Genomic DNA, 100,675 nt, shown 5'->3' with positions numbered 1-100,675 from the left:
TCAGCGCGCAGGCCACAGGCCAGCGACTCTCAGCGCGCAGGCCACAGATCGGCGACTCTCAGCGCGCAGGCCACAGGCCAGCGACTCTCAGCGCGCAGGCCACAGATCGGCGACTCTCAGCGCGCAGGCCACAGGTCGGCGACAGGGCTCAGGGACTCCAGAAGTGCGGCGACGCGCAGGATCGTCGATTCCGCGTACCAGGTGGCCACGAGCTGCACGCCGATCGGCATGCCGTCGTGGCTCGTGCCGAATCGCAGAGTCAGGGCCGGGAGGCCAGTGAGGTTGAACGGCACGGTCGTCGAGCTCACGTGGAAGGCGCTCACCTCGCGGCCGTTCAGGGTGAACGAGCCCAGCCCGTGGGCGTGGGCGGGGATCGTCGTCACCGGGAGCAGCAGCACGTCGTGCCGGCGGAAGTAGTCGGCGAAGCCGTCGCGCAGCCGTTCGATGCCCTGCTCGGCCTCGACGTAGTCGGCCACGGTCGTGTCGGGTGCGGCCAAGACCGTCTTGGAGTAGGTGAACCTCTGGTCCTCGTGGCCCTCGGTCACCTGACGGAAGGCCGGTTTCACCTCCATGACGTGCTGCCGCATGAAGATCTCCAGAGGGTCGTCCCGTTCGAGGGCCGGGATGTCCTCGGCCTCGACCTGTAGCCCGGCCATCTCCAGGGCATCGGCGGCGGCCTTCACGGTCGCCGCGACCTCCGTGTCGACCGGGCCGAGCCCCGAGTCGGTCAGCCAGCCCACCCGGACAGCCCGCCCTGGTGAGTCCGCGTCGAACCCGCCCAAGCCCGCATCGAACCGGCCCCGAGCACCGGCGAACCCACCCAGGCCCGCGTCCAACCCGTCCCGAACACCGGCGACCCCGCCCGGGCCCGCATCGAACCGGCCCCGAGCTCCAGTGAACCCGGCCAGGCCCGCGTCGAACCCGCCCGGGACGCTCGCGAATCCGTCGGCGCCGTCGGGGCCCGCCAGCAGGGAATACGCCAGCGCGAGATCCCGCACGCTGCGGGCCATCGGACCGGCGTGCCAGTCGCGGCGCGGCACCCTCGGCCAGATCCCCGTCATCGGAACGCGCCCGTGGGTCGCCTTGAGGGCGGCGATGCCGGTGTCGGCCGCCGGGCCGCGCAATGAGATGGACAGGTCGCTGCCGAGCCCCAGCGGCGACATCCCCGCCGCGATCGCCGCGGACTCGCCGCCGCTGGAGCCGCCGGGCGACCGGTCGAGGTCCCAGGGGTTGTTCGTGCGGCCCGTCAGAAGGTTGTCCGACTCGATCCAGTAGGAGAACTCCGGCAGGTTGGTCTTCGCCAGGAGGATCGCCCCGGCCGCCTTCATCCGCGCCACGGCGGTCGCGTCGACGTCCGGGACCCGTCCCGCGAAGATCGGTGAGCCGCGCTGGGTGGGCACCCCGGCGGTGTCGAAGGAGTCCTTGACCGTGAAGGGCACGCCGTGGAGCGGGCCGACCTCCCGGCCCGACGCGAGGTCCGCGTCCGCCGCCCGCGCGGCCTCCAGCGCGCCGTCGGCGAGGGTGACGATGGCGTTGATCCCCGGATTGACGGCCTCGATGCGGTCGAGGTGCGCGCGCACCACGTCCACAGAAGAGATCTTGCCTGTGTGGATCAGCTCGGCGAGTTCGGTCGCGTCAGAGTGGATGAGGTCGGCGTCCACGACGAATCCTCCCCTTTTGTCCGGTTAGGACCACTCTAGGCGCGGGAGGTGGCGCGGGTCCGGCCGCCGGTCAGCAGCCTCACCCGGATCTCGAATCCGCCCTTGACCGGCCCGGCGTGGACGGAGCCGCCGAAGAGCGCGGCCCGTTCCCAGATGCCCAGCAGGCGCTCCCTGGGGCCGCCGTCGTCCTCGACGCACAGTTCGACCACTCCGCCCTGCCAGCGCAGGCGCACCCGGGCCCGGCGCGCCGAGCCGTGCTCGAACGCGTTGACCAGGGCCTCCTCCACGATGCGGTAGGCGGACAGCTCCAGCACCGGGCTGGGGCGCCGCTGGCCCTCCTCGGCGAACTGCACCTTGCGGCCCGCCGCCCGGAAACGGTCGAACAGGGCGGGCAGCGCCCCGAGGGTGGGCTGGGGGCCCGTGGTCGTCGCGGAGCCCGACCTCAGCAGGCCCGCCACGCGCTGCAGATCGGTGAGGGCCTGGCGGCCGGCCTCCTCGGCGTCGCGCAGGGTCTGCCTGGCGCGCTCGGGATCGCGGTCCATGATCACCCGCCCGGCGCCCACGCCCAGGGTGAGCACGCTCAGGTCGTGGGCCACCACGTCGTGCAGCTCCTCGGCGATCCTGAGCCGCTCCCGGGTCACGGGGTCGGTGGCGTCGGAGGGCCGGCGGCGGGTCACCCGGGCCCTCAGACGGGCGAGGCGGGCGGCGAGGAGGCGCATCATGGCGGCACGATAAGCCGCCATCCAGCCCCGGGGCGTCCGCCCACGAGGTGAGGATGCGTCAGCCCCGAGGCGTACCCGCGCGATCACCCACGACCGCGCGGGCACCGAAGTTCCGCCGGTGGATCAGCCGCGCAGGCGCTGCGAGACCTCGACCCAGCGGTCGAGCAGGGTCGCGGCGGCGCCGGAGTCGACGACCTGGCCGACCGTGGCGTAGGCGGCGGCGATCCGCTCGGAGAGGTCGTCGACCGTGGGGCCCTCGCTGGCGACCAGCGCGGCGGCGGCGTTGAGCAGAACGGCGTCGCGGATCGGGCCGGTCTTGCCCCGGACCAGGTCGTGGACGGCCCCCGCGTTGAACGCGACGTCGCCGCCCTTCAGGTCGGCGGGCTGGGAGCGGGCGATGCCGATGTCGGCCGGGTCGAACGCGGTCTTGGTGGAGACGCCGTCGCGCACGACGTAGACGGTCGAGGGGGCGGCGGTCGACAGTTCGTCGAGGCCGTCGTCGCCCCGGAAGACCAGGGCCGACACGCCGCGCTCGGCGAAGACCCCGGCCATGACCGGCAGCATGCGCGCGTCGAACACGCCGATGGCCTGGGCCGACGGGCGGGCCGGGTTGGTCAGCGGGCCGAGGAAGTTGAACACCGTCGGGACGCCGATCTCCTTGCGGGTCGGCCCCGCGAACCGCATCGACGGGTGGTAGACCGGCGCGAAGCAGAACGCGATGCCGGCCTCGTCGGCCACCTGCGCGGTCGCCTCGGGCGACAGGTCGATCACGACGCCGAGGTGCTCCAGCACGTCGGCCGCGCCGCACTTGGAGGACGCCGCCCGGTTGCCGTGCTTGACCACCCGCGCACCCGCCGCCGCGACCACGATGGCCGCCATCGTCGAGACGTTCACCGTGTGGGCCCGGTCGCCGCCGGTGCCGACGACGTCGACCGCCGGGCCCTCGATCGTGAGGGGCGTGGCGATGGACAGCATGTGCCGGGCCAGGCCCGACACCTCGGCGACGGTCTCCCCCTTGGCGCGCAGCGCGACGACGAACGCCGCAATCTGGGCCGGGGTGGCCGCGCCCGACATGATCTCGCCCATCGCCCACGAGGTCTCGTCGGCGGTCAGGTGCTCACCGGCGAGCAGCGCGTTGAGCAGCGAGGGCCAGGTGGTACGGGCGTCCATGGCGCGTCCTTAAAGGAATGTGGGATGTCAGGAGACCGCGGGCAGCCGCCCGCGCATCAGCCCCGCGATCGTCTCGGCGACGACCATCGGGTCGAGCGGCTGGGAGATGACGGCGTCGGCCCGCGACCAGTTGGCCAGCCAGCGGTCGTCGCGCCGGGCGATGATCAGGCAGATGGGCGGGCAGTCGTGCACCTCGTCCTTGGCCTGCTTGGCGATGCCCATGCCCCCGGCCGGCGCGGCCTCGGAGTCGAGGATCGCGATGTCGATCTCCCCCGAGTCGAGCTGCCGGACCACAGCGGGCTGGGTCGCGCACTCGACGATCTCCACCAGCGGCAGGTCGGCGGCGGGACGGCGGCCGATGGCCAGCCGCACCTTCTCACGGGTGGCCGCGTCGTCGCTGTAGACGAGAACCTTCATGTTGCGCACTCCAGTCACCGGGTAGGGTCACCAGGGATGCTATCGGCCCGGGGGGCCCGCTGATATCCCGCCCCGATATCCCCCGGGCGCGTCCTATCGGGGGGCCGTGCGCCGACCCGGCCCCATGAGCCGCAATAATGTCGGGCGTGGCGACAGCATCCGCAATTACTACGACGACGACAGCCCACTCGTCGCGCCGGCCCAACTTGGTCAGCGTCGGGACGATCATCTGGCTGTCCTCTGAGCTCATGTTCTTCGCGGCGCTGTTCGCGATGTACTTCACCATCCGCTCGGTGAGCGTCGGCCAGGACCCAGCAAGCTGGCCGGGCGCGCATCTGAACGTCCCGTTCGCGACGGTCAACACGATCATCCTGGTGCTGTCCTCGGTGACATGCCAGTTCGGCGTGTGGGCCGCGGAAAAGGGTCAGGTCAAGAAGCTCCGGTTCTGGTATTTCATCAGCTTCCTCATGGGCGCGGTCTTCGTCGCCGGGCAGCTGATCGAATACAACGAGCTGGTGCACGAGGGCACCACGCTCTCCTCCGACGCCTACGGCTCGGTGTTCTACCTGACCACGGGCTTCCACGGCCTGCACGTGACGGGTGGTCTGATCGCGTTCCTGTTCCTCCTGGGACGCACGTACGCCGCGAAGCGCTTCACGCATGAGCAGGCCACCAGCGCGATCGTCGTGTCCTACTACTGGCACTTCGTCGACGTCGTCTGGATCGGCCTTTTCGCGACCATCTACATCATCAAATGATCGGAACGGGGATTTCGGTGAACTCCATCACCGCGCGACGGCGGCATCCCCTCGCGCGCCTCGCGGTCGTGGCGCTCGCGCTGGGGCTGCTGGGCGGCGGATACGCCGCCGCGGCGCCCAGTGACAGCACCGCCGACGCGGCGGTCGCGTCGGGCAAGGCCGACGACGTGGCCGAGGGCAAGAGCCTGTTCGTGGCTCACTGCGCCAGCTGCCACGGCATGAACGCCGAGGGCACCTCCATGGGCCCGACGCTCGTGGGCGTGGGCGCCGCCGCGGTCGACTTCCAGGTGAGCTCCGGCCGTATGCCGGCCGCCGACCCGGGCGCGCAGGCCCCGCGCAAGCCGCTCGGTGAGTGGGTGACGCCCGAGGCGACCCGCCAGCTGGCCGCCTACGTGCAGACCCTCGGTGGCGGCCCCACGGTGCCGACCGCGGAGATGGTCGACACGAAGACCGGTGACGCCGCCAAGGGCGGCGAGCTGTTCCGCGCGAACTGCATCCAGTGCCACAACTTCGTCGGCGCCGGTGGCGGGCTCACCTACGGCAAGTACGCCCCGAACCTCAACGAGGCCACGCCCACGCAGATCTACGAGGCCATGGCCACGGGTCCGCAGGCGATGCCGGTCTTCAACGACTCGACGATCACTCCTGAGCAGAAGAAGGACATGATCGCCTACATCGTCGGGGTCCGGGATCAGGTCGACCCGGGCGGTTTCGGGCTCGGCCGCATCGGCCCGGTCTCCGAAGGTCTCGTCGCGTGGATCGCCGGAATCAGCTTCATGTCCCTCGCCGCCATTTGGATCACCGCCAAGAAGCGTAAGAGAACATCAAAATGACAGATAACGAGCTTCCCGGCCCCGATGACGAGACGCGCGTCCCGCGTCGCGTCATCGGCACCCCGGCTCAGGGAACCGCCGTACTCGGCACCCGCCCGGCTGAAGCCGAGGTGGAGACGCCCGGCGTGACGCTCCCCGACCCCGCCGACGCCCGCAAGGCCGAGCGCACGGTCGCCCTGCTGTTCTTCGTCGCCTTCCTGGCCGGCATCGGCTTCATCGCCTCCTATGTGATCTTCCAGGTCGGCGACCTCGACAGCACGGCCGTCTCGAACGCCGCGCTCGGTGGCACTCTCACGCTGGCGCTGCTGTGCCTCGCCTCCGGCGTGGTGGTCTGGGTCCGGCGGATCATGCCGAAGTACAACCTCGTCCAGGAGCGCCACGAGATGCGCTCCGACGACGACACCCGCGGCTACGTCGACGAGACGTTCCGCGCGGGCGCCAATGAGAGCGGCTTCGTCAAGCACAAGATGATGCGCCGCACGCTGCTGCTGGCGGCGGCGCCGCTGGGCCTGGCCCCGCTGGTGCTGCTCAAGGACCTGGGCCCGCTGCCCGGCACGTCCCTGCGCCACACGGTGTGGAAGAAGGGCATGAAGCTGGTCGTCGAAGGCACCGGCCAGCCGATCATGGCGGCCGACTTCGACTCTCCCGGCGGCATCCTGTCGGTCGTGCCCGAGGGTTACGAGCACGACCTCAACGCCCTCGCCAAGGCCACCCTGATCCTCATCAAGTTCCGTCCTGAAGACCTCAAGGCGGGCACGATCAGGAACTGGACCTACGACGGCATCGTCGCCTACTCGAAGATCTGCACCCACGTGGGCTGTCCCGCGGCGCTCTACGAGCAGACGACCCACCACATCCTGTGCCCCTGCCACCAGTCGACGTTCGACGCGACCGACGGCGCGCGGGTCATCTTCGGCCCGGCCGCCCGGCCGCTGCCGCAGCTGCCCATCGGCATCGACAGCCAGGGCTACCTCATCGCCCAGGCCGACTTCGACGTCCCCGTCGGTCCCAGCTTCTGGGAGCGCGGCGACGCCGAGGCCGACGCCAGGGAAGCCAGGGGGAACCAGTCGTGAACGAGACTCCCAAAGCCATCGCGGGCCCCGCGACCTACCTCGACGACCGGCTCGGCGCGGGCAGCTTCCTGAAGCGCAACCTGCGCAAGGTCTTCCCCGACCACTGGTCGTTCCTGCTGGGCGAGATCGCGCTCTACTCGTTCATCATCCTGCTGCTGACCGGCACGTTCCTGACGTTCTGGTTCAAGCCGAGCATGGGTCACGTCATCTACAACGGCTCCTACCAGCCGCTCGTGGGTGTCGGGATGTCCGAGGCCTACGCCTCGTCGCTGCACATCAGCTTCGAGGTCCGGGGTGGACTGCTGATCCGGCAGATGCACCACTGGGCGGCCCTGCTGTTCGTGGCCGGCATGATGGTCCACGCGCTGCGCGTCTTCTTCACCGGCGCCTACCGCAAGCCGCGTGAGCTCAACTGGATCATCGGCGTGCTGCTGCTGACCCTGGCGCTGGCCGAGGGCCTCACCGGCTACTCCCTCCCCGACGACCTGCTCTCCGGCGCCGGTCTGCGGATCACCGAGGGCGTGGCGATCTCGCTGCCGATCGTGGGCACGTACATCACGTTCTTCCTTTTCGGCGGGGAATACCCGGGTGTCGACGTCATCTCGCGCTTCTACACCCTGCACATCCTGCTGATCCCCGGCATCCTGCTGGCGCTCATCTCGGCCCACATGGTGCTGATGTGGGTGCAGAAGCACACGCAGATGCCCGGCCCGGGCCGCACCGAGCACAACGTGGTGGGCGCGCCGTTCTACCCGGCCTTCATGGCCAAGGCCGGCGCCTACTTCCTGTTCACGTTCGCCTGCATCGCCGGTCTCGGTACGTTCGCGCAGATCAACCCGATCTGGTTGTTCGGCCCCTACACACCGGCCGACATCTCCTCGGGGTCGCAGCCCGACTTCTACATGGGCTTCCTCGAAGGCGCGCTGCGCCTGATGCCGGCCTGGGAGATCAACTTCCTCGATCACACGGTGCCGTTGAGCGTGCTGATCCCGGCGCTGGTCCCGATGGGCATCATCATGACCGGCCTGGCGCTCTACCCGTTCGCCGAACAGTGGATCACCGGCGACCGTCGTGAGCACCACATCGCCGACCGTCCCCGCAACGCCCCGGTCCGCACCTCGATCGGCATGGCGGCGGTGACGTTCTACGGCATCCTGTGGCTGCTGGGCGCCAACGACTGGATCTCGGCGTTCTTCCACATCAGTCTCTACGAGACGACGATCATCGGCCGGTTCGCCATCTTCATCGGCCCGGCGATCGCCTACTGGGTGACCTACCGGATCTGCATCGGCCTGCAGCGCAAGGACCAGGAGATCCTCTCCCACGGCGTGGAGGCCGGCGTCATCAAGCGCCTCCCGCACGGCGAGTACATCGAGGTCCACGAGCCGCTGGCGGAGGACATCGCCGAGCACATCCGCGGCAAGAAGCAGATCCCGATCGTCCCCGGCGACGACGACAAGGACGGCATCCCGCCGAAGGGCGTGCGCGGTCCGATCGGCAAGTTCCGGGCCAAGGCCAGCAAGTTCTACGGCACCGACCGCGTGCCGCTGGACGCGAACGGCCACGGGCACGACGACGACCACGCGGCCGTCGGTGCGGGCGACCACCCGCGCGAGCTGCACTAGTCCCGTCCAACGGAGAAACCCGGAGCGTCCCGCTCCGGGTTTTTCTTTTCTGTACGCCCTCTCGACACCACCCCCACGGTCTCTGCACACCGCGCTCCTACCGTGGGCGCCATGCCCGATGACAAGACCTGGCTGGCCGATTTCGAGGCCGAGGCCGCCCGCCGGAAGGACCGCGCCGACCCCGACTGGCATCGGGGCTCCCGGCTGCACCCGGACGTGCTCAGGAGCATCCGCCGCTTCCAGGTGGGCGAGAACGGCGACGGCGCCAACCTCATCGCCAAGGCCGCCGCGTCCGGGAACCCCGCCTACGCGGCCACGGTCCGGCTGTTCGTCGACGAGGAGCGCAACCACGCCCGGATGCTGGCGATGCTGCTGGCCGCCGCCGGTTCGGGCACCCTGACCGGCCACTGGAGCGACACGGTCTTCGTGTGGCTGCGGCGGCTGCTGGGGTTACGGCTGGAGCTGATGGTCCTGATGATCGCCGAGGTGGTCGCCCTGCGCTACTACCGGGCCCTGCGCGACGGCACCGGTGACCCCCTCACCACCGAGGCCGCCGCGCTGATCCTGGCCGACGAGGAACGGCACGTCCCCTTCCACACCGACCGCCTCCGCCACGAGCTCCGGGACGTGCCGCTGCGGGGGCTGGTCGTCCGCGCGTGGTGGGTCCTGCTGTTCGGGACGGTGGCCGTGGTCATCGTGGACCACGGCCGGGCGCTGCGGCGGCTGGGTCTGCCCTGGCGCGACTTCGCCCGTGACGTGACGGCCCTGTTCGGTGCGGTCGTCCGCGCTAGCTGCGAGGCGCCACGTGGCCCAGGCGGAACAGGTCACGCGGGTCGACCCGGTTCCTGATCTCCGCCAGACGGGCCCTGGTGGCGGCGGGCCAGGCGCGGTCGAGCGTCGTCAGGTCGGAGCCGTGGAAGTTGATCAGCGTCCCGCCGGTCGACCACGGCGCCAGCGCCCCGGTGATCGCCTCCGGCGCGCTGCCCGGCAGGCCGACGACCAGCAGGTTGAAGGCGGCCTCTCGGCCGCCGACCGCGTTCGGCTCCTTCGGTTCGCGGGCGAGCGCCCCGCCGAGGTGCCGGATCTCGACCACCGGGATCGGCAGCTCCACCGACGGCCCGGCGACCGACAGCAGCGTCTCCACCGCCTCCGGGGTCAGGTCGCGGAGCAGGGTGCTCCGCTCGACGGCGGGCATCGGGTCGGTCGGGTCGTTGTGGATCAGGTCCAGTTGCGTGTACGGCAACTCCCCCACCCCGCCCAGCACCGGCTCGGCCACCCCGAGCATCGGCGCGAGCAGCGCCTCCTGGGGCTCCACAGAGGCCACCCGCAGGTGGGCGACGAACTGCCCGCTCAGCGGCGGAGGGAGCTGCGGGAGCGGGGGAAGCCGCACCAGGGCGATCGAGGTCGTCACCGTCTCGGGCAGGGTCGGCGCCCACTCCCGGTAGGCCCGCAGCACCGCCGGAGCGTCGGCGGCGGCGTAGTAGAAGCCGCCACCCCACACGGTGGCCAGCGGGAACAGGTCGACGGTGATCGAGGTGACCACGCCGAACCCGCCCTTGCCACCGCGCAGCGCCCAGAACAGGTCGGCCTCGCCGCCGGGGTCGGCGACGCGGGTGACCCCGTCGGGCGTCACCACGGTCAGGGCGCGCACGTGGTCGGCCGCGAAACCGTACGTCCGGGCCAGCGGCCCGACGCCGCCGCCGAGGGTGAAGCCGACCGCGCCCACCCCGGAGGCCGACCCGCAGAGGGGCGCCAGGCCGAAGGGCGCCGCCGCCCGGACGACCTCGGCCCACGTGCACCCGGCCCCGATGGTGGCGGTCCGTTCGACCGGGTCGATCTCCAGCGACCGCATCCGCGAGGTCAGGATGAGGACCGCCCCATCGGCGGCCTGGACGGCGCCGTGCCCGGTCGCCTGGACGGCCACCGGAAGATCACGGGAGACGGCGTACGCGAGGGCCTCGGCCACGTCTTCGGCGGTCTCGGCCTCGGCCACGAGGGCGGGGTGGTGCCGTACCGCGAGATTGAATCCAGAGATTTCGTTCATGGGAGGAGTTGTCCCATGGTGCCCTCGTATGTCGCTGAGACGGCATCCTAGTGTTGTCCTACTCGACTAGGAGGAGCACGATGCGGCACGACTTCCGGGTCCTCGGGCCCGTGGAGGTCCTCAGCGAGGGGTCGGCCGTCGACCTCGGCCCCCGCAAGCAGCGGGCGGTCATGGCCCTGCTGCTGACCCATGCCCCGAGGGTCGTGGCGCTCGACCAGATCATCGACGCCCTCTGGCAGGACGAGCCGCCCTCCAGCGCGACCGGAACGCTCCAGGCGTACATCTTCCAGCTCCGCAAGGCCCTGGAACCCGACCGGTCGCCCAGGACCCCGGCGAAGATCCTGCGGACCCGCGAGCCGGGCTACCTGCTGGAGATCGATCCCGGGCAGATCGACTCCCACCGGTTCCTGAAGGCCATGGAGCTGGCCGAGACGGCGCCGCCCGAGCAGGTGGAGCGGATCCTCAATCCCGCGCTGGACCTGTGGCGCGGGGAGCCGTACACGGGACTCCAGGACGAAGAGTATCTGCGGCCGACCATCGCCCACCTCAAGGAGGCCCGGCTGACCGCGCTCACCACCCGGGCGGAGGCGCGGCTCGCGCTGGGTCGCCCGGCCGAGGTGGCGCTGGAGGTCGAGCGGCTGCTGGAGGCGGCACCGTACAGAGAAGGGCTCTGGTCGCTGCTCATCCGGGCGCTCTACACCGACCGGCGGCAGGCCGACGCGCTGGCCGCCTACCAGCGGTGCCGCGCCCTGCTCGACGAGGAGCTCGGGCTGCTGCCGAGCCCCGAGCTGCGCGCGCTGGAGCAGGCCGTGCTGCGGCAGGAGCCGCTGCCGGCCTCGCGGGTCACGGTGGCCGCCGCACCCGCCGAACCCCGCGCCGAGCCGCCGCGGCTCGTCGGGCGGGCGGCGCAGCACCGGCGGGTGCACGACCGGGTCGCCGACGCCGCCCGGGGCGCGGGCGGGGTGCTGCTGATCGGCGGTGAGGCGGGCATCGGGAAGACCACGCTGGCCGAGTCGGCCGCCGAGCTGGCGGCGTCGCGGAACTTCACCGTCGCGTGGGGCCGCTGCGCCGACGACGCGCCCGCCTTCTGGCCGTGGATCCAGGCCCTGCGGGTGCTCGACCCGCCGACCGCCGAACGCCTGGCGGCCCCCGGCGAGGCGGCCGACCCCGACGCCGCCCGCTTCCTGCTGCACGACGCCGTCACCCGCGCCCTCGAACAGCGCGCCGCGCGCGGCCCGCTGATGATCGTGCTGGAGGACGCCCACTGGGCCGACGCCGCGACCCTCAAGCTGCTCACCTTCCTCGGCGCCGAGCTCCACCGGGTCCCGCTCCTGGTCGTCGTGACGGTACGCCACCACGACACCCCCCAGCCGATCGACGTGTTCGCCGAACTCGCCCGCCAGCGCGGCACCGAACGGCTCACCGTCGGCCCGCTGACCGAGGCCGACGTCGCCGACTACCTCGACGGCCGCGACCCCGCGATGCGCGACCACGTGGCCGTGCTCCACGACCGCACCGGCGGCAACCCCTTCTACCTGGGCGAACTCCTGCGCCTGGCGGCGAGCACCCGGTCGGCCGACATCGCCGCCCTGCCGGTGCCCGACGGCGTGCGCGACGTCATCGCCCAGCGCGTCTCCCGCCTGCCCGAGGAGACCCAGACGCTCCTGCGCACCGCCTCGGTGGTGGGCCGCGCCGTGAACTGCGACGTGCTCGCGGGCGCCGCCGGGCTCGACCCCGCCCGCCTGCTGCAACTGCTCGAACCGGCCGTCGCGACCGGCCTGCTCGTCGAGGTCGAGGGCGGCTGGGACTACCGCTTCTCCCACGCCCTCGTCCAGGAGGCCCTGTACGGCGAGCTCACCCGCCTCGAACGCGCGCGCCTCCACGGCAGGATCGGCGAGGCCGCCGAGTCGTTCGGCGGCGGCGACCTCGACCGGATCCCGGTGCTGGCCCACCACTTCGCCCAGGCCGCCCGGGTCGGCCACGCCGAGAAGGCCGTCGCCTACGCCGCCCGCGCCGCCGAACAGGCCGCCGCGGGCCTGGCCTACGACGAGGCGGTGCGTTACTGGGAGCTCGCCCTGGCCTCCCACGGCCCGGCGGGCACCTCCCGGCGCTGCCGCCTGCTGATCGAGGTGGGCCGCGCCCGGCGGCTGACCGGCGACGTGCTGGGCGCCCGCGCGCCCCTCGACGAGGCCGTCGACCTCGCCACCCGCCTGGGCGAGGACGACACGGCGATCGAGGCCGTCACCGTCTTCGGCGGCGTCACGCTGTGGAACTGGTGGTCCTACGGCGTCGTCAACCCGCGCATGATCAACCTCCTGCGCGACCTGCTCACCCGCCTGCCCGACGACGACCTGGCCCGCCGCGCCGCGCTCCTGGGCACCCTCGCCGTCGAGCGCTACTACGGCACCCGCGCCGAGGGCCTGGCCCACGCGACCGAGGCGGTCGCGCTGGCCCGCAAGACCGGCGACCCGATCCTGCTGGCCAGGACCCTGAACAACTACGTCATCGCGAACTGGTCGCCCGAACGCGACGCCGAGCGGTTCGCCGCGGCCGCCGAGATCCTCACCCTGCCCGGCCTGCCCAAACTCACCGAGGTGATCTCCCGCCTGCACCGCATGCAGGGCCTCATGCAGGACGGCGCCATCGCCGAGTACGACGCCGAACTCGCCCGCTGCCTGCGGCTGACCGACGAGCTGCGCATCCCGGAGATCACCGCCCAGGTCAACTACGCCGCCTCGGGCCGGGCCATCCTGTCGGGCGACTGGGCCGAGGCCCGCCGCTACAGCTCACTGGCGGGCGAGTGGTACCGCCGCACCAGCCTGTGGGGTCCCGACGTCATCGAGCTGATGAGCGAGTTCTACATCGACTGGGCCAGGGACGCAGTGCCGCCCGCCCTGGTCACGACCCTGGCCGAGCGGGCCGAAGACCCGTCCGACCGGCTGCTGCGACCGACCGCCATCCTGGCGCTGTGGGAGACCGGCGACCGCGCGAAGGCGACGGAGCTGCTCACCCGCTGGGGCACCACCATCGAACGCGACTGGGCCTGGCAGTTCTCCGCCTGGCAGTGGGCCCTGGTCGCGGCCCGCCTGGGCCGCCCGGCCCCCGAGGAGATGCTGGCGGCCCTGCTGCCGGTCGCCGGCCAGATCGCCACGCTGGGCACCGGCTGCGTCTCGTGGGGTTCGATCCACGAGGCCGTCGCGGGCCTGTACGAGGCCCTCGGCGATCCGGACCGCGCCCGCGACCACGCGCGGCTGGCGGCCCGGACCCACCGTGAGCTGGCCATCCCCCATCTGGAGCGCCGCAGCGCGGCGCTCCTGGAGCGGCTCGGTTAGGCCATCGGGTCGGTCGTCGCGTCCCGCAGGCGGCTCCACTTCAGCCAGTCCTTCCACTTCGGCTGCCAGTGGCCCCAGCCGTTGGTGGGCTCCAGCGGGCGCGGCGAGCCGGTGAGGATGATCGGGTCGCCGATCAGGGTCTCGTCCTTGTACCACTGGGCGTTGGACGGGCTGATGTTCACGCAGCCGTGGCTGACGTTGGAGTTGCCCTGCGAGCCGACCGACCAGGGCGCGCCGTGGACGTATTCACCGCTGTTGGAGATGCGGACGGTGTCGTAGACCGTCTGCTGGTAGTAACCGGCCTGGCCGGGCCCGGCGTCGGGCGAGGTCATGACCGTGACGTCCTCGCGCGACATGGCCAGGTGGATGCCGCTGGTCGTGTGGTACTTCCACACGCCGCCCTTGCCCGCGCTGAACGGGATCTTCCTGATGGTCTTGCCGTCGCGGATGACGTCCATCGTGTGCTCGTTGATGTTGCCCTTGGTGATCTGCGAGCGGCCGATCGTGAAGTCGCGCGTGTAGTCTTTCGCGCCGTAGAGGCCGACGTCGCCGCGCGCGCCCGCCAGGCGGGCGGTCACCCGGACCTTGGTCTTGGCCGGCCAGAACTCCTTCGGCCGGTAGGCGATCGTCTTGTCGTCGAACCAGTGCCAGGCGCCGTCGACCGGCTTGGAGGCCTGGACGACCAGGTTGCGCTCGATCGACACCCGGTCCTTCACAGGCGTGTTGAAGGTGATCATGATCGGCATGCCGACGCCGACGGTCAGGCCGGTCATCTCCTTGTTCGGCAGCAGCGTGTCGATCTCGAACGTCTTGGCGGCGGCCAGTGTCGAGAACGAACTGCTGCCCTTCGCCGACCCCGCGGTCGCCGCGACCGTGTAGTGGGTGCCCGGCATCATCGGGCGCACGCTGCGCCACATCGTGCGGTCGGGGCTGAAGACGCCCTCGACGGCCTTCCCGCCCTCGGCGGTGACGGCGACCGTGCCCAGCGCGGCGCCCGACGCGTAGATCTTGATCGGGAGCTCGGGGGGCAGGTTCGCCGCCCCGTTGCTCGGAAAGATCATGACCGCTTCGGCCGCCTTCTGCCTCGCCGCGTCCTCGCCCGCCGTCGCCGTAGTGGCACAACCGGTCAGCATCACTAGGGCCAACGCCCCCGCAGCACGAGTTCGCACGCGGATCTCCCCCCGGGTCACCTTGATCACTATCTCTGAGTTATTACCCGATTACGGGGAGTTCGGTCGCCCGACACTCCTTTCGAAGGCAAAGAAAAAGTCCCGGTCCGCCAACGGGCGAACCGGGACCAAGCTGCGGGAACTAGTGCGAGAAGTGCCCGCGGTAGTACTGGAAGACGAATCCGATCGTGCTCATGATCACCGCGAAGACACCGATCATGAAGAGCCACCAGCCGATGACGAACCCGAAGAACGTCAGCGCGGCCGACAGGGTCACGAACAGCGGCCACCACGAGTGGGGGCTGAAGAAGCCCAGCTCACCCGCGCCGTCACTGATCTCGGCCTCCTTGTCGTCCTCCGGCTGCTCGCCGATGCGGCGCGCCGTGAACAGCAGGTAGTAGCCGATCATGAGGGCCAGACCCACCGAGATCGCCATCGCGGTGGTGCCGGTCACCTCCTTGGACCAGAACCAGTAGACGATGTCGGCTGCGGCGAAGAACAAGCCGGTGAGGATGAACATCCATCCCTGGACCTTCACGACGAGACCTCCTCGATCGCCGGCTGAGCCTTACCAGGCGTGATGTGCGGGTACTTGAGATCGAACGCCGGGCGCTCCGACCGGATGCGGGGCAGCCGGTGGAAGTTGTGCCGCGGCGGCGGGCACGACGTCGCCCACTCGAGCGAACCGGCGTAGCCCCAGGGGTCGTCGACGGTGACCTTGGGCGCGTTGCGCCAGGTCGTCCAGACGTTCCAGATGAACGGCAGGGTCGAGGCGCCCAGCAGGAACGCGCCGACCGAGCTGATCATGTTGAGGTCGGTGAAGCCGTCGACCGGCGAGTAGTCGGCGTAGCGCCGCGGGAAGCCGATGACGCCCAGCCAGTGCTGGACCAGGAACGTCAGGTGGAACCCGAAGAACAGGGTCCAGAAGTGGACCTTGCCGATCTTGTCGTTGAGCATCTTGCCGGTGAACTTCGGCCACCAGAAGTAGAAGCCGGAGAACATCGCGAACACGACCGTGCCGAACACCACGTAGTGGAAGTGGGCCACCACGAAGTAGGAGTCGGAGATCGAGAAGTCGAGCGGCGGCGAGGCCAGGATGACACCGGTCAGGCCACCGAACAGGAAGGTGACCAGGAAGCCCACCGCGAAGAGCATCGGTGTCTCGAAACTGAGATGCCCCCGCCACATCGTGCCGATCCAGTTGAAGAACTTCACGCCGGTCGGTACGGCGATGAGGAACGTCATGAAGGAGAAGAACGGCAGCAGCACCTGGCCGGTGACGAACATGTGGTGCGCCCACACAGTCACCGACAGGCCCGCGATGGAGATCGTCGCGCCGACCAGGCCGATGTAGCCGAAGACCGGCTTGCGGCTGAAGACCGGCAGGACCTCGGTGATGATGCCGAAGAACGGCAGGGCGATGATGTAGACCTCGGGATGCCCGAAGAACCAGAACAGGTGCTGCCACAGCATCGCACCGCCGTTGGCGGGGTCGAAGACGTGGGCACCGAGCTTCCGGTCGGCCTCCAAGACCAGCAGCGCCGCCGCCAGGACCGGGAACGCCAGCAGCACCAGGATGCTGGTGAGCAGGATGTTCCAGGTGAAGATCGGCATGCGGAACATCGTCATGCCGGGCGCGCGCATGCAGATGATCGTGGTGATGAAGTTGACGGCGCCGAGGATGGTGCCCAGACCCGACAGGGCCAGGCCCATCACCCAGAGGTCACCGCCGATGCCCGGCGAGGTGACCGCGTTGGACAGCGGCGCGTAGGCGGTCCAGCCGAAGGCGGCGGCGCCGCCCGGGGTGAAGAAGCCGCCCACGGCGATGATGCTGCCGAACAGGTAGAGCCAGTAGCTCACCATGTTCAGACGCGGGAACGCCACGTCGGGCGCGCCGATCTGCAGCGGCATGAGCTCGTTGGCGAAACCCGCGAACAGCGGGGTCGCGAACATGAGCAGCATGATCGTGCCGTGCATGGTGAACAGCTGGTTGAACTGCTCGTTCGAGACGACCTGCATGCCCGGCTGGGCGAGCTCGGCGCGCATGACCAGAGCCATGACGCCGCCGATGAGGAAGAACACGAACGAGGTGATCAGGTAGAGGTGACCGATGATCTTGTGGTCGGTGGTGGTCAGCCACTTCACGACCACAGAACCCTTGCGGTAGGGCTGTGCGGCGGTGGTCATTGCGCGCCTCCCGCCGCGGACTGGGTGGTCATGTACTGGTCGAACTCCGCCTGAGGCACCAGCTTGACCGAGAACAACATCTTGCTGTGGTCGACACCGCAGAGCTCGGCGCAGCGGCCGAAGAACACTCCGGTCTTGTCGAGGGTGTCGAGCTCGAACTTGTTGTGCAGGCCCGGCATGACGTCCTGCTTGAAGAGGAACGCCGGCACCCAGAACGAGTGGATGACGTCGGGCGACTCGAGGGCGAACTCGACCTTCGTGCCGACCGGCAGCACCAGCTGCGGGCCCTGCGGGTTGGTCACGCTCTGCTTGGCCAGGTCGACCGGCACACCCGCCACGGTCGCCGTCTTGCCCTGCGCCTCGGTCGTGAAGCGCCAGCTCCACTGGAAGCCCTCGACCTTGACCTTCACCGGGGCGGTGCCGGAGACCTTGATGATCTCGGTCTCGTCGCGCGCGGTGAAGTAGAAGAAGACCGCCACCATGACCAGCGGAACGAGCGTGTAGAGCATCTCGATCGGCAGGTTGTACCGCACCTGCGGCGGCAGCTGCTGGTCGCTGTTCTTACGCCGGCGGTGGAACAGCACCGACCACACGATCAGGGCGAAGACGACGACGAACGTCGCCAGGGCGGCCGCCCACGAGCCCAGCCACAGGTCGAGCATCAGGTTGCCCTGCCGAGTCTGCGGCTCGGGCTGGGCCAGCCGCGACCACTGATCGGCCGCCTCGGAACTACACGCCGTCGCGGACGCGACCAGAACCGCCACACCGGCGAGACTGAGCAACCGGCGGCGGGCCAACGATCGCCGTGTCGTACGGCGGGTCGGACTCACGGATCGCCTACCCCACACTTCAAGCCCACGGGTCTCACCCCTGGGCGGTTTTCGCGGATTCCACACAGCCGGGGGAATCTTCTCCCCCGCTTTACTTGATTCACTTCAATGCCGAGACACTTTAGCGCGGACCGGCACCGGTCCTCGTTCCAGCCCCCGTTAATGTCCTCACTGTGGCGTACCTCGACGCGGCATCGACCGAGCCCCTCCATCCGGCGGCCCGGGAGGCCATGCTGGCAGCTCTCGACGTGGGGTGGGCCGACCCGGCCCGGCTCTACGGTTCGGCCCGGCGGGCGCGGCTGCTGCTCGACCAGGCGCGGGCCGAGATCGGCGAGGTGCTGGGGGCCCGTCCCGACGAGCTGTCGTTCACCTCGTCGGGCACCCAGGCCGTGCACCTCGGGCTGCTCGGCGCCCTCCAGGCCCGGCGGCGGGTGGGGCGTCATCTGGTGGTGAGCGCGGTCGAGCACTCCAGCGTGCTGCACGCCGCGGGCGTCCACGAGCGCGACTCGGGGACCGTGGAGACCATAGGTGTCGCCCTCTCCGGGCGCGTCGACCTGCCTGCGTTCACCGAGGCGGTGGCGGCCGAGGGGGTCGCGGTGGCGGCGCTCCAGACGGCCAACCACGAGGTGGGCACGCTCCAGCCGGTGGCCGAGGCGGCCGCCGCGTGCCGGGCGGCCGGGGTGCCGCTGGTGGTCGACGCGGCCCAGTCGGCCGGGCGGCTGCCGATCCCCTCAGGATGGTCGGTGCTGGCCGCCAGCGCGCACAAGTGGGGCGGCCCGGCCGGGGTCGGGGTGCTCGCGGTCCGCAAGGGCACCCGCTGGCGCTCCCCCTATCCCGAAGACGACAGGGAACAGCGCCGGGTGCCGGGCTACGAGAACGTGCCCGCCGTGGTGGCCGCCGCCGCCGCGCTGCGGGCCCGCGCGGCCGAGGCCGCGACCGAGAACGCCCGCCTGTCGGCGCTGGTCGACCGCATCCGCGCCGAGGTCCCGCGCCGGGTCCCCGACGTCGAGGTGATCGGCGATCCGGTGGATCGCCTCCCCCACCTGGTGACCTTCTCGTGCCTGTACGTCGACGGCGAGGCGCTCCTGACCGAACTCGACAAGGCCGGTTTCGCCGTCTCGTCAGGAAGTTCGTGTACGGCGAGTACGCTTCGACCATCACACGTGCTGGAGGCGATGGGCGTGCTTACGCATGGAAATGTCCGGGTATCGCTGCCACGTGGGATCCCCGAAGACGACGTCGAACGGTTCCTCACCGTTCTCCCCGACCTCGTTCTTCGCGTCCGTCAGCGTCTGGGGGTGCGGTGATCTGGCGTAGGAAGTCGTCCGTCGAGGTGGTTCCGCCGGTCGCGCCGGTCATACCGGAGGCGGCGCTGACCATCGACGCGCTGGGCCGCAAGTGCCCGATCCCGATCATCATGCTGGCCGAGCGGGTCGGCGAGGTGCCCCTGGGCGGGGTGATCTCCGTGCTGGCCGACGACCCGGCCGCCTTCACCGACATCCCGGCCTGGTGCCGGTTGAAGTCACACGAACACGTCGAGAGCTACGAGCTGCCGCAGGGCGGCTGGGCGATCCACGTACGCCGCAAATACTGAAAGCCGCCCGCTGACAGAGCGGGCGGCATTTCGAGCGATGATCGAAGGCGCAGTCCTGTTCGGCGGCCGCCCCCTACCTGGCGGGCGGCGGTCCGAGCGGAGACTACGGGCGCAGGCAGCGCAGGTGGGCGCCGATCTCCTCGGCGGCGTCCTTGCCGTAGCAGCCGGCGAAGCGCTCGAGGAAGTCGGCCTGGCCGAGCTCGTATTCCTGGCCGCCGACCCGCTCCAGCACGTGGGTGGCGGTGAGGTTGCCGATCTGGGCGCAGCGCTCGAGGCTCAGGCCCCAGGTCAGGCCCGCGAGGAAGCCCGAACGGAAGGCGTCGCCGACGCCGGTCGGGTCGGCCTTGCCGCGCTCGGGGGCCGGGGAGACGTGGATCGACGGCTCGCCCTTGCGGTCGATGCGCGAGCCCTTCGGGCCGAGCGTGGTGACCCGGACGCCGACGCGGTCGAGGACCTCTTCGTCGGACCAGCCGGTCTTCTGCTCGATGAGCCCCTTCTCGTAGTCGTTGGAGAAGAGGTAGGCCGCGCCGTCGATCAGCTCGCGGATCTGCTCACCGGGCATCCGGGCGAGCTGCTGGGAGATGTCGGCGGCGAAGTCGATGCCGCGCGATTTGCACTCGGCGGTGTGGCGCAGCATGGCGTCGGGGTCGTTGGGGCCGACGAGCACGAGGTCGAGGCCGCCGACGCGGGCCGCGATCGGGCCGAGCTCGATCTGCCGGGCCTCGGCCATCGCGCCGGTGTAGAACGACGCGATCTGGTTGTGGTCCTGGTCGGTGGTGCACAGGAACCGCGCGGTGTGGTGGAGCTCGGAGATGTGGACGGAGTCACAGTCGACGCCGTGCCGCTCCAGCCAGGACCGGTAGTCGGCGAAGTCGTCGCCGACCGCGCCGACCAGGATCGGCCGCAGACCCAGGCCACCCATGCCGAACGCGATGTTGCCCGCGCAGCCGCCGCGCCGGATCTCCAGCTCGTCGACGAGGAACGACAGCGACACGCGGTCGAGCTGCTCGGCGATGAGCTGATCGCCGAAGCGACCGGGGAACGTCATCAGGTGGTCGGTCGCGATGGAGCCGGTGACGGCGATGCGCACGGGGTTTTCTCCTCGTTGTCAGCAGCGCGTGAACGCCCGCCGGAGCGCGAGCCCAGCAAGAATACGCGATATCCGGACGGGCCCGGGACAGCGTGGAGACATGGCAAGACACCCGCGTGCCCGAAAGCGGGTGCGCGGGTGTCTCGCCGGCACTCCTTAGTTGAAGGAGTCGCCGCAGGCGCAGGACCCCGTGGCGTTGGGGTTGTCGATCGTGAAGCCCTGCTTCTCGATCGTGTCGACGAAGTCGACCGTGGCGCCGATCAGGTAGGGGGCGCTCATCCGGTCGGTCACGACAGAGACGCCGCCGAAGTCGGAGACGACGTCACCGTCCATCGACCGGTCGTCGAAGTAGAGCTGGTAACGAAGGCCCGAACAGCCCCCCGGCTGCACCGCGACGCGGAGGTGGAGGCCCTCCTCGCCCTGCTGCTCCAGCAGGCCCCTGACCTTGGCGGCGGCCGCGTCGGTAAGGTTCAGGCCCTGCCGCGTGGTCTCGCTGCTCTCAACCGTCATGTTGGTGACTCCCACCGTCTGAAACTGACGTCCTTCTAGAACGTTAGCAACACGTTGGCCCTGTCCCTACATTCCCGGGACGGACACCCTGCCGGAATACAACCCAAAGCGGATGTGTAATGTAGTAGTCGTCAGTTCGACGATAAGTCCCCAAGGGGGTGTGGTCGTGACGACCACGAGTCTTCCTCTCTTCGTCCTCGGGCAGGGCGTCGACCCGCACAGCGAGCGCGGTGTCGACTGCCCCGGCGAGCTCCCGCCCGCCTCGGACCCGGCGCTGGTGGCGCGGGCCCGCGCGGCCAAGGAGGCGCTCGGTGATCGGCTGTTCGTGCTGGGTCACCACTACCAGCGCGACGAGGTCATCCAGTTCGCCGATGTGACGGGCGACTCCTTCAAGCTGGCCCGCGAGGCGGCCGCCCGGCCCGATGCCGAGTTCATCGTGTTCTGCGGCGTCCACTTCATGGCCGAGTCGGCCGACATCCTGACCTCGGACGCCCAGAAGGTGATCCTGCCCGACCTCGCCGCCGGCTGCTCCATGGCCGACATGGCCACCTTCGACCAGGTCGAGGAGGCCTGGGAGGCGCTGGAGGACGCCGGGATCGCCGGGGTGACGGTGCCGGTGACGTACATGAACAGCAGTGCCGACATCAAGGCGTTCTGCGGGCGGCACGGTGGCGCGGTGTGCACCTCGTCCAATGCCAAGAAGGCTCTTGAATGGGCCTTCGAGCAGGGCGAGAAGGTCCTGTTCCTGCCCGACCAGCACCTCGGCCGCAACACGGCGGTGCTGGAGATGGGCCTGAGCCTGGACGACTGCGTGGTCTACAACCCGCACCGCCCGAACGGCGGCCTGACCGTCGAGCAGCTGAAGAACGCGAAGATGATTCTCTGGCGCGGCCACTGCTCGGTGCACGGCCGGTTCACCGCCGAGAACGTCGACGACGTCCGGGCGCAGGTCCCGGGCGTGAACGTGCTGGTGCACCCCGAGTGCCGCCACGAGGTCGTGACCAAGGCCGACCACGTGGGCTCGACCGAATACATCATCAAGGTCCTGGAGGCCGCGCCCGCCGGGTCGACCTGGGCCGTGGGCACCGAGCTCAACCTGGTGCGGCGGCTGGGGACGATGTTCCCCGACAAGCGGGTCATGTTCCTGGAGAAGACCGTCTGCTACTGCTCGACGATGAACCGCATCGACCTGCCCCACCTGGTCTGGGCGCTGGAGTCCCTCGCGGCGGGGCAGGTGCCGAACCAGATCACCGTCGACGCCGACACCACCCACTGGGCGAAGGTGGCGCTCGACCGGATGCTGGCCCTGCCGTAGCGGCTAGCGCAGCTCGAAGACGACCTTCACGCTGAGACCCACCGACTGGCGGCCCGGAGAGATCGACTTGTCCGAGGCCGCCATCAGGTGGATGCCCTCGAACGGGATCGGGGTGTGCCCCTCGCCGTTCTCCTGGACGCTGAGCACCGCGCCCAGGGTCCGGCCGGTCAGCCCGGCGTACTGCTTCGCCTTGGCCAGGGCGTCTTTGTAGGCGGCGTCGCGGGCGGCCGACAGCGCGGCGGCCGGGTCGCCGATCTCGAAGTTGATGCCGTTGAGGCGGGCCTCCTCGCCCGCGGCGGCGACGGCGTCGACCACCCGGTCGGCGATGTCTAGGTCGCGCACGAGCACCTCGACGCCCTGCCCGGCGCGGTAGCCGGAGACCTTCGGGTAGTCGTCGTATTCGGGGCCGAGGGAGATGTCGCTGGTGCGCAGGTCGTCTTCGGCCACGCCCGCGTCGAGCAGGGCCGAGCGGAGGGCTGCGGCGGCCGTGCGGGCACCGCTGAACGCGGCTCCGGCCGTCGCGCGGCGGACCTCGACACCGGCCTGGAGGCGCATGCGGTCGGGGGCGGCGGAAACGGTGCCGTTGCCGGTGACGGTGATCTTCGCGTCGTCTGCCACGACCCCGGCATACCCTGCGGACGTCGCCGCGAACGCCGGGGTGGACAGGAGCCCGGCGGCGAGGAAGGCTGCCGCGGTCGCGTACCTGAGGTTGATCATGGGCGCGATCCCATCATCCGACCCGCCGCGGGGAACCGCGCGCCACGCCCTCCTTGGTCACATCCTGGTGTTGTCGGTCCATCGCTTGAGCAGGGCGTCGTCGCCCTCGACGGCGTAGTCGCCATAGCCCCGGCGGCCCCACATCAGCAGCAGGATGTCGGCGGCCGTGGCGGTGCGGACGGTCACCTCACCGGGCATCGCGGACACCTCGTAGGTGAAGCCGTCGGGATAGAGCGTGACCAGGAAACCCACGCCGGTGTCGGACTGCCACGACAGGCGCTCGCCGTCGCCGGTCAGGTCACGGGGGTTCCAGTCGGCGTGGGGCAGGGTGTCGAGCAGTTCGGAGACGCCGTCGGCCGCGACGCGCTCGTCGATCCGGGGCGTGTGGCCGAGCGCGATGTCGGCGTCGGCGCCGTGGACGGTGTTCTCGTGGAGCTGGCGGCGGGCCCACCAGATCACCGGGCGGGGGCCCGACCAGGTCCAGACGACCGTCGACGGGTCGTGGGCCAGCAGACCCCTCTTGAGGGGCTCGGCGCCGGCCGCGAACCAGTCGGCGTAGCCACCGTCGTCGGCGGGCAGGCCCAGATCCACCGCATCCCGGTCGAGCCGCTCCTGACGGGCCTCCCCGGCCACGATCGCGGCCCTGCGGTGGGTGCTCCCGGTGTGCACGACCAGGTCGCGCAGGCTCCAGCCGGGACACGTCGGCACGGGCCTGTTCAGGTCGTGACCCCGGATGGCGTCGGCCATGCGGGTGATCCGCCCGGCCACCGCGTCGGCGTATTCCTGCTGGTCCACGCGTTCCCCCTACAGTCCGGGCGCCCCCCACACCGCGAACCAGCGGGACAGGTCGGCCTCGATGGGCAGGTCGCCCGCGAGCGTGCCGCGCGCCTGCAGTTCCAGGGCGTTGTCACGGCGTTCGCCCGGCAGAGGGGCGAACGGGTAGAACGTGCCCTGCTTGTAGAGGTATACCAGGGCGAGCCGCCGCCCCGTGGGGTCGGCGAACACGACGGTCGTACACAACAACGAGCTGCCGAACCCGGCGGCCTCCAGGCTGGAGTTGGCGCCGTGGAGGTTGGTGACCAGTGCCGAGACGTCGTCGTCGCGGACGGTCAGCCAGGTGAAGCCGTAGGCGTCCTGGGTGATCTCCGGCTGCCCGACGAGGGCGCGCACGTCCTCCTGGAGGCGCGCGAACGCGCCGCCCTCGGCGGCCCGGAAGCAGACCGAACCGACCCCGGCCGGGGCGAAGGTGGTCGCGACCTGCAGGGTGATCGCGGCCGAGGGCAGCGCGAACAGCGCGTCGAGATCGGGTTTCGCCTGTTTCGACCGGCCGAGGAGCGCGTCGAACCAGCCCATCAGGCCTCCCTGCCGAGCTCGCCGGAGATCCGGGCGAGCTGTTCGAGCCGCTTCTCCAGCGGCGGGTGGGTGGCGAAGAGCGAGGCGACGCTCGCCCGGTTCAGCGCCGGCGCGAAGTAGAACGCGTTGAACGACTGGGCCTCGCGCAGATCCCGCGTCGGAATGCGGGAGATCTCACCGGTGACCTTCGTCAGGGCGCTGGCCAGCGCGGACGGCCGCTGGGTCAGATAGGCCCCGGCCCGGTCGGCGGCCAGTTCGCGATAGCGCGACAGCAGCCGGGTCAGCACAAAGCTGACGCAGTAGACGATCGTGGAGACCAGCACGATGATCAGGCCGATCGGCAGACCGCCCTGGTTGTCGCGGTTGCGGCCGAGACCGGCGTAGAGGGCGAACCGGGTCATCAGCCCGGCCACCACGCCGAGGAACGAGGCGATCGTCATGACCGCGACGTCACGGTGGGCCACATGGGACATCTCGTGGGCCAGGACGCCTTCGAGCTCGGGCGGATCGAGCCGCCGGAGCAGGCCGGTCGTCACGCAGACGACGGCGTTCTTCTGGTTGCGCCCGGTGGCGAACGCGTTGGGCACGTCGCTGTCGGCGACGGCCACGCGGGGTTTGGGCATGTCGGCCAGGGCGCTCAGGCGGTCGATCATCGCGTGGAGCTGCGGGGCCTCCTGTGGCGAGACCTCTCGTCCGCCCATCGCGTACAACGCGATCTTGTCGGAGTAGAAGTACTGCACCAGCAGGAAGCCCGCCGCGATGACGAGAACGACGACCGCGCGTGCCCCGACGGCGATGAGCACCGCCATGAACACGACGTAGAGCAGGCCGAGCAGGAACATGGTCAGGACCATGCGGCGGGTCAGCCCGGAGTCGGGCCGGAACCGGGACACCGGGTCAGCCCGGGATGAGCCCCTGGTCGCCCAGCATCTCCCGGACTTCCTCGATAGAGGCGTCCGCGGGGGGCAGGATCAGCTCAGACGGTTCCAGGGCGTCGTCCGCGAGGGGCGCTCCGACATGGCGGACCTTGTCGAGGAGCGCGTGCAGCGCGGAACGGAACGTGGGCTCGTCGTCGGTGTTGATGGCCGACTCGAGCTCGGTGTCGAGGGCGTTGAGCACGTCGAGGTCGCCGTCGGCGATCTGGACCTGCCCCTCCCCCATGATTCGGACGATCACTGTTATGCCTCCCCCGGCTGGCGGTATTGCTGGGTGTGCTGGGGCTGCGGCTGCTGGCCGGGCTGCCCCTGCTCGATGGCGCTCTTCGGCGCCGGCCCCTGGCCCAGCTCGGCCTTCATGCGGGCCAGCTCCAGCTCGACGTCGCCCCCGGCGCCCATGCGGTCGAGCTCGGCCTGGATGTCGTCGCGCGGGCCGCCCGAGTAGTCGTCGAGCGCGCCGCTGGCCAGCAGCTCGTCGATCGCACCGGCGCGGGCCTGCATCTGCGCGGTCTTGTCTTCGGCCCGCTGGATCGCCAGGCCGACGTCGCCCATCTCCTCGGAGATGCCGGAGAAGGCCTCGTTGATGCGGGTCTGGGCCTCGGCGGCGGTGTAGGTCGCCTTGATGGTCTCCTTCCGGGTGCGGAAGGCGTCGACCTTGGCCTGGAGGCGCTGGCTGGCGAGGGTCAGCTTCTCCTCTTCGCCCTGCAGGTTGTTGTACTGGACCCGCAGGTCGGCGACCTGGCCGGCGATGGCCGTGCGGCGCGAAAGGGCGTCGCGGGCGAGGTCTTCACGACCGGCGGCCAGGGCGCTCTTGGCCTGCTGCTCACGCTTGGCGGCCTCGGCCTCGGCCTGGTTGATCTGCAATTCGACCCGCTTGCGGCTGGTCGCCACGTCAGCCACGCCGCGCCGGACCTTCTGGAGCAACTCGAGCTGGCGCTGATATGAGTAGTCCAGGGTCTCCCGCGGATCCTCCATTTTGTCCAGGGCCTTGTTGGCCTTGGACCTGAAGATCATGGAAAGTCTCTTCATCACGCTCATGCGCGTCGGCCGTCCCCTTCTTAGGTTGTGCGTGGGTAACCCCAGCCGTTTCAAGCCCCGCAAAGGCGGCCAAGGCCGCCTGGGTTCACCCTACGCATAACGCACGGGGGCGTCACTAAGTTGCACTCCCGGTACGCTGGACAACGTGTTCCGACGTCGTACCCAGACCACCACGGACGCTACCCCCGTCCCTGATGTTGATCCTAAGCCTGCCGTGACCCCTGCGAAGGGCCGTCCTACGCCCAAGCGCAGTGAGGCCGAGGGGCGCCGCCGGTCACCGGTGACGGCACCGAAGAACCGTAAGGAGGCCTACCGGCAGGCGCGCGAGCGCGACCGGTTGCTCCGCAACAAGGCCAGAGACGGCATGATGCGGGGTGAAGACCGTTATCTCCCTGCTCGTGACCAGGGCCCGGTGCGGAAGTTCGCCCGCGACTTCGTCGACGCCCGGCGGCTTCCCGGGCAGTACTTCCTGCCCGCGGTGCTGATCATCATGTTGCTGTCGATGATCCCGTTCCCGATCGAGATCCGCCGCATCGTGCTGACCGTCTACACGATGTCGCTGCCGGTCGTGCTGGTCCTCGTGGTGGGCAGCTCCTTCTATGTGGCGGGCAAGGTCAAGAAGCTCGCGGCCGAGAAGTTCCCCGACGAGAACCTCAAGGGCGTCGGCTTCTACGCGTCCATGCGGTCCTCGCAGATCAGGCGCCTGCGCTTCCCGAAGCCGACGGTGCTCCCGGGTGGTGCGCCGGTCCCGGAAACCTCCCCCAAAAGGTAGAGATTTGTACCTTGTTGTCTAGAGTTGGCCCATGGAATTCCGCCACCTGGGCCGCAGTGGCCTCGTCATCAGCGAGATCAGCTATGGCAACTGGATCACCCACGGCTCGCAGGTCGAGGAGGACGCCGCCCGCGCTTGCGTGAAGGCCGCCCTCGACGAGGGCATCACGACCTTCGACACCGCAGACGTCTACGCGGGCACCCGCGCCGAGGAGGTCCTCGGGCGCGCCCTTCAGGGCGTCCGCCGCGAGTCGCTGGAGATCTTCACCAAGGTCTACTGGCCGACCGGGCCGGGCCGCAACGACCGGGGCCTGTCGCGCAAGCACATCATGGAGTCGATCAACAACTCCCTGCGCCGCCTCCAGACCGACTACGTCGACCTCTACCAGGCCCACCGCTACGACTTCGAGACCCCGCTCGAGGAGACGCTGCGGGCCTTCGACGACGTCGTGCGGCAGGGCAAGGCCCTCTACATCGGCGTCAGCGAGTGGCCGGCCGAGAAGATCGCCGAGGCGCTGCGGATCGCCGGGGAGATGGGCTTCGACCGGATCATCTCCAACCAGCCGCAGTATTCGATGCTCTGGCGGGTCATCGAGGGCGAGGTCGTGCCGCTCTGCGAGCAGGAGGGCGTCAGCCAGATCGTCTGGTCGCCGATCGCCCAGGGCATCCTGACCGGGAAGTACCTGCCCGGCCAGCCGCCGCCCGCGGGCTCCCGCGCCACCGACACCAGCGGTGGCGGCGACACCATCGCCCGTCTGCTCGACGACGACCTGCTCACCCGCGTGCAGGAACTCAAGCCGATCGCCGCCGACCTGGGGCTCTCGATGGCCCAGTTTGCGGTCGCGTGGGTGCTCCAGAACCCCAACGTGGCCTCTGCGATCATCGGCGCCTCGCGGCCCGAGCAGGTGAGCGACAATGTGAAGGCGGCCGGGGTGAAGCTCGACGCCGACGTGCTGAAGAAGGTCGACGACATCCTCGGCCCGGTGGTCGTGAGCGACCCCACTCTCACGCTCACCAACACTCCCAAGAAACGCCCGTAAAACAAAAGGCCCGCCATTCACGGCGGGCCTTTTTCATTCCTGTGGGCGCAATGACATTCCCTTGTATTCCACCCGGTCGCCATCGAGCAACGTCACCTGTTCGACACCGGATTCCAGCAGCTCACGCCAGCTTTCTCCGAGCCATGACTCCGCATCGGCCTGACTGGGAAACACCTCGCGCGACAATTCGGCGGCGGATACCTCACCACCATTAGCGTTTTCATAACGCCAGCGCCATGTCATGCCATACGCTCCTGTTCGCGGCCGCTCGTTCCCTCCAGGGGAAATCCGAAGGGTGCCTGGGAACCCTATCTCCCCGAGCCTCAGAACCCGAGCACGGAGGCCATTCCATGCTGCCCTCACATCCTTGCAAACTGTTGATCCGCGTCACTCTCGGTGCGCTCGTCGTCGCCGCGCTGTCGGCGTTCGCGCCCCAGCCGGGCCCCGACACGCCACGCGCCTGGACCTTCTGGCAGAGCGACGGCCTGGCGTGGCTCCTGCCGGAGTCCGGCGGCGTGCCGGAGGACGGATCGGTCATCGGCTGGCGCTTCGGCGTCTCCCCCGACGGCACCGGCACCGACTCTCCCCGCGAGGTCCCCGTCTTCGACGACGTCTGCGGCAAGCAGGCCGCGTCGTCGGGCCAGAAGCGCGTCGTCCTGGCGGTCGACTTCGGCGACGGCGAGGTCGACGCCTACCCCGGCGACACCCCGCCCCAGAGCACGGTGACCTGCGTCGTGGCCCCGGCGGCCGCGACCTCACTCCAGCTCCTGTCCTCGGACACGACCCGCCCGCGCGTCGACGAGACCGGCAACGTCCTGGCCGTCAGCGGCTACCCCGCCAAGAACACCGCGACCGGCAAGGAGCTCCCGGTCAGCCGGTCGGCTCCCGCTCCCGCACCTGAGGAGGGCGGCTCTCCGGTCCTGCTCATCGCGGGCGGCGCCGTCGCGGTGGCGGCGGGCGTCGGCGTGTTCTTCCTCCTGCGCCGCCGCGCCGGCTGAAACCTGTTCCCCCAGGCGCGAACCCGCGGGTTCCGGCCGCCGCCCGGCCCTCTAGGGTTTCGGGCGGCGGTCTTCTTTCCGTACGAGTTCGCGAGCCACCCGGCTTCAAGAAGGCGGGGCGCCTGTCTCGATGCGAGTGCGGCGCAGAGGTCTCCACTTGGGCGCGAGGTGCCGTCGATCTCGGGAGCATGGGCGCCCCGTCGACGTCGCCGGGCAGGGCGGGTGAGTGCCGCCGCCCCTGAAGGATGGGGATCTGGGGTTGTTTTGGACGGAAGGAGCACGGGGTGAAGGTCGAGCTGACCGGGACGGGTGGCCCTGAGGGGTGGCCGTCCGATGGGTGTGCGTCGTGCCGGTCGGTGGGGCGGGAGCGGCGGCCTCTTTCCGTGGTGGTCGACGACAACGCCGCGCTCGACGGATACGAGCTGGCGCGGACCGACGACGGCGACATCGTCATCGGGCCCGACGGCGGGAGCCTGCTGTTCGCCAACGGAACCGGCGGAACGGGCCCGGGGCCCGCGTTCGACCTGGTGCTCATCGACCTGCTCGACGACCCCTTCCGGCTCGGGGCGCTGCGGAGCCGCGGCCTGGTCAACCGCGCGACCCAGGTGGTGGCGATCGGGCTCGACCACCGGATCAGGTCGGAGGCCGAGCTCGATCGGCGGCTGGCCTACTGGGGCGCGGTCCACGTCCCCGACGGGACGGTGCTGGAGACCTCCGAACGGGCGGCCCATGACTCTGCGGGGCCACACCGGATGATCGTGCTGGGCGGCACCCGGTCGGGGAAGTCGGAGGAGGCGGAGATGCGACTCGCCGGCGAGCCCGACGTCCTTTATGTCGCCACCGGCGACGCCCACGGCGACCAGGCCTGGACCGACCGCATCGCAGCCCACCGGAACCGCCGCCCGGCCCACTGGCGCACCCGCGAGACCCGCGACCTGGAAGACGTACTGACGACCGAAACCGGTTCGGTCCTGATCGACGGCCTCGGCACCTGGCTCGCGGGCGTCTTCGACGACCTCGGCGCCTGGGACGACCCGGGCAGGGTGCGCGGCGCCTGCGACGGCCTGGTCGCGGCCTGGCGGGCCACCCGGGCGCGGGTCGCCCTGGTGAGCGACGAGGTCGGCCTCGGGGTGATCCCGGAACACGCGTCGGGCCGGATCTTCCGCGACACCCTCGGCGAACTGAACCGCCGCCTGGCCGACGAGTCCGAGGAGGCGACCCTCGTGATCGCCGGACGGGTCACCCCCCTCCCATGACGACGAGACCAGGAGCTCCGCCCCAGCCCCGACGAGATCGCGGGACGGCCCGCTTCGCTGCCACGACCGCTGCGGCCGGACACCTCGTCGGCGCCTCGCTGCCGATACGGCGACCACGCCGCGAAGAGGGCGTCGACCTGGGCGCGGTCGTCATCGGCCCCGGAAGGTGGCGTTGTCGATCGGCTCCGCGCATGCGTGGGAGCCGGCCGTGAAACCGCAAGCCCGGGAGTGGGTGGACGCCTGGTGGCTTTCGGTTTCGCTGCTGAGTGTGGTGCCGGTCCCCAGGCACTCCGCCGTCGATGCCAAGGTCGCCGGGCGCGCCATGGCGTTGGCGCCACTGGTCGGGGGGCTACTCGGGGCAGTGGCGGCGCTGGTGGGGCAGGGGGCCGTGTGGCTGGGGCTGGGGCGGTTGACCTCCGCGCTGCTGGCGCTGGGGACGCTCGCCCTGCTCACCCGGGCGCTGCATCTCGACGGGCTGGCCGATCTGGCCGACGCGCTCGGGAGCGGGAAGGCCGCGCCCGAGGCGCTGGCGATCATGAAGCGGTCGGACATCGGGCCCTTCGGGGTGGTCGCGCTGCTGTTCTGCGTGGGGCTCCAGGCGACCGCCTGGGGTGAGGTGGGACCCCACGTCCTGTGGGTGTTGCCGGTCGCCGCGGCCACCGGGCGGCTGGCCGTCACGTGGGCGTGCACACCCCGCTTCCGGGCCGCCCGGCCCGGGGGGCTGGGGGCGCTCGTGGCGGGAACAGTGGGGGTGCCGGTGGCGTTGGCGTCTACTGGCATCGTGGTCATCGTCGCTATGATCGCGTTTCGCGACGTTCCGATGCTGGTCAGCGCGGTGCCCATCGGGCTGGCCGCCGCCTGGTTCATCCTCGCCACCGCCCAAAAGCGGCTCGGGGGGATCACCGGGGATGTGCTCGGGGCGCTCGTCGAGGTCGCGACCGCGGCGTGCTTGCTCGCCAGTGCGGTGACGTTCACCGGCCCGTAAACATCCCCCAACCTATTGGTAGGACGAACCCGAGTTTATGAGTACGGAGAAAGCACAGCTAGCATCGGCTCACGTGACCACAGTGCGCGTCAATGCATCTGACACGGTCTCCATAGAGACCGATGCCCTCGTAATCGGCATCCACGCCACCCCGGAGGGCCCACAGGCCGCGGCCGGGGCCGCCGGCCTCGATCAGGCCCTGGGCGGACGGCTCGCCGCCACGCTGACCGCGATGGGTTTCGCGGGCAAGCCCGAGGAGATCGCCAAGTTCCCCACGTTCGGCGCAATTCCGGCGCCGCTCGTCGTCGCGGTGGGGCTCGGCGCCCCGCCCGCCGACGGTGAGTCCCTGGAACTGGAGACCCTCCGCAGAGCCGCCGGTGCCGGGGCGCGCGCGCTGGCCGGCACCGCGTCGGCGGCCGTCGCGCTGCCCGCCGCCACGGCCGAGGAGGTCGAGGCGGTCGCCATCGGCACCATCCTCGGCGCCTACTCCTTCAGCCGCTACCAGACCAACGGGCAGCAGAAGGCGCCGCTGGCCGAGGTGGAGCTGGTCACCTCCGCGTCCGGGGCCGAGAGCGCCGTCGGCCGCGCCGCGACGCTGGCCGATTCGGTCACGCTGGTCCGCGACCTGGTCAACACGCCGCCGTCCGACCTGTGGCCGGCCCGGTTCGCCGAGATCACCGAGGAGATCGGCGGCAAGAACGGGCTGAGCGTCGAGGTGCTCGACGAGATCGCCCTGAAGGAGAACGGCTACGGCGGCATCGTCGGCGTCGGCCAGGGTTCGTCCCGCCCGCCCCGGCTGGCCCGGGTGGCCTACTCCCACCCGCAGGCCACCAAGACGATCGCGTTCGTCGGCAAGGGAATCACCTTCGACTCCGGCGGGTTGTCGCTGAAGCCGTCCGCGTCGATGGACTGGATGAAGTCCGACATGGGCGGCGCGGCCGCCGTGCTCGGAGCCCTGCTGGCGGTCTCGCGCCTCGGGCTCCAGGTCAACGCCGTGGGCTACCTCTGCCTGGCCGAGAACATGCCGTCGGGCACCGCCCAGCGGCCCTCCGACGTGCTGCACACCTACAGCGGCAAGACGGTCGAGGTCCTCGACACCGACGCCGAGGGGCGCCTGGTGCTCATCGACGGCATCGCCCGCGCCGCCCAGGACTCGCCCGACCTGATCGTCGACGTGGCCACGCTGACCGGCGCCCAGATCGTGGCGCTGGGCTGGCGTACGGCCGGCGTCATGAGCAACGACGACGACCTGCGCGGCACCGTGGTCGAACTGGCCGGGGCGCAGGGCGAGAGCGTGTGGGGCATGCCCCTGCCCGGCGAGCTGCGCAAGGGGCTCGACTCGCAGGTGGCCGACATCGCCAACCTCCACCCCGAGCGGTGGGGCGGCATGCTGGCGGCGGGCGTCTTCCTGCGCGAGTTCGTGCCGGAAGGGGTTGACTGGGCCCACATCGACATGGCGGGCCCGGCGTTCAACAAGGGCGAGCCCTACGGTTACACCCCCAAGGGCGGCACCGGAGCGATCACCCGCACGCTCGTCGCCATCGCCGAACGCTATGCGGGCTGAGCACACGATCATCCAAGACAAGTGAAAAGATGCCGTACCACGGCAGTATTCATTAGGGAGCTTTCCAGTGGCTGAAGGCAGCGGCCCCTTCGACATCGTTGTCCTAGGCGGCGGTAGCGGTGGCTACGCCTGCGCCCTGCGGGCGGCCGAGCTCGGCAAGAGCGTCGTTCTCATCGAGAAGGCCAAGGTGGGCGGCACGTGCCTCCATCAGGGGTGCATCCCCACCAAGGCCCTGCTGCACGCCGCGGAGCTGGCCGACCAGGCGCGTGAAGGCGAGTCCTTCGGCGTGAAGACCCGTTTCGACGGGATCGACGTGCCGGGCGTCCTCGCCTACAAGGACAAGGTGATCAGCGGGCTCTGGAAGGGCCTCCAGGGGCTCATCAAGAGCAAGAAGATCACCGTGGTCGAGGGTGAGGGCCGGCTCACCGGTCCCAACCAGGTGACCGTCAACGGCGAGGTCTACACCGGCCGCAACGTCGTGCTCGGCACCGGCTCGGTGCCGAAGTCGCTTCCCGGCCTCGACATCGACGGCCAGCGGGTCATCACCAGCGACCACGCCCTGGTCCTCGACCGGGTGCCGTCGTCGGTGATCATCCTGGGCGGCGGCGTCATCGGCGTCGAGTTCGCCAGCGTGTGGCGCTCGTTCGGCGCCGAGGTGACGATCGTCGAGGCGCTCCCGCACCTGCTCCCGCTGGAAGACGAGTCCAACTCCAAGCTGCTGGAGCGGGCCTTCCGCCGGCGCGGCATCAAATACGAACTCGGTCAGCGCTTCGAGAGCGTCAAGACCACCGACACCGGGGTCGTCGTGTCCCTGGAGGGCGGCAAGACCCTCGACGCCGAGCTCATGCTGGTCGCGGTCGGGCGTGGCCCGGTCTCGGCCGGTCTCGGCTACGAGGAGCAGGGGATCTCGACCGACCGGGGCTACGTCCTGGTCAACGAGTTCTGCCAGACCAGCGTCCCGGGCGTCTACGCCGTGGGCGACCTCATCCCCACGCTGCAGCTGGCCCATGTCGGCTTCGCCGAGGGCATCCTGGTCGCCGAGCACATCGCGGGCCTCCCGGTCGTGCCGATCGACTACGACGGCGTGCCGCGCATCACCTACTCCGAGCCCGAGGTCGCCTCGGTCGGCATCAGCGGCGCGACCGCCCGGGAGCGCGGCCACGACGTGGTCGAGCTGAGCTACAACCTGGCGGGCAACGGCCGCAGCAAGATCCTGCAGACCCAGGGTGAGGTCAAGGTCGTCGCCGAGAAGAACGGCGGCCGCGTGCTGGGCGTCCACATGGTCGGCGCCCGGGTCGGCGAGCTCATCGCCGAGGCGCAGCTCATCTACAACTGGGAGGCGACGGCGGGCGACGTGGCACAGCTCATCCACCCGCACCCGACGCAGTCCGAGGCCCTCGGCGAGGCCATGCTGGCCCTGGCCGGCAAACCCCTCCACGTCCACAACTAAGAGCCCTCTAAGGAAGACGAAGACTCACCATGCCTGTCTCCGTAACCATGCCCCAGCTCGGCGAGAGCGTGACCGAGGGCACCGTCACCCGCTGGTTGAAGTCGGAGGGCGACCACGTCGAGGCCGACGAGCCGCTGCTTGAGGTGTCGACCGACAAGGTCGACACCGAGATCCCCTCGCCGTCCGCCGGCTACCTGACGAAGATCCTGGTCTCCGAAGACGAGACGGTCGAGGTGGGCGCCGAGCTCGCCGTCATCGACTCCAACGCCGCCGAAGGCGGCGCTCCGGCCGCCGCGCAGGAGCCGCCCGCCGCGGCCCCCGCGCCGGAACCGGAGCCCGAGCCCGAGCCGGAGCCCGCCCCGGTGCAGCAGGCCGCCCCCGCGCCGGCCCCGCAGCCCGCGCCCGCCCCGGCCCCGGCCCCGCAGCCGGTGCAGAGCGCGCCGATCTCCTCGATCCCGCAGCCCGCTCCCCCGGCCCCGCCGCAGAGCTACCAGCCGGCCCCGGCCGCTGCCGCTCCGGCCGCCCCCGCTCCCACGGGTGACACGCCCTACGTCACCCCGCTGGTCCGCAAGCTCGCCACCGAGCACGGCGTGAACCTCGAGGAGCTCAACGGCACCGGTGTCGGCGGGCGCATCCGCAAGCAGGACGTCATCGAGGCCGCCCGCGTGCAGCGCGAGCGGGCCGCCGCCGCCCAGGCTCCGGCCCCGGTGGCCGCCCCCGCTCCGGCCGCCGCGCCGGCGCAGCAGGCACCCGCCGCCCCGGCGCCGATCCAGGTCGACACGACCCTGCGCGGCACCACCCAGAAGATGTCCCGCCTGCGCAAGGTCATCGCCGACCGCATGCTGGAGTCGCTGCAGACCACGGCCCAGCTCACCACGGTCGTCGAGGTCGACGTGACCCGCATCGCGCGGCTGCGCGACCGGGCCAAGGGCGCGTTCGAGGCCCGCGAGGGCGTCAAGCTGTCGTTCCTGCCGTTCTTCGCGCTGGCGGCCGTCGAGGCGCTCAAGGTCCACCCCAAGCTCAACGCCGTGATCAACGACGAGACCAGCGAGGTGACCTACCACGACGTCGAGAACCTCGGCATCGCGGTCGACACCGAGAAGGGCCTCATCGTCCCGGTCGTCAAGGGCGCCGGTGACCTCAACATCGCCGGGCTGGCCCGCAAGATCGCCGACCTGGCCGAGCGCACCCGCACCAACAAGATCAGCCCCGACGACATCGCCGGCGGCACCTTCACGCTGACCAACACCGGCAGCCGCGGCGCCCTGTTCGACACCCCGATCCTGAACAAGCCGCAGGTCGGCATGCTCGGCACCGGCGGCGTCATCAAGCGCCCGGTCGTCATCGACTCGCCCGAGGGCGAGGTCATCGCGGTCCGCTCGATGGTCTACCTGGCGCTGACCTACGACCACCGCCTGGTCGACGGCGCCGACGCCGCCCGCTTCCTGACGACGGTCAAGCGCCGTCTCGAAGAGGGTCGCTTCGAGAGCCAGCTCGGCCTCGCGTAACCCGTTCTCCCCCGGAACCCCGTCAGGCGCCGCCTGGCGGGGTTCCGTGCGTTCCGGCGGGCGGCCGGGAGCGGGCGCCGGGCGCCGGATGCGCGCCGGAGCGGACCCGGCGATCGGGGCCGCTGTAGGCGGGAGCCGTAACGGAAGAAGAGCCTTTCGCGTTTGAACATGTTCTCGTCCGGTACGTCACCGAACGGGGGCGCGCTACGAAGGGGTAGTCATGAAGATCGCGGTGACCGGGGCCTCGGGCCTCATCGGGACGGCGCTGACCGCCTCCCTGCGGCAGTCGGGACACGAGGTGCTCTCGTTGGTCCGGGGAGAGCCCTCGGGCGCCGGGCAGGTGCGCTGGGACCCGTCGGGCGGGGTTCTCGACCCGGCCGACCTGGCGGGGGTGGAGGCGGTGGTCCATCTCGCGGGGGCGGGGATCGGCGACCACCGGTGGACGGAGTCGTACAAGAGAACGGTTCTCGAAAGCCGGAAGAAGGGCACCTCGACGCTCGTCAAGGCGCTGAACGCGATGGACAAGCCGCCCGCCGTGCTGCTGTCGGGGTCGGCGGTGGGCTACTACGGCGACACCCGCGACCGGGTCGTCGACGAGACCGCGCCCCGGGGGGCCGGGTTCCTGGCCGACGTCTGCGGGGCGTGGGAGGAGGCCGCGCGGCCCGCCCGTGAGTCGGGCATGCGGGTGGTGAACCTGCGGACCGGCGTGGTGCTGGCGAAGCGGGGCGGGATGCTGGGGCAGATCCTGCCGCTCTTCCGGATCGGGCTCGGGGCGCCGCTGGGGTCGGGCGAGCAGTACCTGTCGTGGATCTCGCTGCCCGACTGGGTGAGCGCGGCGGGGTTCCTGCTGGGGACCGACATCGACGGGGCGGTCAACCTGACGGCGCCGGAGCCGGTCACCAACAAGGCGTTCACGAAAGCGGTCGCGGCGGCGGTGAAGCGGCCCTCGATGCCGCTGGCCGTTCCGGGCATCGTTCTCAAAACGGCCATCGGCGGATTCGCCGACGAGGGGATCCTCATGGGGCAGCGGGTCGTGCCCGCCCGGCTGACCGCGGCCGGTCACCCCTTCGCGCACCCGACGATCGGAGAAGCCCTGGCAGACGCCCTGCGGTGAGGGCGGGGGTCCCGTAGCATGGGCCCCCTCATTTTGCCGACGACACGGGAGTGAACCATGGGGCGCAGCGGGCAGTCGCACATCGTCGCGATCGGTGGCGGGTCGTTCCGCCCGACGGAGCGCTTCGGCTCGCTGGAGGCCACGGCCCTGCTCCGTTACGTGCTCGACCTCACCGGCGTCGACCGCCCGAAGCTCGGCCTCATCGCCACGGCGGTCGGCGACTCCCCCGAGTGGCTGCTGAAGATGTACGAGGCCTTCCGGGTCTTCGACGTCGACCTCAGCCACCTGTCGCTGTTCCCGATGCCCAACGTCGAGGATCCGCGCGAGTGGCTGCTGGAACAGGACGCCGTCTACGTCAGCGGCGGCAGCGTCGCCAACCTCATGGCCCTGTGGCGGCTGCACGGCCTCGACGAGGCCATGACCGAGGCGTGGGAGAACGGGGTCGTCCTGTCGGGCCAGAGCGCCGGGGCGCTGTGCTGGCACGTCGGCGGCAACACCGACTCGTTCGGCCCGACGCTGCGGCCGTGGGCCGAGGGGCTCGGGCTGCTGCCCTATTCGTGCGGGGTCCACTACGACAGCGACGACCAGCGCCGTGACCTGCTGCAGCGGTCGGTCGCCTCGGGTGAGCTCCCCGAGGGTTACGCCGCCGACGAGGGCGTCGCGCTCCACTACGTGGGCACCGAGTTCATCCAGGCCGTGACGGTCGAGCCCGAGGGTTACGCCTACCGGATCGAAAGGGATGGTGAAGAAGGGGTCAAGGAGTTCCGTATCGAACCACGGCGACTCGCGTCTACAGTTGACGTGTGAGGCTGGCGATCGTCCGACTTGGCGTCGATGTCCCCTATGAACAGGCCTGGAGCCTGCAGCGGGTCGTCCATCGGCGTCGGCTCGCCGACGAACTCCCCGATACGGCCCTTCTCCTCGAGCACGCCCCGGTCTACACGGCCGGCAAGCGCACCCGCCCCGACGACCGGCCGTCCGACGGCACGCCGGTCCTCGACGTCGACCGGGGCGGCAGCATCACCTGGCACGGCCCCGGCCAGCTCGTCGGCTATCCGATCGTGAAGATCGACGACGTCATCCCCTACGTCCGGCTGCTCGAAGAGGTGCTCATCCAGGTGTGCGCCGACTTCGGCGTGGTCGCCGGGCGGGTCGAGGGGCGGCCGGGGGTCTGGGCGCGCGGCGAGGCCCAGCACGGCATCCCCGACCGGCGCCTGGGCGCCATCGGCATCCGGGTCGAGCGCGGCGTGACGATGCACGGCTTCGCCCTCAACTGCGCCAACGACCTGAGCTGGTTCAACCGGATCGTGCCGTGCGGCATCCCCGACGCCGGGGTGACCTCTCTGTCGGCCGAAACGGGCCGGCGCATCACGGTCGACGAGGTGATCCCCTTCGCCGAGAAACGACTCGGAGTGGCGTTCGGCGCCGAGCCGGTGTCCATGTTCGAAGAGGAATTGCTGGGCCGTAGGTAATAACTCATTGGAATTGGAACCCCAGGTTGTCATGTTCCATGCCTAGACTGCGATCATGACGAACGGCGAACCTCGTCCGGACGCGATGCTGGACCATCTGATCGCCGTGCTCTCCCAGCTCACGACGGAAGACCCGCCGAGCGACCCGCAGGCGGCCGAAGCGCGGGCGATGCTGGAGCTCGGCATCGACGTGGCCTACCTCGACGATCCGGAGGGCGCGGTAATGGCCGCGGAATGGCTTCAACAGCGAGTGAAGCTCATATTAGGCCAGTTAGAGGAATGCCGAATGGGATTCGGTGAGTAGCGGGATACTCCGGCCTTTCGCCTGAAAGAACACCCATCGGCTCGGGACCCCGCTCGTTACACCGGTGCTCACGGAGATCACTTACGGTATCGCGGAGCGCTATCGACCCAGGACAGCCCGGTCGCCCCGTTGGCCCTCGTGTTTCCCCATTGTTTACATCACGCCGGAAAGTAACTATCTTGCTCCATCATGGGCGGCGCCATGGGGCGCTCCCGTCACGCGTTCGGGGGCGCTGAACGTCGCTCTGAACGAGACGAGAGCCATGGGTTTCAATCGTGACACCATCAGGTCGAAGGCGTTCTCCCTCCTCGTCGTGCCCCTTCTCGCGCTGACCGCCGTCTGGGCCTACGTCGCCGTCACCTCGGTCGCGGAAGCGACCGGTCTGCTGCGGTCCGGTGAACGCTATACGGCCTATCTCCAGCCTCTGGAGAATCTGAGCGACGCCCTGCGGCAGGAACGCCGCTACAGCGTGATCGCCCTCTACGACGAGCGCGAGAGCGCCCGCGAAGACCTGTCGGAGCGCCGCACCGGCACCGACCGGGCGCTGGCCGACTTCCGTGAGGCGACCGCGAGCCAGGACGCCACCACCCTGCCGAGCACGACCTCGCTGCTGCTGGCCCGCCTCGACGGGCTCACGGCGATCCGCGGCTCGGTCGACGGCGGCGTGTCGACGGCGGTGACCACGGTCGGCGTCTACAGCGACCTGGTCGACGAGATCTCCACCTTCTCCTCCAGCCTGGCCAAGGACGGCGGGCTCACGCCCGAGCAGTATTCGCAGGTCAGGTCGTTGAACTCGCTCGACTTCGGGCTCGACCTGCTGGCCCGGGAGAACAGCCTCATCGGCTACGCGATCGCCGACAAGGACCTGTCGCCGTCGGTGCACGCCTCCTTCGTCGAGCTGGTCACCAGCCGCCGGTTCCTGCTGCGCAACGAGGCGGCGGCGCTCGACCCCGACGTGCGGGCCGGCCTGGAGCAGCTCTACGCCAAGCCGGTCTACAGCGCGCTGACCGAGGGCGAGAACCGCATCGTGGCCTTCGTGCCGACCGACGGCGAGCTCCCCTACGGCCTGGAGCAGTGGCTCAAGGACGGCGTCACCGTCACCACCGAGGTCGACGCGCTGACCGGCGCCGCGATGGACCGGGCCATGGGCGCGGCCGGGCAGCGGGTCAGCACCATCCTGTGGCAGACCGCGTTCATCACCGGGCTCGGCCTGATCATCGTGATCGTGTCGGTGCTGATCTCGGTCAGGTTCGGCCGCCGGGTGGTCCGTGAGCTGGGCGACCTGGAGCTGACCGCCGTCGACGTGGCGCGCTCCCGGCTGCCCGACCTGGTGCGGCGGCTGCGCGCGGGCGAGTCGGTCGACCCGGCCGCCGAGACCCCGACGGTCGCCGAGGGCAAGACCATGGAGATCAGGAACGTGTCCGGCGCGTTCAACTTCGTGCTGGCGGAGGCGGTGCGGGCGTCGGTCGGGCAGGCCGAGCTGCGGCGCAGCATCGGGCAGGTGTTCCTCAACCTGGCCCGGCGCAACCAGTCGCTGCTGCACCGCCAGCTGTCGCTGCTGGAGGTCATGGAGCACCGGGTGGAGGATCCGGCGACGCTGGAGGACCTGTTCCGGCTCGACCACCTCTCGACCCGCATGCGCCGCCACGCCGAGAACCTGATCATCCTCTCGGGCGCGGCCCCGTCCCGCCGGTGGCGGGAACCGGTGCCGATCTTCGATCTCGTACGTGGTGCGGTCACCGAGGTCGAGGACTACACCCGCGTCGTGGTGCAGGAGATGCGCCAGGCCCCGACCGTGCAGGGCTCGGCCGTCAACGACCTGATGCACCTGGTCGCCGAGCTGATCGAGAACGCCACCGTGTTCTCCCCTCCCGGCACCCGCGTGTACGTGCGGGGCGAGGTCGCCGCCAACGGCTACGCCCTGGAGATCGAGGACCGGGGCCTCGGCCTCGACCACGCCAAGCTGGAGACGCTCAACCAGCGGATCGCCGAACCGCCCGAGTTCGACCTGGCCGACAGCGAGCGGCTCGGCCTGTTCGTGGTGGCCCGGCTGGCCGCCCGGCACGGCGTGCGCGTGTTGCTGCGGCGGTCGCCCTACGAGGGCGTCACCGCCATCGTGATGATCCCGCCCGCCCTGCTCGCGGCGCCCGACGAGCAGAAGGTCAGCTACTTCACGACGCAGGCGCCCCCGGTCCAGCCGCCGCCCGCGCGGCACACGCCGGCCCCGCAGGCGGCGGCGCCGGTCGTCCACGACGACTTCGACGATTTCGGACTGGAGGGCCTGCCGCAGCGGGTCCCCCAGACGCACCTGGTGGCGCCCCTCCGGGGAGAGGCGCCACAGAGGAGCGAACCACAGCAGGCCGATGAGGGCTCCGCCGAGCGGCGGGCCGGCCTGATGACGTCCATGCAGCGCGGCTGGGAACGCGGCCGGCGCGAAACGGGGATTTGGAAGGACAGGCCACATGGCTGATCTCGGCAGGGAACTCGACTGGCTGCTCGACGACCTGATCCGGCGGGTGCCCGGCGTGGTGCACGCGGTGGTGCTCTCGTCCGACGGCCTGGCGATGGGCGGGTCCCAGGGGCTGAGCCGGGAGGACACCGAGCACCTGTCCGCCATCGCGGCCGGGAGCCACAGCCTGGCGCAGGGCGCGGGCCGCCGGTTCGGCGTCGGCAACGTCCGCCAGACGATCATCGAGCTGGATGGCGCGTTCCTGTTCGTCACCGCGGCCGGGGACGGCGCCCGGCTCGCGGTCATGACCAGCCCCGACTCCGATCTCGGCGTCGTCACCTACGAGCTGACCATGCTCGTGAAGCGGGTGGGGGAGCACCTGAGCGCACGTCCAAGGGCGGTTCATGGCCGCTGAGGAGGACCCGGACCCAGGACCCCTGGTCCGGATGTTCGCCGTCACCGGCGGACGCGCCCGCGCGGTGGGCGAGGCCTTCGACGTGATCGCCGTGGTGACCACGATCGGCATGCCGTACGACCAGGCCGGCCTCTCCCCCGAGCACCTCGCCGCACTCCGGGTCGCCACCCGGCCCACCACGGTGGCCGACATCGGCACCCGGCTGCGGCTCCCCCTGAACATCACCCGCGTACTGCTCAGCGATCTGCGGCGCGAGGGGCTGGTGTCGATCGACGCTCCGGCGGCCACGGCCGGAGTCCTCAACGAGCGGATCTACCAGGAAGTGCTCAATGGACTACGCGCGCTCTGACGCTCCCCCCGGCGCTCTGGCGATCAAGATCCTGATCGCGGGCGGGTTCGGCGTGGGCAAGACGACCCTGGTCTCGGCGGTCAGCGAGATCCAGCCGCTGTCCACCGAGGAACTGCTCAGCGACCGGGGCACCCGGGTCGACGACACCAGCGGCGTCGAGGGCAAGACGACGACCACGGTGGCCCTCGACTTCGGCCGGATCACCCTCCGCGAGGGCCTGTGGATCTACCTGTTCGGCACGCCGGGCCAGGACCGCTTCTGGTTCATGTGGGACGAACTGGCCATCGGCGCGCTGGGGGCGGTCGTGCTGGCCGACACCCGGCGCCTCGGCGACGCCTTCCCGGCGGTCGACTTCTTCGAGCAGCGGCGGATTCCGTACATGGTCGCGGTGAACCAGTTCGACGGCGCCCGCCGCCACGACCCGACGGTGATCCGCCGCGCGCTGGCGGTGCCCGGTCATGTGCCGCTGATGGTGTGCGACGCCAGGAACCGCGAGTCGGCCAAGGAGGTCCTGCTCACCCTGGTCCGGCACGCCAAGGAGATGTCGACGGTCCGGGCCTGATTGGCGCTAAATGTCGGTGACAGGGTCTCGTCCGGATTTGCACAATGCTGACATGAATCGCGTACTGGCCGTCGTCGTGGCCCTCGTGGTGCACCTGTTCACCCTGGGGTTCGTCGCGCTGGGGGTGGCGGTGATCGCCGCGTCGCCCGGGTTCTTCCTGACCTGGCTGATCGGCGGCTTCCTGATCGCGGTCGGGGTGATGCTCCGGCCGCGCCTCGGCCGGGTGTCCCACGACGCCGACGTCCTGCCCGAGGCCCAGGCCCCTTTCCTGTACGCCCTCGCCGGGCGCGTGGCCACCGAAGCCGGGGTGCCGAAGCCGGTGGTGGCGATCCACGACCTGGGCCTGGGCGCGACGTACGAGCGGGTCGGGCTGCGGCGGCGGCCGGTGCTGACGATCGGGCTGCCCGTCTGGCTGGCGCTGTCGCCCGCGCTGCGGGTGGCCCTGCTGGCGACGGCCTGCGCGAGCGACCGGCTCGACGACGGGGTGATCGTGGGCGGGGCGAAGTCGACGCTGGCCGAGATCAAGGTCGCGCTGTTCGGGCTCGGGGTCGACCAGGTCAGGCAGCAGGCCCACCTGGAGATGGCCATGGCGCTCGGGGCGTGGGCGCCCAGGACGGGTTACGAGACGGCCTCCTGGTTCGGCCGCATGCTGGGCTGGATCGTGGGATGGCCGGCCGTGCTGGCGGAAGCCGTACTGAACAGACTGACCGAGGACCGCGGCGCCCGCGCGGACGCCCGCATCGCCGAGACGGCGGCGAGGGTCGCCGGACCCGACGCGATCGCCGAGCTCGCCGAAGTGATCACCTCCCGCAGCTACCTGGCCCCGATGCAGGCCGCCGCGCTGCGCGGCGAGGACGTCGTCGCGATCCGCCGCGCCGCCCTCGACCGGGCGATCATGCGCGAGATGTTCACCGGCGAGTCACGCGCCGGGGTGGCCGTGATCAGCGAGTCGGAGCAGATCGATCTCGAGCTCCGGGCCCACTACGAACGGGCGACCAGGGGGCTCGGGCTGCTGTCCTGAGCGAGGGCATAAGCTGTCAAGGTGAGTGTTGCCCCTGATGGTCGTAAGCTCCTCCGCCTGGAGGTGCGCAACAGCCAGACCCCGATCGAGCGCAAACCTGCGTGGATCAAGACCCGGCTGAAGACGGGCCCTGAATACACCGAACTGAAATCCCTCGTTCGCCGCGAGGGCCTGCACACGGTGTGCGAAGAAGCGGGTTGCCCGAACATCTACGAATGCTGGGAAGACCGCGAGGCGACCTTCCTGATCGGCGGCGACCAGTGCACCCGCCGCTGTGACTTCTGCCAGATCGACACCGGGAAGCCGGCCGAATACGACCGCGACGAACCCCGGCGCGTGGCCGAGTCGGTCCAGCAGATGGGCCTGCGCTACGCGACGGTCACCGGCGTGGCCCGCGACGACCTGCCCGACGGCGGCGCGTGGCTCTACGCCGAGACCGCCCGGCAGATCCACGCGTTGCTGCCCGGCTGCGGCGTCGAACTGCTCGTCCCCGACTTCAACGGCAACGCCGACCAGCTCGCCGAGGTCTTCTCGGCCAAGCCCGAGGTGTTCGCCCACAACATCGAGACGGTCCCCCGCATCTTCAAGCGGATCCGGCCGGCGTTCCGCTACGAGCGCTCCCTCGGTGTCATCACGACGGCCCGCGAGGCCGGCATGGTGACGAAGTCGAACCTGATCCTCGGCATGGGCGAGGAGCGCGAAGAGGTCGTCCAGGCGATGCGCGACCTCCACGAGGCGGGCTGCGACCTGCTGACGATCACCCAGTACCTGCGTCCGTCCCCGCGTCACCACCCGGTCGAGCGCTGGGTCAAGCCCGAGGAGTTCGTCGAACTCCAGGCCGAGGCCGAGGCGATCGGCTTCGCCGGGGTCCTCTCCGGGCCGCTGGTCCGGTCGTCCTACCGGGCCGGAAGGCTCTACCAGCAGGCGATCGAGCAGCGCGCCCGCGCCTGACCCCTTTCGCACGAGCACGACGGAACGGCCGGGGATGAACTCCCCGGCCGTTCCTCGTCGGCAGCCGGCCGCGCTGGCTACAGGCGCGTTCCCGACTGCCTGGCTCGTTCCTCAGGCGCTCGCGCGCCCGCTATGGGGTGATCTCTATGTAGGAGACTCCGGGCATCGGGAGGTCGAAGGCGATGCGGAGGGTCGAGCCGCTGGTCGTCACCGGTGGGGTGAGTTCTTCCAGGACGTTCGCGGCGTGGAGCTTCTCCCATTCCGCCTCTGTGGGCCAGTCGGTCTGGCCGTGCCAGTGGGACTGGATGTTGGAGTGGCGGTCGTCGATGCGGTGGTGGGTGACGGTGTGGTCGCCTTCGCCCAGGTCGGTGATGGTCAGCGTGATGGTGCGGGAGAGGTCGGGGTCGCCGTCGGCCTTCGACTGGTTGAGGGTGCCGTTCCAGGTCAGGATGCCGACCGTTCCGTCGTCGCGGCGGGCGGCCCAGACCTCCACTCCTCCGGTGTCGCCGTCGAGCTTGGTGACCAGTTCCTCGTCGCCCAGGCGGTTGGCCAGGTCGAGGGCCCACCAGCGGGGTTTGCGGAGGTTGCCGACGCTCAGGAGGCCGAAGCCGCCGTGGAACAGCTTCGGCGGGCGGCCCAGCTCCTCGAAGTGGTCGGAGGCCACCCAGTGGGAGAGGGATTCCATGCGCCCGGCCACCGACTTCATGCCGTGGAGGAGGAACGAGGCGCCGAACGGGCCGTCGCCGATGCCGTGGAAGTGGGTGGGGGTGGGGCCCCATTCCGTCCACCAGATCGGGGTGCCCTCCAGGCCGTGCCGTGCCAGGGCGGGGCGCCAGTCCAGGGGCGCGTTGCCGTAGGTGTGGGTGGAGACGAAGTCGACGGGCAGGTCGCGGGCGATCAGCTCTTCGACCCAGCCGTTGGCGGCCGACGACGGGCCGCCCACCTTCAGTGCGGGGTGCACGTCCTTCACGGCGGCGGCGCTGATCTCGTACAGGCGGAAGTAGTCGTCCGGCGTGCCGGACCAGAAGACCTCCAGGTTCGGTTCGTTCCAGACCTCGAAGGCCCAGTGGTCGATCAGCTCCTGGAGGCCGTAGCGGTCGGCGCAGTGCTGGGTGAAGGCGCGGACCAGGTCGCCCCAGGCGTCCCAGTCCTTCGGAGGGCTGATGATCGCCTCGTAGCCGAAGACCGTTTTCGACGGGTCTGCGGCGAGTTCTTCCGGCATGAAGGACAGTTCGACGATCGGGCGCAGGCCGATGTCCTTCAGGGTGTCGTAGATCTGGTCGACGCGGGAGAAGTCGTATCCGTCGGGGACGATGCGGACCTCGTCCAGGATCGCGTGGGCGCGCACCGTCTGCACGCCGAGCTCCGTGTGCGCCAGCCTGAGGGCCTCGACGAGCTCCTTCTCTTCGAACATGTACGACAGATGCTCCGACCCGATCATGAACCGCCATGGCCGGGGGAGCTCGCGGGCGACATTTCCGGAAATGTTGATTTTCGCCACGCCCGACCCGCCCGACGAGCCGTGCACGGGTGACCCCGCAGGACCGCCGACCGCCGACACCCGATACCAGCAGGGGTCCTGGCCGGTGTCGACGTAGCGGCAGGAGGGGACGGCGGGCACGTCCACGTCGGGCTGGCCCGTCACGGCGTAGGGGCCCTCGCGGAACGGGGACCGCTCGACCACATAGCCGATCGCCCCCGGCACCGGCTCCCAGGTCAGTGTCACGCAGCCGCGCCCCGGGGTGGCGCGCAGGCCCCCGGGCGGGGGAAGGTCCACGGCCGGAGCCGCGGTCACCTCCCCCGAGGGGCGGTGGATGCGAGCCTGCCAGTCGCGACGGGCCTTCACGAACGGACCTCCCACGTCTCCTGCGACAGCACCGGCTTCAGTGCCTTCTCGACGTCGCGCGAGGCGAAGTAGCCCCGCAGCTTGTCCCTGGTCAGCCGGTTGCCGAGCGCGATCATGATCATGCCCTGGTCGAGGGCGAGGTACTGCTTGGCGACGGTCTTGCTCTTGACGGCGACGGCGTCGTAGAAGCCGCCGGGGCCGTAGGAGTCGAAGTCCTTCTTGATCTTGGCGAGGTTGTCGAGGGCGTCCTTCTCGGCGTAGCGCAGCGCGAGGAAGGAGGCGTGCGGGGTCACCACGCCGTCGCCATAAGTGGTGGGCTCGGGCTTGGCCGGGCGGCAGTCGCCGTAGCCGTAGTCGACCGAGGTGCGTTCCTGGTCGGAGGTGTAGCCGTCGGTGTCCATGCCGAGCGCGTCGACGCCGTATTCGCGGTAGCCCCCGGCCGGGTTGTTCGACGGGGAGAAGCCCCAGTAACCGTATTTCGCGTCGTCGAGCCCGTGGACCTTCTGGGCCTTCACGTAGACCGGGTGGTTACGCCCCCACGATTTCGCGCCCCAGACATCCTCCGGTACGAGCTGCGGCACCATCAGCGCCTCGAACATGCTGCCGCCCCAGGTCGGGACCAGCCGCATGCCCTTGTAGCCGTAGGTGCCCTCGAAGACCTTCACGCCCTCGAAGGTCTGCCAGGAGCCCTCCGCCCGCTGCTCGGCCCAGCCGAAGTCGCAGTTGTCGTTCGGATGGGTGCGCAGCATGCCGAAGTAGTGCGCCTTGGGGATCTGGTTCAGGGCGATGCCGACATAGGAGGTGATCCTGGTCTCGGTCATCGCGCCGTAGTGGTGGCAGGTCGAGTAGACGGTCGTACCGGAGTCGTTGTAGTCGCTGGGGGTCGAGCACCCCTCGGGCTTCTCGGGCCAGAAACCGCCCCTGAGCAGGCCGGTCCCCTGGGCGGCGGCGCCCTGCGGGTCGTAGTAGGACGAGAAGTCCATGCTCCGCACCAGCGTGTCGGCGTCGCGGGCGACCGAGGGCACGGCCGAGCGGATCATGAGTAAGGCCGCACCGAGCCACCCGTTGTCGACACTGGACGCGAAGGGCGCGACGGGATCGCCGCTGTCCGGCCAGGTCTTCACCAGGGCGAGGGTGTGGGGGTCGTACCAGTTGAAGAACTGGCCGGTCGGTTCGTGGCGCTCCAGTTTCCGCACATTCTGGAGGACCTGCTTCACGCGCTTCTCAGCGTCGCGGGCCGAGATGATCCCGGTGTCGCGGGCCGCGACCGTGCTCCACAGGTAGGTCGCGATGTTCGTCGGTGAGGTCACCTTCGCCCGGGTCGCGGGGTCGAGGGTGCCTTCGATCTTGTCGGACGGCAGACCCGTGGCCGGGTCGACCATGGCGGCCATCGACTTCCAGGTGTCCTTCGCGTAGGTCTTCAGAACGTTGTTGTCAGGTGCCGGTGCCGCCGGTGATACGGCCAGCAGGACGGCCAGCGCCATGCGCATACGCGGGGTTCCTTACTTGAGTCCGGTCGAGGCGATGCCCTGTACGAAGTAGCGCTGCAGGAACAGGAACAGCAGGAGGATCGGGGCGACCACCACGACGGCACCCGCGATGAGCAGGCCGTACTGGGTCGCCTGGGCGTTGCTGAAGATCGCGAGCGCGACGGGCAGGGTGTACATGTCCTCGCTCTGGGCCACCACGGCGGGCCACAGGAAGTTGTTCCACGAGGTCATGAACGTGATCAGCCCGAGAGTGGCCAGGGCGGGCCGGCACAGCGGCAGCACGATCGAGAAGAAGATGCGGAACTCCTTGGCGCCGTCCACCCGGGCGGCCTGGATGAGCTCGTCGGGGATGTCGGCGATGAACTGCCGCATCATGAAGATCCCGAGCGGCGCCACCACGAACGGCAGCACGATCCCGAGGAACGTGTTGACCAGCCCCATCTTCGCGATCAGCACGAACTGCGGCACCATCACAACGATCGCGGGCACCATCATCTGCACCATGACCAGCCCGAACAGGGTGTTCCTGAACCGGAAGCGCAGCTTGGCGAAGGCGTAGCCGACCATCGAGCACAGCAGCAGGTTGGCCACCACCAGGGCGATCGCGATGATCGCGCTGTTGAGGAACGCGGTGCCCATGTTCATCCGCTCGAACAGGCCGCTGTAGTTGCTGGTCGTCCATTCGGCCGGGAGGAAGGTCGGCGGGTTCTGCCTGATCTCGCCTTCGGGCTTGAACGAGGCGAGCATCGTCCAGAGGAAGGGGAAGATCACCACGAGCAGCCCGGCGGTGAGCAGCACGTAGGTGGACATCCGGCGTTTCACGAGCGCCTCCCGATCCTGAACTGGAGCAGCGCCAGCGCGACGATCACCGTGAACAGCACGGTGGCGGCGGCTCCGGCGTAGCCGTAGGCGCCCGCGCCGAACTGGTTGTAGATGGCCAGCGACGCCGAGGTGGTCGCCCCGGCGGGGCCGCCCTTGGTCATGACCAGGGGTTCCTCCATGAACTGGGCGAACCCGATGGAGGAGTAGACGGTGCAGAACAGCAGCGCGGGCCGCAGCATCGGCACGGTCACCGACCGGAACCGCTGCCAGCGCCCGGCGCCGTCGATGTCGGCGGCCTCGTAGAGCTCCTTCGGGATCCCCTGGAGCGCGGCCAGCAGCACGACCATGTCGAACCCGAAGCTCCGCCAGGCGGTCATCACGATGATCACCGGGAGGGCGGTGCTCTCGTCGGAGAGCCACGCGGGCCCGTCGATGCCGAACCAGGCGAGCGCCTGGTTGATCGGCCCGGCGTCCGGGTCGAGCAGGAAGCGCCAGGCCACCGCGATGCCGATGATGCTGGTGATGTACGGCGTGTAGTAGCCCAGCCGGAAGAACGCGGCCGGCAGCCGGGAGATCCCCGAGTTGAGCGCGACGGCGGCGGCCAGGCCGAGCGCGATGGTCAGCGGGAGCGCGGTCACGACGAAGATGAGCGTGTTGAGCGCCGCCTTGCGCATCAGCTCGTCGTTGAACAGCCGCAGGTAGTTCTCCAGCCCGACGACGTCGACGGCGAGCGGGTCGCGGACGTCGGTGCTGCGCATGTCGGTGAAGCTCATCCCGAGCCCGGCCAGCAGCGGCCCGGCCCAGAACACCACGAACACGATCAGGAAGGGCAGCACGAAGATCCACGCCACCCAGGAGCCTCGTGGCTTCTTCATTTTGAGAGCCGGTGCCTTCTGAGCGACCGGTCTTTCCAGGGTGGTCGCCATGATCAGGCCCCGGTGCCGATCTGCTCGGCCTGCTCCTGCATCCGCTTGGCGGTGGTGGCCGAGTCCTGCTTGCCGAGGGCGTACTTCTCCAGCTCGGCCTCCATGACCTTGGCGACCTGCTCCCAGGTCGGCACCGGCGGGGCCGCCTTGGTGTCCTTGAGCTGCTCACCGAAGACCTGCACCCGCTCGTCGGCGGTCAGTGCGGGTTCCTGCCAGGCGGCCTGGACGCTGGGCAGCGCCGACGCCGTGGTGTACCACTCGGCCTGGACCTTCGGGTCGGTCAGCCAGGTGAGGAACTTCCAGGCGGCGTCGCGGTTGGGCTTGTCCTTGAAGACGACCATGTTGCTGCCGCCGACCAGGCTGGTGCCGCCGGCCGGGCCCTTGGGGTAGGGCGCGACGGTGAACTTGTCCTTGAAGTCGGCGCCGCCGTCCTGCTCCATCGCGGTGATCATCCACGGGCCCGAGTAGAAGGCGCCGACGCGTCCCTTGACGAAGGTCTGCGGGAAGGCGCCGTTGGGCTGGGTGGTGACGGACAGGCCGTCCTTGAAGAACGAGCCCCAGTGTTCGAGGGCCTGGAGCATCTGCGGGGTGTCGAGGGTCCAGGCACCGTCCTTCTGGAAGTCGCCGCCGGCCTGGTAGAGCAGCGGCGCGATCTCCTGCCAGGAGCCGATCCGGAAGTTCTGCTCGACGCCCAGCTCGGCGCCGTTGTCCTTCAGGGTCTTGGCGAAGGCGGTGACCTCGTCCCAGGTGGCGGGGGCCTTGGCGTCCTTCGCCAGGTCGGTGCGGTAGTAGAAGGCGCGGGTCTCGACGTACCAGGGGATGCCGTAGGCGGCGCCGTCGATGACGCCGGTGCCCCAGGCGCCGGGGAAGAAGGCGTTCTGGTCGACCAGGTCGGCGGGGGTGGCCTCGATGGCGCCGGTCTTCACCATCTCGCCCATCCAGGTGTTGCCGATCATCGAGACGTCGGGGGTGGCGTTGCCCGCGATCGCGGCGGTGATCTTGTCGTGGGCGACGTCCCAGCCCAGGGCCGTGACGTTGACCGTGATGCCGGGGTTGGCCTGCTCGAACTTCTGGGCGAAGGCGTCGAGCTTCTCCCCCTCGGTGCCCATCGCCCAGACGGTCACGGTTCCGGTGGCCTTGGCGGTGTCGACGGCCTGCGCCTCCTCGGCGCCACCGCCCGAGTCGCGGCCACAAGCGGTGGCGGCGAGGGCGACGGCGAGCAGGCCTAGGGCGTACTTCTTCACTGTTCCTCCTGATGTGCCGGGGGGTGCAGGCCACAGCTCGACCGGATGACGAGTTCGGTGGCGAGAACGCGCGTGGTGTTCGTGGGCTCCGCTCCGGCGATCAAGTCGTCTAGGAGGCGGGCGGCCGCGCCGCCGAGCTCGCGCAGGGGCTGGCGCACGGTGGTGAGGGCGGGCCGGGAGTGGCGGGCGGCCATGATGTCGTCCCAGCCGGTGACGGCGACGTCGTGCGGGACCCGGAGCTTCAGCTCCTCGGCGGCCAGGATCACGCCGAGGGCGACCTGGTCGTCGGCGCACATGATCACGTCTGGCCGGGTTCTCAAGACAGAAAGCCCGGCTTCGTAGCCGCCTTCGACCGTGTACGGGCACTCCACCGGCCGCGGCACAGTGATCCCGTGGTGGCCGAGGGTACGGGCGACCGACGTCCACCGCCGGCTGACGTCGCCCTCGTCGTGGCCGCCGGCCAGCGCGAACGCGCGGTGGCCGTGGTCGATCAGGTGCGCGGTCAGCGCTTCGGCGGCGTCGGTGTTCTCGCTGCGCACGGCCTCGGTGCCGGGGTGGGCGTCGCGGGCCAGCAGGACCGTCGGCAGGCCAGACTCGGCCAGCTCGGTGAGCAGGGCGTCGGGAAGGGTCTGGCCGAACACGACGAGCCCGTCTACCCGGGTGGCGAGATCTTTCACCGTCTCCGGCACACCCTCGCGATCACGGGTGGACAGGATCAGGACCGACCGGCCGAGTTCGGCGGCGACCTCCTCATATCCCAGGAGGACCTCGGCGAAATAGGGCCCGGAGAGGTCGGGGAAGATGATCCCGTTGGCGGCGTGGCGGCCCTCGGCGAGCGAGACCCCGAGGCGGCTAGGGGTGAACCGCAGCTCCTCGACCGCCCGCTGCACCTTCTCGCGGGTCGCGGCCGACACCGGCCCGGTGCCGCGCAACGCCCGCGAGACCGTGGCGATGGACACCCCGGCCAGCCTGGCCACTTCGTAGATCGTCGAGTCGGACACCGTACTCCCTCGCGTGTGTAAGCGCTTCCACTGCCCCGGCGGGAGGGCATCACACGGAGTTTTATTACGGTTTTATAACTACGGCCCCAGGTTGGCGAAGGTCACGTTTTCACACTTGGCACCGGGGATTTGTATCCTTCAGAACATGGCGAAGGACTCGGCGAACCCAGGCCGCATCAAGCAGCTCAGGATGGTCGCGCAGATCATCAAGAAGGCCAATCCCAAGGGGATGCCGCTCGTATACGCGACGGTCGTCGGCGTGATCGCGCTGGCGGTCGTCATCGGCCTGCTGACCGGCGCGTTCTGGTATGTGATCATTCTCGGCATCCCGGTCGCGCTGCTGGCCGGCATGCTGCTGTTCGGCCGGTTCGCTCAGCGGGCCCAATATTCGATGCTCGACGGCCAGCCCGGCGCGGTCTACGCGATCCTCCAGGGCATGCGCGGCAACTGGATGGTCGAGGAGAAGCCGGTCGCGGTCAACCGCGAGCAGGACCTCGTCTTCCGCCTGGTCGGCTACCCCGGCGTCATCCTCGTCTCCGAGGGCCCCGGCACCCGCGTGCAGAAGATGCTGGTGGCCGAGAAGAAGCGGGTCCAGCGGGTCGCCATCGACGTGCCGGTCTACGACGTGCAGTGCGGCGACGCCGAGGGTCAGGTGCCGCTGGCCAAGCTCCAGCGCCACCTCATGAAGCTGCCGCGCAACCTGAAGAAGCCGGCCGTCTCCGAGGTCAACAACCGCATGCGCGCGCTGACCCCGTCGATCCCGATGCCCAAGGGCCCGCTGCCCAAGGGCGCCCGCCTGCCCAAGGGTGTCCGTCCCCGGTGACGACCCCAGACAGCCTGGTCTCCGCGCAGGCCAACCGGGGTTACTGGGACTCGGCGGCCGACGACTACCAGGCCGAACACGGCTCGTTCCTGCGTGACGACGGGTTCATCTGGTGCCCCGAGGGGCTCGACGAGGCCTCGGCCCACCTGCTCGGCGACGTCCGCGGCCTCTCGGTCCTCGAAGTGGGCTGCGGCGCCGGTCAGTGCGGGCGCTACCTCGCCGCCCAGGGCGCCTCGGTGGCGGCGTTCGACGTCTCGCACCGGCAGTTGCAGCACTCGCGCCGCATCGATCTCGATTCCGGTACGTCCCTGCCGGTCGTCCAGGCCGACGCCGAGAAGATCCCCTTTCTCGACGGCACCTTCGACCTCGCCTGCTCCGCCTTCGGCGGGCTCCCCTTCGTCGCCAGTGCCACCAACGCGCTGCGCGAGGTCGCGCGGGTGCTCAGGCCGGGCGGCCAGTTCGTCTTCTCGGTGTCCCACCCGATCCGGTGGGCCTTCCCCGACGACCCCGGGCCGCGCGGCCTGACGAGTGACCGCTCCTACTTCGACCGCACCCCTTACCTGGAGCGGAACGACGAGGGCGAGGTCACCTACGTGGAGCATCACCGCACGATGGGCGACTGGGTCGCCGCGATCACCGGCGCCGGTCTGCGGCTCGACGAACTGGTCGAACCCGAATGGCCCGAGGGTCACGACCGGATCTGGGGCGGCTGGAGCCCTCTTCGCGGGCGGCATTTCCCCGGGACGGTCATCTTCCGCGTCGTCTCCCCCTGAACCCGCGCGGCCGGTTGGCGCCGGATACGGCGGCCGGCCGGGGCGGCGGGCGGCGCCGGGGTGGGCGAGAGCCGTAACAGAGAAGAAGCTTTTACTTTTCGCGGATGACGACGGTGCCGGCGAAGCGGTCGTGCAGCCCGCGCTGGTCTTTGTCGAAGATCAGCGCCGGGACGGCCAGGATGAGCAGGACGGTCCGGATCAGCACCGCTTTGGGGGTGAGCTGCGGGCCCGCCAGCGACACGACCCTGATGTTGACCAGCCGCATCCCGAACGTCATGCCCATCGTGCCCACGAGCAGGATGTATTCGAGCGCCAGGACGCCCGTCGCGATCAGCGTGGCGTCGGTGCCCTTCGCGCCGAGCAGGCCCTGGGCGATGGCCCAGACGCAGATCAGCCAGTCGATCGCCAGTGCCACGATGCGCCTGCCGAAGCGGGCGACCGAACCTTTACCCTGCTCGGGCAGGCCCAGGCGCTCGCCCGGATAGGCTTGAACGGCGGGCGTGCCGGTCAGCCAGGTCTGCGTCCAGCGGGGCTCTTTGCTCATGGATCCAGGGTAATGGCCGCCCCTTTCGGTCGTCACGATGACCTGCGGCGACGGCGGCAGTTACACCCTGCGGTCAGGTTTCGACAGCGTGCTTCCCATTAACACGTGTGAAACAAACGAGACACCCGACGGTAACGGCACAGTCCTACTTTCAGTCTGCTAAGCCAGTGCCCCTGGGAGGTTCGAGAGTGTTTAACTCCGCCGACGACGTCCTGTCGTACATCCGGGACGAAGGCGTGCAGTTCGTTGACGTCAGGTTCACCGACCTGCCGGGTACGACGCACCACTTCACTTTTCCCGTCGAGAACTTCGGCCCCAACGTCTTCACCGACGGCCTCATGTTCGACGGGTCTTCGATCCGCGGGTTCCAGGCCATCCACGAGTCGGACATGCTGCTGCTGCCCGACCCGTCGACGGCCGTCATCGACCCGTTCCGCCAGCACAAGACGCTGAACATCAACTTCTTCGTGCACGACCCGCTCACCGGCGAGGCCTACAGCCGCGACCCGCGTAACGTCGCGCGCAAGGCCGAGGAGTACCTCAAGGGCACCGGCATCGCCGACACGGTCTACTTCGGCCCCGAGGCCGAGTTCTACATCTTCGACGACGTGCGGTTCCAGACCAACCAGCACTCGTCGTTCTACTACATCGACTCGATCGAGGGCGCCTGGAACACCGGCACCGCGACCGAGGGCGGCAACCTGGGCTACAAGCCGCGCTACAAGGGCGGCTACTTCCCGGTCCCGCCGATGGACCACTTCACCGACCTGCGGTCGGAGATGGTGCGCCGCCTCATCGACTCGGGCATCGAGACCGAGATGCAGCACCACGAGGTCGGCACCGCCGGCCAGGCCGAGATCGACTTCCGGTTCGGCACGCTGCTCAAGACCGCCGACAAGCTGATGCTGTACAAGTACATCATCAAGAGCACGGCCCTCGAGTTCGGCCACACGGTCACCTTCATGCCGAAGCCCATCTTCGGCGACAACGGCTCGGGCATGCACTGCCACCAGTCGCTGTGGAAGGACGGCGAGCCGCTGTTCTACGACGAGGTCGGCTACGCCGGTCTGTCGGACATCGCGCGCTACTACATCGGCGGCCTGCTGAAGCACGCGCCGTCGCTGCTGGCCTTCACGAACCCGACGGTGAACTCTTATCACCGTCTCGTTCCGGGCTACGAGGCTCCGGTGAACCTCGTCTACTCGCAGCGGAACCGCTCGGCCTGTGTTCGTATCCCGATCACCGGATCGAACCCGAAGGCCAAGCGCATCGAGTTCCGGGTGCCCGACCCGTCGTGCAACCCGTACTTCGCGTTCGCGGCCATGCTGATGGCCGGCATCGACGGCATCCGCAACAAGATCGAGCCGCCGGAGCCGGTCGACAAGGACCTCTACGAGCTTCCCCCGGAGGAGGCGCGTTCGGTTCCGCAGGTTCCGGGGTCACTGCCCGAGGTGCTCGACGCCCTTGAGGCCGACCACGACTACCTGCTCGAGGGCGGCGTGTTCACGCCCGACCTGATCGAGACGTGGATCGCGTACAAGCGCGAGAACGAGATCGACCCGATCCGGCTGCGCCCGCACCCGCACGAGTTCGAGCTCTACTACGACGTCTGATCGTCACGCTTCACCAAAGGCCGCCGGTTCCACCGGCGGCCTTTCGCGTTCATCCGCCCGCCGGGAACCACGCCACGACGAGCACGGTGTCGGGGTGACGGTCCACCTCGACGAATTGGGCTTCGACACGCCTGCCGTCGATCCGCTTCTCCACTTCGGCGATGATGGCGTTCCCTTCTTGGGCCTCTTCCGTGACGGAGACCTGGCTCCATCCCAGGGGGCGGAACCTGCTCATCAGTTCGTCCACGGAGACGTCGTCGACGTACACGGCGATCGAAGGCTCCTGCTCGGGCGGTGCGCAGTTACTGTCACCGTCGACCTCGCTGCGGCCTTCCGCAGGGAGGATCGGCACGATGATCTCCGACAGCCGCGCGATCTCCACCTCGCTCTCGCGGACGCAGTCCGGGTCCTCACGTTCGAAGATGAACGCCGCGTAGCGATCCAGCCCGATGACCGCCACCACGCCGAGCAGGACCACCATCGACGCGATCGCGCCGACGAACAGCTTGAGCCGCATCACGCCTGCCTGTCCCACCAGTCGGCGATCGAGCGTTTGTAGCCGCCGGGCATGCGCAGGGCCGGGATCTCGTCTTCGGTGAACAGGCCGACCTCGAGGTGTTCGTGGCTGAGTACCGGCGGCTGGTCGGTGCCGACGGTGGCGCCGTAGGTGACGATCAGCACGTCGGCGCCCTCGAAGATGTGGTACTGCCAGGAGTCGAGGATGGGGCCGATGGCCGCCTGCCAGCCGGTCTCCTCGCGGATCTCCCGTGCCAGGCACTCGGGTGGGTCCTCGCCGAGTTCCAGGCGTCCGCCGGGGAGCTCCCATTCGTCCCGGTCGTTGCGGAGCAGCAGCACTCGGCCGTCCCGGATGACAACGCCTTTGACGGACACGGGGAACCTCGGGCTCATCGGCGGCGGCCTTTCCACGGGGCTTTGTCGGTCATGATCACTAATGTTCGGACATGATCTCCTGGCTCGAACTTCTCGAAGGTATGAACCGGCATGTCCACGCCGTCCATGAGCGCGACATGGCCCAGGCGCCACCGGAATACCGGGAGGACTACGAGAACGACCGGCGGCGCTGCTCGAAGTGGAGGAGCGACTGGGGGTCGCGCTACCGCCGAGCTATCGGGAGTTCCTCCAGGTCACCGACGGGTGGGACCTCGGGATGCACCTCACGGTGTCGCTGCTGCCGGCGGCCGAGATCGGCTGGGCGCGGGACATGAACAACGGGATCGTCGAGGCGTGGCGGCCCGATCCCGACGATCCCCTCCCGGAGGTGCCGGACGACGAGTACTTCGTCTACGGCCCCGAGCAGGACTGCGCGATTCATCTGCGCACCGAGTACTTTCCCGACCTGCTCTACGTTTCCGGCTACCACGAGGGTCAGGCCTATTTCCTGAACCCCCGGATCGTCTTCCCCGACGGGGAGTGGGAGGCATGGGATTTCGCGTCCTGGTATCCGGGGGCGGTCCGGCATCGGTCGTTCCGCGAACTCATGGAGAGCGAGTTCGCCGCCGCGAAGCGCCGGGACCGGTTAATGACGTGGTGATTGAATCACCCTATGATGGACGAATGCTGTATCCCACTCCGGCCCAGAACGCTGTTGATCTTAAAGTGCTGGCGGAAATCGACGCCATGCGGCAGTCGCTGCGGCACCAGGTCCGGCAGAGTCCGGCCAAGTGGACCGCCGGGATGCGGAAGTTCCTCACCGCCGATCTGGTCGCGGCGTCGAACGCCATCGAGGGCTTCCGGGTCTCCACGGTCGACGTGGAGGACATCTTCGCGGGCGAGCGCGACGTCGACGTCTCCGACACCGATCGCGAGGAGACGGTCGCCTACCAGCGGATGATGACCTACGTCCAGACGCTCCACGACGCGCCCGATTTCGGCTATGGCAAGGGGCTCCTCAACGGGCTGCACTGGATGCTGCAGGGACACCGGCACACCCCCCGCCTGCCCGCGGGGCAGTGGCGACGCGGACCGGTCTACGTCTCTGAGCCCGGCGATCCGGGGGTCGCCGCCTACACGGCACCCGGCGCGCCCGAGGTGCCGGAGCTGATGGCGGAGCTCGTCGACTGGCTCAACGCGCCCGACGACACACATCCGCTGGTCAGAGCGGCGATGGCGCATCTGCATCTGGTGTCGATCCACCCGTGGGCCGACGGGAACGGGCGGATGTCACGGTCGCTGCAGACGCTCATGATCGGGCGGGAGGGTGAGCTCGCACCGGAGTTCTCGTCGATCGAGGCGTGGCTGGGCCGGCCACGGCACACGTGGGAGTACTACCGGGAACTGGCCTCCCGTGGTTCCGTCTACCGGCCCGATCAGGATGTCTCGTCGTGGCTGCGCTTCAACCTGGTGGCCTATCACCAGCAGGCGCAGACCGTGGCGAAGCGCATCGCGAAGTCGGCCGGGGTGTGGGAGATGCTCGACACGTTCGCCCAGGCGCAGGGTTTCGACCCTCGGGTGGCGACCGCCCTGCACGACGTCGCGATGGAGGGCCGGGTGCGCCGGAGCCGCTACGAACAGGCGGAGACGCTGAGCCTCCAGCAGGCCCAGCGAGACCTGCGTGACCTGACGGTCGCGGGGGTCATCGAAGCGGTCGGCCGCACCCGCGCCCGCTTCTACACCGCGGGGCCCCGGTTCCCCCACGACGTGCTGGAGATCGCACAGCAACCGTTCACGCTCGTCGACCCCTATCAGGGCTGAAGCCAGCGGAAGGCGACACGGTGGTCGCGCTGGAAGCGGCGGCGGGTGATGGCCAGGAGCAGGCGGATCATCCAGCCTCCCTCGGCGAAGGCCACGTCGAACTGATCCGCCGGGATGCCCAGGGTCGTCCACGGCACGGTGAAGGCCAGGTCTCCGAACTTGAACTCCGCTCTGGCCGCCTTCTCGCTCTCGGCCCAGGCCGCCTGGGACAGGTGGCGCTGGACGAGGGGCAGGGCCTCGGTCTCCTCGTGGGTGAGGTGGGCGTCGAGGAGGTCGCGGAAGGCGGTCACGTCGGCGGCCAGGCGGTCGCGGGTGCGGGCGTCGGGGATCAGGGTCATGCCGTGGAAACCCTCGGCGCACCGCTCCAGCAGAGGGTCGATCCGCGCGTGCTCCGCCTCCATGGCGGCCATCACGGCGTGGGCGTCGACGCGTTCGAGGACCCTCGGCCAGATCGAGGTGTCCTCGATCGTGTGGTGGTGGTGCAGGGTGGTGGCGAAGCCGGTCCAGCGGCGGGCCAGGGCGGCCCAGGCCTCGCGGTCGGTCAGCGGGGTGGCGGGCACCGCGCGGGTCAGGTCGCGCAGGTCACGGCGGAAGGCGTGGTGCATCACGTACATGTTGCCGAGCGGGATCGGGCCCTCGGCCGTGTGTGACTGGCCCAGGCTGGGCTGGGGGGCGTTGGCGCGGCCCTCGATCAGGTCGGCGAGGCGGTCGAGGGAGCGGGCCATGTCGGGACGGCGGTCGCGGTGGCGGGGCATCAGGAGGGCGGCGGTGCGCTGGGCACCCGAGGGCATCAGGCGGACCATCTCGTAGCCGTGGGTCACGCGGGTGCCGCCGTCGGCGGGCTCGAAGCGGTAGCTCCAGATGGTCGAGTCGGTGACCCCGCCGTCGGCGGGGACCGTGCGGAAGGCGAACTCGCGGCCCGGGTCGGCGGTGACGACCTCGCACTGCCGCGACCAGCGCCAGGGGCCGTACACGTTGAAGCCCTCGAAGCGGGCGCCCGCGCCGCGCTCGTCGCCGAGCCAGGTGCAGCGGCGGGTCTCGGGGCTCCATTCGGGTGTACGGGTGACGTCGGCGACCCACCCGTAGAGGTGCGCCGGGTCGGCGGCGATGACGCGCGACACGCTGCCTCCCGGACGTAAGGCCTGGGGCGGGGCGGTCGATATGGCCGTCATGACTGCTCCTTTGCTAGTATTCGATCCAGTCGAACTTGAATGGATACATGATGACTGTAGCCAAAAACCCGGACGCGTCAAGGAGGTACCGATCGCCCCTCCGCGAGGAGCAGGCCCGGCGCACGCGCTCCGCCGTGCTGGAGGCGGCGGCGGTGTGTTTCGCGGAGAAGGGATACGCCGCGACGACGATGAAGGACATCGCCGCCCGCGCCTCCGTCTCGGTGGAGACGGTCTACGGCCAGGGCGGCAAGGCATCCCTCCTGCTCGCGGCGATCGATCGCACGCTGGTCGGCGACGACGCCCCCGAGCCGGTGATCGAGCGCGGCCCGATCAAGGACGTCCTGACCACCCCCGACCCGCGCGAGGCGCTCCACCGCTTCCGCGATCTCGTGGTCGAGGGCCTGCCGGGGGTGCTCCCCCTCATGTACGCCTTCCACGTCGCGGCGGGCGCCGACACGGAGCTCGGAGCGGCTTACAGGATCTATGAAGAACGGCGCCTGGCCGACATGACGAGGATCGCCGAGTCACTCGGGCCGGGGCTGCGGGTGCCGACGGAGGAGGCGGCCGACGTGATCTGGGCGTTGTTCAACACCGGGACGATCCAGGCGCTGGTGGTCGACCGGGGCTGGGGCGTCGAACGCTGGGCCGACTGGGTCACGATGACCCTGGAGAGGACCCTGCTGCCATAGGGTTCAAGGTGGTATTGATCATCTCAAACCGGAGCAAACGATGCCGCCCGTGACCGCGTTCGAGGAGTTCTCGGACAATCTCGACTTCGCCCAGCGCCTGATCCCTGCAAGTGAGGGCCCGAGTGCGGCGCCGATCCGCGACGTCGCCGATCTCCACCGGGCCGCCTGGCTGCAGGCCGTGACCGGCCTCGACCGCTGGATCACCCGGGAGATCGTCGACCGGGCGGTGGCGCTGGCGCTCGACCCGAGCCTGCCCCGCCCGCGCCGCTATCTCCGGCTCGACATCCCGATGGAGCTGTTCGAGCAGGTCCACCGGAACGGCGCCAACCTCGGCGAGACCTTGACCGCCCACTGGCGCGAGCGGTTCGGCCGCGTCGTCCACCAGCGGCCCGACGCCGTCGCCGACGGCCTCGCCCACGTCATGGACGGCGACCTCTGGCTGCGGGTCGCCGAGCAGATGACCTCGGCGGGCGCTCCCACCACCCCCGACCAGGTCCGCGAGCGCCTGCGCGGCGTCGTCGACCACGCCCCCCGCACCACCGCCGAGACGGCGGTTGCCATCGCGTGGCTGCGGGAGATGGGGGCGGCGATCCTCGCCGTGCTGGGCGGGCCGGTGAAGACGGTCGTCCCCGCCGGTCGCCAGAGGTTCCGGTGGGAGGAGCACGACCTGCTGGCGGCGCTCACCCACGCCCCGGCGGACCTGCGGGAGTCGCTGCTCGCCGTCTACCGGCACGCCGAGGCGCACCCGGCGTTCCGGGGCTTCTCCTTCGGCTCGGCGGCCCACCCGTCGGTGACCGCCTCGTTCCAGGTCGGCAAGAGCGAGGTCAAGGTGTGGAGCATCTCCACCGGGCCCGACCGGTCGGTGCTGGCGGTGAACGTCGAGTGGATGCGGGAGGTCGGGCCGGCCCGGCTCGACCCGCTGCTGCGCGACCTCTCCGAGCTCCCGGGGGCGCAACCGCTGCTGGCCGGGGTCGCGGCCGCCGGATACCGGAAGCGGCCCTCGCTCACACCCGAGATGATCGCCGGGCGCTCCGACGTCGTGACCCGCGCCCTCGACGCGCTGCTCTCCGCCGAACCCGCCGGGCCCGCCCGGATGGGCAAGCCGTTCTGGCGGTCGGCGCTGGAGCGGCGTCTCTACCGGCTCGCCGTCGACGAGGGCTACGAGCTGATGGAGGCCACCGACGAGGTGCTGTTCCTCTACGGCGAAGACCGGAAGCGGGTGCTCTGCCTCGACCGCGACCAGGCCTTCGCGGGGACGGTGATCGTCGCGCTGCCGCCGACCGCCGACCGGTCGGCCCTGGACGCCGATCCCGGCCTGAGCATCGACCCCGGGGGCCGGAACGCGAACTTCGACGCGTTCCTCGGCGGGATGGCGCCCCAGGGCTTCCTCATCATTACCTGCCGCGGTCAGGACGCCTTCCGGAGCCTGCTCACGAAGGTGTGACCTGGGTCTTCGACTTCAGGCCGGTCACCCGGCGGAGCATGTCCCACCAGAACGACGAACCGAACAGCAGCGCGATCAGCGTCAGCAGGAACCCGGGCCAGTGGCTCGGGCTCTTCAGCCGCTCCCACCAGTCGCCGCCGCTCCACTTCCAGACCGGGGTCCCCGCCGTGGGGATCTCGGCGCTGACCGGGGCGTGGGTGAAGATCTTCACGAAGGCCGGGGTGCTCAGCACCTCGGCCACGCACTCGTAGGTGTCGGCGCCGGGCTCGCACTGCTTCTTGATCGGGCCCAGCGCCTCCTCGCCCCGCTCGGCGAAGGCGGCGATGGACGAGCGGTAGGCGCTGTCGTTGAGCAGCGTCTTGCCGTATTCGAGGGAGTCCATGCTGAACAGCAGCGTGACCAGCAGCGACAGCACCCCGACGGCCACCCGGACGAAGCGCCGGTAGAGGACGGTCAGGCGCTCCATCTCGCCGTCGAACCACTCTTCGACGCCCTTGCGGAAGGTCTCGAGGTCGACCCCGGCCTTGGCCCACAGGCCCGCCAGCGGCCGGTAGAGCGGGGAGTCGAGCCGCTTCAGCTCGGCCAGCAGGGCGTCGACGCCGCCGCGCTCGCTGGCGATCTCCAGGAGCGCGACGCTGAAGCGCGAGGGCGGGATCTGGGCGATGGACGTCTTGCCCTGCCGGGCCTCGTCGATCTCCTGGAGCCGCTCGTGGAGCAGGTCGGTGAAGGGTTCACCCTGGCGGGTGGGCGCCTGCTCGGGGGTCGAGGGCGCGATGTCGACCGGGGCGGGGGTGGGGCTGAACTTCGGCCGCGGGTCCTTGCCGAACGGGAGTTTGACGAAGACGCCGAGAATGGTGGCCGGCAGCCGCGACCGGGAGGCGTTCCGGAGCGGCGGCAGCAGGTCGGCGAGCGCACTGCGGAACCGCCGCCCCAGCGAGGTCACCCCGCGCAGCCGCTTGTCCAGCCAGCGCACCAGACCGGACACCCGGTCAATTTGCTCGCCGCCGTCGAGGGTGTCGCGCAGGTAGGCCCAGAGGAACTTGCTCCGGATGCCCAATAATCGGACGACGCCCTCATTCAACCCGCTGACCAGCAGGGATAAGAGCAGGAACGCCAGCACCAGCCCAATGGCCAGATCTACGTAGTACGAGACCATTGGACCGTGATACACCCCTGCCGGGACCACCGCAACCGGGTGATCACCCTTCGTGCAAGACGCTTCCGATCAGCACCGGCCGCTGCCCGGACCGCGTCATCGGCCGGAAAACGATCAGTCCTCGTAGAAGACCCGCTCCACTACCGCCCGTGCCCGACGGGTTGTACGGCGATAGTCGTCGATGAAATCCTCCGACCCGTCGGGCGGGTAGCCCAGAGCCCTCGACACCAGTGCCCGTTCCCGGACCAGCCCCGGGATCGAGTCGGCCGAGCGGCCCTTCACGAGCATGATGGCGTCGCGCACCCGGGAGGCGAAGCGCCAGGCGTCGGCGAGGGTCTGTTCGTCCGTCGCGTCCAGCAGTCCCTCGCCGACTGCCGAACGCAACGTGTCCAGGGTCCGGGTGGTCCGCAGGGCGGGCACCATCCCGGCGTGGCGGAGCTGAAGGAGCTGGGCGACCCACTCGACGTCGGACAGGCCGCCGCGGCCGAGCTTGGTGTGCAGGGTCGGGTCAGCGCCGCGCGGCAGCCGCTCGGCCTCCATGCGCGCCTTCAGCTTCCTGATCTGCAGCAGCGCGTCGGGGGCCAGGCCCTCCTCGCGGTAGCGCAGCGGGTCGATCAGCGCCGTGAACTCGGTGCCCAGCTCGAAGTCACCGGCGCAGAACCGGGCGCGCAGGAGTGCCTGCGCCTCCCACGGCGACGACCAGCGCTCGTAGTAGGCCCGGTAGGAGGAGATCGTCCGGACGAGCGGACCCTGCCGGCCCTCGGGGCGGAGACCCGCGTCGACCGCCAGCGGCGGTTCCGGGGTCGGCAGCACGAGCAGGCGGCGCAGTTCCTCGGCCACGGCGTGCGCGGCGTCGGTGGCGTCCTTCTCCTCGAAGCCCGGACGTGGGGCGTGCACGAACATGACGTCGGCGTCGCTGCTGTAGGAGCACTCGAAGCCGCCCAGCCGGCCCATCGCGATGACCGCGATGCGGGTCGGGAACTCGCCCCGCCGCTCCTCGGTCACCTTGCTGACGGCCGCGTTGAGCGCGCCCTCGATGGTGGCGTCGTTGAGCTCCGACAGCGCCTGCCCGACGCCCTCGATGTCGAGGTGGCCGCCGAGGTCGGCGCAGGCCACCCGGAACAGCTCCCGCCGCCGCAGCGCGCGGACCGCCGCCACCGACGACTCGGCGTCCTGCCCGTAGCGGGACACCGCCGCGTTGGCCTCGGCGTGCAGCGCCTCGACCGGCCGGACGGCCAGGTCGGAGGCCGACCCGAGCATCCCGACCGCGTCGGGAGAGTGCAGCAGCAGCGTCGTGACGTAGCGGGAGGTGCCGAGGAGCCTGGCCAGGCGTTCGGCCACGGCGGTCTCGTCGCGGAGCAGCCGCAGGTACCAGGGCGTGGCGCCGAGCTTGTCGCTGATCTGGCGGAATCCGAGGAGCCCGGCGTCGGGGTCGGGCGCGTCGGCGAACCAGCCGAGCATGACCGGCAGCAGGGTCCGCTGGATGGCCGCGCGCCGCGAGACACCGCTGGTCAGGGCGCTGATGTGGCGCAGCGCGCCCGACGGGTCGGCGTAGCCGAGGGCTTCGAGACGGGCCTGCGCGGCCGAGGTCGACAGGCGGCTCTCCTCGGAGGGAAGACGCGCCGCCGCCTGGAGCAGCGGCCGGTAGAACAGCTTCTCGTGCAGCCGCCGCACTTCGAGCGCGTGGCGCTTCCACGTGGTGGTGAACTCGCCGACCGGGTCGGTGACCATGCCCAGCCCGCGCCCGATGCGCCGCAGGTCGGCGCTGTCGGACGGCACCACGTGCGTGCGCCGCAGCCGGTGGAGCTGGAGCAGGTGCTCGACGTGGCGCAGGAACGAGTAGGCCTCGGCCAGCGCCTTGGCGTCGTCGCGCCCGACGTAGCCACCCCGGGAGAGGGCGGCGAGCGCGGGCAGGGTGGCCCGGCGGCGCAGCATCGGGTCGGTGCGGCCGTGCACGAGCTGGAGGAGCTGCACCGCGAACTCGATGTCGCGCAGCCCGCCGGGCCCGAGCTTGATCTGCCGCTCGGCCTCCGACACACGTACGTGAGCCTCGACCCGGCGGCGCATGGCCTGCACGTCCTCGACGAAGTTCTCGCGGGCGGCGGCCTCCCACACCATGTCGTTGACGAGCTCGACGTATTCCTCGCCGAGCTCCATGTCGCCGGCGACCGGACGGGCCTTGAGCAGGGCCTGGAACTCCCAGGTCTTGGCCCAGCGGCGGTAGTAGGTCAGGTGGCTGTCGAGGGTGCGGACCAGCGGCCCGAGCTTGCCCTCGGGGCGGAGCCCGGCGTCGACCTCCCACAGCGAGCCCTCGGGGGTGCTGGTCGTGCAGGCGCGCATCATCGCCTGGGCCAGCTTGGTCGCCGTCTTCAGCGCGAGCGCCTCGTCGACGCCCTCTTTGGGCTCGGCGACGAAGATGACGTCGACGTCGGAGATGTAGTTGAGCTCGCGGGCGCCGCACTTGCCCATGCCGATGACGGCCAGCCGCGCCTGTTCCCAGCCCGGCGTCTCGGCGCGGGCGATGGCGAGGGCGGCGTCGAGGGCGGCGGCGGCCAGGTCGGACAGCTCGGCGGCGATCTCGGCCAGGGTCAGCACGCCGGTGACGTCGAGCCCGGCCAGGTGGAGCAGACGGCCCCGGTAGGCGACGCGCAGGGCGTCGAGGGCGTTCTCCCCGGCGGCGACCGGGTCGGCCGAGTCGGGGTCGGCGCCGACGGCGAACAGCAGTTCCTCGCGGTGGCTCGCCGGGTCTTCCGGGTCGGGCCCGGTGACGTGTTCGGGGTGGCGCACCACGTGGTCGCCCAGGGCCGCGCTGAGGCCGAAGACGCGCAGCAGGCGGCGGCGCAGGCCGGGGTCGGCGCGGAGCGCGCCCAGCACGCTCGGGTCGTTCTCGACCAGCCGGCTCAGCGAGATCAGGGCCAGATCGGGGTCGGCGGCGGAGACCAGGTCGTCGAGCAGGTCGAAATCGGCCACGGCCTCGGGTCCGAGTGCGTCCAGCAGCCGTTCGGCCCTGGCGCCATCGGCGAATCCGAGGCGGGCCAGGCGCCCGGCGGTGGTCTGCATCCGGAACGCGGCGTTCACCGACCCTTCCTCCGCCTCGATGTCCGCGACGTCAATGCGCAATGGTCTTCCTTCTCCAAGAGGAATCCTCGCGACACGACCATCCGACCGCTACCCCGCGTTTCTCAGTTCAATGGCCATGTCGTCAACTTCCGCACACGGTAACCCCGTGGCTTGTGCGACGTCGTTAGTGGTTTCGGACCGTAATCGAACCACTACGCGCGCTTTCCGCGACGATCGCCCCGAACGCCTCGGCCAGCGGCCTCCACGAGGCCACCAGACCGGCTTCGGCGGCACTGACCTGCTCATTCAACTCTGCTGCCGGGTGTGTTGTCAGTTCGGTGGCCCATTCCGCGAAAATGGCGGGAGTGGCCTCCGGGTGAAATTGCACCCCCCAGGCGTTGCGCCCGATCCGGAACGCCTGGTGTGGATACCGCGATCCTGTTGCGATGAGGACCGCTCCATCGGGAAGAACGGTCATGGCGTCCTGGTGATATTGGATCGCGAGGGCATTTCCGGTCAGATGCCCCAGCAGCGGATCGTCGTTCACCAAAGGCGTGATCTCACCCAATCCGACTTCGAGCCCGTTCACACCGCGGACAACTTCGCCGCCCAGGGCGAGCGTCATGAGCTGGGCGCCGAGGCAGATGCCGAGCGTGGGCACCTCGCGTTCGACGGCCGTGCGCAGGAGCGCGCGGGTCGCGGGCAGCCAGGGGTGGTTCTCGTCGTCCCACGCCGACGCCGCGCCGCCGAGGACCAGCAGGCCGTCTCCGGGATCCTCCGGTACGGCTTCGCCCAAGTAGGGCCGACACACTTCAACGTCACCCAGCCACTCGCCGAAGTAGCCCAGAGGAGCTTCGGCCTCGTGCTCGACGACGGTCACACGCGCACTCACCCCACGAGCATAAACATGAGCCCTCGTGGGACAGGATGGCGGGATGTACGTAGAGAACGTCCCCGTGCCCGGCGGCGAGCTCCGGCTGGCCCGCTTCGGCACCGGTCCCCGTCTGATCATCGCCGTGCACGGCATCACCGCGTCCCTGATGGCCTGGGCGGCCGTCGGCGAGGCCCTCCCCGACGGGTGGACGCTCGCCGCGATGGACCTGCGCGGCCGGGGCCACAGCCGCGACGTCCCCGGGCCCTTCGGGCTCCAGCGCCACGCCGAGGACGTCGAGCACGTCGCCCGGCACCTGGGCGCCGACGGGACGACCGTGCTGACCGGCCACTCCATGGGCGCCTACGTGGCCGTCCTGCACTCGGTCGAACGCGCATACGCGAGGACGGTCCTGGTCGACGGCGGCCTGCCGCTGCCGCTCCCGCCGGGCGTGGACGTCGACCAGGCCCTGGAGGCGACCCTCGGCCCGGCCCTCACCCGACTTAGCCAGATATTTCCCAATGAAGATTCTTATGTCGCCTTTTTTAAACAACACCCTGCCCTGCAGGACTGGTCCCCCGCGATCGAGCGCTATGTACGCTACGACGCCCTCCCCGTCGAAGGCGGCATCCGGTCGCGCGCGGCCGAGCCCGCGGTGCGCGAGGACGGCCGCTGGCTGCTGTCGGAACCGGCCGCGATCGGCGCCGCCCTGCACGCCGTCAGGCACCCGTTGTCGCTGGTCAGAGCGCCCAGGGGCCTGCTGAACCAGGAGGTCGGCCTGCTCCCCGACGCGCTGGCCGCCGAGTGGGTGAACGAGCTGCCGGAACTGCGTGACGAACTCGTCCCCGACTGCAACCACTACACCATCGCGTTCGACCCGCGCTGTGTACGGATTCTGGTCGAACACCTCACTGATATACGGCAATAGCCATATCTATTGCGCGCAACAAGAAATTTCCTGAAACTGTGGACGGCGCCAGGCTTCTCCCAATCACTCGAACGGGATTCGCATGCTTCCTGAGCACGATCTGACCTCCGACCTCGCGAGCTCCCTGGCGCGGCTCACGGAAGAGGTCGGACGGGAGCACGAACGCGCGGCCCACCGCGAGCAGATCATCGACCGGCTGCACGCCGAGAACCAGCAACTGCGCCACGGTCTGCTGCAAGAGGCCCTCACCCCCGTGCGCAACGGCCTCTACCGGCTCCACGACACGGTCACCCGCGAGGCGGGGCGCCAGGAGCCGGGCCACTCGCGCGCGCTCCTGGAGGCGATCGCCGAGGAGGTCGCCGAGGTCCTCGCGCGGACCGGCGCCGACCGGATCGAGGTGGCCGCCGGGGATCCCTACGACCCGAACCTCCACCGGCCCGCGGGCACCGCCGAAGGCCCGGGGGGCACCGTGGTCGGCGTGGTCAGCGACGGGTTCCGGTGCGGGGACCGGGTGCTTCGCAAGGCGGGGGTCGTCATAGGAAAAGAGGAGATCAGCTGATGGCCGTGCACGGCATCGACCTGGGCACCACCTACTCCTGCATCGCGAGCGTCGACGAGGTGAGCCGGCCGACGGTCCATCGCAACGCCGAAGACGCCGACACGACCCCATCGGTGGTGTTCTTCGAGACGCCGGAGAACGTCGTGGTCGGCCAGACCGCCAAGGACAGCGCGGTCCTCGAACCCGATCTGGTGGTCAGCCGGATCAAGCGCGACATGGGGCTCGACGTCACCCGGACCATGCACGGGCGGCCGTACACACCCGAGGAGATCTCGGCCTTCGTGCTGCGGAAACTCGCCGCCGACGCCGAGATGGCCACCGGCTCCCGGGTCGAGGACGTCGTCATCACCGTCCCGGCCTACTTCGGCGCGGCCGAGCGCGACGCGACCCGCAAGGCGGGGCGGATCGCCGGGCTGAACGTGATCGACATCATCTCCGAGCCGATCGCCGCCGCGATCACCTACGGCGTGCTGAACCCGGGCGAGAACTGCCGGATCCTCGTGTACGACCTGGGCGGCGGCACCTTCGACACCACGGTGATCACGCTGAGCCGGGGCGACATCGAGGTCGTCTGCACCGACGGCGACCACGAGCTCGGCGGCGCCGACTGGGACGACCGCCTGGTCGAACTGCTGGCCGAGCGGTTCCGGCTGGAGCACCCCGACGTCACCGACCCGCTCGACGACAAGCAGACCGAGCAGCAGTTACGCCGCGACGCCGAGGAGCTCAAGAAGTCGCTGACCTCGCGGACCAAGCACACCGTGCGGGTCATGCACGACGGCCGGGTGGCCAAGGCCGAGGTGTCGCGGGAGGACTTCGAGCGGCTCACCCGCGACCTGCTCGACCGGACGATCGAGATCACCCGCCGGACCCTCCAGACCGCCCGGTCGAAGGGGGTCGAGTCGTTCGACCACCTCGTGCTGGTGGGCGGCTCGTCGAAGATGCCCGCCGTGGCCGAGTCGCTGGCCAAGGAGCTGGGCGTGCAGCCCCGGCTGCAGGATCCCGATCTCGCGGTGGCCAAGGGCGCGGCCCTCTACGCCTTCGAGGAGACGTACCGGAGACTGCTGGCGGGCGGAGCCCGCGAACAGGCCGAGGAGATGGCCGCCCGCGCGGGCCTGAGCTCGGGCGAGCAGCAGCGCATCGCCGGGCGGACGATCAAGACCGTCGCGTCGCGGGCCTTCGGCATCAAGGCCGTCTCGGTCAACACCCGGCGCGAGTACGTCGCCCATCTGGTGCAGGCCAACGACCCACTGCCCGCCGACGTGACCGAGGGCTTCGCGACGCTCGACGACTTCCAGACGCGCGTGGCCATCGAGGTGATGGAGCAGGCGGGCGCGGAGGCGTCGGAGGTGGTCGAGGACAACAACCGGATCGCCGAGGGCGACCTGGCGATCCCCCCGGGCAAACCGGCCGGGTTCCCGATCGAGGTGACGTTCACCCTCGACACCTCGGGGCTGCTGCACGTCACCGCCCGGGAGCACGAGACCGGCCAGGAGCTCAGCCTGAACGTGCAGATCGGCGGGATGACGGAGGAGGACGTCGCCGAGTCGCGCGCGAGCCTGTCGCACCTGACGGTCAGCTGACCGCGCGATGCCCTTCGACGAGGCCCGCTACGTGCGGGAGGTGCTCGACCCGGCGCGCGCGGCGGGTGCCCCACCCGAAGATCTCCTGGTCCGGTACGCCCTGGGCCGCGACCTGGCCGAAGTCGGCGAGACGGTCAAAGCGGTGCGGCAGTGCTGGCGGCGGCAGCGCAGCCAGCTGAAGTTCCGGCGTCTCGTCGACCGGCTGGAGGCCGACCACTCCCGCTTCGCCCCCGTCTTCGAGGCGGCGGCCGGCGGCGACCTCGGGCCACTGCGGCGGGCGCTGGCCCAGGCCGGTGAGCGCGACCGGGAACGCCTCGACGAGGCCCGGCGGCGGCTCGACGACGCGGCCGGACGGCTGCGGATGGTCACCCCCGACGTGGTCGACGGGATCGCCCGCTCGACCGGGGTCGATCTGGGGCCGCTCGCCCGTGAGCTGGGCGTCTCGGTGCAGGAGCCCGAAGCGCTGCCGGCGGTCCCGCCCTACGCCGCCTACGACCGGGTGCGGGAGGCTCTGGAGACGCTACGGGTGCGGCATCTCGCCGCTTTCGTCCTCGGCCCCGACGGCCCGTACCAGGTGTTACGGCCCATCAGGCCGCCGCTTGAGCGGATCGAGGCCGAGTGGCGGCGGAAGACCCGGGGGCCGTGGACGACGGCGGCCGACACCCTGCTGACCGCGTTGAAGTCCCATCCGATGGCGCTGATCCGCTATGACCTGGTGGCCCGGGTGCGGGAGCGCGTCCGGGAGCACCCCTACGACGACACCCTCCTCCGCTACGCCGTCGACGACCTGGGGCTCGACCCCGGCGAGGCGCGGCGGCTGGTGTTCGCGGTGCGGCAGGAGACCGGGGTCGCGGGCGGCCCGGCGGCGCGGCTGCGGGAGCTGGCCGACGCCGGGGAGATCCACGCCGCCGCCGACCTGGCCGCCTCCCTCGACGACCTCGACGGGCCCGCCGCCGAACTGGCCACCGAGATCAGGGCCCGGCTGGCCGCCGCCGAGGCGCTGCGCGAGAAGGCGATGGCCGCCGCCGACCCCGACGAGGCGTGGCTGGCCCTGGCCGACGCGCTGCGCCGGGTGCCCGACCTGCCCGGCGCGGCCGACCTCCAGCGGCGGCTGGCCCCGCTGCCCGCCGAGGACGTGAAGGCCACGGCCGACGACGCGTCGGTGACGGTCACGTGGCGCCCGTCGGGCTCGAAGGCGGGCGAGATCTCGTACGAGATCCTGCGGAACGGCTCTCCCCTCGACGACGGCGAGCCGTTCCGCGTCACCGACCCCGCGCCCCCGATCGACGAACCGGTCGTCTACGGCGTGGTGGCCCGCAGGGGCGCCGCCGCCGCGCGGGAGGCCGTGGCGCCGCCGGTGACGGTCCGGCCCGAGGTCGGCGACGTGAAGATCAGGGCGGGCGACGGCCTGGTCACCGGCAGCTGGACCCGGCCCGTGCACGCCGCCGGGGTCGTGGTGACCCGCGACGGCACCCCCATCGAGATCGACGGCTCGGGTTTCGTCGACCGGCGGGTGCGCAACGGCGCCGGATACGTCTACCTGGTCAAGGCCGTCTACGCGGGCGGCGTGACGACCACCGGGGTGCGCGCCCGCGCGACCCCGCACGCCCGGCCGGTGCCGGTGCGCGACTTCACCGTCGAACCCGCGCCCGACGGCCGGATCCTGCTGCGCTGCGAGCCGCCTCCGGCCGGTCACGTGGAGTTCCGGCTGCTGGAGACCGCTCCCCCGTGGCCCTTCGGCACCACGATCGCGCTCTCCGAGGTCCGCGCGACCGGCCGCGCGCTGGCGGTGCTGCCGGCGCCCGACGGGCATCTCGTCAAGGCGGCGTCGGGGGTCCTGCTGGCGGTCACCGTGGCGGGCGACCTGGCCACGATCGGCGGCACCCGCGAGCACGTCAACCTGACCCCGCCCCGGTCGCTGACCACCGAGCGGCTCGGGCCGACCGTGCACGTGGGGCTCGACTGGCCGTCCGACGTGCCCGAGGTCGAGGTGATCGTGAACGGCACGGCGCGGCTGGTCAGCGCCGCCTCCTACCGGGCGCAGGGCGGGATCAGGGTGGACGTGGCCGAGGACGCCCCGGTCACGGTCGAGGTGGTGCCGACGGCGCTGGTCGACGGCGTGCGCCTGCGCGGCCCCTCGTTGGTGCGTTCCCTGGAGGCGGTGACGCCGGTCCGCTACGACCTGACCCGGAGCGGGCCGTTCTGGCGCCGCCGCCTGGTCGTCGAGGTGTTCGCCGAGCGGCCGGTCGCGCTGGCCCGGCTGGTGCTGGTGCTGCGGCCGGGGCGGGTGGAGCCGCTGTCGGAGGACCAGGGGACGGTGCTCGGCGAGTGGACCGACGTTCTGACACCCGGCCGCTTCGAGGTGAAGGTGCCCAGACAGGCCAGGCCGTACTGGCTGAAGTGCTTCGCCGGGGACGGCGTCGAGCTGATCGGGCCGCCGGTGCGGCGGCTCAAGGTGGGCTCATGATCACCTGCCCCTACTGCTTCGCCCAGGTCGCCGAAGACCGGATCGCGTTCCGGTGCGTCGGCGGCTGCGACCCGGTGGCCGACGAGCCGCTGGGCGCGCTGCGGGGCGGCACTCCCCCGTCGCTGCCGCCGGTGTTCCAGGTGCGGCGGCCGAAGCGGCGGGCCGACTGCCCGTCGTGCGGGCGCGACACCGGGCGGCGGGTCTGCCCGGAATGTCACAGCGGGCTGGCGGCCGAATACTGCGCCAACCCGGGCCGGATCGTCGCGCTGGTGGGGGCGAAGGGGTCGGGCAAGAGCACGTACATCGCGGTGCTGCTGCACGAGCTGATGAACCGGGTCGGCGCCGAACTCGACGCGTCGCTGGTGCCGTGCGATGACCGCACGATCGAGCGCTACCGCCGCGACTTCTCCCGTCCGCTCTACAGCGAGCACCGGCTGCTGCGCGCCACCCAGTCGGCCGTGACCGACACGCTGCGCGACCCGCTCGTCTACCTGCTCAGCCGGACCGTGAAGGGCCGGTTGCGCAGCAGGAAGGCGGCGCTGACGCTGGTGCTGTTCGACACGGCGGGCGAGGACCTGCGCAGCCGCGAGGTGACCGAACGCCACCTGCGCTACCTGCGGGCGGCCGACGCCGTGGTGTTCCTGGTCGACCCGGAGTCGCTCCGGGAGCCGCCGGTGGACGACCCCGACAGCGACCCGGTGAACGTGATCGCCCGGGTGACGGAGTTGCTCCGTACCGGACCGGGGTCTTTGACGATCCCCGTGGCGGTCGCGCTGAGCAAGATCGACGCCCAGAAGCGGGAGAGCGCCTCGGCGCTGCACCGGTCGCGCACCCCGTCGGGCGCCTTCGACCTCGACGACCACGAGGGCGTGCACGAGCAGGTCAGGGCCCTGCTGGAGAGCTGGGACGCGGGCGGCCTCGACCGCTACCTGCGGCAGAACTACGCCGACTTCGCGTTCTTCGCGCTGTCGTCGCTCGGCGAGGTGCCGGGTGACGCCGTGGTCGGTCCGGGCGGGATCCGCCCCTACCGGGTGGAAGATCCACTTCTGTGGCTTCTGCACCGGTTCAAGATGCTCGACGGCGTACGGAGGTAGGTAGGTCATGGCCTGGCAGCTCCAGTACACGTCGGCCGAATCGGGCCCCACGGGCCGGGCCGGGTTCCAGGTGACCGCCGAGACCCCCGGCCTTCCCCCGGTGCTCCGCGAGCGGAGCCTGCCCTTCCTCAGCTACCAGCCGCCCCCGGACGCCCCCTTCGAGGACGTCCCGGCGATGCCGGTCTCCCTGGCCTACGGCCGCGAGGTCGTGACCCGGTGCGTCTACCTGGGCCAGGACTATTCGGGACGGTACGGCAACTTCCTCGCCCACGCGGTGATGCTGGGCGAGGGCGACCTGGTCGGGCTGCGGCCGATCGAGTTCTGGGGCGCGCCATGGTGGGCCGACCAACCCGCCGTCGGCGATCTGGCCGCGCTGGAGCCCTCCCCCGGGCCCTTCCTCGACCCCGAGGCGCTGGTGGCGTGGCTGGCCGAGCTGGGTCCCGACGCGTATGTGCGGCTCGGCGGGCTGCTGGAGTCGGTGCGGCTGTTCCTCACCCGGGGACACGGGCGGCTGGTGCTGATCAGCGCCGACGTGGCGGAGATCGTGCGGTGGATCGGGGTGATCTCGTTCTCGCTGCCGTGGGCGTCGGCGATCCGGGTCTCCTTCGTCACCTACACCGCCGACCCGGCCTCCTCGGGGCAGGTCATCGCCGGGACCACCCCCGACGTGTGGATCCCGCCGGACATCGACGCGACCGTGATCCGCCTCGACGAACCTCCGGCGCCCGTGCGGACCGGCCGGTTCGCCGGGACCGTGGCCGGGTTCTGGCGGCGCGGCGACCTCGACGGGCTCGACGCCCTCGGCGAGCTGGGCGACGACCCCGAGACGGCGGCGGCGCTGCTGGCGCTCTGCCGGGGCGACCACACGGTCTCCCCCGAGGAGCAGCTCGCGATCGCCCGGCTGGCGGCCGACGGCCTGCCCGACTGGGCGTGGCGGCGGCTGGGCGCCCAGGCGGGGCTGCTGACCCACGAGCTGGCGGCGGTGGTGGCCGTCCACTCCCCCGAGGCCGCGGCCAGGTGCGTGTCGCTGGCCCTGCTCTCCGGGGAACTGCCCTTGCCGGTACGGCTCCCGCCCCCCGGCTACGCGTCCGCGCTCGGAGCGGAGGCGACGGTGGCGTTGCGGTCCGCCGTCACCCCCGCCCAGGTGGCCGGGATCACCCGCGTGGCCGACGCCTGCGGCCTGCCGGTCGACCCGGCCGAGGTGGAGTCGGCGGCGGCCCGCGCCCTCCCCGGCAACCAGGAGGAGGCGGCGGCCGAGCTCTCCCGGGTCCCGGCGGCCTGGCGCGAGCCGATGATCGCCGGTTACGTGGCCGGGCTGGAGGCGGCCCCCGGCGAGATCGGCCCCACGCTGTGCGGCCTGCTGGCCGGGACCCCCCGTGACTGGCGCCGCGCCCCCCGCACGGGCGCCAAGGTGCTGGGCTGGCAGACCGCCCACGGCGGCCGCGACCGCGTCGACGTGACGGTCGAACTGATGGACCAGGCGTTCGAGGGCTTCCGCGAGGACGTCCTGCCCGCGATGTGGACCGGCCAGCCGACGCCGGGCGAGATCTCCCGGCTGGTCGACCTGCTCGGCCCCCGCATCGACGCCAGCGCGACCCTGGGCGAACTCCCCGGCCGGGCCTTCGTGAAGGCGGGCCTGGCCGACGGCGCCGCGCTCGACCTGGCCGAACGCGTCCGCGACGGCCTGCCCGGCTTCCCCGCCGACGACGCCGAGGCCACCCTGATCGCCGCCCGCCTCCCCTCGGCCCCCACCCCCGTCGAGGCCGCCACCGCGATCGACCGCCTGACCGAACTGACCAGAGAGGGCAACGCCGACCTGGCGGTCCTGACCCGCGCGACCGCGGCGAAGGTCCTGGCCACCCGCGACCCCCGCTTCCGGTCGACGGTGGCGAAAGCCGTCACCGACGCGACGAGACGCTGGCTCATCCCCGAATGGCTCAAGCCGCGCCGCAACCGCGACCAGCAGATGGCGCTGCTGGAGATCGCGATCAGAATGCGCGTCGCCGGGGTGATCGAACCCCGCCTGGACGCCTGGGCCCGCTCGGAGGTCAACAACTGGGGCCGCTTCGGCTCGATCGAGGCCCGCTTCAAACAGGACGCCGAACTGGCCGCCGGGCTGCGGGAACTGGCCGGCCAGCGGAGACGGCTGTTCGGGCGCGGAGATCGGTAGATGTGGTGGCTCATCCTCGTAGGGTTCTGGCTCCTGGCCATGTGGGCGGTGTTCGTCTTCGTCGTCCCCGTGGTGTTCGCGGTGACCGTGGTCGTGGCCGTTCTGGGTTGTCTGGGGGCGTACTTCGCGACGGCGGGGACGGTGCTGCTGCCCGACCGGGCTGTCCGGGCGCCGCCTGAGGGGGCCGAGCCCGCCTACCGGCACTACCTGGTGGCGCAGGTCTGGCGTGACTGGTGGTCGGTGCTGGCGCTGTCCGTCCCGGTGATCGACGACCGGGTGCGCCGGATCATCCGCTGGCTGACCAAACTGCTCCTGAAAGACGAGCGGCGCTATGTGCTCTTCCCGCTGTGGCTCGCGGTGGTCGGCGGGCTGATCGCGGCGTTGGTGCCGCTGGCCGTGGTGGCGGTGCTGGTCACGGCCGCGTACCTGGTGACGGTGGTGGCCGGGCTGCTGGCGTGGCTGGCCTTCGTCGGGGTGCTGCGGGGCGTCGAGCAGGCGGTGATGCTGCTGCGGCGGATCCTCCAGGCCTGCCCCTATCCGGGGTGTTACGCACGGATCGACCGGCCGATCTACGCGTGCCCGTCGTGCGGTGCCGAGCACCGGGCGCTGCGCCCCGACCGCAACGGGGCGTTCCGGCACGTGTGCCGGTGCGGGACCCGGTTGCCGACCACGATCCTGCTGGGCCGCCACCATTTGCGGGCGCTGTGCCCCCGCTGCGGGCGGACCCTACCCGGGAAGATCGGCAAGGTGCGGGTCGAGCCGGTTCCGCTCGTGGGCGGGCCGGATGCCGGGAAGACGACGTTCCTGGCGGTGGCGGTCGACGCCCTGCAGGAGACGGCCGGGGCTCGGTTCGTTGACCAGGGCGACGAGCAGACGTTCCTGCGGCTGCGGAGCCAGCTGGCGGCCGGGACGATGACCAAGACCGGGCCCCAGCTCCCGAAGGCCGTCATGCTCGACGTGTCGGCGCGGATCCTCTACCTGTTCGACCCTTCAGGGGAGCACTACACCGGGGCCAGCCAGGTGGAGGCCATGGGCTACCTGGCCCACGGCGAGGCGATGGTGCTGCTCATCGACCCGTTCGCGCTTCCCGCCGTGCAGGACAGTCTCGTTCCCGCCGATCGTGAGCTGCTGGCGGCTGGGGGCGTGGTGCCTTCACGGGAGGACCCCGCCGACACCGTTCACCGGGTGCGCAACGAGCTCTCCACCCGGACCGACGGGGGTCTCCAGCGGCGGATCGCGGTGGTGGTGACCAAGGGCGACCTGCTGACCCGGACGACCACGGGCCAGGGCGCCGACGACGACCCGCGGACGTGGCTGACCACGATGGGCATGGGCAACCTGGTCCGCGACCTGTCGAACCGGGGGTCCGAGGTCCGGTACGCGACCTCCGGCCTGCCGCCGAAGCCCGGGGAGATTGCGGGGTTGCTGACCTGGCTGACCGGCCTGAGCGGCGACACCCGCGCCGAGCGCCCTTCGCGGGAACCCTGGCGGCCGGGATCCCGCCCCGAGGGACGTCCGCCCCTCAGCTACACCGTCGCCCGCCGGTTGCTCTTCGCGGTCAGCGCCCTGCTGAGCGCAGGCTCGGTCACCGCGCTGATCCTCTGGTACGTGCATAGATGACCCCACCAGAATGGAGGCGATGTCCCCCTCCCGCGCCCGCGCCTCCCTCTTGGGCCTCGCCCTCGGTGACGCCTTCGGATCCCAGTTCTTCGTCCCCGCCAACCGCCCCCACCTGACCGCCCGGTCCCTGCCCCCGGCACCCTGGCAGTGGACCGACGACACCGAGATGGCCTGCTCGGTCCACGACATGCTGACCGAGCAGGGCACCATCGACCCCGACCACCTGGCCGCCGCCTTCGCCGCTCGCCACGACTTCGACCGCGGCTACGGCCCCGCCACGAACCGCCTGCTCCGGCTGGTCCGCGAGGGCGGCGACTGGCGCGAACTCGCCGGCGGCCTGTTCGACGGCAGGGGTTCATGGGGCAACGGCGCCGCGATGCGGGTGGCGCCGTTGGGCGCCTGGTTCGCGGGCGACCCTTCCCGGGCGGCGCGGGAGGCCGCACTGTCGGCCGAGATCACCCACACCCATCCCGAAGCGATCGCGGGGGCTGTAGCCGTCGCCGTGGCTGCGGGTCTTGACCCGTCACTGCCTCCGGCGCGGTTCCTCGACCAGATCATGGAGCACGTGCCGCCGGGCCTGGTCCGGAAGGGCATCGAGGAGGCCCGCCAGCTCCTCACGATCGGCGATCCCCTGCTTGTGGCCCGGATGCTGGGCAACGGCCGTCAGGTCGCCGCCCACGACACGGTCCCGTTCACGCTGTGGGTCGCCGCCCGCAACCGGCGAGATTTCGCGGAGGCGATGTGGACCACGGCGTCGGCGGGCGGAGATGTCGACACGACCTGCTCCATCGTCGGCGGGATCATCGCGGCCTCGCCCGACGTGGTCCTGCCCGCCGTATGGGTCGAGCGCCGCGAACCCCTGCCCGAATGGGCTGGGGTCCGCGCGCCCTTTACGAAGTAAGATCCAGCCTCACAGGACCGGCAGGTAGCGGCCCCGGTTTTGAACTCAATCACGCCGCAATGGCATTCGCGCCACTCCGGCCGTTGGCTCCTCAGGAAGTGGAGACACACCCCGGCGATCGCCGGACGTTACACACTGCCCAAAGCGACACAAACCACAACCAACCGACGAGGAATTCTGCACGCAAAAGGCGTGTCTGCGAACAGGTCGAGCCCAGATCTATCCCTTCTCAGCCAATCGAGGTAGCCGCATGGAACGGTGGGCGCATAGCCCTCCTCCCGGAACAGCGAGAGCACCTTGAGCAGGTATCGATCTTTGCCTGACCACCTGTTACATATACCCCCGCATTGTGCCTCGACAGGCGGCCAAGAGCTACACCGGATCCAGGCAAAGGTCTCCCCTGTGCATCATTTATAAAGCGATCTGGCGGAATCCAGATGGGAGGCGGATAATTGCCCCCCATGGAGGACTCAGCCCGGCAGGACGATTCGGGTTCGGATGACAACAAGACTGCACCCAAACGAACGATCGTCGCAAGATTCGGTGTGGCCGCAGGCTTGATATTCATCATTTTCGGCGTTCTCGGCCTTCTGGCAGATCCACTGGGAATTCCCGATGACGTGTGGGAAATCCTGGATAAGCGGGCCAGCGTTATAAGCATGCTATTGGGTCTCGTCGGCCTGATTATCGCCCTTCTCGATAAAAACGACAGCCCCAGGAAGAATGTCGACGAAGAGTTTCCCGACCCCGAGTCGATCCCCACGCTGAGGCGAGAAGCAAATATCAGGTCTGCGGTGCCCACATATCGCGCACCCTCCCAGAAGATCATGCTCGTGGGACCGCCAGGCAGTGGTAAGACTTGTTATCTGGCAGTCCTGGACCTTGCCATTGGCAGATCCGGAGAGCAATGGTCATTCATAGGTCGAACGAATTCATCAACGAGATTATCCATCAAATTAGCAATGGATATACTGAATCGCCGCTTTCCCCAGGCCTCGACATCCATGGAGGAATATGGATGGGATTTAGGCATCCTGGTAAGGCGGCGCAGGAAAGCTTCTTCATGGTTTCGCCGAAAAAAATTTCGCCTGGTGGTCGGCATAGATGTTACCGATGTTCCCGGAGGGCAATATGACGAGCCCAGAAATTCGTTTGACGAGGCACCTCAAAGCGAGGTCTTGACTCGACTTGCCGAATGTGACGGGATAATCTTATTCATCGATCCGATAGCGGAATTCGAACGACCAGGGTGCACCGCCGGCCACTTCTTGGGGTGGGTGATGGAACTCGAAAGAGCGGCATACCAGGCCGGCCACCTGCACGACATTCGACTACATCATCACCTTGCCGTATGTATCGTCAAGTTGGACGACCCGCTGGTCTTCGGTCCAGCCCTGGATAATTCATTAGTCGACATACCAGAGGACGGTCGAACCCCGGTTCCGACCGAAAGCCAGGCTGCAGAGATGTTCGAAGACCTGTGTAAGCGGTCGCCAGAAATGTCGACCCTCAAGGAAAGAATACGCCGCTATTTCCACACCGACAGAACACGCTTCTATGCCATTTCGTCGATTGGCTTCCATGTTGGGGAGGACGGCTTTTCCGAGGACGATTATCAGAACATTCTACCGGTGGCAGACAACACAACGAGGATCCGAAGTAGCGTCAATCCAATCAATGTGCTTGAACCGCTGCGCTGGGTTGCGACGAATGTTCTCAGATCGGACAAACCTTAGCGAGGGCATTCTGCCCCAGCATCCTTGCCCATCCGGATGATAGATGGGGGACGCCAGCAAAGAGCCTCAAAGAGGCATATCCACATCTCGGCCCGAGCAACCCAGACGTCACACTCAAGGTCCACAGGCATCTCGTGCTACCTATCGAAGGCAAACCCAATGAGCCATGGGACAAGGTCTGTGAAGCCACCGATTCCTGGCCCCGACGGCCAAAGCCGCCTAACGCCTCGAGAAGGCAAAGGGCCGGTCAGCTGATTGCCGTCCGGCCCTACCCTTTGCACTGTAAAGCTGTTCTGACCTGCCTTTACAGCACCGGCAGGTAACGGCCCAGTTCGAACTCGGTCACCTGGCGGCGGTATTCGCGCCACTCCGACCGCTTGTTCCGCAAGAAGTAGTCGAACACGTGCTCCCCGAGCGTCTCCGCCGCCAGTTCGCTGTGCTCCATCGCCGTGATCGCCTCGTCGAGTGACTGCGGCAGCGGGTGGATGCCCAGCGCCCGCCGCTCCCCGGATGTCAGAGCCCACACGTCGTCTTCGGCCCCGGCCGGGATGTCGTAGCCCTCTTCGATCCCCTTCAGGCCAGCCGCGAGGATCATCGCGTAGGCCAGGTAGGGGTTGCAAGCCGAGTCGAGCGAGCGGAACTCGATCCGGGTCGAGCCGCCCTTGTGCGGCTTGTACATCGGCACGCGGACCAGCGCCGACCGGTTGTTGTGGCCCCAGCAGATGTACGAAGGAGCCTCGCCACCCGCTCCGGCGATCGCCTCGGTGTCGCCCCAGAGCCGTTTGTAAGAGTTCACCCACTGGTTACACACCGCCGTGATCTCGGCGGCGTGCTTGAGGAGGCCGCCGATGAACGAGCGGCCCACCTTCGAGAGCTGGTAGTCCGATCCGGGCTCGTAGAAGGCGTTGCGGTCGCCCTCGAACAGGGACATGTGGGTGTGCATGCCCGACCCCGGATATTCGGTGAAGGGCTTCGGCATGAAGGAGGCCCAGACGCCCTGCTCCAGCGCCACCTCCTTCATCACGAGGCGGAAGGTCATGATGTTGTCGGCCGTCGACAGGGCGTCGGCGTAGCGGAGGTCTATCTCCTGCTGGCCGGGGGCGCCCTCGTGGTGGCTGAACTCGACCGAGATGCCCATCGCCTCGAGCATCATGATCGCGTTGCGGCGGAAGTCGTGACCGGCGCTGTGCGGGGTGTGGTCGAAGTAGCCGCCGTCGTCGATGGGCTCCGGGCGGACGCCGCGCTCGGGGCGGTTGCGCAGGAGGAAGAACTCGACCTCGGGGTGGGTGTAGAACGTGAAGCCCATGTCGGCGGCGCGCGCCAGGGTGCGCTTCAGGACCCAGCGAGGGTCGGCGTGCGAGGGCGAGCCGTCGGGCATGAGGATGTCGCAGAACATCCTGGCGGCCCCGGGGGTCTCGCTGCGCCACGGCAGGATCTGGAAGGTCGACGGATCGGGCTTGGCGAGCATGTCCGATTCGTACACGCGGGAGAAGCCTTCGATGGCGGAGCCGTCGAAGCCGATTCCCTCGGCGAAGGCGCCCTCGAGCTCGGCGGGCGCGATGGCGACGGATTTCAGGAAGCCGAGGACGTCGGTGAACCAGAGCCGGATGAACCGGATGTCGCGCTCTTCAAGTGTGCGGAGAACGAATTCCTGCTGGCGGTCCAAGGCGACTACCTCACGAAAGTTCCAGGTCTGGGCATCTACCAGTGTGCCCCTTGTGTGTTTCACATACGTTACGCACCTGCCGTGAGGACTCCCCGTCGCGCCTGCGGGACAGCCGGTGAATGCTCACCTAGCGTGTCATCTCATGACCCCTGAGCTGCGCATACCTTCGGCTGCCGCCGTTCTGGCCCCGCTCGTCTACGCACTGCCGCCGACCGCCGGTGAGCCGGTCGAGTGCGACACGCGCGCGCTGGGGGCCTGGGCCGGTCTGTACGGCCTCTCGATCGCCGCCCGTCCCGAACGCCTGGCCGCCCGGGTGCTGCCGGGCAACGAGCTGCTCGCCCGCTGGGTGACCTGGCAGCTCGCCTACGACGACTGGTGTGACGAGGGTAGCGGCAGCAGGGACACCACCGTCCTCGACCTGATGCAGGGACGGCTGCGGGACGCCGCCCACGCCGGGCACCGGACCGACGAGCCGCTCGTGGCGGCCTTCGCCGATTTGTGGCGGGTGACGGCGCCGGACATGTCGCCGGCGTGGGAGCAGCGGTTCACCGCCCGGATGGAGGCGCAGGCCCAGGCGTGCCGGATGCAGGCGGTGAACCGGTCGATCGGCCGGGTGCCGTCGGCCGGGGAATATCCGGCGCTGCGGCGCGACGTCTTCGCCGGGGCGGGCGCCGAGATCATCGAGGGCTGCCTGCGGATCGAGGTGCCCGGACGCCTGCACGCCACCCCGCCCTGGCGGACCCTCCTCGACGCCATGGTCGACGTGGCCGCCTGGTGCAACGACATCGCCTCGCTCGGCAAGGAGCGCGGCGACCCGCACAACTACCTGCGGGTGGCTGCGTCGCGGATCGGGGTGCCCGCCCCGGCCGAGTGGGTGGCCGACCGGATCGTGGAGCGGGCCGAAGACCTGACCGACGCGGCCAAGGCGCTGCCCGAGGCGTACGCCGAACTCGGGGTACCCGACGAGGTCGAGAAGGTGGCCGCGAGCCTGTTCGGGGTGCCGAGGGCCTACCTCGAATGGCTGCTCGAGTCGCCGCGCTACCAGTGAAGATCTACGTAACGTAATCACCGCGTGTCTCTATGTATCCGGCATGAGACACGCGAGGCGCCGGCGGCGCCGCGGGGTGGGGTTCGTCGTCGCGGCTCTGGTCGCGGCGGCGGTGTTCGTCCGGCTGACCGATCCGATCTGCGCCTCCCCGGGTCCCAGGGGGCGGGCCTACTTCTACGAGGCGAAGGCTCCCGGGAACTGCTCGCTGCCCCGCCACCCCATGCTGTTCGCCTCGGTGTCGACGGCCGAATACGGCGGGTCGGCCGCGTGCGGCGGCTATCTCGACGTGACGGGGCCGACCGGGACGGTCCGGGTGCTGGTCGTCGACCGGTGCCCCGCCTGCGGGCCCGGTGACCTCGACCTGTCGGCGGAGGCGTTCGTCAGCATCGCGGATAAGCGCGACGGCAGCGCCGCGATCGTCTACCGGCAGGTCCGCGATCCCGAACCGGCGCGGCGGCTGGCGTTCCGGGTGAAAACCGGCTCGACCGCCCATTGGGGCGCGGTGCAGGTGCTCGACCACGGCAACCGGCTGGCGCAGGTGCGGGTCAGGAGCGGGGCGCACTGGCGTGATCTGCGGCGGGGCGCCGACAACTACTGGGTGTTCCCGCCGGAGCCGGGGCCGGGTCCGTACACGATCAGGGTCTCCGATGTGTACGGCGGCCAGGCGACCGTCACCGGCGTCGAGCTGCGGCCGGGCGCGACCCAGCGGTCCCGGGAGCGCCTTTACGGCACGCCTCCCCCGCGCGTGCGGACCATCACCACTCCTTCTGACAAACCGTCACCCGAAATGCCGGAGATCTGCTGAACTTTCCCCCGCTGGGCCCCGTCTCAGAGAGCCAGACGTCCACGACCAGAGACGAAGGCGGAGCCGATGCCCGAGGCGGAGACCCGGCCGCGATGGATGCGGGTGCCCGACCGGGCCGCGCGGATCCTGGCGGCGGGCATCGCGGCGGCGGCGATCCTCCTGGTCGCCGCCGACCTCGTGATCACGGGGACGTTCCCGGTCACGCCGGAGGCCGTCATGGGCGTCACGTTCTCGGCGTTCGGCGCGCTGCTGGTGCTGCGGCGGCCGAAGCTGGTGATCGGGTGGCTGCTGGCGCTGGGCGGGCTCGGCGCGGCGGCCACCATCGCGTCGATGGACCTGGCGTTCCTGCTCGACCGCGACCTGCTCAGGTTCTTGTCCCATGGCGTATGGAACCTGACCACCTATGCCCTGGGCGTGCTGCTGCCGATGCTCTACCCGACCGGGGCGCTGCTGTCGCGGAAGTGGTGCTGGGCGGGCGGCTTCGCCGCCGTGGTGCTGGGCGTCGAATGGATCGTCGACGTCATCGGGCCGGGCACGCGGGCCATCGGGAAGACCGGGTTCGCGATCCCGGCCTTCTTTCCCTACGCGCTGACGGCCGAGGTCCTCCTGCGGCACCTCGTCACGGTGTCCCTGGTGATCGCGTTCTCGTCGCTGGTGATCCGGTTCCGGCGGGCGGAGGACGACGAGCGGCGGCAGATCCTCTGGCCGCTGCTGGCCATCGCGTGCCTGAGCGTGCCGTGGATCGTCGGTGACTCGCTGTGGTGGATCACCGCGATCACGATCCCGCTGATCCCTGCCGCGATCACGCTGGCCGTGCTGCGCTACCGGCTGTTCGGCATCGACACCCTGATCACCCGCGCGCTGGTGGGCGCCGGGCTGGTCACCGTGTTCGCCTCGGTGTACGTCCTGGCCGGGACCGCTTCCAGCCTGTTCCTGGCTGAGGTCGACCGCTACTTCGGGCTGGTCGCCGCGCTCGGCGCCGGGGTGTTCTTCCATCCGATGAAGCGCGCCCTGCACCGCCTGGCCGACCGTGCCCTCTACGGCACCGGCGGCGACCCGGTCACCCTCGCCGACGATCTTCGCGGCAGGCTCCAGCAGGCCGATCCCGTCCACGGCCTGCTCGCCACGTTGGAGACGATCCGAGAGGGCCTCGCGGTGACCGGCGCCGCCCTCGACCTCGACGGCACCCGCACCGAATGGGGCGAACTGCCCGTGGTGGCCCGGCGCGTCGACCTGGTCTGGCACGGCGAACCCGTCGGCACCCTGCTCCTCGGCCCACCCGGCCGCCGCCGCTTCCCCGCCGCCCACGACGAGCGGGTGATCGCGGCGCTGACCCCGTACATCGCCGACGCCGCCCACACCCTGCGCCTCACCACCGCGCTGCGCAAGTCGCGGGAGCGCATCCTGACCGCCCGCGAGGAGGAGCGCAGGCGCCTGCGCCGCGACCTGCACGACGGCCTCGGCCAGACCCTCACCGCGATGGCGATGCGCATCACGTCCGCCCGCCTGGCGGGGAGCCCTGAGGCCACCGACACCCTCCTCGCGGACCTCCGCTGCGGCATGGACACCGTCTCGGGCGACATCAGACAGCTCGTCCACGGCCTGCGCCCACCCGCCCTCGACGACCTCGGCCTGGCCGGGGCGCTCAAGGACCTGGGCCCGGCCGCTCTGGTCGTCGACGGCGATCTGACCGGCCTACCGGCGGCGGTCGAGGTCACCGCCTACCGCATCGCCCAGGAGTCCTGCCGCCCTACCGCGACGATCACCATCACACGGGGCACCGACCTGGTCCTCGACATCCGCGACGCCCGCCCGGGGCTGGGCGAGTCGTCCCTGCGCGAACGCGCCGCCGAACTGGGCGGCACCTGCGACATCCAGGGCACCACGATCACCGCCCGTTTCCCGCTCTAAAGCCTTTAAAAGCCGAAAAGCCGTTTTCTCCGTTACGGCTCCGCCCACCCCGGCACCGCCCACCGCCTCACCCCTCGCCGCATCCGGCGCCAACCGGCCGCGCATAGCGAGCCCCGCAACGACGGAGAGCCGTGGCCACCCGCCAGGGCCTCACCGAATTCCGACCCGCCCGCCCGCCGGTCCCCGAGATGGCCACCGGCCAAGGCGTGACCGAATTCCTACGACCCGCCCACCAGCGCGTCCCCGATCGCGGTCCGCCGGTACAGGACCTCACGTCCGAGCCGCTGCCGGGACACCAGCCCGCCGTCCGACAGCACAGTGAGATGCTGCGAGACCGCCCCCGGCGTCAGTTCCATCACCCTGGCCAGCCCCGACGTCGACGCCGGGCTCTCCAGCGCCGTCAGGATGCGCGCCCGGGTCCGCCCGATCAGCGCCGACAACGCCCCGGGCACCTCCTCCGGGCTCCGCGCCCACAGGTTCCCCATCCCGCGCGCCGGATAGATCAGCATCGGCTGGTACGGCTCATGCATGATCGACACCCGGTCCAGCGGCTGGAACACGCTGGGCAGCAGGACCAGCCCCTTCCCGCCCAGCTCACCCCAGTGGATGCACCCCTTGTCGGCCCGCAGCCGGTCGCCGTGCCACGTCACCGACGGGTGCAGCGCCGCGAACAGGTCGCGCACGCCGCCCTCGGTCAGCCGCCGCGACCGGTAGAGCACGTCGGCCTCCAGCACCCCGCGCACCTTCGGCCAGAGCTCCGCGAAGATCAGGTTCCAGTACGCCTCCAGCGCCTCCCCCGTCCACGCCAGCGCCCCCGCCGGATCCTCCGCGAACCGCGCGGCCACCCCGGTGAGCCGGGGAGCCGACCTGATCACCTCGGCCCGCGCGACCTCGGGCGCGGCGGCCCTGACCAGCGCGAGTTCGGCGGCGAAGTCGGGCTGGTGGGTGTCCGGCGTCGGCGTGAGGAAGTCGGGCACGTATCCGGCGGCGGGCACCAGCCCGGTCAGCTCGCCCAGCCCCAGCGCGGTCATCCGGTCGCGCACCGCCCGCAGCCACGACACCTGCGGGGTGTGCAGCGCGGCCCCCTGGAGGGCGCGCAGGCTGGCGACCACCTCCCACATGGGCGAGAACGCGAACCGCAGCCGCGCCACGTCCCCCGGCGTGAACGACCACTCGACGGCCATACGCCACCTCCCCCAGGCCATGTTTTAGCACGGGCTAAAACGTTCGCGTCAGCGCGTACCGGATCTGGACGCTTGTCCCATGACCGCGCCCCCCGCCGAACGCTCCCCCGTCCGTGGCTTCCTCCACTCCCGCGTCGGCGGGCTCCCCCGGGAGTTCTGGGTGCTGTGGGCCGGCACCGCCGTCAACAAGCTCGGCAACATGGCCCAGCCGTTCATGGGGATCTACCTCACCCAGTCGCGGGGCGTCTCGGTCGCCGTGACCGGGATGATCCTCACGCTGTGGGGATGCGGGTCGCTGCTGTCGCAGCCGGTCGCCGGGTTCCTGGCCGACCGGATCGGGCGCCGGGCGACGCTCACGGGCGGGATGGTGTGCACCGCCGCGACCATGATCTTCCTCGGGTACGCCCGCGACCTGACCGCCATCGCGGCGGGCATGTTCGTGCTGGGGCTGGTCATGGATCTCTACCGGCCCGCCTCGCAGGCGCTGCTGGCCGACGTGGTGTCGCCCAAGGACCGGCCGCGGGCGTTCGGGCTGCTCTTCTGGGCCATCAACCTCGGGTTCTCGGTGGCCATGGTGGCCGGAGGACAGCTCGCGGCGGGCGGTTTCCTGCTGCTGTTCTGGGTGGACGCGATCGGCTGCCTGACCTTCGGCTATCTCGTCTGGCGGCTGATCCCGGAGACCCGGCCGCCCGCCTCGGAGCGCCCGCCGGGCGGCTACCGCGACGTGCTGCGTGACCGGACCATGGTCGCGTTCGTGCTGATGAACCTGGCGTACACGTGCACCTACCTCCAGGCGTTCCAGACCCTGGCGATCGCGATGACCCAGCGGGGGCTGCCGCCGGAGGCGTTCGGCGCGGCCATCGCCGTCAACGGCCTGCTGATCATCGTGGTGCAGCCGATCACCACGGCCTGGCTGGTCCGCTTCAGCCCGAGCCTGGTGCTGGCGGCCGGGTTCGCCGTGGTGGGCGTGGGGTTCGGGTTGCAGGCCTTCGCCACCACGACCCTCCACTACGCCCTGGCCATCGCCGTCTGGACCTGCGGTGAGATCCTCACCGCCGGGATGCCGCTGGCGATCACCTCGGCGCTGGCGCCGCCGCACCTGCGGGGCCGCTACAACGGCCTCTACGGTCTGTCGTGGTCGGTCGGCGCGGCGGTGACCCCGTTCCTCGGCACCCGGCTGCTGGACCTCGGGCACGAGGCGCTCTGGCTGACCACCGGTGCGCTGGGCCTGATCGCCGCCGTCGGACAGATCATCCTTGCCCCGGCGATCCGGCACCGGACCAACACCTAATAGTCATATTTCCTCAATATTCTGCCCGAAATGGAGGACAGGGGTTCGGGTCGGGCACTGGGGATCGCGGCCGTGGCCGGCGCGGTCTCCGCCGTCGTCGTCGGCGCGGCCGTGCTCGTCCACTTCCAGCTCCCTCCGCACGTCCGGGACAGTTTCGGCACCACCCCCCACTACACGGCCGGGGCGACGTTCCCGGCCGTGGGCGCCTACATCGCGGCCCGGCGGCCCCGGCTCCCGATCGGCTGGCTGATGATCGCCGGAGGGTTCCTCGCGGGGCTGGCCGTGCTGTTCATGGCGCTGACCCCGCGCGCCGTCATCAACGGTGACCTCTCGGCGGCGGGCGCCTTCCGGATCGCCAGCCTGGCCGCCTGGACGCTGACCGACGGCTTCCTGGCGATCTGGGTGCCGCTGTTCGCGATCGGCGGGCGGCTCCCCTCGTCCCGGGTCTGGAGGGTGTTCGCGGTCGTCGCCGGGGTGATCTTCACGGCCCGCGCGCTGGTGGCGGTGGGCGAGCCGGCGCCCGAGGGTCCGGTCGCGCCGGGGTACGTCGTCATCCCGAACCCGCTGGAGTTCGTCCCGCCCGCCCTGTTCGAGCCGCTCACCAAGGCGCTCTTCTACGGCGTCCTGGCGTGCGTGGTGCTGGCGCTGCTGTCGATGGTGGTGCGGATGCGCGGCGCCGAACCGGAGACGCGCAGGGCCATCGCCTGGCCCGCGCTGACCTTCGCGGTCTACGTCGCGCTGCTGGTGACCGACGACCCGGATCTCTGGCCGTTCCTCACGGTCTGGACAGCCCTCATCCCCGTCTCGATCGTGTTCTCGGTGCTGCGGCACGGCCTGTTCGGCATCGACAACGTGCTCAGCCGGACCGTCGTCGTGGCCGGCACGATCGCCGGGGTGAGCGCCGTCTACTTCGGCACCGGCGCCGTCTTCAGCCTGCTGATGTCCGAGTACGACGTCGTCGCCGGGCTGGCCGCCGCGCTCTTCGCCGGCGTCTTCTACCAGCCGCTGCGCCGCCTGCTCCAGCGCGGCATGGACCGGGTCCTGTACGGCCCCGTCGGCGACCCCCGCATCCTGGCCGCCCGGCTCGTCGAGGAGGTCCGCAACGCCGACCCGTCGGAGGCGCTGGCCGCCGTGGTCGACGTGGTCCGCGACGGCCTGGCCGTCGGCGGCGTCGCGGTCGAGGTCGTCGACGGCCGCCACGTCGCCTCGGGCCAGGTCGGCGCCGCCCCCAAGGAGCATCCGCTCGTCTGGCACGGCGAACCAGTCGGCCGCCTGCTCCTGGGCGAACCAGGCACCCGCAGGTTCGGCGCCGCCCACGACGAACGCGTGATCGCCACCCTGCTCCCCTACGTCGCCGACGTCGCGCACGCCGTGCGGATGGCCGGTGACCTGCAACGATCCAGGGAGCGGATCCTGGCGGCCCGCGAGGAGGAGAGACGGCGGCTGCGCCGCGACCTGCACGACGGCCTCGGCCAGACGCTCGGCGCGATGGCGATGACCATCAACATGGCCAGGCTCACCATCAAGGGCTCCCCCGGCAAGGCCGACCACCTGCTCCGCGACCTGCGCACCGGCATGGACGCGGTGGCCGGGGACATCCGCGAACTCGTCTACGGCCTGCGCCCGCCCGCCCTCGACGACCTCGGTCTGGTCGAGGCGATCAGGACCCTGGCCGCCGAGACCCTCGACCCGGACGTCCACGTCACCGTCGACGGCACCCCGGGTGATCTCCCGGCGGCGGTGGAGGTGGCGGCGTACCGGATCGCGCAGGAGGCCCTCACCAACGTGCGCAGGCACGCCCACGCCCGGCGGGTGTCGATCCTCCTCGGGCTGGACGCCGGCCTGCTGACGGTGAAGATCACCGACGACGGGATCGGGCTGCCCGACGTGCGCAGGGCCGGGGTGGGCACGTCGTCGATGCGGGAGCGGGCCGCCGAGCTCGGCGGGTCGTGCGCGATCACGGCACCCGACACCGGCGGCACGGTCGTCGCGGCCCGGCTGCCGTTGGCCGGGGGCATGTGACGTTGCTCTACGCTTACCAGCACCATGGTGATACTTCGGGCCCTGGGGCCGTTCCAGGCCGTTTCCGACGGGCGGCCCCTCGATCTGGGAGGCCAGCGGCAGCAAGCGGTTTTGGCCAGGCTGCTGGTGGCGGGTGGGCGGGCGATTCCCGTCAGCACGCTGATCGACGAACTGTGGCCGGGGCGTCCGCCGGCGCAGGCCCTGTCGACCATCCAGGGCTACGTGTCGCGGCTGCGCCGGGCCCTGGAACCCCACCGCGCACCGCGTGAGGAGGCCGGGGTGCTGGTCTCGGCGCCGCCCGGATACGCGCTGCGCGCGGGCGTCGAGGACGTCGACGTCTGGCACTTCGAGCACCTGGTCAAGCGCGACGACGGCGGCGACCTGGAGGCCACGCTCACCCGGCTCGACACCGCCCTCGGGCTGTGGCGGGGCCCGGCTCTTGCCGAGTTCGGCGACCTGCCCTGGGCCCAGGCCGAGGCGCAGCGGCTCGACGACCTGCGGCTGATCGCGGTCGAGCGGCGGGCCGACGCGGCCGTCCGGCTGGGCCGCAGCGCCGCGCTCATCCCCGACCTCGAGGCGCACGCCTCGGCCCACCCGCTGCGCGAGGAGTCGTGGCGGCTGCTCGCAGTGGCCCTCTACCGGGCCGGACGCCAGGCCGACGCGCTTGGAGCGTTGCGACGGGCCCGCGACGTGCTCCGCGACGACCTCGGGCTCGACCTCGGCCCGGCGCTCCAGCGGCTGGAACAGGACATCCTCGGCCAGGCCGCCCACCTCGACGGCCCGGTCGCCCCGGCCCCCGCGGTCGCCGTGGCGCGCCCGGCGGCGAATGTGCTCCGGGTGGTCGTGGTCGACGATCAGGCCCTGGTGCGTACCGGACTGAAAGTGGTTCTCGACAGCGAGCCCGGCCTGGAGATGGTCGCCGAGGCCGAGAACGGCGAGCATGCGATCCAGCAGGTGCACCTGACCAGGCCCGACGTCGTGCTGATGGACATCCAGATGCCGATCCTCGACGGCCTCGCGGCGGCCCGCCGGATCCTGGCGGGCACCGACCCGCCGAAGGTGATCATGATGACCACTTTCGGCACCGACGACAACCTCTACTCCGCGCTGCGCGCCGGGGTCAGCGGCTTCGTGCTGAAGACCTCGGCCCCCGAGCAGCTCATCGCCGCGATCCGGGCCGCCGTGGCGGGCGACGCGCTGATCGACCCGGCCGTGACGACCCACCTCATCGCCGCCTTCGCGGGCCGCCACAACCCGGCGTCCCCCGGCGGCCTGAGCGACACCGAGGTAGATCTCGTCAGGCTGATCGCCCGCGGCTTCACCAACAGGCAGATCGCCGTGACCCTGGCCGTCGACGAGACCGAGGTCGCGGCCGAGGTGACGGGCCTGCTGAAGCGCCTCGACCTGATCGACCGCGCCCAGCTGGTCGTCATGGCCTACGAGACGGGCTTGGTCAGCCCCGGCACCTAGGTGCTTATCGTCACATAGACGAAAACCGAGGGCTCACCGTAGGCTGGTGCCGTGGCTCAACTCCGCATCGCACTCGCGCAGACCAATCCCGTCGTCGGCGACCTCGCCGGAAACGCCGACCGGCTCATCGAATGGACCGGCAGGGCCCACGCGGGCGGCGCCCACCTGGTGCTCTTCACGGAGATGTTCCTGACCGGCTACCCGGTCGAAGACCTGGTGCTGCGCGCGTCGTTCGTCGACGCGTCCATCGCGGCCCTGGAAACCTCGGCCCGCCGCCTGGCCGAGGCCGGCTACGGCGACCTCCCCGTGGTCGTCGGCTACGTCGACCGCGCCGACCGCGTGGCCCGAGTGGGCCAGCCCAAGGGCGCGCCCTTGGACGCCGCGGCCGTGTTGTACCAGGGCCGGGTGGTGGCGCGCACCGCCAAGCACCACCTGCCCAACTACGGCGTCTTCGACGAATACCGCTACTTCGTGCGAGGCGACCGCCTGCCGGTCTTCCGCCTCCACGGGGTCGACGTGGCCGTCGCGATCTGCGAGGACCTGTGGCAGGAGGGCGGCCCGGTCTCCGTCGCCGGCGCGGCCGGCGCGGGCCTGCTGGTGGTCCCGAACGCGTCCCCGTACGAGCGGGAGAAGGACGACGTGCGCCGCAGCCTGTGCGCCCGCCGCGCCGTGGAGGCGGGCTGCGCCCTGGCGTATGCCAACCAGGTGGGCGGCCAGGACGAACTGGTCTTCGACGGCGACTCCCTGGTGGTCGGCGCCGACGGCACCTTGGTGGCCCGCGCGGGCCAGTTCACCGAGGAACTCCTCTTCGCCGACCTCGACCTGCCGATCGGCTCGGGCGAGCCGGGCGAGTCGGTGTACGACGCGGGCGACGGCACCTCGATCACCGTCGAGCGCCTGATCCTGTCGTCGGAGCCCGTGGCCTTCGACCCGCAGCCCTCGGTGATCGCCGACCGCCTCGACGACGCCGCCGAGGTCTACGGCGCGCTGGTCCTGGGGGTGCGTGATTACGTGGAGAAGAACGGCTTCCGCTCGGTGATCCTGGGGCTGTCGGGGGGCATCGACTCGGCTCTGACCGCCACGATCGCCGCCGATGCCATCGGGCCTGAGCGCGTTCACGTGGTTCTGATGCCGTCGCGGTACAGCTCCGACCACTCGATCGCGGATGCCGAGGAGCTGGTCCGCCGCACCGGGATCCACTCGCGGATCGCGCCGATCGCGGACGTGGTGGCGGCGTTCGAGAAGGAGATCGAGCTGTCGGGGCTGGCGGCCGAGAACCTTCAGGCTCGGGTGCGCGGCATGTTCCTGATGTCGTTGTCGAACCAGCATGGCCATCTGGTGCTCACTACGGGGAACAAGAGCGAACTGGCGGCGGGCTATTCGACGCTCTACGGCGACTCTGCGGGGGGGTATGCCCCTATCAAGGACGTGCCGAAGACGCTGGTGTGGGAGCTGTCGCGGTGGCGGAACACCCAGTCGGACCCGCCGCCCATTCCCGAGAACTCCATCACCAAGGAGCCCAGCGCGGAGCTGCGGCCCGACCAGAAGGACACCGACTCACTGCCGGAGTACGAGATCCTCGACCGGCTGCTCGACGACTATGTCGAGAAGGACATGGGGCGGGATGCGCTGATCGCGGCGGGGCACGATCCCGAGTTGGTGCTGCGGGTGATCCGGATGGTGGACTTCGCGGAGTACAAGCGGCGCCAGTACCCGCCGGGCCCGAAGATCAGCCCCAAGAACTTCGGCCGCGACCGCCGGTTGCCCATCACGAACAAGTGGCGCGAGATGCCGTCGTAGCGGCCGTTCGTCAGGTGGCGGAGCAGGGCGGTTCGTAGGGGATCAGGGGGACGAACAGCTCCCACTGTCCCTTGGTGATCTGGTTTCCCATCGTCTCGCAGACCCGCTCCGCCGCCCGCGTGATGTCCAGATCCCAGAGGCGGACCGTCCCGTCCAGGGCCGAGGAGACCAGGGTGCGCCCGTCCTGGCTGAACGCGACCCCGAAGAGACCGCCCGTGTGGCCGATCAGCGCCCCGGCGTCGATCGGGATCGCGGTGTCGGAGATCTCCAGCAGCCGGATCGTGTCGTCCGACGCGGCTACCGCCAGCGTCCGGCCGTCCGGGCTGAACGCCCATCTGCTCCAGATGTAGCGGGTCCCGGGGTCGGACACCTCGACATCGACGGTCGCCATCAGGGCGGGGCGCAGCCGGTCGGTGATCTGCCAGAACTGGAGCGTCTGGTTCTCGAGCGCCACCGCGAGGATTCGGCCGTCGGGGCTGAAGATCGCGTCCTTGGTGTTCACCCGGACCCGGATGATGCCCGGCGCGCCCCCCTTGACCACGTCCCACAGCAGGATGTCGGAGGAGCCGCCACCGGCGGCCAGCACCCGGCCGTCCGCGCTGAAGGTGTGCAGGCCACCGCTCCCCGTGCCGTATTCCAGCGGGGATCCCCGCTTGACCGCGCGCCCGGAGGGGCCGGTGACGTCCCAGAGCTGGGTCGTGTCCTCACCTTCGAGCCAGCTGGCCAGGGTCCGGCCGTCCGGGCTGAGCAGGATCATGGTGGTCCCCCGCTCCTCCTCAGGCAGGTCGAGGCCGAAGATCCTGGGCCGGTCAGGGCGCTTCGGATCCGTCACGTCCCAGAGCCACGCCTTGGCGTCGGGCTCGGAGAGGGCGGCCAGTGTCTTCCCGTCCGCGCTGAAAACCAGCACGAGGTTGGGGTCGTCGGGCGCCTGCGGCAGGGGACCGTAGGGGACCAGCTTGGAGCCTCGTGTCTCCCAGAGACGCACCCCGTCGGATGTCGTCGCCAGAACGGGCTGACGCGGGCTGAACGCGATCCCGATCGTGTTCGTGTCCATGTCCCCTGTGGGCTTGGCACCTTCGACGGTATGGGCGGGAGGCCTGGCCACACCGGCGAGATGCCACTGCCGCAGGGTGCCGAGCAGGGAGCCGGTGACCAGGCTGTCGCCGTCCGCGGAGAAGTTGAGCGCGGTGAGCGCGTCCCCGCCGGTCCTGAAACGGTAGTCGCTGACCGGGAACCTGGTGCGGACGCCGGTCCAGAGCCGGACCTCGCCGTCCTCGGACGCGCTGGCGACCCGGGTTCCCGCGCTGTTGAACGCCAGGTGGTTCACCGCCACGGAGCCGATCTTGTCCCTGGCCCGGAGGACCGGGTTCTCCCCGTCGACGTCCCAGAACTCCACCGAACCGTTCCCCCTGCTGATCGCGAGGGCCGATCCGTCGGGGGAGAAGGCCAGGGCCGCCGCCTCACCGGGAATCGCGGGGAACCAGGCCGGTGCCATGACGTCGGTGATGTTCCACATCTGGATCTGTGTGGCGGCCTGGCCGATCAGCATGCTGCCGTCCGGGCTGAGCAGGAGGTGGCTCCAGCGGCTCTGTCTGGTGACGCCGTTGCTCCGCACCGCGTAGACGAGGGTCAGGGTCGTCCCGGCGACCGGCTTCGCGGGATTCTCGATGTCGAAGACCTGAATCGGCTGGTCGAGCTCTTCCGGGGCCATCGCGATCGCCAGCCGGCGGCCGTCGGCGCTCAGCGCGACGTCGTAGACGTCCTCGTCGAAGGCCGTCGTCCGAACCGGCACCGGCCTGGCCGGGTCGGTCACGTCCCACAGCTCGACGGCCCTGCCGGTCCAGGTGGCCATCAACGGCCGGTCGGCGCTCAGTGCCATACCGGAGATCGGCTGCTCCTCGCCGCCCAGGACCTTCACGGTCACCGGTCCGGCCGCCCCGCCGGTGTCCCAGAGCCGGACCGTTCCATCACCGGTGGAGAGCGTGGCCATCGTCCGCCGGTCGGGGCCGAAGGCGATGGTGTCCACCGCGTGGGTGTGGCCCGAGACGGCGGTGCCCATGGGGTGGGTGAGGGTGCGCAGCAGCGCACTGCGCGCTTCCGGAGTCTGGGCGATCTTGTGGGCGGCCACGGCGAGCTGGGCGGCCAGCAGCGGGTCCTTGATCCGGCTGGCGGTCTCCGCGACCCGGCGGGAGATGCCGTCGTCACGCTGTTCGACGGCTTCGACGTTCTTCGTCGTGCCGTAGACGAGTGCCGACGTCGCGAGCACCAGGAGGGCCGCCAGTGCCGCGATGACCTGGTAGGTGATCCTGGTCCGGCGGCGTGCCCGCCGGGCGCCCTCGGTCAGGAACTCCGACTCGAGGACGGACAGCTCCGTGGCCGGGTCGGCCACCGAAGCACGGGCGTCGGCCACCCGGTGGTCGGTGTAGAGGTAGGCGGGGTCGCGCATCCGGTTCTGCCACTTGGCGGCGTCCTCGCTCAGCTGCTGGCGGACCACGAGAGCCGTGCGGTCGGCCTCGATCCAGGCCCGGAAGCGAGGCCAGGCGCGGATCAGCGCTTCGTGGGTGATCTCCACGCCGTCGTCATCGACGGTCAGCAGGCGGGCGCGGACGAACCGGTCGAGAATGTGCCGCGCGTCGTCGACCCGGCCGGAGGCGGCCGAAGGGAGAAGTTCGGCGACCGGAACCTTACGGCGGGTGTCTTCGGTGCCCTCGCCGAGCCTGACCAGCCGGACCAGCAGACGCCGGGCGGTCTCGTGGTCTCCCAGGTCGAGACGCATGAGGGTCTCGTCGGCGGTCTGGGCCAGTGAGCGCCTGATCCCGCCGGTGGCCCGGTAGCCGGCCAGTGTCAGCGTCCTGTCCTCCCGGTGCTGCCAGGTGCTGAGCAGGGCGTGGGACAGCAGCGGCAGGACCCGTCCGGCGCCGATCGCACCGAGTTCGGCGCTCGTTCCGAGGTCGTCGAGCACGAGGTTGACGAGCCCGTCCTGAAGAGTGAGGTCGCTCAGCCTGGCCGGCCCTTCGATGACCTCCCGCAGCTGCGCGGGCGTCATCGGGCTGACGACCACGGGCCGGCCGAGGGCGGCGACCAGCTCGGGATGGGCGGCGCAGTGCCCGAAGAAGTCCGACCGCACGCCGATCACGACGACGGCGGACGCATCCTTCACCGGGTCGGCGCACACCGCGCTCAACGCCTGGACGAAGGCCCGGCGGTGCTGCTCGTCCGGGCAGAGCGTGAAGACCTCCTCGAACTGGTCGACGATGAGGACCGCGCGTCGGGCGGGATCAGCAGACGCGATCCTGACCAGGGTCCTGAAGTGGCCGGGGTCGGCCAGCAGGCGGGCCCGCAGGTCCGTCGGATGGGAGCCGTCGGCCGGGGCGAACCGCTCGGCCAGGGTTCCCATCGGATCCGCACCCGGTGTGAGGACCACGAAGTCGGTGGCCCTGCCGTCCGCCCGCGAGGAGCCTTCCAGCGCGGGCACCAGCCCGGCGTGGAGGAGAGACGACTTCCCCGCGCCCGACGGCCCGGTCACCACAAGCGGACCGGGCTGGGTGAACTGCCCGGCCACCCGGTCGAGGAGCGAGAGCGTCAGCTCCGACCGTCCGAAGAAGAAATCGGCGTCGGCCGCGCCGAAGGAGTTCAGCCCGCGGTACGGGCTGAACTCACCCGGTCGCTCCCCCGGCGAGCCCGGAACGCCGAAGTGGGCCGGGTTGGGGGCGAGCACCTTCGGGTCGCCGTGGTCGGTGGCCTGACGTCGCGGCTCGGGCAGACCGGCGGCCACCAGGGTCCGGGACAGGGAGCGGTAGACGTCGTCGAGGGTCAGCGACCGGGGAGCGGTGGCGTCGCCCGCCGTGAGCAGCTCGATGAGCGCGCCGCTGAACGCGGTGTACCGCCGCCCCGGCGGGGCCCAGGCGACCTCGTCGCCGCTCGTCGAGGTCAGCACGTAGGTTCCCGACCGCCGGGTGGTCTCGAACACCTCGTCCACGTCGCCCCGGCCGATCCCCTGTGCCCGTCCGGAGAAACAGCAGTCGAGCACGACCAGCACCAGCGGTGCCCGGCAGTCGGTCAGCACCTCCCGCATCACCGCGTACGGCAGCGCCTCATAGGCGGGGACGCCCTCCGTCAGGTCGATGGTCGAGTAGGTGGCGAGATGCAGCTCGTTGCGAGGACTGACCAGGCCGTGGCCGACGTAGTAGACGACCAGGACGTCACTCGCCTCACCTGCCGTACGGGCCAGGGCGCGGGCGAACTCACGCGGGTCCCGGGGATCGACCAGGGTCGTCAAAGACGACGGATCCAGCCCGGACCGCTCCACCAGGCAGCGCCCGAGGTCGGCGACCGTGTCCGGGACGGCGGGAACGGTGGTCAGCGTCGACTCGGCGGCGTAGGACCCCGATCCGACGATCAGGACCCGCGCACCGGGCACCGCGAGCATCGAGCGCCCCGGCTCAACCCCCGCCATGATCGCCTCTGTCTCCGTGGAGCGCAGCCTCGCGGAGGACCTCGGCGATCTGCCCGGTCAGCGCGCGGGTGGCGTCGACGTCCAGCGACTTCACGCCCTTGGCGGTCACCTCGACCCGGGTTTCCTCGGGTCCCGTGGTCAGGCTCACGCTGACCTCCCCGCGACGGGTACGCAGCCAGGCGATCACCACGGTCGCCAGTGTGGCCAGGCCGCCTCCCGCACCGAGAAGCACCTGGAGCCCGTCGGTTCCGGCGCCGAGCGCGCCGGGCCGGATCTCACCGTCGACCACACGGACGAGGCCACGCAGTTCCGGTTCCTCCCGAAGCCACGCATAGAGATCGCGGGCCCCGTCAGCCGTGTCCTGGGCCGTGATGGTCAGCAGAATGGTCACGCATCTGAGTATGGGCACAGTTCGCGGACCCGAGAATAGGGATATCCATACTCATCGCCCGCCCCTATCCCTGTGGTTATCAAAGAAATCATTTGTTACCCAGTGAAATATTCAGATGCGCGCGTCATTAATGACCGATTCCCCACAGGGCGAACGTGCAGGTAGACGGCCACCCGTCTGCAGGACCTCCGGATTCGCCGGATCACCGACATGTTGACGGCCGACCGGGCGTCGGATGTAGTCGTCGACTACATGCCGAATGTTAGCGATAACAATTGCTTCCGCCCTGCTCCCGTGACCCGGCGGAACCGGCAGAAAGGACGCTCCCGTGAACCTCACCCGCAGGCAGTTCGGCAAAGCCACCCTCACCACCGCCGCCCTGACCACCGCCGCCGTAGCCGGCCTCCCCCGCGCCGCCTGGGCGGCCAACACCGCCTACGTCTTCGCCTACTTCACCGAGACCCCCAACCAGTCGGCCTCCAACTACGGCCTGCACCTGGCCGTCAGCCGCGACGGCCTCACCTGGCAACCTCTCAACCAGAACAACCCCGTCGCCACCCCCACAGCCGGAGAGCTCGGCCTCCGCGACCCCCAGATCTACAGAAAAACAGACGGCACCTTCGTCGTCATCGCCACCGACCTCAGAGGCACCAACTTCGGCTCGGTCAGCCAGTACCTCCACGTCTGGGACTCGGTCAACCTGACCAACCTCACCGGCTACCGCCGTCTCCGGATGCACACCACCGGCGGCCACACCTGGGCCCCGACCGTCTTCCGCGACAACTCCAGAGGCCAGTACGGCATCGTCTACTCGTACAACACCGGAGGCCGCGACATCCTGGCGGTCAACTACACCAGCGACTTCCAGACCGTCACAGCGCAGCAGACGTTCTTCAGCCCGAGCTTCAACGTCCTCGACGGTGACATCGTCGTCGACGGCTCGACCACGTACCTCTACTACAAGAATCTCAACGACGGCCTGCTCTACGGCGCCCGCTCCTCCACCGGCCAGCCGAACAGTTTCACCACCTACACGAGCGGGCTACGGCAGGGCAGCGCCATCGAGGCGCCGCTGCTGCTGAAGACCAACGAGGGCGGGTGGCGGCTGTGGGGTGACTCGTTCAGCCCGGTCAACAACGACTACTACCTGTGGACGTCGTCCAACATCGGCTCCAACGCCTGGACCGCGGCCAACCAGCGGGATTTCACGCCGCCGCTCAACGCCAAGCACGGCTCCATCGCGGGGATCACCGACGCCGAATACTCGGCGCTGGTCTCGCGGTGGGGGTTGCCGAGTTGGTCGCGGCTGAAGTCGTACAACTATCCCGACTACTTCGTGCGCCACGCCAACCTGGTCGGGCGCGTGGACCCCTACCCGTTCGACCCCTACCAGGACCAGCTGTGGCGGCTGGTGCCGGGGCTGGCCGACTCGGCGGGGGTGTCGTTCGAGTCGGTCAACCGGGGTGGCAGCTATCTGCGGCACTTCAACTACGCGATGCGGCTCGATCCGAACGACGGGACGGCCACGTTCCGGGCGGACGCCACCTTCTATCGGGTCGCGGGGCTCGCCGACGGAGGGTGGTCGTCGTTCCGGTCGTACAACTTCCCTGACCGGTATCTGCGGCACCAGAACTACCTGCTGCGCATCGATCCGGTCAGCACCGCCGCCGATCGGCAGGATGCCACCTTCCGGGTCGTCTAGGACGCCCGGAAGCCGCGCAGGGCCTCGTCGACCAGGCGGGTCGCCAGGTCTTCCGGTACGGGGTAGCCCGGGCCCGCCATCTTGGTCTGCGACATCATCGCCCCGACCAGCATCAGCATGGCCACCTCGACGTCGAGGTCGGCGCGCAGCTCACCGGCGGCGACGCCGCGCCGCAGGGCCTGCCTGAAGGCCTCGCGGCGCGGCTCGATGACGAGCTCGCGGAACCGGCGGTAGAGGTCGGGGTAGCGGTCGGCCTCGTTGAGCGCGATGTTGGTGATGCAGCGGTTGCGCAGCTCACTCGACTCCGACCGCATGTGCTCCAGGAATCCGATCAGGTCGGCCCGGACGTCGACCCCGCCGGGTTCGGGCATCGGCAGCCGGAGGGTGACCAGTGCGTCGAGCACCAGGTCCTCCTTGTTCGACCAGCGCCGGTAGATCGTCGTCTTGCCGACCCCGGCCCGGGTCGCGACGGCCTCGATCGACAGTTCCGACACGGTGATGCCCGCGCCGATCATGTCGAGGGTGGCGTCGACGATCGCCTTCTCGGCGCGCTCGCTGCGAGGGCGCCCCCGCGCCGCTGGTTCCTGAATGGTCATGATCGTCGTTACCCTACTGCGCTCTCGGCTTTCGCCAGGTCCGGGATGACCGTGGGGGCCGACTTGCCCGGCATCCACTTCGCCACCACGAGGACGCCGATCAGCGTCATGAACGCGGCGCCGCCCGACGCCCAGTGGACGCCCGTGACGAACGCCTCGTTGGCGGTGCGCAGCAGCGTGGCGCCCTGCGGCCCGAGGGCCTCGGCGACGCCCGCCGCTCCGGCGATCGACTCGCGTACGGCGTGGCCGACCTCACCGGGCAGCGCGGAGGCGGGGCCCTCCATGTCGCTGCGGAAGCTGGCCGACAGGATCGCGCCCAGCACGGCGATGCCGAGGCACGAGCCGACCTGGCGGAACACGTTGCTCATCGACGAGCCGACGCCGGCCTTCTCACGCGGCAGCGCGTTCATGATGGCCGTGGTCGCGGGCGGCATGATGTTGGCCATCGCGGCGCCCTGGACGAACCCGAGCACCAGCAGGATCCAGATCGGGGTGTCGACCTGCACG

88 protein-coding genes (1 of these 88 running past the window's edge) are annotated in these 100,675 nt (G+C 70.3%); 51 read left to right on the top strand and 37 right to left on the bottom strand.

Annotation, left to right across the window (positions count from 1 at the left end; all coding sequences use genetic code 11):
* Positions 1-116 precede the first annotated feature (116 nt).
* The 4 genes from ACYQ78_RS02250 to ACYQ78_RS02235 form a co-directional block, all read right to left on the bottom strand.
* On the bottom strand, positions 117-1,661 hold the full coding sequence (locus tag ACYQ78_RS02250) for an amidase (protein ID WP_459798948.1): 1,545 nt from the start codon (positions 1,659-1,661) through the stop codon (positions 117-119).
* Positions 1,662-1,696: 35 nt separating this feature from the next.
* Complete coding sequence (locus ACYQ78_RS02245; protein WP_459798947.1) at positions 1,697-2,383, bottom strand: sensor histidine kinase; 687 nt, start codon at positions 2,381-2,383, stop codon at positions 1,697-1,699.
* A gap of 123 nt (positions 2,384-2,506) precedes the next feature.
* Positions 2,507-3,553, bottom strand: coding sequence for an anthranilate phosphoribosyltransferase (gene trpD / locus ACYQ78_RS02240; protein WP_459798946.1), 1,047 nt, complete (start codon positions 3,551-3,553; stop codon positions 2,507-2,509).
* A gap of 27 nt (positions 3,554-3,580) precedes the next feature.
* Complete coding sequence (locus ACYQ78_RS02235) at positions 3,581-3,970, bottom strand: hypothetical protein (RefSeq protein ID WP_459798945.1); 390 nt, start codon at positions 3,968-3,970, stop codon at positions 3,581-3,583.
* A 137-nt stretch (positions 3,971-4,107) separates the two neighbouring features.
* Here ACYQ78_RS02235 and ctaE point away from each other — a divergent pair, with 137 nt between their 5' ends.
* From ctaE to ACYQ78_RS02210, 5 genes are all read left to right on the top strand, one after another.
* Positions 4,108-4,728 (top strand): aa3-type cytochrome oxidase subunit III, encoded by a 621-nt coding sequence (gene ctaE / locus ACYQ78_RS02230; protein WP_066362356.1) that lies wholly within the window; start codon positions 4,108-4,110, stop codon positions 4,726-4,728.
* A gap of 17 nt (positions 4,729-4,745) precedes the next feature.
* A complete protein-coding gene (gene qcrC, locus ACYQ78_RS02225) occupies positions 4,746-5,561 on the top strand; it encodes a cytochrome bc1 complex diheme cytochrome c subunit (RefSeq protein WP_459798944.1) in 816 nt (271 codons plus the stop codon).
* Complete coding sequence (qcrA, locus tag ACYQ78_RS02220; RefSeq protein ID WP_459798943.1) at positions 5,558-6,634, top strand: cytochrome bc1 complex Rieske iron-sulfur subunit; 1,077 nt, start codon at positions 5,558-5,560, stop codon at positions 6,632-6,634. Before qcrC ends, qcrA begins: the two co-directional genes overlap by 4 nt.
* Positions 6,631-8,259: a cytochrome bc1 complex cytochrome b subunit gene (gene qcrB, locus ACYQ78_RS02215; RefSeq protein ID WP_459798942.1), complete on the top strand. Its 1,629-nt coding sequence runs from the start codon at positions 6,631-6,633 to the stop codon at positions 8,257-8,259. Before qcrA ends, qcrB begins: the two co-directional genes overlap by 4 nt.
* Before the next feature lie 111 nt (positions 8,260-8,370).
* Complete coding sequence (locus ACYQ78_RS02210) at positions 8,371-9,108, top strand: ferritin-like domain-containing protein (RefSeq protein ID WP_459798941.1); 738 nt, start codon at positions 8,371-8,373, stop codon at positions 9,106-9,108.
* On the opposite strand, the gene ACYQ78_RS02205 is transcribed toward ACYQ78_RS02210, so the two are convergent.
* The gene (locus tag ACYQ78_RS02205; RefSeq protein ID WP_459798940.1) at positions 9,047-10,303 is read right to left on the bottom strand and encodes an FAD-binding oxidoreductase; all 1,257 of its coding nucleotides are present in this window, start codon (positions 10,301-10,303) and stop codon (positions 9,047-9,049) included. The two genes, ACYQ78_RS02210 and ACYQ78_RS02205, sit on opposite strands and share 62 nt — an antisense overlap.
* Positions 10,304-10,383: 80 nt before the next feature.
* Between ACYQ78_RS02205 and ACYQ78_RS02200 the strand changes: the two genes are divergently transcribed.
* A complete protein-coding gene (locus ACYQ78_RS02200; protein ID WP_459798939.1) occupies positions 10,384-13,635 on the top strand; it encodes a BTAD domain-containing putative transcriptional regulator in 3,252 nt (1,083 codons plus the stop codon).
* Here the strand turns inward: ACYQ78_RS02200 and ACYQ78_RS02195 are convergent.
* The 4 genes from ACYQ78_RS02195 to ctaC form a co-directional block, all read right to left on the bottom strand.
* Positions 13,632-14,804 carry a L,D-transpeptidase gene (locus tag ACYQ78_RS02195; protein WP_459798938.1) on the bottom strand — a complete coding sequence of 391 codons (1,173 nt, stop codon included), beginning with the start codon at positions 14,802-14,804 and terminating at the stop codon, positions 13,632-13,634. The genes ACYQ78_RS02200 and ACYQ78_RS02195 overlap by 4 nt on opposite strands.
* Positions 14,805-14,946: 142 nt before the next feature.
* Complete coding sequence (locus tag ACYQ78_RS02190) at positions 14,947-15,342, bottom strand: cytochrome c oxidase subunit 4 (protein ID WP_459798937.1); 396 nt, start codon at positions 15,340-15,342, stop codon at positions 14,947-14,949.
* Positions 15,339-16,991: an aa3-type cytochrome oxidase subunit I gene (gene ctaD, locus ACYQ78_RS02185; protein ID WP_459798936.1), complete on the bottom strand. Its 1,653-nt coding sequence runs from the start codon at positions 16,989-16,991 to the stop codon at positions 15,339-15,341. Before ctaD ends, ACYQ78_RS02190 begins: the two co-directional genes overlap by 4 nt.
* Positions 16,988-17,755 carry an aa3-type cytochrome oxidase subunit II gene (gene ctaC, locus ACYQ78_RS02180; protein ID WP_459798935.1) on the bottom strand — a complete coding sequence of 256 codons (768 nt, stop codon included), beginning with the start codon at positions 17,753-17,755 and terminating at the stop codon, positions 16,988-16,990. Before ctaC ends, ctaD begins: the two co-directional genes overlap by 4 nt.
* 239 nt (positions 17,756-17,994) lie before the next feature.
* Between ctaC and ACYQ78_RS02175 the strand changes: the two genes are divergently transcribed.
* Together ACYQ78_RS02175 and ACYQ78_RS02170 are read left to right on the top strand one after the other, a co-directional pair.
* Positions 17,995-19,128 carry a cysteine desulfurase family protein gene (locus ACYQ78_RS02175; RefSeq protein WP_459798934.1) on the top strand — a complete coding sequence of 378 codons (1,134 nt, stop codon included), beginning with the start codon at positions 17,995-17,997 and terminating at the stop codon, positions 19,126-19,128.
* Positions 19,128-19,415, top strand: a complete 288-nt coding sequence (locus ACYQ78_RS02170; protein WP_459799736.1) for a sulfurtransferase TusA family protein — start codon at positions 19,128-19,130, stop codon at positions 19,413-19,415. The genes ACYQ78_RS02175 and ACYQ78_RS02170 overlap by 1 nt, the downstream gene beginning before the upstream one ends.
* A 103-nt stretch (positions 19,416-19,518) precedes the next feature.
* Here the strand turns inward: ACYQ78_RS02170 and ACYQ78_RS02165 are convergent, their stop codons facing one another.
* Both ACYQ78_RS02165 and ACYQ78_RS02160 read right to left on the bottom strand, forming a co-directional pair.
* Entirely contained in the window at positions 19,519-20,505 is a 987-nt protein-coding gene (locus tag ACYQ78_RS02165) for a carbohydrate kinase family protein (protein ID WP_459798933.1), read from the bottom strand.
* A gap of 156 nt (positions 20,506-20,661) precedes the next feature.
* Positions 20,662-21,015: a HesB/IscA family protein gene (locus ACYQ78_RS02160; protein WP_459798932.1), complete on the bottom strand. Its 354-nt coding sequence runs from the start codon at positions 21,013-21,015 to the stop codon at positions 20,662-20,664.
* A gap of 112 nt (positions 21,016-21,127) precedes the next feature.
* Between ACYQ78_RS02160 and nadA the strand changes: the two genes are divergently transcribed.
* Positions 21,128-22,330: a quinolinate synthase NadA gene (nadA, locus tag ACYQ78_RS02155; RefSeq protein WP_459798931.1), complete on the top strand. Its 1,203-nt coding sequence runs from the start codon at positions 21,128-21,130 to the stop codon at positions 22,328-22,330.
* Positions 22,331-22,333: 3 nt separating this feature from the next.
* On the opposite strand, the gene ACYQ78_RS02150 is transcribed toward nadA, so the two are convergent.
* From ACYQ78_RS02150 to ACYQ78_RS02125, 6 genes are read right to left on the bottom strand one after another with little or no spacing between them, the layout of a single operon-like run.
* A complete protein-coding gene (locus ACYQ78_RS02150) occupies positions 22,334-23,047 on the bottom strand; it encodes an SIMPL domain-containing protein (protein WP_459798930.1) in 714 nt (237 codons plus the stop codon).
* 57 nt (positions 23,048-23,104) lie between these two features.
* Positions 23,105-23,842 (bottom strand): maleylpyruvate isomerase family mycothiol-dependent enzyme, encoded by a 738-nt coding sequence (locus ACYQ78_RS02145; protein ID WP_459798929.1) that lies wholly within the window; start codon positions 23,840-23,842, stop codon positions 23,105-23,107.
* A gap of 9 nt (positions 23,843-23,851) precedes the next feature.
* Positions 23,852-24,400, bottom strand: coding sequence for a PspA-associated protein PspAB (gene pspAB / locus ACYQ78_RS02140; protein ID WP_459798928.1), 549 nt, complete (start codon positions 24,398-24,400; stop codon positions 23,852-23,854).
* Positions 24,400-25,293, bottom strand: coding sequence for a zinc metalloprotease HtpX (htpX, locus tag ACYQ78_RS02135; RefSeq protein ID WP_459798927.1), 894 nt, complete (start codon positions 25,291-25,293; stop codon positions 24,400-24,402). Before htpX ends, pspAB begins: the two co-directional genes overlap by 1 nt.
* A 4-nt stretch (positions 25,294-25,297) precedes the next feature.
* Positions 25,298-25,576: a PspA-associated protein PspAA gene (pspAA, locus tag ACYQ78_RS02130; protein WP_459798926.1), complete on the bottom strand. Its 279-nt coding sequence runs from the start codon at positions 25,574-25,576 to the stop codon at positions 25,298-25,300.
* A 2-nt stretch (positions 25,577-25,578) separates the two neighbouring features.
* On the bottom strand, positions 25,579-26,373 hold the full coding sequence (locus tag ACYQ78_RS02125; RefSeq protein WP_459798925.1) for a PspA/IM30 family protein: 795 nt from the start codon (positions 26,371-26,373) through the stop codon (positions 25,579-25,581).
* A 214-nt stretch (positions 26,374-26,587) separates the two neighbouring features.
* On the opposite strand from ACYQ78_RS02125, the gene ACYQ78_RS02120 reads away from it, so the two are divergent.
* Positions 26,588-27,145: a DUF3043 domain-containing protein gene (locus ACYQ78_RS02120; protein WP_459798924.1), complete on the top strand. Its 558-nt coding sequence runs from the start codon at positions 26,588-26,590 to the stop codon at positions 27,143-27,145.
* Positions 27,146-27,176: 31 nt separating this feature from the next.
* Positions 27,177-28,184: an aldo/keto reductase family protein gene (locus ACYQ78_RS02115; RefSeq protein ID WP_459798923.1), complete on the top strand. Its 1,008-nt coding sequence runs from the start codon at positions 27,177-27,179 to the stop codon at positions 28,182-28,184.
* A gap of 33 nt (positions 28,185-28,217) precedes the next feature.
* Here ACYQ78_RS02115 and ACYQ78_RS02110 read toward each other — a convergent pair whose 3' ends face one another.
* The gene (locus tag ACYQ78_RS02110; RefSeq protein ID WP_459798922.1) at positions 28,218-28,427 is read right to left on the bottom strand and encodes a hypothetical protein; all 210 of its coding nucleotides are present in this window, start codon (positions 28,425-28,427) and stop codon (positions 28,218-28,220) included.
* A 134-nt stretch (positions 28,428-28,561) separates the two neighbouring features.
* Here ACYQ78_RS02110 and ACYQ78_RS02105 point away from each other — a divergent pair, with 134 nt between their 5' ends.
* The 16 genes from ACYQ78_RS02105 to lipA all read left to right on the top strand — a co-directional run bounded on the left by ACYQ78_RS02105 (position 28,562) and on the right by lipA (position 44,582).
* On the top strand, positions 28,562-29,182 hold the full coding sequence (locus ACYQ78_RS02105; RefSeq protein WP_459798921.1) for an SCO2322 family protein: 621 nt from the start codon (positions 28,562-28,564) through the stop codon (positions 29,180-29,182).
* 284 nt (positions 29,183-29,466) lie between these two features.
* Positions 29,467-30,438: a bifunctional adenosylcobinamide kinase/adenosylcobinamide-phosphate guanylyltransferase gene (locus ACYQ78_RS02100; protein WP_459798920.1), complete on the top strand. Its 972-nt coding sequence runs from the start codon at positions 29,467-29,469 to the stop codon at positions 30,436-30,438.
* Between the two features lie 208 nt (positions 30,439-30,646).
* The gene (locus tag ACYQ78_RS02095) at positions 30,647-31,423 is read left to right on the top strand and encodes an adenosylcobinamide-GDP ribazoletransferase (protein ID WP_459798919.1); all 777 of its coding nucleotides are present in this window, start codon (positions 30,647-30,649) and stop codon (positions 31,421-31,423) included.
* 37 nt (positions 31,424-31,460) lie between these two features.
* A complete protein-coding gene (locus ACYQ78_RS02090; RefSeq protein WP_459798918.1) occupies positions 31,461-32,987 on the top strand; it encodes a leucyl aminopeptidase in 1,527 nt (508 codons plus the stop codon).
* Between the two features lie 67 nt (positions 32,988-33,054).
* A complete protein-coding gene (gene lpdA / locus ACYQ78_RS02085) occupies positions 33,055-34,437 on the top strand; it encodes a dihydrolipoyl dehydrogenase (RefSeq protein ID WP_459798917.1) in 1,383 nt (460 codons plus the stop codon).
* Between the two features lie 29 nt (positions 34,438-34,466).
* Positions 34,467-35,945, top strand: a complete 1,479-nt coding sequence (gene sucB, locus ACYQ78_RS02080) for a 2-oxoglutarate dehydrogenase, E2 component, dihydrolipoamide succinyltransferase (protein ID WP_459798916.1) — start codon at positions 34,467-34,469, stop codon at positions 35,943-35,945.
* 220 nt (positions 35,946-36,165) lie between these two features.
* Positions 36,166-37,059: a TIGR01777 family oxidoreductase gene (locus ACYQ78_RS02075; RefSeq protein ID WP_459798915.1), complete on the top strand. Its 894-nt coding sequence runs from the start codon at positions 36,166-36,168 to the stop codon at positions 37,057-37,059.
* A 57-nt stretch (positions 37,060-37,116) separates the two neighbouring features.
* Entirely contained in the window at positions 37,117-37,866 is a 750-nt protein-coding gene (locus ACYQ78_RS02070; RefSeq protein ID WP_459798914.1) for a Type 1 glutamine amidotransferase-like domain-containing protein, read from the top strand.
* A complete protein-coding gene (gene lipB, locus ACYQ78_RS02065) occupies positions 37,863-38,531 on the top strand; it encodes a lipoyl(octanoyl) transferase LipB (RefSeq protein ID WP_459798913.1) in 669 nt (222 codons plus the stop codon). Before ACYQ78_RS02070 ends, lipB begins: the two co-directional genes overlap by 4 nt.
* Before the next feature lie 55 nt (positions 38,532-38,586).
* Entirely contained in the window at positions 38,587-38,835 is a 249-nt protein-coding gene (locus ACYQ78_RS02060; protein WP_459798912.1) for a hypothetical protein, read from the top strand.
* Between the two features lie 262 nt (positions 38,836-39,097).
* On the top strand, positions 39,098-41,305 hold the full coding sequence (locus ACYQ78_RS02055) for a sensor histidine kinase (protein ID WP_459798911.1): 2,208 nt from the start codon (positions 39,098-39,100) through the stop codon (positions 41,303-41,305).
* Positions 41,298-41,699, top strand: a complete 402-nt coding sequence (locus tag ACYQ78_RS02050; protein WP_459798910.1) for a roadblock/LC7 domain-containing protein — start codon at positions 41,298-41,300, stop codon at positions 41,697-41,699. Before ACYQ78_RS02055 ends, ACYQ78_RS02050 begins: the two co-directional genes overlap by 8 nt.
* On the top strand, positions 41,689-42,048 hold the full coding sequence (locus ACYQ78_RS02045) for a DUF742 domain-containing protein (RefSeq protein ID WP_459798909.1): 360 nt from the start codon (positions 41,689-41,691) through the stop codon (positions 42,046-42,048). The genes ACYQ78_RS02050 and ACYQ78_RS02045 overlap by 11 nt, the downstream gene beginning before the upstream one ends.
* Positions 42,029-42,610 carry a GTP-binding protein gene (locus tag ACYQ78_RS02040; RefSeq protein ID WP_459798908.1) on the top strand — a complete coding sequence of 194 codons (582 nt, stop codon included), beginning with the start codon at positions 42,029-42,031 and terminating at the stop codon, positions 42,608-42,610. Before ACYQ78_RS02045 ends, ACYQ78_RS02040 begins: the two co-directional genes overlap by 20 nt.
* 52 nt (positions 42,611-42,662) lie before the next feature.
* Positions 42,663-43,631: a M48 family metallopeptidase gene (locus tag ACYQ78_RS02035; RefSeq protein WP_459798907.1), complete on the top strand. Its 969-nt coding sequence runs from the start codon at positions 42,663-42,665 to the stop codon at positions 43,629-43,631.
* A 21-nt stretch (positions 43,632-43,652) separates the two neighbouring features.
* Positions 43,653-44,582: a lipoyl synthase gene (lipA, locus tag ACYQ78_RS02030; protein WP_459798906.1), complete on the top strand. Its 930-nt coding sequence runs from the start codon at positions 43,653-43,655 to the stop codon at positions 44,580-44,582.
* A gap of 130 nt (positions 44,583-44,712) precedes the next feature.
* Here the strand turns inward: lipA and ACYQ78_RS02025 are convergent, their stop codons facing one another.
* From ACYQ78_RS02025 to ACYQ78_RS02000, 6 genes are read right to left on the bottom strand one after another with little or no spacing between them, the layout of a single operon-like run.
* Positions 44,713-46,428 (bottom strand): GH39 family glycosyl hydrolase, encoded by a 1,716-nt coding sequence (locus tag ACYQ78_RS02025; protein ID WP_459798905.1) that lies wholly within the window; start codon positions 46,426-46,428, stop codon positions 44,713-44,715.
* Positions 46,425-47,918 carry a glucoamylase family protein gene (locus ACYQ78_RS02020; RefSeq protein WP_459798904.1) on the bottom strand — a complete coding sequence of 498 codons (1,494 nt, stop codon included), beginning with the start codon at positions 47,916-47,918 and terminating at the stop codon, positions 46,425-46,427. Before ACYQ78_RS02020 ends, ACYQ78_RS02025 begins: the two co-directional genes overlap by 4 nt.
* A 12-nt stretch (positions 47,919-47,930) precedes the next feature.
* Complete coding sequence (locus ACYQ78_RS02015; protein ID WP_459798903.1) at positions 47,931-48,740, bottom strand: carbohydrate ABC transporter permease; 810 nt, start codon at positions 48,738-48,740, stop codon at positions 47,931-47,933.
* A complete protein-coding gene (locus ACYQ78_RS02010) occupies positions 48,737-49,615 on the bottom strand; it encodes a carbohydrate ABC transporter permease (protein ID WP_459798902.1) in 879 nt (292 codons plus the stop codon). The genes ACYQ78_RS02015 and ACYQ78_RS02010 overlap by 4 nt, the downstream gene beginning before the upstream one ends.
* Positions 49,616-49,668: 53 nt before the next feature.
* Complete coding sequence (locus ACYQ78_RS02005) at positions 49,669-50,910, bottom strand: extracellular solute-binding protein (RefSeq protein WP_459798901.1); 1,242 nt, start codon at positions 50,908-50,910, stop codon at positions 49,669-49,671.
* Positions 50,907-51,911, bottom strand: a complete 1,005-nt coding sequence (locus tag ACYQ78_RS02000) for a LacI family DNA-binding transcriptional regulator (RefSeq protein WP_459798900.1) — start codon at positions 51,909-51,911, stop codon at positions 50,907-50,909. The genes ACYQ78_RS02005 and ACYQ78_RS02000 overlap by 4 nt, the downstream gene beginning before the upstream one ends.
* A 145-nt stretch (positions 51,912-52,056) precedes the next feature.
* Here ACYQ78_RS02000 and ACYQ78_RS01995 point away from each other — a divergent pair, with 145 nt between their 5' ends.
* Both ACYQ78_RS01995 and ACYQ78_RS01990 read left to right on the top strand, forming a co-directional pair.
* The gene (locus ACYQ78_RS01995; protein ID WP_459798899.1) at positions 52,057-52,734 is read left to right on the top strand and encodes a DUF4191 domain-containing protein; all 678 of its coding nucleotides are present in this window, start codon (positions 52,057-52,059) and stop codon (positions 52,732-52,734) included.
* Complete coding sequence (locus ACYQ78_RS01990; RefSeq protein WP_459798898.1) at positions 52,731-53,507, top strand: class I SAM-dependent methyltransferase; 777 nt, start codon at positions 52,731-52,733, stop codon at positions 53,505-53,507. The genes ACYQ78_RS01995 and ACYQ78_RS01990 overlap by 4 nt, the downstream gene beginning before the upstream one ends.
* A 91-nt stretch (positions 53,508-53,598) precedes the next feature.
* On the opposite strand, the gene ACYQ78_RS01985 is transcribed toward ACYQ78_RS01990, so the two are convergent.
* Positions 53,599-54,051, bottom strand: a complete 453-nt coding sequence (locus tag ACYQ78_RS01985) for an RDD family protein (protein WP_459798897.1) — start codon at positions 54,049-54,051, stop codon at positions 53,599-53,601.
* A 188-nt stretch (positions 54,052-54,239) separates the two neighbouring features.
* Between ACYQ78_RS01985 and glnA the strand changes: the two genes are divergently transcribed.
* Positions 54,240-55,664: a type I glutamate--ammonia ligase gene (gene glnA / locus ACYQ78_RS01980; protein WP_459798896.1), complete on the top strand. Its 1,425-nt coding sequence runs from the start codon at positions 54,240-54,242 to the stop codon at positions 55,662-55,664.
* 49 nt (positions 55,665-55,713) lie between these two features.
* Here glnA and ACYQ78_RS01975 read toward each other — a convergent pair whose 3' ends face one another.
* Together ACYQ78_RS01975 and ACYQ78_RS01970 are read right to left on the bottom strand one after the other, a co-directional pair.
* Entirely contained in the window at positions 55,714-56,181 is a 468-nt protein-coding gene (locus ACYQ78_RS01975) for a hypothetical protein (RefSeq protein ID WP_459798895.1), read from the bottom strand.
* Entirely contained in the window at positions 56,181-56,555 is a 375-nt protein-coding gene (locus ACYQ78_RS01970; RefSeq protein ID WP_459798894.1) for an NUDIX hydrolase, read from the bottom strand. The genes ACYQ78_RS01975 and ACYQ78_RS01970 overlap by 1 nt, the downstream gene beginning before the upstream one ends.
* Positions 56,556-56,712: 157 nt before the next feature.
* On the opposite strand from ACYQ78_RS01970, the gene ACYQ78_RS01965 reads away from it, so the two are divergent.
* Together ACYQ78_RS01965 and ACYQ78_RS01960 are read left to right on the top strand one after the other, a co-directional pair.
* Positions 56,713-57,216, top strand: coding sequence for an SMI1/KNR4 family protein (locus ACYQ78_RS01965; RefSeq protein WP_459799735.1), 504 nt, complete (start codon positions 56,713-56,715; stop codon positions 57,214-57,216).
* Between the two features lie 23 nt (positions 57,217-57,239).
* Positions 57,240-58,376, top strand: coding sequence for a Fic family protein (locus tag ACYQ78_RS01960; RefSeq protein ID WP_459798893.1), 1,137 nt, complete (start codon positions 57,240-57,242; stop codon positions 58,374-58,376).
* Here ACYQ78_RS01960 and ACYQ78_RS01955 read toward each other — a convergent pair.
* Complete coding sequence (locus ACYQ78_RS01955; RefSeq protein WP_459798892.1) at positions 58,367-59,548, bottom strand: hemerythrin domain-containing protein; 1,182 nt, start codon at positions 59,546-59,548, stop codon at positions 58,367-58,369. The two genes, ACYQ78_RS01960 and ACYQ78_RS01955, sit on opposite strands and share 10 nt — an antisense overlap.
* 50 nt (positions 59,549-59,598) lie before the next feature.
* Between ACYQ78_RS01955 and ACYQ78_RS01950 the strand changes: the two genes are divergently transcribed.
* Both ACYQ78_RS01950 and ACYQ78_RS01945 read left to right on the top strand, forming a co-directional pair.
* Complete coding sequence (locus ACYQ78_RS01950) at positions 59,599-60,237, top strand: TetR/AcrR family transcriptional regulator (protein WP_459798891.1); 639 nt, start codon at positions 59,599-59,601, stop codon at positions 60,235-60,237.
* 49 nt (positions 60,238-60,286) lie between these two features.
* Positions 60,287-61,681 (top strand): hypothetical protein, encoded by a 1,395-nt coding sequence (locus tag ACYQ78_RS01945; protein ID WP_459798890.1) that lies wholly within the window; start codon positions 60,287-60,289, stop codon positions 61,679-61,681.
* On the opposite strand, the gene ACYQ78_RS01940 is transcribed toward ACYQ78_RS01945, so the two are convergent.
* From ACYQ78_RS01940 to ACYQ78_RS01930, 3 genes are all read right to left on the bottom strand, one after another.
* A complete protein-coding gene (locus tag ACYQ78_RS01940) occupies positions 61,668-62,837 on the bottom strand; it encodes a hypothetical protein (protein WP_459798889.1) in 1,170 nt (389 codons plus the stop codon). The genes ACYQ78_RS01945 and ACYQ78_RS01940 overlap by 14 nt on opposite strands.
* A 114-nt stretch (positions 62,838-62,951) precedes the next feature.
* Positions 62,952-65,897: a bifunctional [glutamine synthetase] adenylyltransferase/[glutamine synthetase]-adenylyl-L-tyrosine phosphorylase gene (locus ACYQ78_RS01935; RefSeq protein ID WP_459799734.1), complete on the bottom strand. Its 2,946-nt coding sequence runs from the start codon at positions 65,895-65,897 to the stop codon at positions 62,952-62,954.
* 184 nt (positions 65,898-66,081) lie between these two features.
* The gene (locus ACYQ78_RS01930; RefSeq protein ID WP_459798888.1) at positions 66,082-66,777 is read right to left on the bottom strand and encodes a type 1 glutamine amidotransferase; all 696 of its coding nucleotides are present in this window, start codon (positions 66,775-66,777) and stop codon (positions 66,082-66,084) included.
* Between the two features lie 55 nt (positions 66,778-66,832).
* Here ACYQ78_RS01930 and ACYQ78_RS01925 point away from each other — a divergent pair, with 55 nt between their 5' ends.
* The 9 genes from ACYQ78_RS01925 to ACYQ78_RS01885 all read left to right on the top strand — a co-directional run bounded on the left by ACYQ78_RS01925 (position 66,833) and on the right by ACYQ78_RS01885 (position 79,826).
* Complete coding sequence (locus ACYQ78_RS01925; protein ID WP_459798887.1) at positions 66,833-67,696, top strand: alpha/beta hydrolase; 864 nt, start codon at positions 66,833-66,835, stop codon at positions 67,694-67,696.
* An 82-nt stretch (positions 67,697-67,778) separates the two neighbouring features.
* Complete coding sequence (gene grpE, locus ACYQ78_RS01920) at positions 67,779-68,255, top strand: nucleotide exchange factor GrpE (protein ID WP_459798886.1); 477 nt, start codon at positions 67,779-67,781, stop codon at positions 68,253-68,255.
* On the top strand, positions 68,255-69,838 hold the full coding sequence (locus ACYQ78_RS01915; RefSeq protein WP_459798885.1) for an Hsp70 family protein: 1,584 nt from the start codon (positions 68,255-68,257) through the stop codon (positions 69,836-69,838). The genes grpE and ACYQ78_RS01915 overlap by 1 nt, the downstream gene beginning before the upstream one ends.
* 7 nt (positions 69,839-69,845) lie before the next feature.
* Complete coding sequence (locus tag ACYQ78_RS01910; protein ID WP_459798884.1) at positions 69,846-72,305, top strand: hypothetical protein; 2,460 nt, start codon at positions 69,846-69,848, stop codon at positions 72,303-72,305.
* Positions 72,302-73,399, top strand: a complete 1,098-nt coding sequence (locus tag ACYQ78_RS01905) for a TRAFAC clade GTPase domain-containing protein (RefSeq protein ID WP_459798883.1) — start codon at positions 72,302-72,304, stop codon at positions 73,397-73,399. The genes ACYQ78_RS01910 and ACYQ78_RS01905 overlap by 4 nt, the downstream gene beginning before the upstream one ends.
* A gap of 7 nt (positions 73,400-73,406) precedes the next feature.
* Positions 73,407-75,569, top strand: coding sequence for a GAP1-N2 domain-containing protein (locus tag ACYQ78_RS01900; RefSeq protein WP_459798882.1), 2,163 nt, complete (start codon positions 73,407-73,409; stop codon positions 75,567-75,569).
* Positions 75,570-77,189, top strand: a complete 1,620-nt coding sequence (locus tag ACYQ78_RS01895; RefSeq protein ID WP_459798881.1) for a TRAFAC clade GTPase domain-containing protein — start codon at positions 75,570-75,572, stop codon at positions 77,187-77,189. It begins immediately after the preceding gene.
* A 19-nt stretch (positions 77,190-77,208) separates the two neighbouring features.
* Entirely contained in the window at positions 77,209-78,090 is an 882-nt protein-coding gene (locus tag ACYQ78_RS01890; protein WP_459798880.1) for an ADP-ribosylglycohydrolase family protein, read from the top strand.
* Positions 78,091-78,551: 461 nt separating this feature from the next.
* Positions 78,552-79,826 carry a hypothetical protein gene (locus ACYQ78_RS01885; RefSeq protein ID WP_459798879.1) on the top strand — a complete coding sequence of 425 codons (1,275 nt, stop codon included), beginning with the start codon at positions 78,552-78,554 and terminating at the stop codon, positions 79,824-79,826.
* Positions 79,827-80,130: 304 nt separating this feature from the next.
* On the opposite strand, the gene ACYQ78_RS01880 is transcribed toward ACYQ78_RS01885, so the two are convergent.
* Positions 80,131-81,492: a glutamine synthetase family protein gene (locus tag ACYQ78_RS01880; RefSeq protein WP_459798878.1), complete on the bottom strand. Its 1,362-nt coding sequence runs from the start codon at positions 81,490-81,492 to the stop codon at positions 80,131-80,133.
* Between the two features lie 142 nt (positions 81,493-81,634).
* Here ACYQ78_RS01880 and ACYQ78_RS01875 point away from each other — a divergent pair, with 142 nt between their 5' ends.
* The 3 genes from ACYQ78_RS01875 to ACYQ78_RS01865 all read left to right on the top strand — a co-directional run bounded on the left by ACYQ78_RS01875 (position 81,635) and on the right by ACYQ78_RS01865 (position 85,256).
* Positions 81,635-82,540, top strand: coding sequence for a terpene synthase family protein (locus tag ACYQ78_RS01875; protein WP_459798877.1), 906 nt, complete (start codon positions 81,635-81,637; stop codon positions 82,538-82,540).
* Positions 82,541-82,583: 43 nt separating this feature from the next.
* Positions 82,584-83,345 carry an expansin EXLX1 family cellulose-binding protein gene (locus ACYQ78_RS01870; protein WP_459798876.1) on the top strand — a complete coding sequence of 254 codons (762 nt, stop codon included), beginning with the start codon at positions 82,584-82,586 and terminating at the stop codon, positions 83,343-83,345.
* 66 nt (positions 83,346-83,411) lie between these two features.
* Positions 83,412-85,256, top strand: a complete 1,845-nt coding sequence (locus tag ACYQ78_RS01865) for a sensor histidine kinase (RefSeq protein WP_459798875.1) — start codon at positions 83,412-83,414, stop codon at positions 85,254-85,256.
* 218 nt (positions 85,257-85,474) lie between these two features.
* Here the strand turns inward: ACYQ78_RS01865 and ACYQ78_RS01860 are convergent, their stop codons facing one another.
* On the bottom strand, positions 85,475-86,440 hold the full coding sequence (locus ACYQ78_RS01860; RefSeq protein WP_459798874.1) for an ArsR/SmtB family transcription factor: 966 nt from the start codon (positions 86,438-86,440) through the stop codon (positions 85,475-85,477).
* A gap of 79 nt (positions 86,441-86,519) precedes the next feature.
* Here ACYQ78_RS01860 and ACYQ78_RS01855 point away from each other — a divergent pair, with 79 nt between their 5' ends.
* The 4 genes from ACYQ78_RS01855 to ACYQ78_RS01840 are packed head-to-tail and all read left to right on the top strand — an operon-like array spanning position 86,520 to position 93,023.
* A complete protein-coding gene (locus tag ACYQ78_RS01855; RefSeq protein WP_459798873.1) occupies positions 86,520-87,731 on the top strand; it encodes an MDR family MFS transporter in 1,212 nt (403 codons plus the stop codon).
* A gap of 30 nt (positions 87,732-87,761) precedes the next feature.
* The gene (locus ACYQ78_RS01850) at positions 87,762-89,753 is read left to right on the top strand and encodes a sensor histidine kinase (RefSeq protein ID WP_459798872.1); all 1,992 of its coding nucleotides are present in this window, start codon (positions 87,762-87,764) and stop codon (positions 89,751-89,753) included.
* 24 nt (positions 89,754-89,777) lie between these two features.
* Entirely contained in the window at positions 89,778-91,223 is a 1,446-nt protein-coding gene (locus tag ACYQ78_RS01845; RefSeq protein ID WP_459798871.1) for a BTAD domain-containing putative transcriptional regulator, read from the top strand.
* 51 nt (positions 91,224-91,274) lie between these two features.
* On the top strand, positions 91,275-93,023 hold the full coding sequence (locus ACYQ78_RS01840) for an NAD+ synthase (RefSeq protein WP_459798870.1): 1,749 nt from the start codon (positions 91,275-91,277) through the stop codon (positions 93,021-93,023).
* A gap of 10 nt (positions 93,024-93,033) precedes the next feature.
* On the opposite strand, the gene ACYQ78_RS01835 is transcribed toward ACYQ78_RS01840, so the two are convergent.
* Positions 93,034-97,479, bottom strand: a complete 4,446-nt coding sequence (locus tag ACYQ78_RS01835) for a caspase, EACC1-associated type (protein ID WP_459798869.1) — start codon at positions 97,477-97,479, stop codon at positions 93,034-93,036.
* Entirely contained in the window at positions 97,466-97,870 is a 405-nt protein-coding gene (locus ACYQ78_RS01830; protein ID WP_459798868.1) for an effector-associated constant component EACC1, read from the bottom strand. The genes ACYQ78_RS01835 and ACYQ78_RS01830 overlap by 14 nt, the downstream gene beginning before the upstream one ends.
* Positions 97,871-98,198: 328 nt before the next feature.
* On the opposite strand from ACYQ78_RS01830, the gene ACYQ78_RS01825 reads away from it, so the two are divergent.
* Positions 98,199-99,572 carry a glycoside hydrolase family 43 protein gene (locus ACYQ78_RS01825; RefSeq protein ID WP_459798867.1) on the top strand — a complete coding sequence of 458 codons (1,374 nt, stop codon included), beginning with the start codon at positions 98,199-98,201 and terminating at the stop codon, positions 99,570-99,572.
* Here the strand turns inward: ACYQ78_RS01825 and ACYQ78_RS01820 are convergent.
* Positions 99,569-100,168, bottom strand: coding sequence for a TetR/AcrR family transcriptional regulator (locus tag ACYQ78_RS01820; protein ID WP_459798866.1), 600 nt, complete (start codon positions 100,166-100,168; stop codon positions 99,569-99,571). The two genes, ACYQ78_RS01825 and ACYQ78_RS01820, sit on opposite strands and share 4 nt — an antisense overlap.
* Before the next feature lie 8 nt (positions 100,169-100,176).
* Positions 100,177-100,675, bottom strand: partial view of an MFS transporter gene (locus ACYQ78_RS01815; protein ID WP_459798865.1) — the 3' end only. Its footprint extends 1,058 nt past the window's final position; only the last 499 of its 1,557 coding nucleotides appear in the window; its start codon lies beyond the right edge, outside the window — the gene reads right to left on this strand; it ends in the stop codon at positions 100,177-100,179.

It is taken from the genome of Herbidospora sp. RD11066, from assembly GCF_054661255.1.
The sequence above is the reverse complement of the archived record's forward strand: the minus strand, read 5'-3'. Positions and strand labels throughout refer to the sequence as shown.

Coding starts and splice junctions, on each gene's coding strand:
- ACYQ78_RS02245 (WP_459798947.1), bottom strand. CDS start 2,383: ATGATGCGCCTCCTCGCCGCCCGCCTCGCCCGTCTGAGGGCCCGGGTG.
- trpD (WP_459798946.1), bottom strand. CDS start 3,553: ATGGACGCCCGTACCACCTGGCCCTCGCTGCTCAACGCGCTGCTCGCC.
- ACYQ78_RS02235 (WP_459798945.1), bottom strand. CDS start 3,970: ATGAAGGTTCTCGTCTACAGCGACGACGCGGCCACCCGTGAGAAGGTG.
- ctaE (WP_066362356.1), top strand. CDS start 4,108: ATGTCGGGCGTGGCGACAGCATCCGCAATTACTACGACGACGACAGCC.
- qcrA (WP_459798943.1), top strand. CDS start 5,558: ATGACAGATAACGAGCTTCCCGGCCCCGATGACGAGACGCGCGTCCCG.
- ACYQ78_RS02210 (WP_459798941.1), top strand. CDS start 8,371: ATGCCCGATGACAAGACCTGGCTGGCCGATTTCGAGGCCGAGGCCGCC.
- ACYQ78_RS02205 (WP_459798940.1), bottom strand. CDS start 10,303: ATGAACGAAATCTCTGGATTCAATCTCGCGGTACGGCACCACCCCGCC.
- ACYQ78_RS02200 (WP_459798939.1), top strand. CDS start 10,384: ATGCGGCACGACTTCCGGGTCCTCGGGCCCGTGGAGGTCCTCAGCGAG.
- ctaD (WP_459798936.1), bottom strand. CDS start 16,991: ATGACCACCGCCGCACAGCCCTACCGCAAGGGTTCTGTGGTCGTGAAG.
- ACYQ78_RS02160 (WP_459798932.1), bottom strand. CDS start 21,015: ATGACGGTTGAGAGCAGCGAGACCACGCGGCAGGGCCTGAACCTTACC.
- nadA (WP_459798931.1), top strand. CDS start 21,128: ATGTGTAATGTAGTAGTCGTCAGTTCGACGATAAGTCCCCAAGGGGGT.
- ACYQ78_RS02150 (WP_459798930.1), bottom strand. CDS start 23,047: ATGATCAACCTCAGGTACGCGACCGCGGCAGCCTTCCTCGCCGCCGGG.
- pspAB (WP_459798928.1), bottom strand. CDS start 24,400: ATGGGCTGGTTCGACGCGCTCCTCGGCCGGTCGAAACAGGCGAAACCC.
- ACYQ78_RS02125 (WP_459798925.1), bottom strand. CDS start 26,373: ATGAGCGTGATGAAGAGACTTTCCATGATCTTCAGGTCCAAGGCCAAC.
- ACYQ78_RS02115 (WP_459798923.1), top strand. CDS start 27,177: ATGGAATTCCGCCACCTGGGCCGCAGTGGCCTCGTCATCAGCGAGATC.
- ACYQ78_RS02110 (WP_459798922.1), bottom strand. CDS start 28,427: ATGACATGGCGCTGGCGTTATGAAAACGCTAATGGTGGTGAGGTATCC.
- ACYQ78_RS02090 (WP_459798918.1), top strand. CDS start 31,461: ATGAGTACGGAGAAAGCACAGCTAGCATCGGCTCACGTGACCACAGTG.
- sucB (WP_459798916.1), top strand. CDS start 34,467: ATGCCTGTCTCCGTAACCATGCCCCAGCTCGGCGAGAGCGTGACCGAG.
- ACYQ78_RS02075 (WP_459798915.1), top strand. CDS start 36,166: ATGAAGATCGCGGTGACCGGGGCCTCGGGCCTCATCGGGACGGCGCTG.
- ACYQ78_RS02070 (WP_459798914.1), top strand. CDS start 37,117: ATGGGGCGCAGCGGGCAGTCGCACATCGTCGCGATCGGTGGCGGGTCG.
- ACYQ78_RS02060 (WP_459798912.1), top strand. CDS start 38,587: ATGACGAACGGCGAACCTCGTCCGGACGCGATGCTGGACCATCTGATC.
- ACYQ78_RS02055 (WP_459798911.1), top strand. CDS start 39,098: ATGGGTTTCAATCGTGACACCATCAGGTCGAAGGCGTTCTCCCTCCTC.
- ACYQ78_RS02050 (WP_459798910.1), top strand. CDS start 41,298: ATGGCTGATCTCGGCAGGGAACTCGACTGGCTGCTCGACGACCTGATC.
- ACYQ78_RS02045 (WP_459798909.1), top strand. CDS start 41,689: ATGGCCGCTGAGGAGGACCCGGACCCAGGACCCCTGGTCCGGATGTTC.
- ACYQ78_RS02040 (WP_459798908.1), top strand. CDS start 42,029: ATGGACTACGCGCGCTCTGACGCTCCCCCCGGCGCTCTGGCGATCAAG.
- ACYQ78_RS02035 (WP_459798907.1), top strand. CDS start 42,663: ATGAATCGCGTACTGGCCGTCGTCGTGGCCCTCGTGGTGCACCTGTTC.
- ACYQ78_RS02020 (WP_459798904.1), bottom strand. CDS start 47,918: ATGCGCATGGCGCTGGCCGTCCTGCTGGCCGTATCACCGGCGGCACCG.
- ACYQ78_RS02010 (WP_459798902.1), bottom strand. CDS start 49,615: ATGAAGAAGCCACGAGGCTCCTGGGTGGCGTGGATCTTCGTGCTGCCC.
- ACYQ78_RS01995 (WP_459798899.1), top strand. CDS start 52,057: ATGGCGAAGGACTCGGCGAACCCAGGCCGCATCAAGCAGCTCAGGATG.
- ACYQ78_RS01985 (WP_459798897.1), bottom strand. CDS start 54,051: ATGAGCAAAGAGCCCCGCTGGACGCAGACCTGGCTGACCGGCACGCCC.
- ACYQ78_RS01975 (WP_459798895.1), bottom strand. CDS start 56,181: ATGCGGCTCAAGCTGTTCGTCGGCGCGATCGCGTCGATGGTGGTCCTG.
- ACYQ78_RS01960 (WP_459798893.1), top strand. CDS start 57,240: ATGCTGTATCCCACTCCGGCCCAGAACGCTGTTGATCTTAAAGTGCTG.
- ACYQ78_RS01955 (WP_459798892.1), bottom strand. CDS start 59,548: ATGACGGCCATATCGACCGCCCCGCCCCAGGCCTTACGTCCGGGAGGC.
- ACYQ78_RS01950 (WP_459798891.1), top strand. CDS start 59,599: ATGACTGTAGCCAAAAACCCGGACGCGTCAAGGAGGTACCGATCGCCC.
- ACYQ78_RS01940 (WP_459798889.1), bottom strand. CDS start 62,837: ATGGTCTCGTACTACGTAGATCTGGCCATTGGGCTGGTGCTGGCGTTC.
- ACYQ78_RS01935 (WP_459799734.1), bottom strand. CDS start 65,897: ATGCAGACCACCGCCGGGCGCCTGGCCCGCCTCGGATTCGCCGATGGC.
- ACYQ78_RS01925 (WP_459798887.1), top strand. CDS start 66,833: ATGTACGTAGAGAACGTCCCCGTGCCCGGCGGCGAGCTCCGGCTGGCC.
- grpE (WP_459798886.1), top strand. CDS start 67,779: ATGCTTCCTGAGCACGATCTGACCTCCGACCTCGCGAGCTCCCTGGCG.
- ACYQ78_RS01915 (WP_459798885.1), top strand. CDS start 68,255: ATGGCCGTGCACGGCATCGACCTGGGCACCACCTACTCCTGCATCGCG.
- ACYQ78_RS01910 (WP_459798884.1), top strand. CDS start 69,846: ATGCCCTTCGACGAGGCCCGCTACGTGCGGGAGGTGCTCGACCCGGCG.
- ACYQ78_RS01905 (WP_459798883.1), top strand. CDS start 72,302: ATGATCACCTGCCCCTACTGCTTCGCCCAGGTCGCCGAAGACCGGATC.
- ACYQ78_RS01900 (WP_459798882.1), top strand. CDS start 73,407: ATGGCCTGGCAGCTCCAGTACACGTCGGCCGAATCGGGCCCCACGGGC.
- ACYQ78_RS01895 (WP_459798881.1), top strand. CDS start 75,570: ATGTGGTGGCTCATCCTCGTAGGGTTCTGGCTCCTGGCCATGTGGGCG.
- ACYQ78_RS01890 (WP_459798880.1), top strand. CDS start 77,209: ATGTCCCCCTCCCGCGCCCGCGCCTCCCTCTTGGGCCTCGCCCTCGGT.
- ACYQ78_RS01885 (WP_459798879.1), top strand. CDS start 78,552: ATGGAGGACTCAGCCCGGCAGGACGATTCGGGTTCGGATGACAACAAG.
- ACYQ78_RS01875 (WP_459798877.1), top strand. CDS start 81,635: ATGACCCCTGAGCTGCGCATACCTTCGGCTGCCGCCGTTCTGGCCCCG.
- ACYQ78_RS01870 (WP_459798876.1), top strand. CDS start 82,584: ATGAGACACGCGAGGCGCCGGCGGCGCCGCGGGGTGGGGTTCGTCGTC.
- ACYQ78_RS01865 (WP_459798875.1), top strand. CDS start 83,412: ATGCCCGAGGCGGAGACCCGGCCGCGATGGATGCGGGTGCCCGACCGG.
- ACYQ78_RS01860 (WP_459798874.1), bottom strand. CDS start 86,440: ATGGCCGTCGAGTGGTCGTTCACGCCGGGGGACGTGGCGCGGCTGCGG.
- ACYQ78_RS01855 (WP_459798873.1), top strand. CDS start 86,520: ATGACCGCGCCCCCCGCCGAACGCTCCCCCGTCCGTGGCTTCCTCCAC.
- ACYQ78_RS01850 (WP_459798872.1), top strand. CDS start 87,762: ATGGAGGACAGGGGTTCGGGTCGGGCACTGGGGATCGCGGCCGTGGCC.
- ACYQ78_RS01845 (WP_459798871.1), top strand. CDS start 89,778: ATGGTGATACTTCGGGCCCTGGGGCCGTTCCAGGCCGTTTCCGACGGG.
- ACYQ78_RS01835 (WP_459798869.1), bottom strand. CDS start 97,479: ATGGCGGGGGTTGAGCCGGGGCGCTCGATGCTCGCGGTGCCCGGTGCG.
- ACYQ78_RS01820 (WP_459798866.1), bottom strand. CDS start 100,168: ATGACCATTCAGGAACCAGCGGCGCGGGGGCGCCCTCGCAGCGAGCGC.